Origin of the sequence: Micromonospora sp. NPDC006431 (genome assembly GCF_042870725.1) — a bacterium.
In the GTDB taxonomy this organism is placed as follows: Bacteria; Actinomycetota; Actinomycetes; order Mycobacteriales; family Micromonosporaceae; genus Micromonospora.
The window spans coordinates 186,170-298,540 of the sequence record NZ_JBIAHQ010000004.1; the positions used below are offsets into that span (position 1 = coordinate 186,170).

105 protein-coding genes, 3 tRNA genes and 1 pseudogene (1 of these 109 running past the window's edge) are annotated in these 112,371 nt (G+C 73.1%); 68 read left to right on the forward strand and 41 right to left on the reverse strand.

Features of this window, described 5'->3' with window-relative positions:
- Positions 1–123 precede the first annotated feature (123 nt).
- The 4 genes and pseudogenes from tnpA to ctaD all read left to right on the forward strand — a co-directional run.
- Positions 124–438, forward strand: a pseudogene (gene tnpA, locus ACFYM6_RS09960) (IS200/IS605 family transposase); the annotation flags it as partial.
- Positions 439–1,656, forward strand: coding sequence for an RNA-guided endonuclease InsQ/TnpB family protein (locus ACFYM6_RS09965; RefSeq protein WP_387274055.1), 1,218 nt, complete (start codon positions 439–441; stop codon positions 1,654–1,656).
- 371 nt (positions 1,657–2,027) lie between these two features.
- Positions 2,028–3,134, forward strand: coding sequence for an FAD-dependent monooxygenase (locus ACFYM6_RS09970; RefSeq protein WP_387274057.1), 1,107 nt, complete (start codon positions 2,028–2,030; stop codon positions 3,132–3,134).
- A 142-nt stretch (positions 3,135–3,276) separates the two neighbouring features.
- Positions 3,277–5,037 carry a cytochrome c oxidase subunit I gene (ctaD, locus tag ACFYM6_RS09975; protein WP_387274059.1) on the forward strand — a complete coding sequence of 587 codons (1,761 nt, stop codon included), beginning with the start codon at positions 3,277–3,279 and terminating at the stop codon, positions 5,035–5,037.
- Positions 5,038–5,687: 650 nt separating this feature from the next.
- Here ctaD and ACFYM6_RS09980 read toward each other — a convergent pair.
- The 4 genes from ACFYM6_RS09980 to ACFYM6_RS09995 all read right to left on the reverse strand — a co-directional run bounded on the left by ACFYM6_RS09980 (position 5,688) and on the right by ACFYM6_RS09995 (position 11,546).
- Positions 5,688–6,902: an MFS transporter gene (locus tag ACFYM6_RS09980; protein ID WP_387274061.1), complete on the reverse strand. Its 1,215-nt coding sequence runs from the start codon at positions 6,900–6,902 to the stop codon at positions 5,688–5,690.
- A gap of 65 nt (positions 6,903–6,967) precedes the next feature.
- Entirely contained in the window at positions 6,968–7,549 is a 582-nt protein-coding gene (locus tag ACFYM6_RS09985) for an isochorismatase family protein (protein WP_387274063.1), read from the reverse strand.
- A gap of 14 nt (positions 7,550–7,563) precedes the next feature.
- Positions 7,564–8,850 carry a nicotinate phosphoribosyltransferase gene (locus ACFYM6_RS09990; RefSeq protein ID WP_073832351.1) on the reverse strand — a complete coding sequence of 429 codons (1,287 nt, stop codon included), beginning with the start codon at positions 8,848–8,850 and terminating at the stop codon, positions 7,564–7,566.
- 17 nt (positions 8,851–8,867) lie between these two features.
- Positions 8,868–11,546: a LuxR C-terminal-related transcriptional regulator gene (locus ACFYM6_RS09995; RefSeq protein ID WP_387274066.1), complete on the reverse strand. Its 2,679-nt coding sequence runs from the start codon at positions 11,544–11,546 to the stop codon at positions 8,868–8,870.
- 201 nt (positions 11,547–11,747) lie between these two features.
- Here ACFYM6_RS09995 and ACFYM6_RS10000 point away from each other — a divergent pair, with 201 nt between their 5' ends.
- The 11 genes from ACFYM6_RS10000 (at position 11,748) to rdgB (ending at position 21,110) form a co-directional block, all read left to right on the forward strand.
- Positions 11,748–13,313: a hypothetical protein gene (locus ACFYM6_RS10000; RefSeq protein ID WP_387274068.1), complete on the forward strand. Its 1,566-nt coding sequence runs from the start codon at positions 11,748–11,750 to the stop codon at positions 13,311–13,313.
- 115 nt (positions 13,314–13,428) lie between these two features.
- Positions 13,429–13,719 (forward strand): ATP-dependent Clp protease adapter ClpS, encoded by a 291-nt coding sequence (gene clpS / locus ACFYM6_RS10005; RefSeq protein WP_357434056.1) that lies wholly within the window; start codon positions 13,429–13,431, stop codon positions 13,717–13,719.
- Between the two features lie 2 nt (positions 13,720–13,721).
- Complete coding sequence (locus ACFYM6_RS10010) at positions 13,722–14,219, forward strand: DUF2017 domain-containing protein (RefSeq protein WP_387274550.1); 498 nt, start codon at positions 13,722–13,724, stop codon at positions 14,217–14,219.
- Between the two features lie 55 nt (positions 14,220–14,274).
- The gene (locus ACFYM6_RS10015) at positions 14,275–14,763 is read left to right on the forward strand and encodes a Mov34/MPN/PAD-1 family protein (RefSeq protein ID WP_073832356.1); all 489 of its coding nucleotides are present in this window, start codon (positions 14,275–14,277) and stop codon (positions 14,761–14,763) included.
- 70 nt (positions 14,764–14,833) lie between these two features.
- Entirely contained in the window at positions 14,834–15,217 is a 384-nt protein-coding gene (locus ACFYM6_RS10020; protein ID WP_387274071.1) for a MoaD/ThiS family protein, read from the forward strand.
- A gap of 11 nt (positions 15,218–15,228) precedes the next feature.
- On the forward strand, positions 15,229–16,194 hold the full coding sequence (locus ACFYM6_RS10025; RefSeq protein WP_357434050.1) for a pyridoxal-phosphate dependent enzyme: 966 nt from the start codon (positions 15,229–15,231) through the stop codon (positions 16,192–16,194).
- Between the two features lie 225 nt (positions 16,195–16,419).
- Positions 16,420–17,166 carry an MBL fold metallo-hydrolase gene (locus ACFYM6_RS10030; protein WP_387274073.1) on the forward strand — a complete coding sequence of 249 codons (747 nt, stop codon included), beginning with the start codon at positions 16,420–16,422 and terminating at the stop codon, positions 17,164–17,166.
- A gap of 92 nt (positions 17,167–17,258) precedes the next feature.
- Entirely contained in the window at positions 17,259–18,401 is a 1,143-nt protein-coding gene (locus ACFYM6_RS10035; protein WP_387274075.1) for a glycosyltransferase family 4 protein, read from the forward strand.
- Positions 18,398–19,555 (forward strand): glycosyltransferase, encoded by a 1,158-nt coding sequence (locus ACFYM6_RS10040; protein ID WP_387274077.1) that lies wholly within the window; start codon positions 18,398–18,400, stop codon positions 19,553–19,555. The genes ACFYM6_RS10035 and ACFYM6_RS10040 overlap by 4 nt, the downstream gene beginning before the upstream one ends.
- 159 nt (positions 19,556–19,714) lie before the next feature.
- Positions 19,715–20,440 (forward strand): ribonuclease PH, encoded by a 726-nt coding sequence (rph, locus tag ACFYM6_RS10045; RefSeq protein WP_387274079.1) that lies wholly within the window; start codon positions 19,715–19,717, stop codon positions 20,438–20,440.
- A 52-nt stretch (positions 20,441–20,492) separates the two neighbouring features.
- Positions 20,493–21,110, forward strand: a complete 618-nt coding sequence (rdgB, locus tag ACFYM6_RS10050) for an RdgB/HAM1 family non-canonical purine NTP pyrophosphatase (RefSeq protein WP_073832363.1) — start codon at positions 20,493–20,495, stop codon at positions 21,108–21,110.
- A 24-nt stretch (positions 21,111–21,134) separates the two neighbouring features.
- On the opposite strand, the gene ACFYM6_RS10055 is transcribed toward rdgB, so the two are convergent.
- Positions 21,135–22,016 carry a LysR family transcriptional regulator gene (locus ACFYM6_RS10055; RefSeq protein ID WP_357434038.1) on the reverse strand — a complete coding sequence of 294 codons (882 nt, stop codon included), beginning with the start codon at positions 22,014–22,016 and terminating at the stop codon, positions 21,135–21,137.
- Positions 22,017–22,087: 71 nt separating this feature from the next.
- Here ACFYM6_RS10055 and kdgD point away from each other — a divergent pair, with 71 nt between their 5' ends.
- The 8 genes from kdgD to ACFYM6_RS10095 are packed head-to-tail and all read left to right on the forward strand — an operon-like array spanning position 22,088 to position 31,358.
- Positions 22,088–23,047 (forward strand): 5-dehydro-4-deoxyglucarate dehydratase, encoded by a 960-nt coding sequence (kdgD, locus tag ACFYM6_RS10060; protein ID WP_387274082.1) that lies wholly within the window; start codon positions 22,088–22,090, stop codon positions 23,045–23,047.
- Between the two features lie 5 nt (positions 23,048–23,052).
- A complete protein-coding gene (locus ACFYM6_RS10065) occupies positions 23,053–24,654 on the forward strand; it encodes an aldehyde dehydrogenase (NADP(+)) (protein ID WP_387274084.1) in 1,602 nt (533 codons plus the stop codon).
- Between the two features lie 3 nt (positions 24,655–24,657).
- Positions 24,658–26,025, forward strand: coding sequence for a glucarate dehydratase (gudD, locus tag ACFYM6_RS10070; RefSeq protein WP_387274086.1), 1,368 nt, complete (start codon positions 24,658–24,660; stop codon positions 26,023–26,025).
- A gap of 35 nt (positions 26,026–26,060) precedes the next feature.
- Entirely contained in the window at positions 26,061–27,071 is a 1,011-nt protein-coding gene (locus tag ACFYM6_RS10075) for a tripartite tricarboxylate transporter substrate binding protein (RefSeq protein WP_387274088.1), read from the forward strand.
- Positions 27,072–27,073: 2 nt separating this feature from the next.
- Entirely contained in the window at positions 27,074–27,640 is a 567-nt protein-coding gene (locus tag ACFYM6_RS10080; protein ID WP_387274089.1) for a tripartite tricarboxylate transporter TctB family protein, read from the forward strand.
- Between the two features lie 25 nt (positions 27,641–27,665).
- Positions 27,666–29,225, forward strand: a complete 1,560-nt coding sequence (locus ACFYM6_RS10085) for a tripartite tricarboxylate transporter permease (protein ID WP_387274091.1) — start codon at positions 27,666–27,668, stop codon at positions 29,223–29,225.
- A 2-nt stretch (positions 29,226–29,227) separates the two neighbouring features.
- Entirely contained in the window at positions 29,228–30,406 is a 1,179-nt protein-coding gene (locus ACFYM6_RS10090; protein WP_387274093.1) for a mandelate racemase/muconate lactonizing enzyme family protein, read from the forward strand.
- 28 nt (positions 30,407–30,434) lie between these two features.
- Positions 30,435–31,358 carry an AEC family transporter gene (locus tag ACFYM6_RS10095; protein ID WP_387274095.1) on the forward strand — a complete coding sequence of 308 codons (924 nt, stop codon included), beginning with the start codon at positions 30,435–30,437 and terminating at the stop codon, positions 31,356–31,358.
- Between the two features lie 19 nt (positions 31,359–31,377).
- Here the strand turns inward: ACFYM6_RS10095 and ACFYM6_RS10100 are convergent, their stop codons facing one another.
- From ACFYM6_RS10100 to ACFYM6_RS10130, 7 genes are all read right to left on the reverse strand, one after another.
- The gene (locus ACFYM6_RS10100) at positions 31,378–31,455 is read right to left on the reverse strand and encodes a DUF6186 family protein (RefSeq protein WP_387274552.1); all 78 of its coding nucleotides are present in this window, start codon (positions 31,453–31,455) and stop codon (positions 31,378–31,380) included.
- A 35-nt stretch (positions 31,456–31,490) separates the two neighbouring features.
- Positions 31,491–33,029 carry a histidine ammonia-lyase gene (gene hutH / locus ACFYM6_RS10105; RefSeq protein ID WP_387274097.1) on the reverse strand — a complete coding sequence of 513 codons (1,539 nt, stop codon included), beginning with the start codon at positions 33,027–33,029 and terminating at the stop codon, positions 31,491–31,493.
- Positions 33,030–33,105: 76 nt separating this feature from the next.
- Positions 33,106–34,374: an imidazolonepropionase gene (gene hutI, locus ACFYM6_RS10110; protein ID WP_387274099.1), complete on the reverse strand. Its 1,269-nt coding sequence runs from the start codon at positions 34,372–34,374 to the stop codon at positions 33,106–33,108.
- Entirely contained in the window at positions 34,371–35,723 is a 1,353-nt protein-coding gene (locus ACFYM6_RS10115; protein WP_387274554.1) for a formimidoylglutamate deiminase, read from the reverse strand. Before ACFYM6_RS10115 ends, hutI begins: the two co-directional genes overlap by 4 nt.
- Positions 35,720–36,919 (reverse strand): allantoate amidohydrolase, encoded by a 1,200-nt coding sequence (locus tag ACFYM6_RS10120; protein WP_387274101.1) that lies wholly within the window; start codon positions 36,917–36,919, stop codon positions 35,720–35,722. Before ACFYM6_RS10120 ends, ACFYM6_RS10115 begins: the two co-directional genes overlap by 4 nt.
- Before the next feature lie 115 nt (positions 36,920–37,034).
- A complete protein-coding gene (gene hutU, locus ACFYM6_RS10125; RefSeq protein ID WP_387274103.1) occupies positions 37,035–38,690 on the reverse strand; it encodes a urocanate hydratase in 1,656 nt (551 codons plus the stop codon).
- 12 nt (positions 38,691–38,702) lie between these two features.
- On the reverse strand, positions 38,703–39,548 hold the full coding sequence (locus ACFYM6_RS10130) for a MurR/RpiR family transcriptional regulator (protein WP_387274105.1): 846 nt from the start codon (positions 39,546–39,548) through the stop codon (positions 38,703–38,705).
- A 128-nt stretch (positions 39,549–39,676) separates the two neighbouring features.
- On the opposite strand from ACFYM6_RS10130, the gene ACFYM6_RS10135 reads away from it, so the two are divergent.
- From ACFYM6_RS10135 to ACFYM6_RS10165, 7 genes are all read left to right on the forward strand, one after another.
- Entirely contained in the window at positions 39,677–40,915 is a 1,239-nt protein-coding gene (locus tag ACFYM6_RS10135) for a hypothetical protein (protein WP_387274106.1), read from the forward strand.
- A gap of 38 nt (positions 40,916–40,953) precedes the next feature.
- On the forward strand, positions 40,954–42,483 hold the full coding sequence (locus tag ACFYM6_RS10140; protein WP_387274107.1) for a serine protease: 1,530 nt from the start codon (positions 40,954–40,956) through the stop codon (positions 42,481–42,483).
- Positions 42,484–42,583: 100 nt separating this feature from the next.
- The gene (locus ACFYM6_RS10145; protein ID WP_387274109.1) at positions 42,584–43,732 is read left to right on the forward strand and encodes a glycosyltransferase; all 1,149 of its coding nucleotides are present in this window, start codon (positions 42,584–42,586) and stop codon (positions 43,730–43,732) included.
- 7 nt (positions 43,733–43,739) lie between these two features.
- Positions 43,740–46,418 (forward strand): glycosyltransferase, encoded by a 2,679-nt coding sequence (locus tag ACFYM6_RS10150; RefSeq protein ID WP_387274111.1) that lies wholly within the window; start codon positions 43,740–43,742, stop codon positions 46,416–46,418.
- Between the two features lie 77 nt (positions 46,419–46,495).
- A complete protein-coding gene (locus ACFYM6_RS10155; RefSeq protein ID WP_387274113.1) occupies positions 46,496–47,671 on the forward strand; it encodes a hypothetical protein in 1,176 nt (391 codons plus the stop codon).
- A gap of 27 nt (positions 47,672–47,698) precedes the next feature.
- Positions 47,699–48,967, forward strand: a complete 1,269-nt coding sequence (locus ACFYM6_RS10160; protein WP_387274115.1) for a DUF1800 family protein — start codon at positions 47,699–47,701, stop codon at positions 48,965–48,967.
- Positions 48,964–50,223, forward strand: coding sequence for a DUF1501 domain-containing protein (locus ACFYM6_RS10165; RefSeq protein ID WP_387274117.1), 1,260 nt, complete (start codon positions 48,964–48,966; stop codon positions 50,221–50,223). Before ACFYM6_RS10160 ends, ACFYM6_RS10165 begins: the two co-directional genes overlap by 4 nt.
- A gap of 19 nt (positions 50,224–50,242) precedes the next feature.
- On the opposite strand, the gene ACFYM6_RS10170 is transcribed toward ACFYM6_RS10165, so the two are convergent.
- Both ACFYM6_RS10170 and ACFYM6_RS10175 read right to left on the reverse strand, forming a co-directional pair.
- The gene (locus tag ACFYM6_RS10170) at positions 50,243–51,757 is read right to left on the reverse strand and encodes a sugar transferase (protein WP_387274119.1); all 1,515 of its coding nucleotides are present in this window, start codon (positions 51,755–51,757) and stop codon (positions 50,243–50,245) included.
- 150 nt (positions 51,758–51,907) lie between these two features.
- On the reverse strand, positions 51,908–52,984 hold the full coding sequence (locus ACFYM6_RS10175; protein ID WP_387274121.1) for an LCP family protein: 1,077 nt from the start codon (positions 52,982–52,984) through the stop codon (positions 51,908–51,910).
- 128 nt (positions 52,985–53,112) lie between these two features.
- On the opposite strand from ACFYM6_RS10175, the gene ACFYM6_RS10180 reads away from it, so the two are divergent.
- Complete coding sequence (locus tag ACFYM6_RS10180) at positions 53,113–53,946, forward strand: class I SAM-dependent methyltransferase (protein ID WP_387274123.1); 834 nt, start codon at positions 53,113–53,115, stop codon at positions 53,944–53,946.
- 97 nt (positions 53,947–54,043) lie between these two features.
- On the opposite strand, the gene ACFYM6_RS10185 is transcribed toward ACFYM6_RS10180, so the two are convergent.
- The 3 genes from ACFYM6_RS10185 to bcp form a co-directional block, all read right to left on the reverse strand.
- Positions 54,044–54,574 carry a GNAT family N-acetyltransferase gene (locus ACFYM6_RS10185; protein WP_387274556.1) on the reverse strand — a complete coding sequence of 177 codons (531 nt, stop codon included), beginning with the start codon at positions 54,572–54,574 and terminating at the stop codon, positions 54,044–54,046.
- A 126-nt stretch (positions 54,575–54,700) separates the two neighbouring features.
- Positions 54,701–54,788, reverse strand: a tRNA-Leu gene (locus ACFYM6_RS10190).
- A gap of 97 nt (positions 54,789–54,885) precedes the next feature.
- Positions 54,886–55,356, reverse strand: coding sequence for a thioredoxin-dependent thiol peroxidase (bcp, locus tag ACFYM6_RS10195; RefSeq protein ID WP_387274125.1), 471 nt, complete (start codon positions 55,354–55,356; stop codon positions 54,886–54,888).
- A 159-nt stretch (positions 55,357–55,515) separates the two neighbouring features.
- Between bcp and ACFYM6_RS10200 the strand changes: the two genes are divergently transcribed.
- The 4 genes from ACFYM6_RS10200 to ACFYM6_RS10215 are packed head-to-tail and all read left to right on the forward strand — an operon-like array spanning position 55,516 to position 58,259.
- Positions 55,516–56,235: an energy-coupling factor ABC transporter permease gene (locus ACFYM6_RS10200; RefSeq protein WP_387274126.1), complete on the forward strand. Its 720-nt coding sequence runs from the start codon at positions 55,516–55,518 to the stop codon at positions 56,233–56,235.
- A complete protein-coding gene (locus ACFYM6_RS10205; RefSeq protein WP_387274128.1) occupies positions 56,232–56,705 on the forward strand; it encodes a PDGLE domain-containing protein in 474 nt (157 codons plus the stop codon). The genes ACFYM6_RS10200 and ACFYM6_RS10205 overlap by 4 nt, the downstream gene beginning before the upstream one ends.
- A 13-nt stretch (positions 56,706–56,718) precedes the next feature.
- Positions 56,719–57,489, forward strand: a complete 771-nt coding sequence (gene cbiQ, locus ACFYM6_RS10210; protein WP_357433977.1) for a cobalt ECF transporter T component CbiQ — start codon at positions 56,719–56,721, stop codon at positions 57,487–57,489.
- Complete coding sequence (locus ACFYM6_RS10215) at positions 57,486–58,259, forward strand: energy-coupling factor ABC transporter ATP-binding protein (RefSeq protein ID WP_387274130.1); 774 nt, start codon at positions 57,486–57,488, stop codon at positions 58,257–58,259. Before cbiQ ends, ACFYM6_RS10215 begins: the two co-directional genes overlap by 4 nt.
- On the opposite strand, the gene ACFYM6_RS10220 is transcribed toward ACFYM6_RS10215, so the two are convergent.
- From ACFYM6_RS10220 to ACFYM6_RS10235, 4 genes are read right to left on the reverse strand one after another with little or no spacing between them, the layout of a single operon-like run.
- A complete protein-coding gene (locus ACFYM6_RS10220; protein WP_387274132.1) occupies positions 58,220–59,383 on the reverse strand; it encodes a hypothetical protein in 1,164 nt (387 codons plus the stop codon). The two genes, ACFYM6_RS10215 and ACFYM6_RS10220, sit on opposite strands and share 40 nt — an antisense overlap.
- Positions 59,380–60,096, reverse strand: a complete 717-nt coding sequence (locus tag ACFYM6_RS10225; RefSeq protein WP_073832395.1) for a thioredoxin domain-containing protein — start codon at positions 60,094–60,096, stop codon at positions 59,380–59,382. The genes ACFYM6_RS10220 and ACFYM6_RS10225 overlap by 4 nt, the downstream gene beginning before the upstream one ends.
- Positions 60,089–60,613, reverse strand: coding sequence for a MauE/DoxX family redox-associated membrane protein (locus tag ACFYM6_RS10230; protein WP_387274134.1), 525 nt, complete (start codon positions 60,611–60,613; stop codon positions 60,089–60,091). Before ACFYM6_RS10230 ends, ACFYM6_RS10225 begins: the two co-directional genes overlap by 8 nt.
- Positions 60,614–60,645: 32 nt before the next feature.
- A complete protein-coding gene (locus tag ACFYM6_RS10235) occupies positions 60,646–61,233 on the reverse strand; it encodes a sigma-70 family RNA polymerase sigma factor (RefSeq protein WP_387274136.1) in 588 nt (195 codons plus the stop codon).
- A gap of 108 nt (positions 61,234–61,341) precedes the next feature.
- Between ACFYM6_RS10235 and ACFYM6_RS10240 the strand changes: the two genes are divergently transcribed.
- The 4 genes from ACFYM6_RS10240 to ACFYM6_RS10255 all read left to right on the forward strand — a co-directional run bounded on the left by ACFYM6_RS10240 (position 61,342) and on the right by ACFYM6_RS10255 (position 65,684).
- Positions 61,342–61,986 carry a zf-HC2 domain-containing protein gene (locus ACFYM6_RS10240; RefSeq protein WP_387274138.1) on the forward strand — a complete coding sequence of 215 codons (645 nt, stop codon included), beginning with the start codon at positions 61,342–61,344 and terminating at the stop codon, positions 61,984–61,986.
- Positions 61,987–62,030: 44 nt separating this feature from the next.
- Positions 62,031–63,779 (forward strand): copper resistance CopC/CopD family protein, encoded by a 1,749-nt coding sequence (locus tag ACFYM6_RS10245; RefSeq protein WP_387274140.1) that lies wholly within the window; start codon positions 62,031–62,033, stop codon positions 63,777–63,779.
- A 15-nt stretch (positions 63,780–63,794) separates the two neighbouring features.
- A complete protein-coding gene (locus ACFYM6_RS10250) occupies positions 63,795–64,532 on the forward strand; it encodes a YcnI family protein (protein WP_387274142.1) in 738 nt (245 codons plus the stop codon).
- Positions 64,533–64,682: 150 nt separating this feature from the next.
- Complete coding sequence (locus ACFYM6_RS10255; RefSeq protein ID WP_387274143.1) at positions 64,683–65,684, forward strand: hypothetical protein; 1,002 nt, start codon at positions 64,683–64,685, stop codon at positions 65,682–65,684.
- Positions 65,685–65,917: 233 nt separating this feature from the next.
- On the opposite strand, the gene ACFYM6_RS10260 is transcribed toward ACFYM6_RS10255, so the two are convergent.
- Entirely contained in the window at positions 65,918–67,174 is a 1,257-nt protein-coding gene (locus tag ACFYM6_RS10260; RefSeq protein WP_387274145.1) for a glycosyltransferase 87 family protein, read from the reverse strand.
- A 74-nt stretch (positions 67,175–67,248) separates the two neighbouring features.
- Here ACFYM6_RS10260 and orn point away from each other — a divergent pair, with 74 nt between their 5' ends.
- Positions 67,249–67,839 (forward strand): oligoribonuclease, encoded by a 591-nt coding sequence (gene orn, locus ACFYM6_RS10265; protein ID WP_357433958.1) that lies wholly within the window; start codon positions 67,249–67,251, stop codon positions 67,837–67,839.
- Between the two features lie 102 nt (positions 67,840–67,941).
- Positions 67,942–68,017: transfer RNA gene (locus tag ACFYM6_RS10270), tRNA-His, on the forward strand.
- 100 nt (positions 68,018–68,117) lie between these two features.
- Here the strand turns inward: ACFYM6_RS10270 and ACFYM6_RS10275 are convergent.
- A complete protein-coding gene (locus tag ACFYM6_RS10275; RefSeq protein ID WP_387274148.1) occupies positions 68,118–69,422 on the reverse strand; it encodes an Ig-like domain-containing protein in 1,305 nt (434 codons plus the stop codon).
- A 220-nt stretch (positions 69,423–69,642) separates the two neighbouring features.
- The gene (locus ACFYM6_RS10280; protein WP_387274150.1) at positions 69,643–70,908 is read right to left on the reverse strand and encodes an Ig-like domain-containing protein; all 1,266 of its coding nucleotides are present in this window, start codon (positions 70,906–70,908) and stop codon (positions 69,643–69,645) included.
- A gap of 188 nt (positions 70,909–71,096) precedes the next feature.
- Between ACFYM6_RS10280 and ACFYM6_RS10285 the strand changes: the two genes are divergently transcribed.
- From ACFYM6_RS10285 to ACFYM6_RS10295, 3 genes are all read left to right on the forward strand, one after another.
- Positions 71,097–71,172, forward strand: a tRNA-Lys gene (locus tag ACFYM6_RS10285).
- 210 nt (positions 71,173–71,382) lie between these two features.
- Complete coding sequence (locus ACFYM6_RS10290; protein WP_387274152.1) at positions 71,383–71,994, forward strand: discoidin domain-containing protein; 612 nt, start codon at positions 71,383–71,385, stop codon at positions 71,992–71,994.
- A 99-nt stretch (positions 71,995–72,093) separates the two neighbouring features.
- The gene (locus ACFYM6_RS10295) at positions 72,094–72,822 is read left to right on the forward strand and encodes a Clp protease N-terminal domain-containing protein (RefSeq protein ID WP_387274154.1); all 729 of its coding nucleotides are present in this window, start codon (positions 72,094–72,096) and stop codon (positions 72,820–72,822) included.
- 161 nt (positions 72,823–72,983) lie between these two features.
- On the opposite strand, the gene ACFYM6_RS10300 is transcribed toward ACFYM6_RS10295, so the two are convergent.
- From ACFYM6_RS10300 to ACFYM6_RS10315, 4 genes are all read right to left on the reverse strand, one after another.
- Positions 72,984–73,502, reverse strand: a complete 519-nt coding sequence (locus ACFYM6_RS10300) for a hypothetical protein (protein WP_387274156.1) — start codon at positions 73,500–73,502, stop codon at positions 72,984–72,986.
- 124 nt (positions 73,503–73,626) lie between these two features.
- On the reverse strand, positions 73,627–73,815 hold the full coding sequence (locus ACFYM6_RS10305) for a DNA repair protein (protein WP_387274158.1): 189 nt from the start codon (positions 73,813–73,815) through the stop codon (positions 73,627–73,629).
- Between the two features lie 64 nt (positions 73,816–73,879).
- Positions 73,880–74,908: a sensor histidine kinase gene (locus tag ACFYM6_RS10310; protein WP_387274160.1), complete on the reverse strand. Its 1,029-nt coding sequence runs from the start codon at positions 74,906–74,908 to the stop codon at positions 73,880–73,882.
- Positions 74,901–75,596: a response regulator transcription factor gene (locus ACFYM6_RS10315; RefSeq protein WP_387274162.1), complete on the reverse strand. Its 696-nt coding sequence runs from the start codon at positions 75,594–75,596 to the stop codon at positions 74,901–74,903. Before ACFYM6_RS10315 ends, ACFYM6_RS10310 begins: the two co-directional genes overlap by 8 nt.
- Positions 75,597–75,726: 130 nt before the next feature.
- Between ACFYM6_RS10315 and ACFYM6_RS10320 the strand changes: the two genes are divergently transcribed.
- Entirely contained in the window at positions 75,727–76,392 is a 666-nt protein-coding gene (locus tag ACFYM6_RS10320) for a GNAT family N-acetyltransferase (RefSeq protein WP_387274164.1), read from the forward strand.
- Positions 76,393–76,593: 201 nt separating this feature from the next.
- Here ACFYM6_RS10320 and ACFYM6_RS10325 read toward each other — a convergent pair whose 3' ends face one another.
- The 4 genes from ACFYM6_RS10325 to ACFYM6_RS10340 all read right to left on the reverse strand — a co-directional run bounded on the left by ACFYM6_RS10325 (position 76,594) and on the right by ACFYM6_RS10340 (position 80,256).
- Positions 76,594–77,301: a TetR family transcriptional regulator gene (locus ACFYM6_RS10325; protein ID WP_387274165.1), complete on the reverse strand. Its 708-nt coding sequence runs from the start codon at positions 77,299–77,301 to the stop codon at positions 76,594–76,596.
- On the reverse strand, positions 77,234–77,731 hold the full coding sequence (locus tag ACFYM6_RS10330) for a thiol-disulfide oxidoreductase DCC family protein (protein WP_387274167.1): 498 nt from the start codon (positions 77,729–77,731) through the stop codon (positions 77,234–77,236). Before ACFYM6_RS10330 ends, ACFYM6_RS10325 begins: the two co-directional genes overlap by 68 nt.
- Positions 77,728–78,246 carry a hypothetical protein gene (locus ACFYM6_RS10335; protein WP_387274169.1) on the reverse strand — a complete coding sequence of 173 codons (519 nt, stop codon included), beginning with the start codon at positions 78,244–78,246 and terminating at the stop codon, positions 77,728–77,730. The genes ACFYM6_RS10330 and ACFYM6_RS10335 overlap by 4 nt, the downstream gene beginning before the upstream one ends.
- Before the next feature lie 558 nt (positions 78,247–78,804).
- Positions 78,805–80,256: a glycoside hydrolase family 3 N-terminal domain-containing protein gene (locus tag ACFYM6_RS10340; protein ID WP_387274171.1), complete on the reverse strand. Its 1,452-nt coding sequence runs from the start codon at positions 80,254–80,256 to the stop codon at positions 78,805–78,807.
- A 124-nt stretch (positions 80,257–80,380) separates the two neighbouring features.
- Here ACFYM6_RS10340 and ACFYM6_RS10345 point away from each other — a divergent pair, with 124 nt between their 5' ends.
- Complete coding sequence (locus tag ACFYM6_RS10345; RefSeq protein ID WP_387274173.1) at positions 80,381–81,556, forward strand: ROK family protein; 1,176 nt, start codon at positions 80,381–80,383, stop codon at positions 81,554–81,556.
- Between the two features lie 114 nt (positions 81,557–81,670).
- On the opposite strand, the gene ACFYM6_RS10350 is transcribed toward ACFYM6_RS10345, so the two are convergent.
- Positions 81,671–82,681 (reverse strand): ABC transporter permease subunit, encoded by a 1,011-nt coding sequence (locus tag ACFYM6_RS10350; protein ID WP_387274175.1) that lies wholly within the window; start codon positions 82,679–82,681, stop codon positions 81,671–81,673.
- A complete protein-coding gene (locus tag ACFYM6_RS10355) occupies positions 82,678–83,697 on the reverse strand; it encodes an ABC transporter ATP-binding protein (RefSeq protein WP_387274177.1) in 1,020 nt (339 codons plus the stop codon). The genes ACFYM6_RS10350 and ACFYM6_RS10355 overlap by 4 nt, the downstream gene beginning before the upstream one ends.
- 27 nt (positions 83,698–83,724) lie before the next feature.
- Between ACFYM6_RS10355 and ACFYM6_RS10360 the strand changes: the two genes are divergently transcribed.
- Both ACFYM6_RS10360 and ACFYM6_RS10365 read left to right on the forward strand, forming a co-directional pair.
- Entirely contained in the window at positions 83,725–84,624 is a 900-nt protein-coding gene (locus ACFYM6_RS10360) for an ABC transporter ATP-binding protein (RefSeq protein ID WP_387274179.1), read from the forward strand.
- 17 nt (positions 84,625–84,641) lie between these two features.
- Positions 84,642–85,541 (forward strand): ribokinase, encoded by a 900-nt coding sequence (locus ACFYM6_RS10365; RefSeq protein ID WP_387274180.1) that lies wholly within the window; start codon positions 84,642–84,644, stop codon positions 85,539–85,541.
- Positions 85,542–85,545: 4 nt separating this feature from the next.
- Here the strand turns inward: ACFYM6_RS10365 and ACFYM6_RS10370 are convergent, their stop codons facing one another.
- On the reverse strand, positions 85,546–86,514 hold the full coding sequence (locus ACFYM6_RS10370) for a helix-turn-helix domain-containing protein (protein ID WP_387274182.1): 969 nt from the start codon (positions 86,512–86,514) through the stop codon (positions 85,546–85,548).
- Positions 86,515–86,585: 71 nt separating this feature from the next.
- Between ACFYM6_RS10370 and ACFYM6_RS10375 the strand changes: the two genes are divergently transcribed.
- Positions 86,586–87,038 carry a rhodanese-like domain-containing protein gene (locus ACFYM6_RS10375; RefSeq protein WP_387274184.1) on the forward strand — a complete coding sequence of 151 codons (453 nt, stop codon included), beginning with the start codon at positions 86,586–86,588 and terminating at the stop codon, positions 87,036–87,038.
- Between the two features lie 36 nt (positions 87,039–87,074).
- Here the strand turns inward: ACFYM6_RS10375 and ACFYM6_RS10380 are convergent, their stop codons facing one another.
- Positions 87,075–87,821 (reverse strand): hypothetical protein, encoded by a 747-nt coding sequence (locus ACFYM6_RS10380; protein ID WP_387274185.1) that lies wholly within the window; start codon positions 87,819–87,821, stop codon positions 87,075–87,077.
- Positions 87,822–88,124: 303 nt separating this feature from the next.
- Between ACFYM6_RS10380 and ACFYM6_RS10385 the strand changes: the two genes are divergently transcribed.
- A complete protein-coding gene (locus ACFYM6_RS10385) occupies positions 88,125–88,562 on the forward strand; it encodes a nuclear transport factor 2 family protein (protein ID WP_387274187.1) in 438 nt (145 codons plus the stop codon).
- On the opposite strand, the gene ACFYM6_RS10390 is transcribed toward ACFYM6_RS10385, so the two are convergent.
- Positions 88,508–89,026: a DUF6232 family protein gene (locus ACFYM6_RS10390; protein ID WP_387274189.1), complete on the reverse strand. Its 519-nt coding sequence runs from the start codon at positions 89,024–89,026 to the stop codon at positions 88,508–88,510. The genes ACFYM6_RS10385 and ACFYM6_RS10390 overlap by 55 nt on opposite strands.
- A 98-nt stretch (positions 89,027–89,124) precedes the next feature.
- On the opposite strand from ACFYM6_RS10390, the gene ACFYM6_RS10395 reads away from it, so the two are divergent.
- Positions 89,125–89,898 carry an enoyl-CoA hydratase-related protein gene (locus tag ACFYM6_RS10395; RefSeq protein WP_387274191.1) on the forward strand — a complete coding sequence of 258 codons (774 nt, stop codon included), beginning with the start codon at positions 89,125–89,127 and terminating at the stop codon, positions 89,896–89,898.
- 113 nt (positions 89,899–90,011) lie between these two features.
- Positions 90,012–91,634 carry an acetolactate synthase gene (locus ACFYM6_RS10400; RefSeq protein WP_387274193.1) on the forward strand — a complete coding sequence of 541 codons (1,623 nt, stop codon included), beginning with the start codon at positions 90,012–90,014 and terminating at the stop codon, positions 91,632–91,634.
- 80 nt (positions 91,635–91,714) lie between these two features.
- Here the strand turns inward: ACFYM6_RS10400 and ACFYM6_RS10405 are convergent, their stop codons facing one another.
- From ACFYM6_RS10405 to ACFYM6_RS10415, 3 genes are read right to left on the reverse strand one after another with little or no spacing between them, the layout of a single operon-like run.
- Complete coding sequence (locus ACFYM6_RS10405; protein ID WP_387274195.1) at positions 91,715–92,122, reverse strand: PLD nuclease N-terminal domain-containing protein; 408 nt, start codon at positions 92,120–92,122, stop codon at positions 91,715–91,717.
- A 28-nt stretch (positions 92,123–92,150) separates the two neighbouring features.
- Complete coding sequence (locus ACFYM6_RS10410; protein WP_357433903.1) at positions 92,151–92,450, reverse strand: DUF202 domain-containing protein; 300 nt, start codon at positions 92,448–92,450, stop codon at positions 92,151–92,153.
- On the reverse strand, positions 92,447–92,833 hold the full coding sequence (locus ACFYM6_RS10415; RefSeq protein WP_387274197.1) for a YidH family protein: 387 nt from the start codon (positions 92,831–92,833) through the stop codon (positions 92,447–92,449). Before ACFYM6_RS10415 ends, ACFYM6_RS10410 begins: the two co-directional genes overlap by 4 nt.
- A gap of 41 nt (positions 92,834–92,874) precedes the next feature.
- Here ACFYM6_RS10415 and ACFYM6_RS10420 point away from each other — a divergent pair, with 41 nt between their 5' ends.
- The 14 genes from ACFYM6_RS10420 to ACFYM6_RS10485 all read left to right on the forward strand — a co-directional run bounded on the left by ACFYM6_RS10420 (position 92,875) and on the right by ACFYM6_RS10485 (position 109,739).
- Positions 92,875–93,672: a GNAT family N-acetyltransferase gene (locus ACFYM6_RS10420; RefSeq protein WP_387274199.1), complete on the forward strand. Its 798-nt coding sequence runs from the start codon at positions 92,875–92,877 to the stop codon at positions 93,670–93,672.
- 2 nt (positions 93,673–93,674) lie between these two features.
- Positions 93,675–94,079, forward strand: a complete 405-nt coding sequence (locus ACFYM6_RS10425) for a hypothetical protein (RefSeq protein WP_387274201.1) — start codon at positions 93,675–93,677, stop codon at positions 94,077–94,079.
- Positions 94,080–94,468: 389 nt separating this feature from the next.
- Entirely contained in the window at positions 94,469–95,248 is a 780-nt protein-coding gene (locus ACFYM6_RS10430) for an electron transfer flavoprotein subunit beta/FixA family protein (RefSeq protein ID WP_387274203.1), read from the forward strand.
- An 11-nt stretch (positions 95,249–95,259) separates the two neighbouring features.
- Positions 95,260–96,219, forward strand: a complete 960-nt coding sequence (locus ACFYM6_RS10435; protein WP_387274205.1) for an electron transfer flavoprotein subunit alpha/FixB family protein — start codon at positions 95,260–95,262, stop codon at positions 96,217–96,219.
- A 189-nt stretch (positions 96,220–96,408) separates the two neighbouring features.
- Complete coding sequence (locus ACFYM6_RS10440; RefSeq protein WP_387274207.1) at positions 96,409–97,584, forward strand: cysteine desulfurase family protein; 1,176 nt, start codon at positions 96,409–96,411, stop codon at positions 97,582–97,584.
- A gap of 37 nt (positions 97,585–97,621) precedes the next feature.
- A complete protein-coding gene (gene mnmA / locus ACFYM6_RS10445) occupies positions 97,622–98,695 on the forward strand; it encodes a tRNA 2-thiouridine(34) synthase MnmA (RefSeq protein ID WP_357433889.1) in 1,074 nt (357 codons plus the stop codon).
- Between the two features lie 125 nt (positions 98,696–98,820).
- Complete coding sequence (locus ACFYM6_RS10450; RefSeq protein ID WP_387274209.1) at positions 98,821–99,825, forward strand: methionine synthase; 1,005 nt, start codon at positions 98,821–98,823, stop codon at positions 99,823–99,825.
- A gap of 36 nt (positions 99,826–99,861) precedes the next feature.
- Positions 99,862–100,230 (forward strand): VOC family protein, encoded by a 369-nt coding sequence (locus tag ACFYM6_RS10455; RefSeq protein WP_387274211.1) that lies wholly within the window; start codon positions 99,862–99,864, stop codon positions 100,228–100,230.
- A gap of 31 nt (positions 100,231–100,261) precedes the next feature.
- Positions 100,262–101,275 (forward strand): ADP-ribosylglycohydrolase family protein, encoded by a 1,014-nt coding sequence (locus ACFYM6_RS10460; RefSeq protein ID WP_387274213.1) that lies wholly within the window; start codon positions 100,262–100,264, stop codon positions 101,273–101,275.
- Between the two features lie 172 nt (positions 101,276–101,447).
- Positions 101,448–103,583, forward strand: coding sequence for an NAD-dependent DNA ligase LigA (ligA, locus tag ACFYM6_RS10465; RefSeq protein WP_387274558.1), 2,136 nt, complete (start codon positions 101,448–101,450; stop codon positions 103,581–103,583).
- A 164-nt stretch (positions 103,584–103,747) separates the two neighbouring features.
- The gene (locus ACFYM6_RS10470) at positions 103,748–106,204 is read left to right on the forward strand and encodes a putative bifunctional diguanylate cyclase/phosphodiesterase (RefSeq protein WP_387274215.1); all 2,457 of its coding nucleotides are present in this window, start codon (positions 103,748–103,750) and stop codon (positions 106,202–106,204) included.
- Between the two features lie 141 nt (positions 106,205–106,345).
- On the forward strand, positions 106,346–106,651 hold the full coding sequence (gene gatC / locus ACFYM6_RS10475; RefSeq protein WP_148797891.1) for an Asp-tRNA(Asn)/Glu-tRNA(Gln) amidotransferase subunit GatC: 306 nt from the start codon (positions 106,346–106,348) through the stop codon (positions 106,649–106,651).
- A gap of 76 nt (positions 106,652–106,727) precedes the next feature.
- Entirely contained in the window at positions 106,728–108,203 is a 1,476-nt protein-coding gene (gene gatA / locus ACFYM6_RS10480) for an Asp-tRNA(Asn)/Glu-tRNA(Gln) amidotransferase subunit GatA (RefSeq protein WP_387274218.1), read from the forward strand.
- A 225-nt stretch (positions 108,204–108,428) separates the two neighbouring features.
- The gene (locus ACFYM6_RS10485; RefSeq protein WP_387274220.1) at positions 108,429–109,739 is read left to right on the forward strand and encodes a putative Ig domain-containing protein; all 1,311 of its coding nucleotides are present in this window, start codon (positions 108,429–108,431) and stop codon (positions 109,737–109,739) included.
- Positions 109,740–109,889: 150 nt separating this feature from the next.
- Here ACFYM6_RS10485 and ACFYM6_RS10490 read toward each other — a convergent pair whose 3' ends face one another.
- Positions 109,890–110,849 (reverse strand): helix-turn-helix domain-containing protein, encoded by a 960-nt coding sequence (locus tag ACFYM6_RS10490; protein ID WP_387274221.1) that lies wholly within the window; start codon positions 110,847–110,849, stop codon positions 109,890–109,892.
- Positions 110,850–110,951: 102 nt separating this feature from the next.
- On the opposite strand from ACFYM6_RS10490, the gene ACFYM6_RS10495 reads away from it, so the two are divergent.
- Both ACFYM6_RS10495 and gatB read left to right on the forward strand, forming a co-directional pair.
- The gene (locus ACFYM6_RS10495) at positions 110,952–112,055 is read left to right on the forward strand and encodes a WD40/YVTN/BNR-like repeat-containing protein (protein WP_387274223.1); all 1,104 of its coding nucleotides are present in this window, start codon (positions 110,952–110,954) and stop codon (positions 112,053–112,055) included.
- A 147-nt stretch (positions 112,056–112,202) separates the two neighbouring features.
- A protein-coding gene (gatB, locus tag ACFYM6_RS10500) for an Asp-tRNA(Asn)/Glu-tRNA(Gln) amidotransferase subunit GatB (protein ID WP_387274225.1) crosses the window boundary here: on the forward strand, positions 112,203–112,371 show its beginning. 1,331 nt of this gene lie beyond the right edge of the window; the window shows 169 of its 1,500 coding nt (coding positions 1–169); its start codon is at positions 112,203–112,205; its stop codon lies beyond the right edge, outside the window.

A 112,371-nucleotide genomic window follows, 5' to 3' on the forward strand; every position in this document is an offset into this window, starting at 1 on the left:
CCGCCCGCTCCCCCGCGGCGGGGCGGGGGGGGGGGGGGGGGGGGGCGCGGGGGGGGGGGGGGGGGGGGGGGGGGGGGGGGGGGGGCCCGCCGGGGCGGGCCCCCCCCCCCCGGGTCTTCTCCGGTGCTTGGCGGGCTGGTCGAGGAGCGGTTGAAGCAGTTGATCGGTGAGGTGGTGGACGAGAAGGAAGCGTGGCTGGTGGCGTTGGAGGTCATGCCCGACCAGGTGCACCTGCTGGTGGAGGTCGACCCGCAGTACAGCGTGCATAGGCTGGTCAAGGCAATCAAGGGGCGCACGTCTCGGGTGTTGCGGGAGGAGTTTCCGTCGCTGCGCTCGCGGCTGCCCACCCTGTGGACGAACTCATACTTTGTGGCGACCACCGGTGGGACCCCGCGTGCTGCGGTGGAGGAGTATGTCGCGCAGCAGAAGGGCCGCTGAGTGCTGACCGGTCGCCGCTACCTCCTCGCTTTCACACCGGAGCAGGCTGCCTACGCCGAGACGGTGGGCGCGATCTGCCGGACGGTGTGGAACACCGGGTTGGAGCAGCGCCGTGAGTACCGCCGCCGTGGCGCGTTCATCTCCTACGTGGAGCAGGCCCGACAGGTGGCCGAAGCGAAGAGGGACCCGGACTGCGGGTGGCTGGCCGACGCCCCGTCGCACACGTTGCAGCAGACCCTGCGGGACCTGGAACAGGCGTGTAAGACGCACGGGACGTGGAAGGTGCGTTGGCGGTCCAAGGCGCGCACCGCCCCGTCGTTCCGCTTTCCCGACCCCGACCAGATTGCGGTGCGGCGGGTCAGCCGGCGGTGGGGTGAGGTGCGGCTGCCGAAGTTCGGGCCGGTCAGGTTCCGGTGGACCAGGCCGCTCGGCGGCGCCATCCGCAACGCCACGGTCTCCCGCGACGGGGGACGTTGGTACATCTCGTTCTGTGTCGAGGACGGCCTTGCCGAGGCGGCTCCGAACGGTAAGCCGCCGATCGGCGTGGATCGGGGCGTGGCCGTGGCGATTGCCAGGTCCGATGGCGGTTTGGATGACCGCGCTTTCGTCACCCCGGGCGAGGCCGCAAGGCTCAGGCGATTGCAGCAGCGCCTGTCCCGGTCGCTACGGGTTCATGGCCGTAACCGCGGGTCGAACCGCCGCGACGAGGTACGCGCCGAGATCGGCCGGCTCAACGCCCGCATCCGGCACCGGCGGGCCGACTTCGTCACGCAGGAAGCCGTGAGGCTCGTGCGTGACCACGGGCTGGTCATCGTCGAGCGGCTGCGGATCAAGGACATGACCGCCAGCGCCAAGGGCACTGTCGAGCAGCCGGGTCGCAACGTGCGTCAGAAGGCTGGTCTGAATCGGGCCATCCTGTCCAAGGGGTGGGGCGGGTTCCTGCTCAAGCTGGAACACGCCGCCCGCTACCACGGCGCGAAGGTCGAGAAGGTCAACCCCGCGTACACGTCGCAAACCTGCCACGCCTGCAAGCATGTCGCCCCGGAGTCCCGCGAGAGCCAAGCGGTCTTCCGGTGCGTCGCCTGCGGGCATCAGGACCACGCCGACGTGAACGCGGCCAAGAACATACTCGCCGCCGGGCTGGCGGTAACAGGGCGTGGAGACCTCGCCGTTGGGCGGTCTGCGAAGCGCCAACCACCCGAAAGGCACGCGGCGTGAACACGCCTTAGCCACGGGAATCCCCCCGCCTTCAGGCATAGGGAGGAAGTCAAGCACTGCTGCGCGCTGGTGCCCCACGGGTTGTTCTGCACGACGTACCGGCTGCCGATGACGGTCGAGCCGTACTGCTCGCAGCAACCACCCGGTCGGGCCCGTCCCGGATGCCGACGCCGGGTGACCGCCCACTCGCTCCCGCGCCGGGTGGCGTGGCGCGACCTCCCCCGGTCGACGTGGGACTCCTGCCGGTGGGATCGCCGAGCCGCGCCGACGGGCGGTGCCGCCAGGGCCGATGGGCCCTTCCGCCCTTCGATTGCGGGGAGTAGTGTCGTGCCTCCAACGCGTGCCGAACCCCTCCGGAGGCGTACCCCACCATGGGTGGTTCCCCCCTGCGCATCCTCGTCGTCGGCGCAGGCATCGCCGGTCTCGCCGTGGCCCGAGCGCTGCGGCTGGCGGGGTTCCGGCCCGACGTCACGGAGAGGCTGCCCCCCATCGAGCGGGCCGACACCGGTCTCTACCTCCCCGGAAACGCGGCCCGGGCGCTGCGCCGGCTCGACCTGGACGGCCCGCTCCGCCCGCTCGGCCAGGTCATCCACCGCCAGCGGTTCCTCGACGCGTCCGGCGCGCCGCTGTGCGAGGTGGACCTCGACGGCCTGTGGGCCGGGGTGGGAGAGTGCCGGGCGCTGCCCCGCGCCGAGCTGCATCGGGTGCTGCTCACCGGCGCCGGCGGGGCAGTCCGGCACGGTGCCGAGGTCAGCGCCGTCGAGCCGCGCCCCGGTGGCGTCACCGTCGGCTTCACCGACGGGACCTCCGAGGAATACGACCTGGTCATCGGCGCCGACGGACCGCACTCCGCGGTGCGTACCCTGGGCGCGCTCGGCGGCCCGCCCCGCCCCGCCGGCCAGGTGGTCTACCGGGGTATCGTCCGCGGCGGCCCGCAGGTTGCCGACTGGACCGCCCTGCTCGGCCAGCGCGCCGGCTTCCTGGTGGTGCCCATCGGCGCCGGGCGGTTGCACTGCTACGCCGACGAGGCGGGCACCACCATCCCGGCCGACCCCCTCGCCCGCCTGCACGAGCTGTTCGGCTCCTACGGCGGCCCGGTCCCCGAGATACTCGCCGCGCTCGACGACGTGCACGTCGAGATCACCGAGGAGGTCGAGCTGGGGCGCTGGTACCAGGGCCGGGTGCTGCTCGTCGGTGACGCGGCCCACGCCACCGCGCCGACCCTGTCCCAGGGTGCCGCTATGGCACTCGAGGACGCCGTGGTGCTCGCCGAGTCGCTGCAGGCCGCCGGCAGCGTGGACGCCGCCCTAGTCGCGTACGAGAGCCGCCGCCGGCCGCGTACCCGCTGGGTGCGGGACCGCACCCGGGACCGCAACCGGACCCGCGACGTGCCGCCGGCGCTGCGCGACCCGTTGCTGCGCGGCCGCGGCGGGCGCATCTTCCAGGAGCACTACCGGCTTCTCGTGGACCCGCTCTGAGGCGCTGCGCCGGGCGGCGGTGATCGTAGCGGCCCACCCCCGGAGGCGGTGCCACCTGCCGGGGACTATCCTCCTTGCGGATGACGGCTGCGCAGATGATCAGCGTTTGCCGAGCGGGACAACCCAGAACCGGAGGCCACTCGTGACCACCGTCGCACCCAAGCCGGTCGTGACCCGGCCCTGGCCGGTCCGCGAGCCGGTCAAGGGGTCGGCCATCGCGCGGCTGCTGCGCACCACGGACGCGAAGCAGATCGGGATCATGTACATGGTCACCGCGTTCGCGTTCTTCATGATCGGCGGCCTGATGGCCCTGATCATGCGCGCCGAGCTGGCGCGGCCGGGCCTGCAGTTCCTGTCGCCCGAGCAGTACAACCAGCTCTTCACCATGCACGGCACGATCATGCTGCTGTTCTTCGCGACGCCGATCGTGTTCGCCTTCGCGAACTACGTGGTGCCGCTGCAGATCGGCGCGCCCGACGTGTCGTTCCCGCGGCTGAACTCTTTCGCCTACTGGCTGTACCTGTTCGGCGGCACCATCGCGACCGCGGGCTTCATCGCTCCGGGTGGCGCGGCCGACTTCGGCTGGACGGCGTACACGCCGCTGAGCAACGGTGAGCACTCGCCGGGTGTCGGCGGGAACATGTGGGTGGTCGGCCTGGCGATCTCCGGTCTGGGCACCATCCTCGGCGCGGTCAACCTGATCACCACGATCCTGACCCTGCGCGCCCCTGGCATGACCATGTTCCGGATGCCGATCTTCACCTGGAACATGCTGGTCACGAGCCTGCTGGTGATCCTGGTCTTCCCGCTGCTGGCCGCCGCGCTCTTCGCGCTCGCCGCAGACCGGCTGATCGGCGCGCACGTGTACGACCCGGCCACCGGCGGCCCGATGCTGTGGCAGCACCTGTTCTGGTTCTTCGGTCACCCCGAGGTCTACATCATCGCGCTGCCGTTCTTCGGCATCATCTCCGAGATCATCCCGGTCTTCTCCCGGAAGCCGATCTTCGGTTACAAGGGCCTGGTCGCCGCGACCATCGCCATCGCCGCTCTGTCGATGAGCGTCTGGGCGCACCACATGTTCGCCACCGGCCAGGTGCTGCTGCCGTTCTTCAGCTTCCTCAGCTACCTGATCGCCGTGCCGACCGGTATGAAGTTCTTCAACTGGATCGGCACCATGTGGCGGGGCCAGATCACCTTCGAGACGCCGATGCTGTTCTCCGTCGGCTTCCTGGTGACCTTCCTCTTCGGTGGCCTGACCGGTGTGCTGCTGGCCAGCCCGCCGCTGGACTTCCACCTCCAGGACTCGTACTTCGTGGTGGCGCACTTCCACTACGTGCTCTTCGGCACCATCGTGTTCGCCGTGTTCGCCGGCATCTACTTCTGGTTCCCGAAGATGTTCGGCCGGATGCTCGACGAGCGCCTGGGCAAGATCCACTTCTGGCTGACCATGATCGGCTTCCACACCACCTTCCTGGTGCAGCACTGGCTGGGCAACGAGGGCATGCCCCGGCGGTATGCCGACTACCTGCCCAGCGACGGCTTCACCTTCCTGAACACGTTCTCCACGATCGGCGCCTTCATCACCGGTATCTCGACCCTGCCGTTCATCTACAACTGCTGGAAGTCGTACAAGGCCGGCCCGGTGGTCGAGGTCGACGACCCGTGGGGCTACGGCAACTCGCTCGAGTGGGCCACCACCTCCCCGCCGCCGCTGCGGAACTTCGACCGGATGCCGCGGATCCGCTCCGAGCGCCCGGCGTTCGACCTCAAGTTCCCGGAGCTGGCCGCCGGGCAGCAGAGCCTGGCCGGCCCGCCGGAGGGTGGCGCCAAGCCGCTGACGAGCGAATCCAACGGTGGCGCCAGCTACCAGGAGGACGTCGCCAGCAACCACGACCGGCGCTGACCCGCTGCCGACACCGCGCCGATGGGCGCCGCACCCCAAGGGGTGCGGCGCCCATCGCCGTTCCGGCCGACCCGGCCGTCCGGTGCCGCTTGGGTGCTGGCCGCGCGTGGGCGTTGGCCGCGCGGGCGCCGGCCGCGGGCGGGCGCTGGCCGCGGGCGGGCGCTGGCCGCAACTTCGGCGATGTTGCTGTCTCCGCGGCTGCGGAGGGGCCAACTTCCGCGATGTTGTGCGGATCTTGCCGCTCCGCACGGCCGGCGTCGCTGGCCCCGCGTGCCGAGAGGTGACTCCTCAGCCGCTACGAACTTGATGACGTTGTCATCAGGTTCGTAGGCGCACGAGAGCTAGTCGGGCCGGGGGAGTTCGGGCACGTGGTGGACCGGGCGCTGGCCGACGGGGACCGGCAGCAGGGCCAGTCGGCCCGGTACCCGGGCCACCCGGGCCAGTCGGCCTGGCACCTGGGCGCGCTGGTGTGACGACGCCTTTGGGAGCCGATGTCGCCAAGTGATCCAGCGCCCCGCCACCCGACGGCGGCCGCCCTCTTCAGGCAACGTCCGCCCGGTGCCCGGTGCCCGGTGCCCGGTGCCCGGGTGCCCGGGTGCCGGGAGTCGGGAGTCGGGAGTCGGGAGTCGGGGTGGGGAGGTGCCGGGGAATCAGACGGTGGCGGGGGCCAGTTCCGGGGTGGCTGGCTCGGCGGCGGCCTGGCGGCGGTGGCGCAGCTCGATCGGGAGCACCGCCAGGGCGACCAGCACGCCGATCGCGCCGGTGACCGCGAAGCCCCACGGCGGGGACGAGGCGTCGATCACCGCGCCGGCGAGCGGCGCCCCGAGCGCGATGCCGACGGTGACGGCGGAGCCGTGCAGGCCCATCGCCTCACCGCGTACGCCGGCCGGGGTGAGCCGGCTGACCGCGTCGGCGGTCGAGGCGATGGTGGGCGCGCAGAGCGCCCCGGTCGGGATGAGCGCCAGGCAGAGCAGCCACCAGTGCGCCCCGCCCAACCCGACCGGGATCGTGGTGAGGCTGAGCACCGCCATCAGGACAAGCGGGGAGAACGAGCGGGTGACCGCCCCGTACGCGAAGCCGCCCACCAGCGACGCCACCGCCCACATGGTCAGCACGGCCCCGGTCCACCCGACCTCGCCGCCGGCGCGCAGCACGGCGACCACGGCGACGTCGGTGCCGCCGAGCACCAGGGTGGCGGCCAGGCTCACCGCCAGCACGGCGAGCAGCCGGGGCGTCAGCCACTCGCGGCGGGGCACCTTCCGGCGTGGGCCGGCCGGCTCGTCGGCGCTGCGGGTCGGCGGGTCGAGCAGCCAGAACCCGATCCCGGAGGCGACGATGCCGACGCCGACCGCCCACATGGTGAGCCGCGGGGAGACGGCGGTCGCCACGGCCACGGCCAGCGCCGGGCCGACCATGAACGACAGCTCTACCGACATCGAGTCCAGCGCGTACGCCGGGCGGCGCCGCTCGGCCGGCACCAGCGCGGCGACCGACTGGCGGACCACCGAGAAGACCGGCAGGGCGAGCAGCCCGGCCAGGAACGCGGCCGGCAGCAGCACCGGGTACGACAGCGCCGGGGCACTGGCCCAGAAGATCCCCTCGGCGATCGTGGTCAGCAGGAGCACCGGGCGCAGCCCGCGCCGGTCGACCAGCCGCCCGAGCAGCGGAGAGCCGAGCGCGGCGCCGACGGTCGACGCGGCGCCGACCAGGCCCGCGGCGCCGTATCCCCGGCCGAGGTCGAGCACGACGTGAAAGGTGAGCGTCACGCCGGTCGCGGTGAGCGGGATGCGGGCCAGCACCGACACCAGCAGCAGCGACCGGAGACCGGGCAGGGCGAGCGCCTCCCGGTAAGGCTTCAAGTTCACGACGGTCCGTACCTCCGGCGCACATCCTCGACCGGGGGTACGACAATCAGCAACCGATTACCTGGTCAAGCGGCCCTGATCACAGGCGCGCCGACCATGGTGACCCCGGCGCCGTCCATGGCCCGCAGCGCCACGTCCAGCGTCTCGGGCGCCACGGCGGCGGTGAGGTCCAGCAGCACGGTGGTGCCGAACCCCTCCCGGGCGGCGTCCAGGGCGGTCGCCCGGACGCAGTGGTCGGTCGCGATGCCCACCATGTCGACCCGGTCGACGCCGTGCCGGCGCAGCCAGTCGGCCAGGCACTCGCCGTCGTCGGCGTGCCCCTCGAACCCGGAGTACGCGGCCGCGTACTCGCCCTTGTGGAAGATCGCCTCCACCCGGCCGGTCTCCAGGTCGGGGTGGAACTCCGACCCGGGGGTGCCGACCACGCAGTGCCGCGGCCAGGATTCGACGTAGTTCGGCGGCTCGCCGAAGTGGGCGCCCGGGTCGATGTGGTAGTCCTTCGTCGCCACCACGTGGTCCCACCGGTCCGGCTCGGCGGCGAGCAGCCGGGAGATGCCGGCCGCCACGCCCGCCCCGCCGGCCACGGCCAGCGAGCCGCCCTCGCAGAAGTCGTTCTGCACGTCCACGATGATCAACGCGTTGCTCACGCTGGCGGTCCTCCTCAGGTCGCGGGTACGACGGTGACCGGAACGGCCGGGTCGCCGCCGGAGAGCTTCAGGCCCTCCCACGGAATGGAGATCAGGCACTGCCGCAGGTGCTCCCGCGACTCGTCGAGGGTGGGCAGCGCCACGGGCTCGCCGTGCACGATGAAGGAGTGCTGGAGCAGCCGGTCGTTCGGCTGCCGGTCCGGCACACCCTGCGGCACGATGATCTCCTCGGTCGCGGTGCCGGTCGGCTTGTGCCGGCGTACCGCCACCTTCCGGCCGCCGATGGTGGCCTTGCGTTCGGAGCGCTTGACCACCGGGCGGCCGTCGACCTCGACCAGCTTGTAGACCAGGCCGGCGGTGGGCGCGCCCGAGCCGGTCACCACCGCGGTGCCGGCGCCGTACATGTCGACCGGCTCGGCCGCGAGCGCGGCGATGGCGTACTCGTCCAGGTCGCCGCTGACGATGATCTTCGTCTCGGTGGCACCGAGCGAGTCGAGCAGCTCCCGGGACTGCTGGGCGATCACCGCGAGGTCACCCGAGTCGATCCGGATCGCCCGCAGCTCCGGCCCGGCCACCGCGATGGCGTTGCGGATGCCCTCGCTGATGTCGTACGTGTCGACCAGCAGCGTGGTGTCCTTGCCCAGCGTGGCGACCTGCGAGGCGAACGCCGCCCGCTCGTCGTCGTGCAGCAGGGTGAAGGCGTGCGCGGCGGTGCCGGCCGTGGGGATGCCGTATTTGTGGCCCGCGGCGAGGTTGGAGGTGAACCGGAACCCGGCCAGGTACGCGGCCCGCGCGGCGGCCACCGCCGCCCCCTCGTGCGCCCGGCGGGAGCCCATCTCGATCAGCGTCCGGCCGCGGGCGGCGGTGACCATCCGGGCGGCCGCAGCGGCGACCGCGCAGTCGTGGTTGAGCACCGACAGCACCAGCGTCTCCAGCACCACGCACTCGGCGAACCCGCCGGAGACGGTGAGGATCGGCGAGCTGGGGAAGAAGAGGTCACCCTCGGCGTACCCGTCGATGTCACCGGTGAAGCGGTAGTTGGTCAGCCACTCGGCGGCCCGGTCGTCCACCACCCGGCTGCGGCGGAGGAACTCGACCTCCTCGGCGTCGAACCGGAAATCCCGGATCAGCTCGATCAACCGCCCGGTCCCGGCGACCACCCCGTAGCGGCGGCCCGCCGGCAGCCGCCGGGTGAACACCTCGAAGACGCAGCGGCGATCGGCCGTGCCGTCGCGGAGCGCGGCGCTGACCATGGTCAGCTCGTAGTGGTCGGTCAGCAGCGCGGGGCGAAGGGTGCTCACGGCTCCAGCCTATGAGTTCAGGCCGGATCCCCGCCGTCGTGCCCCGGCATCGACCACAGTGCGGCCCGCAGCTCGGCCCGGCCGGTCACCCCGAGCTTGCTGTAGACCCGCTGGAGATGGTTCTCCACGGTGCGGGTGGAGAGGTAGAGCCGCTCCGCGATGGCCCGGCTGGTGGCTCCCTCGGCCGCGAGCCTCGCGACCTCCCACTCGCGGTCGCTGAGTGCGGGCCGGAGCCGCCGCAGGGCCGGGGTGGAGAGCTGGTCGCCGCGGCTGAGCAGTCCGGCGAGCCGTTCCCGGACCGGCGCGGTCGCCGCGGCCCGGCTCCGGCCGAGCCGGTGCAGGGCCATCGCGGTCGCCTCGGCGGCGTACACGGTCAGGTCCCGGGCGGCGAAGTCGTCGGCGACGGCCAGCAGTTCGGGGACGGAGTCCTCGACCGCGGCGCGGGCGTACCGGGCGACCAGCGGCGGCAGCGCCCCGTCGACTCGCTCGGAGAGCTCGGTCAGCCGCTGCGCCACGGTACGGCGGCCGCCGTCGGTGCACATCGGCCCGACCGGGGCGGCGGCCTGGTCCAGCCGGACCAGGTCGAGCAGGACGAGCAGCTCGTGGCCGGCGAGGGTGTCCTCGCGGAGCCGGTCGGCCAGCGTGCACAGGTGCTTGGCGGCGGTCGGCAGGTCACCGGTGGCCGCGTGCACGGCGGCTCGGGCCTGCTCCAGCCACGGATACAGCACCGCCATGCCCGGGGCGTGGGTCCGGTCCGCCTCGGCCATCGCCTCGGCCGCGTGGGTGGCGTCGCCGCGCAGGGCCGCCGCCTGGGCGCGTTCGGCGTGCGCCAGCCCGGCGTACACCCGGCTGGTGGCGAGCACCGCGCAGGCGCCGAGGCTGGTCTTGAGCGCCTCGTCGCTGCGCCCGCGCAGCCGCGCCGCGTACGCCTGGAGGATGGCCAGGTAGCCGGTGCCGAGCCGGAAGTCACCCGCGCCGGCCAGGTCGGCGAACTCGTCGGCGACGATCGCGTCGATGCCGGCCAGGTCGCCGGAGAGCGCCAGCCGGGTGCCCCGGGCCAGCTCCATGGCGAGCTGGAGGTATGGCATGTCGCCCCGCCAGCGGGCCGCCTCCGCCTGCACCAGGGCGATGGCGGTGGCGCTGCGCTGGTATTGCCCCTGCGCGGCCTGGAGGTGGGCGATGGTGCAGCGGACCAGCTCCCGGGCCGCCATGGGGGAGGCCGGGCGGTCCAGCACGGCCTGGGCGAGTCGCAGCGCGGCGTCGGTGTCCAGCCGGTGCAGTCGCATGATCGCCTCGAAGGCGCGGACCCGGGCCCGGTCGGCCGAGTCGGTCATCTCGTCGCCGCGGGCCGCGATCTCCTCCACCGTGGACTCGCGGCTGAGCCCCCAGTAGCTGACCATGCCGCGGACCGTCAGCCAGCGGCTGCGCCGCCGGTCGCAGCCGATTTCCCCGGCGACCGAGTCGAGCACCTGGATGGCCTCGTCCGGCCGGTCGCCGAACATGAGGATGGTGGCGAGCAGTTCCGCGGCGTCGAAGCCGCCGTCGGCGTCCAGCGCGGCCCGGGCCAGCCGGGTCGCCAGCGGCACGTCGTACCGGCCGAAGGCCTGGGCGGCCGCGTCGAGCAGCAGGGCCGAGTCCTGCGCCGTACCCGAGTCGAGCCGCCACACCGCGACCCGGAGCAGGTCGTCCCGGCGGCGCTTGCCGACCTGCTCCAGCAGCTCGGCCAGGGTGGCCTGGAGCCGGCGGGTCCGGCTGACCGGGCACTGCCGCCGCATCACCTCGCCGTAGAGGGGGTGGGCGAGCCGGACGTCCAACCGCCGGTCGTCGTGGACCATGGTGATCAGGCCGCGCTCCTCGGCGGCCTCGACGTCGGCCGGGTCGACCGCCTTCTGCAGCAGTTGCAGGCCGAGCGGCTCGCCGAACGCGACCAGCTCGACCACCGACCGCACGCCGGGGGTGAGCTGGCCGATCCGGATGCCGATCAGGTCGGTGAGGCTGGGGGCCAGCTCCAGCCGGCCGGTCCACTTCCACATCCCGTACGTCCGGCTCAGCTCGCCGCCGCCGGAGGCGGCCAGCACCAGCTCGCGCAGCAGCAGCGGGTTGCCCGCGGAGAGCTGGAACAGCCGCTCGGACGACTTGTCGTCGACCGGGCCGCCCAGGATCGCGGCGAGCAGGCCGCCGGTCTCGGCCGGGCCGAGCGGGGCCAGCTCGACCAGGTCGACCAGGTCGTCGGTCCAGAGGGCGCGGATCGGCAGCGGGATCTGCTCGCCGTTGCGCAGGGTGCCGATCACGGTCGCGTTCTCCGCGCGGGCGAGCAGGTGGACCAGCGCGGCCGAGGGCGGGTCGAGCAGGTGCGCGTCGTCGATCGCGAGCACGATCGGTCGGCCGGCGGCCTGTTGCTGGAGCATGTCCACGGCCCAGCGGAGGACGCCGGCGGGGGAGAGCCCCTGCGGCTGTTCGGCCGGGAGCACCTGCACCAGGCCGCCGAAGGGCAGCGCGGTGGTGGTGGCGCTGGCCGCGATGGACCAGATCGCGTACCGGTCGGTGGGGAGGGTGGCCACCCCTTCGCGCAGCAGTCGGCTCTTGCCGATCCCGGCGCTGCCGCTGAAGAACAACCCGCGCCCCTCGGGGCCGCCGACCGTTGACAACAGACGGTTGAGCTCTTCCGTCCGGCCGACGAACTCCCACCGACTCATCCCAGCAGCATATCGACGGTAATCCGTCCGCGCGCAGAGCGTCACGCACCGAAGTTGAGTAACTGGCCGATCAGCCCTGAGTATCGGGAGTGTTCGCTGTCGGACTTGCGACAGAAGTACTCTTCCGGCAGCCCAGACTAACCGCAGGATTTCCCAAGCGACGCGGTCCGCAACCCGGTCGCCTGGTTGGGAGGCCATCTCATGAAGCAGCGTCCGCTGCCCTCGGTCGACGTGTCCGAACTGGGCGCGCCGGCCGAGCGAACCCGCTGCGCCCCGCTGCCCACCCGGCTCGGGGTGACCGAGCCCCGCCCCGAGGAGCCGCTGGCCGTCGTCGTCGCGGGTCCGGCCGGCGCCGGTCGGCGTGAGCTGCTCGCCGGCCTGCTCGAGGTGGCGCCCGGCATGCTGGACGTGCCCGCCGGCAGTTGCCTGCTCGTCAACCACGCCAAGGTGCCGACCCGCGCCGCGTACGTGCCGGGCTACCGCCAGCCGCACTCGTACGGCGCGGATCCGCTCGCGGCCGGCCCGGCACTGGCCCGTCCGCCGCGCCGGGTGGAGCTGAGCCTGCCCGACCCGCTGCTGCGCCACTTTTCGGTGCTCGACACGCCGGACACCGGCTCCCTCGGCGTCGCCGGTGACCAGGTGCTGCTCGACGCGGTCGGCCGGGCCGGCGCCCTGCTCTTCGTGATCTCCGCCGACCAGGCGTTCACCGCTGCCGAGCTGCACCTGCTGGCGGAGGTGGCCCGGGCCCGGGTCGAGGTGTTCTTCGCGGTCACCCCCGGGGCGGCCGGCTGGGCGGCCCCGGCGGCCGGCCCGACGGCGACGGAGGACCCGGGGGCGTCCGTCGCGTCGGCCGGTCGTGCCGGGCCGCGTGCGGCGGACCGCCGGGTCGACCCGGCGGAGGTCTCCCTGGCGGCGCACCGGGCGGCCCTGCTGTCCGCGGTGCCCGGCCTCGCCTCGGCCCGCTGGTACCCGGTGCGGCAGGCGGACCACTCGGCCCTGCGTCGCGCCCTGGTGGGCTGGGCGGCGGACGAGGGACTGCGGCGGGCCAGCGCCCACCCGCCGGAGCCGCCCGGCGTGCACCACCGGGTGGCCGTCCTGCCCGGGCTCGACCCGGGCGACCTCACCGACCGCCTCGACCATCAGGCCCGCTCCTGCGCCCAGCGGATCCGCCAGCACCTCGCCCTGGAGCTGGCCAACATCCACCTCCGGGTGGTGCAGGAGATCGTCTTCGGGGTCGGCTGCGCGGGCCTGCCGCAGCTGCTCGACCGGGAGATGGAGGCGTTGTCGCTGCTCGCCACGGCCCAGTGCGACGAGGCGGTCCGGAGCATCGTCGACGACCTGGCGGCCCGGGTCTTCGGCGCGCCGCTGGCGGAGGGAGTGCGGCGCCGGATCACCCACGCCGTCCGGTGGGGCCTCGCCGACCAGCCGGCCGGCCGGGAGCTGGACCGGGTGCTCCTGGTCACCAGCACGGCCGGGGTGGCCGGGCTGAGCGGCACCGGGGCGACGGACGCCCTGGCCGGTTTCCCCGGCGCGGCGCGCGACGAGGCGCTGCCGCCCATCGGGGTGGCGCTCTCCGGCGGCTGTTGGCAGCACTGGCGCGTCCCCGGCAACGACGACCCGAACAGTGCCCGCTCCTGGTCGCAGCGGGCACTGCGGGAGGTCGAGCTGGAACTGTCCCGCGAGGTGTCCCGTCGCTTCGAGGTGATCCGGCTCTCGCTGGGGGCGGTGCTCACCGATGCTGTCGACCACGGCATCCTGCTCGCCTGAGGTCGGGGTCGCCGGCCGGCCGGCCGGGTCGCCGTGGGCGGCCCGGGCGGGTGATCCGGGCCGGGGTGACCTTCCGGTTCATCGGTTCCCCGGATCCGGTGGCACGATGGGGGGCATGGCGGCTCCACAGGTTGCGCCGGTCGAGACGCCGGACACTGAAGAGGTGCCGGCTTCCGACCGGCCCTGGGTGACCATCGTCTGGGACGATCCGGTCAACCTCATGACGTACGTGACCTGGGTGTTCCAGAAGCTCTTCGGGTACAGCCGGGAGAAGGCCGAGCAGCTCATGCTGGATGTGCACCACAAGGGCAAGGCGGTCGTCTCCAGTGGCGCCCGGGAGCGGATGGAGCACGACGCGTCGCAGCTGCACGCGTACGGCCTCTGGGCGACGGTGGACAGGTCGTGAGCATGTTCCGTCGCCAGGGCGACCGCTACGTGGCCATCTTCGCCGTGGACGAGGTCCGAGTGCTGCGCAAGGTCGCCTCCGAGGTGGTCGGCCTGCTCACCGACGGCTTCGACCACGGCGACCCGGTGGTCGGCCGGCTGTTCCCCGCGGTCTACCCGGAGGACGCGGCGAGCGCCGCGGAGTTCCGCCGCTACACCGAGGGTGACCTCAAGACTGCCAAGATCGACCAGGCCGGCGCCATCCTCGCCGCGCTGCCCGACGGTGAGGCCGGCGGCGAGGTGCGCCTCGACGCGGAGGCGGCCGAGGCGTGGCTGCGGGCGCTCAACGACGCCCGGCTGGCCATGGGGGTCCGGCTGGAGATCAAGGACGGCATGGACCTGGGGGAGGAGCTCGACGACGCGGTCGCCGAGGACCCGACCTCCTCCCGGGTGTTCCAACTGTCGGTCTACGCGTACCTCGGGTATCTGCAGGAATCCCTGCTCAACGCCCTGATCGACTGATTCGTGACGGTCACCACCTCGCCGCCCGTGACGCCCAGGCGCTAGGCTGGTCGGCGTGCTGAGCATCGACCGGTCGATCATCGACGCGATCGTGGCCCACGCGCGTCGGGACCACCCGGACGAGGCGTGCGGCGTGGTCGCCGGTCCCGCCGGCAGCGACACCCCGACCCGGCACATCCCGATGGAGAACGCCGCCCGCTCCATGACCTTCTACGAGTTCGACTCGATGGAGCAGCTGCGGTTGTGGCGGGAGATGGACGACCGCGACGAGGAGCCGGTCGTCATCTACCACTCGCACACCGCGACGGAGGCGTACCCGTCCCGGACGGACATCTCCTTCGCCGGTGAGCCGGGAGCGCACTACCTGCTCGTCTCGACCCGCGAACCCGACACGGAGGAGATCCGCTCCTTCCGCATCGTTGACGGCGTGGTGACCGAGGAGCCGGTCCGGATCGTGGATGCCGCCGTGGACCCGCACGCCGTCCAGTCCTACATGTTCGGGCAGAGCCCGGCGACGGTCGACTACGAGTGTTCCGGCCGCTGACCTTCCAGCGCCGGCACCTCCTTCTTCCCCCCGTCACCTGGCACTACCCGTTCAAGGAGCACGAGACATCATGGCCATCGAGGTTCGCATCCCCACCATCCTGCGCAGCTACACCGGCGGCGCGAAGGTCGTCGAGGGCACCGGCGACACGCTCGCCGACCTGCTCACCGATCTGGACGCCCGGCACGCCGGCCTGAAGGCCCGGCTGGTCACCGACGCCGGCGCGCTGCACCGGTTCGTCAACGTCTACGTCAACGACGAGGACGTCCGTTTCCTCGGCGCGCTCGACGCCAAGCTCAACGACGGTGACAGCGTCACCATCCTGCCGGCCGTGGCGGGCGGCGCGTTCGGCTTCGCCGCCGCCGCGGCGATCGCGCAGCACAGTGCGGCGGCAGCCGCGATCGCGCAGCACAGTGCCGCCGCGGCGGCTGGCGTGCGCGCAGCGCGCCGCTGACGGCGGTCGTCATGGCGCGGTACGACAGCCTGCTCGATGCCTGCGGCGGTACGCCCCTGATCGGGTTGCCCCGGCTCTCGCCGACGGTGCCCGACGGGGCGCCGCCGGTGCGGCTCTGGGCCAAGTTGGAGGACCGGAACCCGACCGGCAGCATCAAGGACCGGGCCGCCCTGTTCATGGTCCGCGCGGCCGAGGCGGCGGGGCAGCTCCGGCCGGGTGACACCATCCTGGAACCGACCAGCGGCAACACCGGGATCTCCCTGGCCATGGTGGCCAAGCTGCGCGGATACCGGCTGGTCTGCGTGATGCCGGAGAACGTCTCCACCGAGCGGGTCCAGCTGCTCCGGATGTACGGCGCGGAGATCATCTTCTCGCCGGCCGCCGGCGGCTCGAACCAGGCCGTCGCCACCGCGAAGCAGATCGCCGCCGAGCACCCCGACTGGGTGATGCTCTATCAGTACGGCAACGAGGCGAACGCCCGGGCGCACTACGAGACGACCGGGCCGGAGCTGCTGCACGACCTGCCCACGATCACCCACTTCGTGGCCGGTCTGGGCACCACCGGCACCCTGATGGGCACCGGACGCTTCCTGCGGGAGAAGGTCGACGGCATCCAGATCGTCGCCGCCGAGCCCCGTTACGGCGAGCTGGTCTACGGCCTGCGCAACATCGACGAGGGTTACGTCCCCGAGCTCTACGACGCGGGGGTGCTCTCCCGGCGGTTCTCGGTGGGCACCCGGGACGCGGTGCTGCGTACCCGGCAGCTCGTCGAGGTGGAGGGGATCTTCGCCGGCTTCTCCACCGGCGCGATCCTGCACGCCGCCCTGGCGGTGGCGCACGAGGCGGTCCGGGCGGGCCGCCCGGCCGACGTCGCGTTCGTGGTCGCCGACGGCGGCTGGAAGTACCTGTCGACCGGGGCGTACGGGGGCACCCTGGCGGACGCCGAGGACGCCCTCGAGGGGCAGCTCTGGGCCTGACGGTTGGCGGTTCGGGCCGGTCGGCGTCATCCGCCGGCCGGCCCGCCTCCGCCGTGTCGGCACCGGACGTGTACGGGTGTCACGTTGATGACAACTTCCGTTGGATCATTCTTGCCCGCCCGGACCGGCGCGTAGGCTGCGCAGCGTGGCGTACGCGTCGGTTGTGATCATCGGCGGAGCGACTGCCGGCGTTTCGACTACGAAGCGTGACAACGGGGCGACCGGATGCGACTGACCGTCCTCGGCTGCGCGGGCAGCTTCCCCGGCCCCGAGTCCCCCTGCTCCGCCTACCTCGTGGAGGCGGAGGGCTTCCGCCTCCTGATCGATTTCGGCCCGGGGGCGCTCTCCACCCTCCAGCGCTACGTCGGGCTGCACGCCCCCGACGCCATCCTCCTCACCCACCTGCACTGCGACCACATGCTCGACGCGGCGTCCTACGTGGTGGTGCGCCGCTACGCCCCGGACGGCCCATACCCGCCCCTGCCGGTCTACGCCCCCTCCGGCGCGCCGGGCCGGATCGCCAGCGCGTACGGGCAGGAGGACAGCACGGTCGAGGACGTCTACCAGTTCTACGGGCTCGAGCCCGGCACCTTCCCGATCGGCCCGTTCACCGTCACCGTCGACCGGATGAACCACCCGATCGAGACGTACGGCGTGCGGCTGGAACACAACGGCCGGGTGTTCTGCTACTCGGCGGACACCGCGCCCTGCGACGCGCTGCTGCGCCTCGCCCAGGGCGCCGACCTCTTCCTCTGCGAGGCCAGCTACCTCGACGGCGTGGAGAATCCGCCGGACCTGCACCTGACCGGCCGGGAGGCCGGCGAGGCGGCCACCAAGGCGGGGGTGGGTCGGCTGCTGCTCACCCATCTGGTGGCGGCCTGGGGCAGCGAGGCGCACACCGTCGAGTCGGCGGCCGGGGCGTACGTCGGGCCGCTGGACGTGGTCCGCCCCGGCGCCTGCTACGACGTCTGACCACGGCGGCGGCGCGCCGCGTTGCCGTAGTGTTCGCCGATCCGTCAGCGGCTGGTCGCCTGACGCACCCGTCGGGCCCGCACCCTCGGGCCATGCGGATCGCCATCGTGACCGAGTCGTTCCCGCCGGACGTGAACGGCGTGGCGAACTCCGTCGTCCGGACCGCCGAACACCTCGTGGCGCGGGGACACGAGCCGCTCGTCATCGCGCCCGCGCCGGCCCGGGGCCGGCACCGACCCACCGAACCGCGCCCCTACCCCGTGGTGCGGATCCCCAGCCTGCCGCTGCCGCGCTACCAGGGCTTCCGGCTCGGCCTACCGGCCGCCGGGCTGGCCGCCGCCCTGCTCGGCCACCGGCCGGACGTCGTCCACCTCGCCAGCCCGTTCGTCCTCGGCGCGGCGGGGGCGACCCTGGCCGTCCGGCACGACCTGCCGGTCGTCGCCGTCTACCAGACCGACGTGGCCTCCTACGCCCGCGCGTACCGGGTCGGCTGGGGTGAGGCGGCGGCCTGGCGCCGGCTCCGCGAGATCCACAACTGCGCGCAGCGCAACCTCGCGCCCTCGACCCGCGCCGCCGCCGACCTGATCGCCAACGGAATCCAGCGGATCTGGCTCTGGCGGCGGGGCGTGGACGCCGACCTGTTCCACCCGACCCGGCGCAGCGACCCGCTGCGCCGGACCCTGGCGCCCGGCGGCGAACTCCTCGTCGGCTACGTGGGCCGCCTCGCCCCCGAGAAGCGGGTGGAACTGCTTGCGGCGACGGCCCGGCTGCCCGGCGTACGGGTCGTGGTGGCCGGCGACGGCCCGGCCCGCCGGCAGCTCGAACGCGCCCTGCCCGGGGTGCGGTTCCTCGGCGTGCAGCACGGGGAGGCGCTGGCCCGCCTCTACGCCAGCCTCGACGTGTTCGTCCACACCGGCCCGCACGAGACGTTCGGGCAGACGCTGCAGGAGGCCGCCGCCAGCGGGGTGCCGGTGGTGGCGCCGGCCAGCGGTGGCCCGGTCGACCTGGTCGAGTCCGGTGTGACCGGGCTGCTGGTCCCGCCCGACGACGGGGACGCGCTCGCCGCCGCCGTGGCCGAGCTGGTCGCCGACCCCGGCCGCCGGACCCGGTACGGCACCGCCGCCCGGGCGGCGGTCAGCCGCCGCAGCTGGAGCGCCGTCGGGGACGAACTGGTCGGGCACTACCAGGCCGCCGTCGCCGGCACGCCGCTCGCCGGCCTCCGGGCCCCCGGGTGAGCGGGGTACGCATCGTCCGGGTGGCCAACTTCGTGACCGGCCGCTCCGGCGGGCTGCGTACCGCCCTGCGGCACCTCGGCGAGGGCTACCTGGCCGCCGGCCACGATCCGGTGCTGGTGATCCCCGGCGAGCGGTACGGCGACACCCGGCAGCCGTGGGGCCGCGTGGTCACCCTGCCGGGACCGGTGCTGCCGGGCAGCGGCGGGTACCGGCTGCTGACCGACCGGCGCCGGCTGGCCGGGGTGCTCGCTGACCTGGCGCCCGACCGGCTGGAGGTCTCCGACCGGAGCACCCTGCGCTGGACCGGCCGGTGGGCCCGGGCGCACGGCGTGCCGTCGGTGATGGTCTCCCACGAGAGCCTGACCGGGCTGCTCGGGCAGTGGCGGCTGCCGGGCGCCGCGGCCCGGCGGGTCGCCGACCGGCTCAACCGGGAGACCCTGCACCACTACGACCGGGTGGTCTGCACCACCCGTTGGGCGGCGGAGGAGTTCGACCGGCTCGCCGGCCCGCCCGTCGACCTGGTGCCGCTCGGGGTCGACCTGACCACGTTCCACCCCGACCGCGCCGACCCGGTGCTGCGCGAGCGGTACGCCGACCACACCGAGGTGCTGCTGGTGCACTGCGCCCGGCTGTCGGTGGAGAAACGCCCCGAGCTGGCGGTGGCCGCCCTCGCCCGGCTGCGCCGCGCCGGCGTACCCGCGGTGCTGGTGATGGTCGGCGACGGGCCGCTGCGGGCGACGCTGGCCCGGCGCGCGGCCGGCCTGCCGGTGCACTTGGCCGGCTTCCTGCCCGACCGGGCCGCCATCGCCGCGCTGCTGGCCAGCGCGGACGTGGTGCTCGCACCCGGTCCGGTGGAGACCTTCGGCCTGGCCGGGCTGGAGGCGCTGGCCAGCGGCACCCCGGTGGTGGCCAACGCGGCCAGTGCGCTGCCGGAGGTGATCGGGCCGGGCGGGCTGGCCGCCTACGGCACCCCGTCGGCGATCGCCGCCGCGGTCGTCCGGCTGCTTCAGCGCCCGGAGGCGGCGCGGCGGTCGGCCGCCCGGCGCCGGGCCGAGGAGTTCGGCTGGCCCGCCGCGGTCGCTGGTTTCCTCCGCGCGCACGGCGTTGCACCGGTCCCCGCCGACGCCGCGACGGAGGCACCCGGCCCGCCCTGACCCGTGCCGCTCCGCTCGTTCCGGCGGCGAGCTGGGCCCCCGCCACTGCCGGGTCGGACGGAACCGACCGGCCCGCGCTTCGGGCGCGGGCCACCGACCCGCCCGGGCAGAGGGCACACCGCGGCGCGCTTCGATCACGGCACCGCATAAGGTGCAGGCATGGCGCGACCTGACGGGCGGCGGCCCGACCAACTCCGACCGGTGACCCTGACCCGGGGCTGGAGCACCCACCCGGAGGGCTCGGTCCTCGTCGAGTTCGGCGCGACCCGGGTGCTCTGCACGGCGAGCGTGACCGAGGGGGTGCCCCGCTGGCGCAAGGGCTCCGGGCTCGGCTGGGTCACCGCCGAGTACGCGATGCTGCCCCGGGCCACCAACACCCGCTCCGACCGGGAGAGCGTGCGCGGGAAGATCGGCGGGCGTACCCACGAGATCTCCCGGCTGATCGGCCGCAGCCTGCGGGCCTGCATCGACCTGAAGGCGCTCGGCGAGAACTCGATCGTGCTCGACTGCGACGTGCTCCAGGCCGACGGCGGCACCCGGACCGCGGCGATCACCGGCGCGTACGTGGCGCTGCACGACGCGGTGACCTGGCTGGCCGAGCGCAAGGCCCTGGCCGGCAAGGTGGAGAAGGTGATGCACCGCTCGGTGGCCGCGGTCAGCGTTGGCATCATCGCCGGCGAGCCGCGCCTGGACCTCTGCTACGAGGAGGACGTGGCCGCCGAGGTCGACATGAACGTGGTCTGCACCGGGACCGGCGACTTCGTCGAGGTGCAGGGGACGGGCGAGGCCGGTGTCTTCGCCCGGGAGCAGCTCGACGCCCTGCTGGACCTGGGCGTGGTGGGCTGCCTGGAACTGGCCGACGCGCAGCGGAAGGCGCTCCAGTGAGCGCGAGGAGCGAGCTTGCGAGCCCCGCAGTCGCGAACGAAGGTGATCTCTCATGAACACGGTCCTGCTCGCCACCCGGAACCGGAAGAAGCTCGTCGAGCTCCAGCGGATCCTCGACGGCGCGCTCGGCGCGCACCGGATCGCCCTGCTCGGGCTGGACGACGTCGAGGAGTATCCGGAGCTGCCGGAGACCGGCCTGACCTTCGGCGAGAACGCGCTGATCAAGGCGCGGGAGGGCTGCCGGCGTACCGGCCTGCCGACCATCGCCGACGACTCCGGGCTTGCCGTGGACGCGCTCAACGGCATGCCGGGCGTGTTCAGCGCCCGCTGGGCCGGCCGGCACGGCGACGACCGGGCCAACTTCCAGCTGGTGCTGGACCAGATCGCCGACCTGGCGGACGAGCACCGGGGCGCCGCCTTCGTCTGCACGGTGGCGCTGGTGCTGCCGAGCGGCAAGGAGCACCTGGTCGACGGCCGGCAGTCGGGCCGGCTGCTGCGGGCCCCGCGCGGCGACGGCGGCTTCGGGTACGACCCGATCTTCCTCGGCGACGGTCAGGAGCGGACCAACGCGGAGCTGACCCCGGAGGAGAAGGACGCGGTCAGCCACCGTGGCAAGGCGCTGCGCGAGCTGGCCAAGCTGGCCGCCAAGGTGCTCCTGCCGGCGGCCTGACCGAGCGTCGGCGCGGGTGCCTGGTCAGCCGGTCACCCGCGCCAGCAGCGCCGCCAGGGCCGGGTTCTGGTGGCCGGTGCGCCACACGCAGTGCAGCTTCACCGTGCCCTCCTCGATGTCGGTCACGTCGAGGAAGGCCAGGTTCTCCAGTCGCAGCGCGGACGCCGAGCGCGGCACCAGGGCCACCCCCAGGCCGGCGTTGACCACCGACAGCAGGGTGTGCACCTGGCTGATGTGCTGGACGTACCGGGGGGCGACGCCGGCCTGGTGGAACGCGGCGACCACCAGCTCGTAGAAGTACCACGCCTCCGAGGGCGAGTAGGTGACCACGTCGTGTTCGGCGACGTCGGCGAGCCGGGGCGGGCGGCCGAGCCGGGTCAGCGGGTGGTCGCGGGGCGCCGCCAGCACCAGCGACTCGGTGTGCACCAGCCGGGAGGCGAGCAGCTCGCTGCGCGGCACCTCGCGGACCAGCCCCACCTCCAGCTCGCCGGCGAGGATCGCGTCGAGCTGAACCCGGGTGACCATCTCGGAGAGCACCAGGTCCACGCCGGGCAGGTGTTCGGCCGCGGTGGCGATCCAGCGCCCGAGCACGGTCAGCGCCGACACGGCGGTGAAGCCGATCCGGATCGACCCGGCGGTGCCGTCGGCGACCCGGCGCGCGGTCAGCGGCGCGGTGGCGGCCAGGGTGAGCAGCCGCCGCGCCTCGTCGAGGAAGACCCGGCCAGCGGGGGTGAGGGTGACGCCGGTGGACGTCCGCTCGAACAGCAGCAGCCCGGTGGCGCGCTCCAGCCGCTGGATCTGGCGGCTCAGCGGCGGCTGGGTCATCCGCAGGCGGGCGGCCGCCCGCCCGACGTGGCCTTCCTCGGCGACCGCCACGAAGCCCCGGAGCTGATCGAGGGTGAACATGGCACCTCCAGCGATGATGCCCGGAAGGTATCAGCCAATGCCCAACTCGTGTTGGACCGGTATCACCCGAGGTGCTTAACCTCCTGGTCACCTACCCGAAACAGGAGTCCAGCGAGATGACGCGACACACCCCGGAAGAGCTTCAGCGCGTGCTGGGGAGCGGATTGCTGTCCTTCCCCGTCACCCACTTCACCCCCGAGCTGGAGTTCGACGAGGCCGCGTACCGGGAGAACCTGAGCTGGCTCGCCTCGTACCCGGCGGCGGGGCTGTTCGCCGCGGGCGGCACCGGGGAGTTCTTCTCCCTGACCCCGGACGAGATCGCCCGGGTGGTGCGGGCGGCGGTGGCGGGCAGCGGCGGCACGACGCCGATCATCGCGCCGGCCGGCTTCGGCACCGCTCAGGCGGTCGACCTGGCCCGCGACGCCGAGCGGGCCGGCGCCGACGGCATCCTGCTCTTCCCGCCGTACCTGACCGAGTCGAGCCAGGACGGCCTCGCCGCCCACGTCCGGGCGGTCTGTGCGGCCACCTCGCTGGGCGTGGTCGTCTACCACCGGGCCAACGGCCGGTTCACCGTGCCGACCATGGAGCAGCTGGTGGCGACCTGTCCCAACCTGATCGGCTTCAAGGACGGCGTCGGCGACATCGAGCTGATGACCCGGCTGTACGCCACGATCGGCGACCGGCTGCTCTACATCGGCGGCCTGCCCACCGCGGAGACGTTCGCCCTGCCCTACCTCGAGCTGGGCGTCACCACCTACTCGTCCGCGATCTTCAACTTCGCCCCCACCTTCGCGCTGGAGTTCTACGCCGCCGTGCGGGCCCAGGACCGGGCCGGCGTCTACACCCGGCTCAACGAGTTCGTGCTGCCGTACCTGGAGATCAGGAACCGCAAGGCCGGCTACGCGGTCTCGATCATCAAGGCCGGGATGCGGGTCGTCGGCCGCTCCGCCGGCCCGGTCCGGCCGCCGCTGACCGACCTCACCGCCGACGAGCAGGGCGCGCTGGCCACCCTCATCGAGAAGCTGGGCTGACCGCCATGACCACCACCGAGACCACGCCGCTCACCGGCGCCATGCTGATCGGTTCCGCCGAGGTCCACGGCAACGAGGGCGAGGTCCGGGCCGTCGACCCGCGCAGCGGGCGGACGCTGGAACCGGCGTACGGCCTGGGCGGCGCCGCCGAGGTCGACCGCGCCGCCGAACTCGCCTGGACCGCGTTCGACGGCTACCGGCACGCCGACCTGGCGACCCGGGCCGCGTTCCTGGAGAGCATCGCCGCCAACCTCGAGGCGCTCGGCGACACCCTGGTCGAGCGGGTGGTGGCCGAGACCGGCATCCCGGCGGCCCGGGTGCTCGCCGAACGGGCCCGTACCTGCAACCAGCTCCGGCTCTTCGCCTCGGTCGTCCGCGACGGTGACTGGCTCAACGTCCGGATCGATCCCGCCCAGCCCGACCGGGTCCCGCTGCCCCGACCGGACCTGCGGCAGCGTCGCGTCCCGCTCGGCCCGGTCGCGGTCTTCGGCGCGAGCAACTTCCCGCTGGCCTTCTCCGTCGCCGGCGGCGACACCGCCTCGGCGCTGGCCGCCGGCGCCCCCGTGGTGGTGAAGGCGCACGAGGCCCACCCCGGCACGTCCGAGCTGGTCGGCCGGGCCGTCCAGGCCGCGGTACGCGAGCACAACCTGCCCGAGGGCACCTTCTCCCTGCTGTACGGCGACGGCCCGGGGCTGGGCGCCGCCCTGGTCCGCCACCCCCGGATCCGCGCGGTCGGGTTCACCGGCTCCCGCGCCGCCGGGCTGGCCCTGGTCGCCGCGGCCGCCGCCCGCCCGGAACCCATCCCGGTGTACGCCGAGATGTCCAGCGTCAACCCGGTGTTCGTGCTGCCTGGCGCGTTGGCCGAGCGGGCCGCCGAGCTGGGTGCCGCCCTGATCGGCTCGGTGACCGTCGGCGTCGGCCAGCTCTGCACCAGCCCCGGCCTGGTCTTCCTGCCCGACGGCGACGGGTTCGACGAGTTCGTGGCGGCCGCCGCCGAGGCGGTCCGGGGCGTCCTGGCGGCGCCGATGCTGACCGGCGGCATCCACGCCGCGTACGACCGGGGCGTCGACCGGCTGGCCGCGCTCGACGGGGTACGCGCCGTGGCCCGGGGCGCCGCGGACGCGGGCATCGCCTGCGCCGGCCGGACCGGACTGCTGGTCACCGACGGCGCGACGTTCCTGGCCGAGCCGGCGCTGCGCGAGGAGGTCTTCGGCGCGGTGACCGTGGTGGTCCGGGTGACCGGCGACGACCAGCTGCGGGAGATCGTCGACCGGCTCGACGGGCAGCTCACCGCCACCGTGCACGCGGCCTCCGCCGACCACCCGCAGGCCCGCCGGCTGCTCGCCGAGCTGGAGCTCAAAGCCGGCCGGGTGCTCGTCAACGGCTGGCCCACCGGGGTCGAGGTGGGGCACGCCGTGGTCCACGGCGGCCCCTTCCCGGCCACCTCCGACCCGCGGAGCACCTCGGTCGGCACCCTGGCGATCGACCGTTTCCTGCGTCCGGTGAGCTACCAGAACGTGCCGGCCGACCTGCTGCCCGCCGAACTCGCCGACGACAATCCGCTGGGGCTGTGGCGGCGCGTCGACGGCCATCCGGGACGGGACTGAGCCATGACCAGCGAACTTGCCGAGGTGCCGACCGTGACCCCGCCGCGCACCCCCGTGGTGACCGGGATGCGGGTCGTGCCGGTCGCCGGGCACGACTCCATGCTGCTGAACCTCAGCGGCGCGCACGCCCCCTTCTTCACCCGCAACCTGGTGCTCCTCACCGACAGCGAGGGACGGCTCGGCGTCGGCGAGGTACCCGGCGGCCCGGCCATCACGCAGACCCTCCAGGACGCCCGGGACCTGGTGCTCGGCCGGCCCGTCGGGCAGCACCACGGCGTGCTGGCCGCCGTCCGGGCACGCTTCGCCGACCGCGACGCCGGCGGCCGGGGCGCGCAGACGTACGACCTGCGGACCACCGTGCACGTGGTGACCGCGCTGGAGGCGGCGCTGCTGGACCTGCTCGGCCAGCACCTGGAGGTGCCGGTGGCCGCCCTGCTCGGCGACGGCCAGCAGCGCAGCAGCGTGCCCACCCTCGGGTACCTGTTCTTCGTCGGCGACCGCAACCGGACCGACCTGCCGTACCGGAGCGAGCCGGACGCGGCCGACGACTGGCTGCGGCTGCGGCACGAGGAGGCGCTGACCCCGGAGGCCGTCGTCGCCCTGGCCGAGGCGGCCCGGGCCCGCTACGGCTTCCGCGACTTCAAACTCAAGGGCGGGGTGCTGCCCGGCCCCGTCGAGGCCGAGGCGGTACGGGCGCTGGCCGGCCGGTTCCCGGACGCCCGGATCACGCTCGACCCCAACGGCGGCTGGCTGCTCCGGGACGCCGTCGCGCTCTGCCGCGAGCTGCGCGACGTGCTCGCGTACGCCGAGGACCCGTGCGGCGCCGAGGGGGTCTTCTCGGCCCGCGAGGTGCTGGCCGAGTTCCGCCGGGCCACCGGCCTGCGCACGGCCACCAACATGGTCGCCACCGACTGGCGGGAGCTGGGCCACGCGATCCGCGCCGACGCGGTCGACATCCCGCTGGCCGACCCGCACTTCTGGACCATGGCCGGCTCGGTGCGCGTCGCCCAGCTGTGCGACGCCTGGGGGCTGACCTGGGGCTCGCACTCCAACAACCACTTCGACGTGTCGCTGGCGATGTTCACCCACGTCGCGGCCGCCGCGCCCGGCGAGATCACCGCCATCGACACCCACTGGATCTGGCAGGACGGCCAGCGGCTCACGAAGAACCCGCTGACCATCGCCGACGGCGCCATCGCGGTCCCCACCGCGCCGGGCCTCGGCGTCGAGCTCGACCTGGACCGGGTCGAGGCGGCCCACCAGCTCTACCTGGAACACGGCCTCGGCGCCCGCGACGACGCCGAGGCGATGCGCTACCTCATCCCCGACTGGACGTTCCACCCCAAACGTCCCTGCCTGGTCCGGGGCTGACCCCCACCACCCCCACACACGCACGAGGAGTCGTCATGAGATCCCCCCTCCCGTCCCCGTCCCGCCGCCGGCTGCTGGCCGGCCTCGCCGCGCTCGCCGTGCTGCCGGTCGCTGCCTGCTCCGGCGTGCAGGGCGGCAAGGACGCCGCAGGCAGCAACTACCCGACCCGCGCGGTCCAGTTCACCGTGCCGTTCGCCCCGGGCGGCAGCGGCGACCTGATCAGCCGGGCCATCAGTAAGGCCGCCGAGAAGCCGCTCGGACAGTCGGTGGTCGTCACCAACAAGCCCGGCGCCAACGGCGCCGTCGGCGGCAAGGAGGTGCTGGCATCGGCGCCGGACGGCTACAACATTGCCCTGCTGGTGAAGTCGCTCTTCGCGATCACCCCGCTGGCCGTGCGGGACCCCACCGCCATCCAGCCGGACAAGATGACCATCCTCACCACGCTCACCCAGGAGGACTACGTCCTCGTGGTCAACGCGGCCTCGCCCCACCAGACGCTGGAGGACCTGCTCAAGGCCCCGTCCCTCCGGTACGCCACCACCGGCGTGGGCACCGGCGCCCAGCTCTCCCAGGCCCTGCTGTTCAAGGCGGCCAACGTCAAGGCCACCGACGTGCCGTTCGACGGGGGCGCGCCGGCCGCGACCGCCCTGCTCGGCAAGCAGGTGGACGTTCTCTCCGGCTCCCTCGCCGAGACCATGCCGCAGATCAAGGCCGGCAAGTTCCGCCCGCTGGCGATCTTCTCCGAGAAGCGCAGCAGCTACCTGCCCGACGTGCCGACCGCCCCCGAGAAGGGCTTCGACGTGGTGGTCGACCAGCGCCGCTTCATCGTCGCGCCCACCGGCCTGCCGGACGCGGTCGCCAAGAAGCTGACCGACTCGTTCGCCGAGGCACGCAAGGACGCCGCGTACGACAAGTTCCTCAAGGACAACTACATGGAGCGCTGGGAGGTTTCCGACCAGGAGGCGCGCCAGCACCTGACCGACGCCGCCAAGGAGTACGCCGACCTGAGCAAGAAGTTCGGCCTCACCTTCGGATCCGGGAAATGACGGTGAGCGACACCCGACCGGCCTCCCGGGCTGACGCCGTACCGCCCGAGTCGCCGGGCGGGTCGGCCGGCGTACCGCAGGAGGCCGCGGAGCCCGCGACCGCGCCGCCCGGGGAGGAGATCTCCCCGGGCGGCCCGGTCCTCGCCACCGTGGCGGGCGCGGTGCCGGTGCTGCTCGGGCTGGTCACCCTCTGGCTGGCCCACGGGCTGGGGCTCGGCACGCTGACCGAGCCCGGCCCGGGCCTGTGGCCGGCGATCGTCGCGCTGCTGCTGCTGGTCAGCGGGGTGGCCCTGGTGCTGCGCACCCGCGGGACGACGGACACCGAGGCGTTCACCCGGGGCACCGGCGTGGTGCTCGTCGGCGCCGCCAGTCTCGCCCTCTACGCGTTCCTGTTCGAGCTCGTCGGCTTCGAGATCCCCACCGTGCTGGTGCTGGTGCTCTGGCTGCGGTTCTTCGGGCGCGAGGGGTGGCGCACCACCGCGCTGGTCTCGGTGCTCACGACGGCCGCCCTGTACGGGCTCTTCATCACCGCGCTCGGGGTGCCGCTGCCCCACCTGATCGTCATCTGACCCTCCGCCAGAGAGGAGATCCACCATGGACCTGACCCCCGTGCTGTCCGGGTTCGCGGTGGTGTTCGAACCGCAGAACCTGCTCTACTGCCTGCTCGGCGTGACGCTGGGCATGCTGGTGGGGGTGCTGCCCGGGCTGGGACCCGCGGCCACCATCGCCATCCTGCTACCGGTCACGTACGGCATCGAGCCCGCCGCGGCGGTCATCCTCCTGGCCGGCATCTTCTACGGCGCCCAGTACGGCGGCACCATCACCTCGGTGCTGCTCCGGCTGCCCGGCGAGGCGTCGACCGTGGTCTCCGCGCTCGACGGCTACCAGATGGCCCGCAAGGGCCGGGCCGGTTCGGCGCTGGGCATCGCCGCGATCGGCTCGTTCATCGGCGGCACCGCCTCGATCATCCTGCTCACCCTCATCGCGCCGCTGGTCGCCGACTTCGCCCTGCAGTTCGGACCGGCCGAGTACACCCTGCTGGCGCTGATCGGCATCTTCATGGTCGCCACCCTCGGCAGCGGCTCCCTGATCAAGAGCGTGGCCGCCGCCGGCGTCGGCCTGCTGCTGGCCACCGTGGGCCTGGACCCGATGGTGGGCACCCCCCGTTTCACCTTCGGCAGCGACCAACTCGCCGACGGCATCGACTTCGTCATCGTCGCCATGGGGCTGTTCGGGGTGGGGGAGATCCTCTACAACCTGGAACACCGGCTGCGACCCCAACCGGCCGTGCTGACCTTCGGGCGGGCGATCCCGACCCGACCTGAGTGGCTGCGGTCCCGGCTGGCCGTGCTGCGCGGCTCCGTGGTCGGCTTCGTCCTCGGGGTGCTCCCCGGCGGCGGCGCCACCATGTCCTCGCTGGTCGCGTACGCCGTGGAGAAGCGTGCGGCGAAGGACCCGTCCCGGTTCGGCAAGGGCGCCATCGAGGGCGTCGCCGGCCCGGAGAGCGCCAACAACGCCGCCGCGACCTCGTCCTTCATCCCGCTGCTGACCCTCGGCGTACCGGCGAACGCGACCATGGCGGTGCTCTTCGGCGCGCTGCTGCTGCAGGGCATCCCGCCCGGGCCGCAGCTCATCACCGAGCACCCGGACGTGTTCTGGGGCGTGGTCAACTCCATGTACGTGGGGAACATCTTCCTGCTGCTGCTGAGCATCCCGCTGATCGGTGTCTTCGTCCGCCTGCTGCGGGTACGGGCCGGTATCCTGGCCCCGCTCACCGTGCTGATCACCATGGTCGGCGTCTACAGCATCCGGAACAACGTCTTCGACATGTTCCTCGTGGTCGCGCTCGGCCTGGTCGGCTACGGGATGAAGAAGCTCGGTTTCGAGCCCGGCCCGTTCGTGCTGGCGTTCGTCCTCGGCGAGCTGCTCGAGTCGTCGTTCCGCCGGTCGATGCGCCTCTTCGAGGGCGACTTCACCGGCTTCGTCCAGCGTCCCGTCTCGGCGGCGCTGGTGGCCCTGCTGGTGCTGACCGTGGTCGTCGTACCGGCGCTGCGGGCCGTCCGCGGCCGGCAGGCCGCCCAGGTCGAGCACCAGGTGACCACCCCGACCCCCGACGGCGGCCTCGCCGTCGCCGCCACCCGAACCGAGGAGTGATGGTGACCTCTTCCGCCCCGGCGCACCCGGCCGCCGCTTCGTCCTCGGCCGTCTCCGGCGACCGCATCGCCTGGGTCGGCCTGCGCCTGGTGTACCTGCCGCTGCGCACCCCGATCAGCGACGCCAAGGTGCTCACCGGCCGGCAGAAGCCGCTGACCGAGGTGGCGTTCCTCTTCGCCGACGTGGTCACCACCGACGGCCACCACGGCCTGGGCTTCAGCTACTCGAAGCGGGCCGGCGGCCGGGGCCTGTTCGCCCACGCCGCCGAGGTGGCACCGGAGCTTGTCGGCGAGGACCCCAACGACATCGCCCGGCTGTGGCAGAAGCTGGTCTGGGCCGGCGCCTCGGTCGGCCGCAGCGGCCTGGCCACCCAGGCGATCGCCGCGCTCGACATCGCCCTGTGGGACCTCAAGGCGAAGCGGGCCGGCCTGCCGCTGGCCAAGCTGCTCGGCGCCCACCGCGACTCGGTGCCCTGCTACAACACCTCCGGCGGCTTCCTGTCCAGCCCGCTGGAGGAGGTGCTGGACAACGCCCGGGCGCTGGTCGCCGGCGGCATCGGCGGCATCAAGATCAAGGTGGGGCAGCCGGACACCGCGGCCGACCTCAAGCGGGTGACCGCGGTCCGGGAGACGCTCGGCGACCGGTTCCCCCTCATGATCGACGCCAACCAGCAGTGGGACCGGCGCACCGCCCAGCGGTTCGGCCGGGCCATGGAACCGCTGAACCTGGTCTGGATCGAGGAGCCGCTGGACGCGTACGACGTCGAGGGGCACGCCCGGCTGGCCGCCGCCCTGGACACCCCCATCGCCACCGGGGAGATGCTGACCAGCCCGGCCGAGCACTGGCGGCTGATCGAGGCCGACGCGGTGGACTTCATCCAGCCGGACGCGCCCCGGGTCGGCGGCATCACCCAGTTCCTGCGGATCACCACTCTCGCCGACCACAGGGGACTGTCGATGGCCCCGCACTTCGCCATGGAGATCCACCTGCACCTGTCCGCCGCGTACCCCGGGGAGACCTGGGTGGAACACTTCGACTGGCTGGAGCCGCTGTTCAACGAGCGGCTGGAGCTGCGGGACGGCCGGATGGTCGTCCCGGACCGGCCCGGTCTCGGCGTCACGCTCAGCGAGCAGGCCGAGGCCTGGACGGTGGCCCGGACGGAGACCGGCGCGCGGCCCTGACCGGCCCGGCAGGCGGAGGAAGGCCCACGTGCAGGGTGTGCTGAACGGCTTCGCCGTCATCGTGGCCGTGATCGCCGTCGGCTACCTGCTCGGGCGCGGCGGGGTGCTCGGCCCGGAGGCGGGCGGCGTGCTGTCCCGGGTGGCGTTCCTCGTCGCCACCCCGGCGCTGCTCTTCACCACGGTGGCCCGGGCCGACATCCACGCGGTCATCTCGTCCGTCCTGGTCGTCACGGTGGTCAGCGCGACCGCCGTGGCGACCCTGTTCGTGCTGATCGCGAAGCTGTGGTGGCGCCGGCCGGTGGCCGAGACGACGATCGGTGCGCTCGCCTCGTCGTACGTCAACGCGGCCAACATCGGCATCCCGATCGCCGTGTACGTGCTGGGTGACGCCTCCTACGTGGCACCGGTGCTGATGTTCCAGCTCGTGGTGATGGCGCCGCTGGCGTTCGTGGTCCTGGAGAACGCGACCGGGCCACGGCGGCGCTCGCTGCTCGCGACAGTCACCCAACCGCTCACCAACCCGGTCACCGTCGCCTGCATGCTCGGCCTCACCGTCGGGCTCACCGGCTGGACCCCGCCGGAGCCGCTCATGCGGCCCGTCGAACTGGTCGCCGCGATGGCGGTGCCGGCCACCCTGCTCGCGTACGGCCTGTCGCTGCACGGTGCCCCGGTGCCCGGCTCCGGCGACACCGGGCCGGAGGTACGGCTCGCGGTGGCGCTCAAGGCGGTGGCCCAGCCCGTGGTGGCCTACCTGGTCGCCCGGTTCGCGCTGGGCCTGCCGCACGTGCTCGTGCTGGCCTGCACGATCACCGCCGCGCTGCCCACCGCGCAGAACGTCTTCGTCTACGCGGCCCACTACGGGCGCGGCACGGTCCTGGCCCGGGACTCGGTCCTGCTGTCGACCGTGGCGGCGCTGCCCGTGCTGATCGGCGTGGCGGTGCTGGCCACCTGAGCCGACGCCCGGCCGCACCTCACCCGGCCAGGAAATGCCAGCCCAGCCGGAGCCAGACCCCGAGCATCATCGCCCGGCCGGAGCTGGTCCGGTCCACCCTTCCAGGGTGGACCGGACCGGCCGGGAATCCGGTCAGCCGAGCGGGCCGACCTCCCGCTCGATCGCCGCGCGCAGCTCGGGACCGCGCACCACCTCGCGGGCGGCCTCCATGAGCGGGGCCAGGAACACGTCCGGCCCCGGCTCGCCCACCACCTCGCGCAGCGCGGCCAGCGCCGCGCGGCCCGCCGGCGACGGGGTCAGCGGCGCCCGGAGCTGGAGCCCGCGCACGGCGGCCAGCAGCTCCACGGCGAGCAGGCTGGTCAGGTTGTCCAGCACGGTCCGCAGCTTCTTGGCCGCCGCCCAGCCCATCGAGACGTGGTCCTCCTGCATGCCGCTGGTGGGCAGCGAGTCCACCGACGCGGGCGCGGCCAGCCGCCGGTTCTCGGCGACGATCCCGGCCGCCGTGTACTGGGCGATCATCAGCCCGGAATTGACCCCGGCGTCGGGGGAGAGGAACGCGGGCAACTCCCGGGAGCGGGTGACGTCGAGCAGCCGGTCCACCCGCCGTTCGGCGATCGCGCCCACCTCAGCCGCGGCGATGGCCAGGTAGTCGGCGGCGAAGCCGAGCGGCGCGCCGTGGAAGTTGCCGGTCGACTCGACCCGCCCGTCCGGCAGCACCACCGGGTTGTCCACCACGGACAGCAGCTCCCGCCCGGCGACGGTCGCGACGAAGTCCAGGGTGTCCCGGGCCGCCCCGGCCACCTGCGGAGCGCACCGCATCGAGTACGCGTCCTGCACGGCGTGCGCCAGGTCGTCCCGGTGCGAGTCCATCACCGCCGACTGCTGCAGCAGCCGGTGGATGTTCGCCGCCGACTCCGCCTGGCCCGGATGCGGCCGGATGGCGTGCAGCTCGGGCAGGAACGGCCGCTCCGAGCCGAGCATCGCCTCGATCGCCAGCGCGGCGGTGACGTCGGCCATGGTGAACAGGTGCCGGGCGTCGTGGATGGCCAGCAGCAGCATGCCGAGCATGCCGTCGGTGCCGTTGATCAGCGCCAGCCCCTCCTTGGCGGCCAGCTCGATCGGGGCGAGGCCGACCCGGCGCAGCGCCTCACCGCCGGTGATCCGCTCCCCGGCCGGGCCGAGCACCCAGCCCTCGCCGAGCAGCACCAGCGCGCAGTGCGCCAGCGGGGCCAGGTCACCGGAGGCGCCAAGCGAGCCGTGCTCGGGCACCCACGGGGTGACCTCGTGGTTGAGCAGGTCCACCAGGGCCTCGGCGACCAGCGGCCGGACCCCGGAGCGGCCGAGGGCGAGCGAGCGTACCCGCAGCAGCATCATCGCCCGGACCACCTCGCGGGGCATCGGCGCGCCCACCCCGGCGGCGTGCGAGCGGATCAGCGCGTGCTGCAGCTCGGCCCGCCGCTCGGGCGCCACGAAGGTGTTGGCGAGCGCCCCGAAGCCGGTGGAGACGCCGTAGACGGGCCGGCCGGCCGCCTCGATGCCATCCACGATGGACCGGCTGGCCACCATCGCGTCCACGGCGGCCGGGTCGAGCAGGACCTTGGCGGTGCCGCGGGCCACGGCGAGCACGTCGGCGGGCGAAACTCCGGTGGGCTGAATATTCAGGGTGCTCATGCCGTCGCCTCGCTTCGCTCACCGGCGGCACGAGCCTCGTGACGGCTGAGCTTGATGATTCGTTCGCTTCGCTCACTCATTGCGGAACTCCGTTGTGCAGAACCTGGCGGATCAAGGGCACACCAGGCCGGTAGGCCAGGTGCAGGTGGGAGGGGGCGTCGAGGATCATCAGGTCGGCCCGCGCGCCCCGGGTCAGCCGCCCGACGTCGGTGCGGCGCAGCGCCACCGCCCCGCCGGCGGTCGCGGCCCAGACCGCCTCCCCCGGGGTCATCCGCATCTCGCGTACGGCGAGGGCGATGCAGAACGGCATCGACGACGTGTACGACGACCCGGGGTTGCAGTCCGTGGCCAATGCCACGGTCACCCCCGCGTCGAGCAGCCGCCGGGCCTCCGGATACGGCGACCGGGTGGAGAACTCCGCGCCGGGCAGCAGGGTGGCGACGGTGGCGGTGTGCCCGCCCTCGGCGCACATGCAGTCGACCCGCTGCGCGGCGAGCGCCTCGACGTCGGCGTCGGACAGGTGGGTGCAGTGGTCCACGCTGGCCGCGCCGAGTTCCACCCCGAGCTGCACGCCCGGCCCGGGGCCGAGCTGGTTGGCGTGCACCCGCACCCCCAGCCCCACCGCCTGCCCGCAGGCGAGGATCGCCCGGGCGTGGTGCACGTCGAAGGCGCCCCGCTCGCAGAACACGTCGATCCAACGGGCGTACGGGGCGGCGGCGGCCAGCATCGGCCCGCACACCATGCCCACGTAGTCGTCGGGGCGGTCGGCGTACTCCGCGGGGACCACGTGCGCGCCGAGGAACGTGGTGTCCTCGCTGAACTCGGCGGCGATCCGCAGCGAGCGGGCCTCGTCGGCAACCGTGAGCCCGTACCCGCTCTTGATCTCGATGGTGGTGGTGCCCTGCCGCATCGCCTCGGTGCGCAGCCGCTGCACGGTGGCCCGCAGCTCGTCGTCGGCGGCGGCGCGGGTGGCGCCGACGGTGGTGCGGATGCCACCCCCGGTGTACGGCTCGCCGGCCATCCGGGCGGCGAACTCGGCGGCCCGGTCCCCGGCGAAGACCAGGTGGGCGTGGCTGTCCACGAAGCCCGGCAGCACCGCCGCCCCCCCGGCGTCGATCCGCCGGTCGGCGGCCGGGGTGTCGCGGGCCGACCCGACCCAGGCCACCACGCCGTCCTCGACCAGCAGGGCGGCGTTGCGCCGGATGCCCAGCGGGCCGCCCTCGCCCGCCCCGAAGGAGTTGGTGACCAACTCCCCGATGTTGTCCACCAGCAGGCTGCCCGAGTTCCGCACCGCCGGCCGCAGCCGGTCGCCCGGCCGCACCGGCCGCTCCGGGAAGCCGGTCATGAGGTCACCTCCTCGATGGCGGCGCGCAGCTCGGTGGGCACGTCGACGGTGAGGTGCCGGCCGTCGGCGACCACCGTCCGCCCGTCGACCACCACGTGCGTGACGTCCGCCGCGGTGGCCGCGAAGAACGCCCCGACCGGCGGCACCCCGGCGGTCCGGGCGCTGTCCAGCCGTACGGTGACCAGGTCGGCCCGGTCGCCGACCGACAGCCGGCCGGCGTCACCCCAGCCCAGCGCGGCGTGCCCGCCGACGGTGGCGGCGGCGAGCAGCTCGGCGGCGGTGAAATGCCCTCGTCTGCGGGTCCGCAACCGCTCGTCCAGCTCCACGGCGCGGGCCTCCTCGAACAGGTCGACCACCGCGTGGCTGTCGCTGCCGAGGCTGAGCGGGCTGCCCGCCTCGGCCATCCGCCGAGCCGGCCCGATCCCGTCGGCGAGGTCCCGCTCCGTGGTGGGGCAGAGGCAGATCCCGGTCCCGCTCTCCCCGAGCAACGTGATGTCGGCGCTGGTCGGGTGGGTGGCGTGCACGGCAGTGGTGTGCCGGCCAAGCACCCCGTGGTCGGCCAGCAGCCGAGTCGGCGTGCAGCCGTGCACGGCCCGGCAGGCGTCGTTCTCGGCCGGCTGTTCGGACAGGTGCACGTGCAGCGGCAGGCCCTGGCGGTCCGCCCAGCCGGCCACCGTGGCGAGCTGCTCCGCCGGCACCGCCCGCACCGAGTGGATCGCCGCACCGACCCGGGCGTGGTCGTTGCCCGGGGTGAACCCGCTGACCCGCTCCGCCCAGCGCAGCGCGTCCCCGTCGCCGAACCGCCGCTGCGGCCCGGCCAACGGCGCGCCGTCCACCCCCGCGGTCAGGTACGCGGTGTCCAGCAGGGTGATCCGGATGCCCGCGTGCGCGGCCGCCTCGACCAGCGCCGCAGACATCGCGTTCGGGTCGTCGTACGCCGTCCCGTCCGGCGCGTGGTGCAGGTAGTGGAACTCGCCGACGCAGGTGATCCCGGCGAGCGCCATCTCCGCGTACGCGGCCCGGGCCAGGGCCAGGTAGGACTCCGGGTCGAGCCGGGCGGCCACGTCGTACATGACGTCCCGCCAGCTCCAGAAGTCACCCCGCCCGCCGTGGGTGCGCCCGCGCAGTGCCCGGTGGAACGCGTGCGAGTGGGCGTTGGCCAGGCCGGGCAGGGTGAGCCCGGGCAGCCGTACCGCGTCGTGCAGCACCTCGACCCCGGCGGTCGGCGTGCCGCCGCGGACCAGCGGGGTGACCGCGGTGATCCGGCCGCCCTCGGCCTCGATCAGCACGTCGGGCGTGGGTTCGGCGTGGTCGGGCAGCCAGGCGTACTCGGCCAGCCAGCGGGTCAGCGGCATGCCAGCTCCTCCAGCACCCGGGCCAGGGCGGTAACCCCGGCGGCGCAGTCGGTGTCGGTGGCGGACTCGGCGGGGGAGTGTGACACCCCGGTCGGGTTGCGGACGAAGAGCATCGCGGTGGGCAGGTGCGCGGCGAGCACGCCCGCGTCGTGCCCCGCCCCGGTGGGCAGCACCGGCGCGTCGAGCAGCCGGGCCAGCCGGTCGGCCAACCCGCCGTCGAACGCCACCAGCGGGGTCGCCGACTCCTCGGTGCAGGTCAGCTCGGTGCCGTCCCGCCGCGCCCGATCGGCGGCCTTGTCCCGCACCGCCGCGACGAGGCCGTGCAGCGTCTCCGGCTCGGCCGCCCGGGCGTCCAGCCAACCGGTCACCCGGGACGGGATCGCGTTGGTGGCGTTCGGCTCGACGGCCACCCGGCCGACCGTGGCGTGCGCGTCGCGCAGCCGGGCCTCCTTGTTCGCCGCCAGCACGGTGAACGCGTAGGTGAGCATGGGGTCGCGGCGGTCGGCCATCCGGGTCGTACCCGCGTGGTTGCCCTCGCCGTGGAAGTCGAAGCGCCAGCGGCCGTGCGGCCAGATGGCGCTGGCCACGGCGACCGGCGCGGCCTGGTCGACCAGCGCGCGGCCCTGCTCGACGTGCAGCTCCACGAAGGCCGCGAAGCGGCCGAGCAGCGCCGGGTCGGCGCCCGCCGGCCGGTCGCCCAGCGCCTCGGCGAAGCTCACCCCGTCGGTGTCGCGCAGCTCGGCCGCGCGGTCCACCGCGATCTCGCCGGTGAGCAGCCGCGACCCCAGGCAGGGTACGCCGAACCGGCCCCCCTCCTCCTCCACGAACGCGGCCACCGCCACCGGTCGGACCGGGGCGACGCCGGCCGCCCGCAGCTCGTCCACGGCGAGGAACGCGCTGACGATGCCGAGCGGCCCGTCGTACGCGCCGCCGTGCGGCACCGAGTCGAAGTGGCTGCCGGTGAGCACCGCCCCGCCCGCCACCGGGTCACCCCACCAGGCGAAGAGGTTGCCGTTGCCGTCCTCCTGCACCGGCATGCCCCGCTGCTCGGCCTGCTCGCGGAACCACGTCCGCAGCCGCAGTTCCGGCTCGGTCAGCGCGTACCGCAGGTAGCCGCCGCTGCCCGCGTCCCGCCCGACCGGGGCCAGCTCGTCCCACAGCTTCCGGAACCGGGCGGCCAGGTCCGTCATGCCGCACCCCGGTTGTTCGCGACTGCGGGGCTCCGCTGCGCTGCACTCCTCGCGCTCACGCCGTACCCCCGGTTGTTCGCGGCTGCGGGGCTCCGCTGCGCTGCACTCCTCGCGCTCACGCCGTACCCTCCGCCATCGGCACCCGGACGCCGGTGCGCGCGGCGACCTCGCGGGCGTCGTCGTAGCCGGCGTCGACGTGCCGGATGACGCCCATGGCCGGGTCGTTGGTGAGCACCCGTTCGATCTTCTGCCCGGCCAGCGCGCTGCCGTCGGCGACGCAGACCTGGCCGGCGTGGATGGACCGGCCGATGCCCACCCCGCCACCGTGGTGGATCGACACCCAGGACGCCCCGCTGGCCGTGTTGACCAGCGCGTTGAGCAGCGGCCAGTCGGCGATCGCGTCGGACCCGTCGGCCATCGCCTCGGTCTCCCGGTAGGGACTCGCCACGCTGCCGCAGTCCAGGTGGTCCCGGCCGATCACCACCGGCGCGCTCAGCTCGCCTGCGGCGACCATCTCGTTGAACCGCACCCCGGCCTTGTCCCGCTCGCCGTAGCCGAGCCAGCAGATCCGTGCCGGCAGGCCCTGGAAGGCGATCCGCTCGCCGGCCATCCGGATCCACCGGGCGAGGGACTCGTTCTCCGGGAACAGGTCGAGGATGGCCCGGTCGGTGGCCGCGATGTCGGCCGGGTCGCCGGAGAGCGCCGCCCAGCGGAACGGGCCCTTGCCCTCGCAGAACAGCGGCCGGATGTACGCCGGCACGAAGCCGGGGAAGTCGAACGCCCGCTCGTAGCCGCCGAGCTTCGCCTCGCCGCGGATCGAGTTGCCGTAGTCGAAGACCTCCGCACCCGCGTCGAGGAACCCCACCATCGCCTCGACGTGCTTCGCCATCGACGCCCGGGCCCGGTCGGTGAACTCGGCCGGCTTCGCCGCCGCGTAGTCGCGGGCGTCGGCCAGCTCCACCCCCTCCGGCAGGTACGACAGCGGGTCGTGCGCGCTGGTCTGGTCGGTGACGATGTCGATGGCGACGCCCCGGCGCAGCAGCTCCGGGAAGACGGTGGCCGCGTTGCCCACCACACCGACGCTGAGCGCCCGGCCGTCCCGCTTCGCGGCGAGCACCCGCTCGACCGCGTCGTCCAGCGAGTCGGCGATCTCGTCCAGGTAGCGGTCGTGCGCCCGGCGCTGCAGCCGGCTGCGGTCCACGTCCACGATCAGGCAGGCGCCACCGTTCATGGTCACCGCGAGGGGCTGCGCGCCGCCCATCCCGCCGCAGCCGGCGGTCAGCGTCAGCGTGCCGGCGAGGCTTCCGTTGAAGCGCTTGGCGGCGACGGCGGCGAACGTCTCGTAGGTGCCCTGGAGGATGCCCTGGGTGCCGATGTAGATCCAGGAGCCGGCCGTCATCTGCCCGTACATGGTCAGGCCGAGCTGCTCCAGCCGGCGGAACTCCGGCCAGGTGGCCCAGTCGCCGACCAGGTTCGAGTTGGCCAGCAGCACCCGGGGCGCCCACTCGTGGGTGCGCATGACGCCGACCGGACGGCCGGACTGCACCAGCATCGTCTCGTCGTCGCGCAGTTCGGTGAGCGTCCGGACCAGCGCGTGGTACGACGGCCAGTCCCGCGCGGCCTTGCCGGTGCCGCCGTAGACCACCAGGTCCTCGGGGCGCTCGGCCACGTCCGGGTCGAGGTTGTTCATCAGCATCCGCAGCGCGGCCTCCTGCGGCCACCCCTTCGCGGTGCGTGCGGTGCCGCGGGCGGCGCGGACCTGCTGGTGCATTTCCTACTCCTCTCAGCCGAGGAACAACTGACGGCGGGCGGCGGACGACTCGAACGCCTCGAGTCGGGCCTGGGTCTCGGCCGGGGTGGCGTCGCAGATCGCCTGGAGCACCACCATGGCCAGGGTCATCGGCGCGGTGTGCAGGTCGAAGACCAGGTCGGTGCCGACGGCGGCGGGGAGCACCACCTCGGCGTGGTCGATGGCCGGGCTCACCGGGGAGTCGGTGATCGCCACGACGGTCAGCCCGGCGTCCCGGGCCTCGCGCAGCGCGTCCAGGGTCTCCCGGGGGTAGCGGGGCAGCACGAACGCGAGCAGCGCGGTCGCCCCGGCGGCGGCGGCCTGTTCGAGCCGGTCGGCGAGGAGGCTGCCACCGTCGTCGAGGACCCGCACGTCCGGGTGCACCTTCGCGGCGAAGTACGCGAAGTACGCGGCCAGCGGCGCGGCGGCACGCAGCCCGAGCACCGGCAGCGGGCGGCTGGCCGCGAGCAGCTTCCCCACCTCGGCGATCCGGCCGGCGTCGGCGAGCTGGGTGGCGAGCCGGTCGAGGTTGCCCAACTCGGCGCGGACCGCCCGCTGGAGGGCGTTGCCGGCGTCGGCCGGGTCGGCGGCGCCGGTGGTCAGCTCCCGCAGCCGGCGGCGCAGCGCGGGGTAGCCGTCGTGCCCGAGCGCCATGGCGAACCGGGTCACCGACGGCTGGCTGACCCCGGCCAGCTCGGCGACCTCCGCCGCGGACAGGTACGCCGCCGCGCCCGCGTGCTGCACCAGGCAGTGCGCGATCCGGCGCTGGGTGGGGGTGAGCCGTACGCCGTGGAAGAGGTCCAGCAGGCGGTCGGTGGGTGCCGCACCGCTTTCATTCATAACGAGACTCTATGCATAAAAACTTTCAGTACGCAACCTCCGGCAACCTTCGCGTAGGCGACCGAGGGCAGTGGCGTGGGCGTCGCCTCTGTACTATCCGCACGGCGGATGAGCAGAGGAGTTGTGGCATGCAGCCGGTCGGTCCGTACAGGTTCACCGAAGCGCTCGGCGTCTGCCAGGTCGGCACGGCGTGGTGGGCCGTCGATGGACAGGATCGCCTGGTGACGGTGGCGATCCTCGACGGCGCTGCGGCGGCGGACCAGCCGTGGCGGGACGCCTTCGCCGCCGCCGCTAACGCCATGGCGCTCGCTCAGGGAGGCCAGCGCTACGTCAGCGCCGATTTCACCGCCGCGAAGCCGTGGGTGGCGTACCCGTCGGAGGAAGGGATGGGGGTGCAGCGCCTGTTTCAGGACCTTGGCATGGACCTGCATCCGATGGAGTCCGCGGCGGAGATCCTGATCCCCGAGACCGGCACCATCGCCGAACCGCCAGAGTCCGTCTCTGGCGTGCCGGCCTCTGGCGCGTCGAGCCCCACCTCCGGAGTCCCCCTGCCGTGGGCGATGCACGCCGCGGTGTCTCAGCCGGTGTCGTCCCCGCCGGAGTCGGGGGATCCACAGTCCGTCGCTGTTCCGCCGCCCGACCCGGTCGCCTCGCCGGGCCGCCGGATCACGCCCTCCGCGCCGCCGCGCCGCCGCGCCAGGGTCCTGGTCCTGGTCCTGGCGCTGGTCCTGGTGATGGCGGTCACCGGCGCCGGCACGTTCTTGTGGGCGCGGTCGGGTGCACCTGGAGCGCCGGAGGCCGGGCCCTCCGCCGGCTCTTCTCTTGCGCCAGAGCCGGCCGTGTCGCCCCAGTCGCCCGGCATCGAGCCGCCGCGCGCGGGCGAATGGCCTGATGACTGGCCCAGCTTCGGCCCGGGGGATACGGTACGGACCTACGCCGACCTCGAGGGCCTGGGGTTCACGCTCAAGGTGCCAACGGGATGGGACTGCGCGCCGGCCGGTAGGGCGCAAGGGTTCGCCAAGTATCACTGTGGTGTGTCAGACGGGAAGCAGCAGATCGGCGGCGAGCTGATCGTGCGGGACTGCCCTGCGCCGTGCGATCCGCAGCGACGGACCAGCATGCGCCAGAACGAGGATGCCTGGGGCCTGCAGTGGATGCGGGGCGGGGTGTTCGTCTCCTACGCCAACTCCAGCGACCTGCAGATCGACGGTGAACGCCGGTATGGCCTCGTGTTCGTCGCGTACTGGCGTGGTGGAAGCAGCGGGCATGTCGACCGTCAGCTCGTCTTCCGGATGACCTCCACGGTCGACGGGATAGGCCAGCTGCGCAGGGTCGCAAACTATCTCCGCGGCACCTTGATCTTCTAACCGACTCCTCCACCCCTCATTGCTGCGCGGAGCTCCACATGCCCTCTGGTACGGCCCTGGCGCGTCGGTCAAGCGTCCTGCTCACCACCATCGTGGTCGGATGCGCTGCCGCCGTCCCCGCTGCGGCCGTGCCAAAGTACGCGCGGAACGAACCGGCAGTCGCGGTCGCGGCTCCGGCGACCGTCTTCCTCGAGCTGACATATACCGGCTACCTCCGGAACACCGCGACCGGTGCCCTGGTACGCCCCGAGCCGGTGGTCGTGACGCGCCGGTGCAGCGGAGTGGCGGTGAACCCCGACGGCTACGTGGTGAGCACCACCGTCTGCGTGCAGCCGAGTCAGGAGGTACTGCTCGTCAGCGCGCTGTATCGGCTCGGCCGCACCGAGGTGGAGCAGAACGAGTTGCCAGCAAACCAGCTGGACACCTTCGTCGCCGGCCTCAAGGACTCGTCCACCTTCACCGGGCCGAGACGCCGAGCGGCACCGGCGCTGCGCCTGATGGGCCAGTCGAGCCCTGCGAAATCTGGGGCCACCTCGGCCCCGGCCGTTACCGGCGTCGTCGTGAAGGCGTTGTCGCCGGTCGCCGGCAACGTGGCGTTGGTGAAGCTGCGCACCAGGCTACCGGCCATCGAGCTGGCACCCGCTCCCGACCTGCACACCGGGTCGTCACTGGACATCCTGGGCTACGCGCTCGACACGAAGGCCGACGACCCGGCCACCTACGTCCTCCGGAGCAGGACGGTGGAGGTCACCGGGCGCACCGGGACGAACCGTATCGGCGTGGACAGCCAGATCGGCCCCGACTCTCGTGGCGGCCCGGTCGTAGACGCGCAGGGCCGCCTCGTCGGGCTCCTGGACACCGACAGTTCCGCTGACGACGAACCGATCCGCGACTTGATCAAGACTGACTACATCAGCCGGCTCCTCGACCAGAGCGGTGTCGACGCTCGGCTCAGCGAGGTCGACCACGCCTTCCGGTCGGCGCTGAACGGCTACTTCGCTGGGCAGTACTCCCAGGCGATCGACCGGTTCGACGTCGTACTGAGGCTGGACCCCATGCACGCCGCGGCCCAGGCATACCGGGAGCGGGCACAGGAGCGGCTGAAGCTCGACGGGAACGTCGCGGAGAATGCGGCGAACTGGTGGCTGTACCTGCTGTCCGCCGTCGGTGGGGCACTGATCATCGGCACGACAGCTCTCGTGCAGCGGCGACTCGGCGGTGCGGTGCCAACGGCAGCGGCGGGCACCGTGTGCCCGGGCGACGACGCGGAGCAGCGAGCACAGCCGGCCCTCATCCCAGCGGAGCGGAGCGGCCTGCCGGCCTCGTCGGCCCCACCGGCACCGTCGTCGCTGGAGGACACGGTGGTGCTGTCCCTGCCGCAGGCGGGCGGGGCGGATGCGCGGGCTTCGTCGTCGCTGGAGGACACGGTGGTGCTGTCCCTGCCGCAGGCGGGCGGGGCGGATCCGCGGGCATCGTCGTCGCTGGAGGACACGGTGGTGCTGTCCCTGCCGCAGGCGGGCGAGGCGGATGCGCGGGCCGCATCGTCGCTGGAGGACCGGTGCTGCTGATCACGCAGCAGCGACCAAGACGAAACACTCCTTGGGCGCCATCCGCGCGGAGACTGACTGCGCGGCTCGACAACCAGTTGCAAATGATGGGATAGGCGACATGATCAGCAGTGAATTCGGCGTCGCTGCAGGTGATCCTGCCAGCGGGAGTGCGGGCGGACCGTTGCTGGCCGGCCGGTCGGTCGCCCTGGTGCACGAGTGGTTCGGCGCCACGGGCGGCTCGGAGAACGTCTTCCTGGCCATCCGTGAGGTGCTGCCGGACGCGAAGGGGTTCGTGTTGTGGCGCGATCGCGACGCACGACGCGGCCTCGACTTCGAGGAGTCGTGGCTCGCCCGGACGCCGCTGCGGCGGTCGAAGGCGCTGGCGCTGCCGGTCATGCCGTTGACCTGGCGGACCCTGACCCGCGAGCGGTTCGACGTGGTCATCTCGTCGAGCCACGCCTTCGCACACACCGTCAAGTTTCGGTCCTCCCCGGACGCGCGCTACCTGAGCTACATCCACTCGCCGGCTCGTTACCTGTGGAGTCCCGACTTTGACGGCCGGGGCTCGAACGGAATGCTGACCGTGCCACGGCGCGTGCTGCAAGGCGCCGACGTCCGCCTGAGCCGGCACGTGAACAGCTACGCGGCCAACTCCCGTGAGGTGCAGGCACGGATCCAGCGGTTCTGGAAGCGTGATGCCCGCATCATCCACCCACCGGTCGACGTGGACTACTTCACCGATGCCCCGGCCGAGCAGCGCCGGCAGGACCGTGGCTACCTGCTCGGAGTCGGGCGCTGGATCCCGTACAAGAAGTTCGACTTGATGATCGAGATCGCCGATGCCGCCCGGCTGCCGCTGGTGATCGCGGGGTCAGGGCCGGAGGAGGAGGCCCTGCGCCGACAGGCGGCACGGGTCGGCGTCCCGGTCACTTTCGAGCGGCAGCCGTCCCGGGACCGGCTCCGCGAGCTGTATTGGGGGGCGAGGTGCCTGCTCTTCCCCACGCACGAGGACTTCGGCATCATCCCTGTGGAAGCGATGGCCTGCGGCACCCCGGTGCTGGGGCTGCGCCGCGGCGGAGTGCTGGAGACCGTCGTCGACGGGGAGACCGGATTCCTGGTCGACTCCGACGACCCGGGGGATTACGCCGCCATGCTGCGCCAGCTCGACGGCCTGGACCGCGACCGGGTCAGCGCGCAGGCCGCCCGGTTCTCCGCCGACGTGTTCCGCGCGAACGTGGCCGCGTGGGTCGCCGATGAGACCTACTGAGCCCGCTGTGCCCACACCCACCACACGCCTGCGGCGGCCGTCCGTCCGTACGGTGCTCGCGGCGGTCGGGTTGCTGGTCATCGCACTACTCGCGGTCAGCACGGTGCTTCCCCGGCCAACCGTCGCCGGTGTGCTCGGCCTCGTCGTGGTGGCGGTGAGCCTGGCGGCGCTTTACCAGACCACGCGGTCGGGGGCCTTCACCCCGGTCGCCGTGACGTTCTGGGCGTTCGTCACGGTGTGGGTCGGCTTCGCGCCCCTGCTGCAGATCCGCGATCGGCGCCTGCCCTGGCCCGACCTGCCGCTCGACCAGTACTACGTCAGCGCGCAGGTCATCCTCCTGTTCGCGGTCGTGGCCTACTGGGTGGGCAACACCCGCCGCCTGCCGGCACCCCGGCCGCGCACCTCGCCGCGTACCCGGATCACTATCGAGAAGGCGCTGGCTGTCACCGGGACCGCCGCCGTCCTGGCGGTCGTCTGCCTGCCGATGACCGGCGGGCTGGCCGTCCGGTTCACCAGCCGCGACGACCTTCAGCGCGCCATCGCCGAGGCGGGCCTGAAGAGCCGGCAGGACCTGGCGCTGCTCGGACTGCTCAGCACCTTCCCGGCCGCGGTCGCCGCGGTCGCCCTCGTGCTGTGCCTGGTCTGCTGGCGGACCCGGAACTTCGCCGGCCCACGAGCGGGGTGGATCCTGCTGGGCGCCACCGCCGTGGCGGTGCTCCTCAATGTGATCTATAACAACCCCCTGTCTGCCAACCGGTTCACCGCCTTCGGGGTGATGCTCGCAGCTGGCCTGGCGATCGTTCGGTTCGAGCGGCAGCGCTGGCGGAATCTGTTTTCGCTCGGCATGCTCACCGGCCTCGCCGTGCTCTATCCGCTGGCGAACATGTTCCGCAACGAGCGGTCGCGCGGCAACCTCCGGTTGGGCTTGGATGCGTACTACACCTGGGACTTCGACGGCTTCCAGCAGACGGTCAACGCGGTCTATTACGCCCGGGTACACGGCCACACCTGGGGCCACCACCTCATTTCGGCGCTGTTGTTCTGGGTGCCCCGATCCTGGTGGGAGGGGAAGGCGATCCCGGCGGGCAACGCGGTGGCGGCCAGCAGGGGCTACGAGTTCCAGAACCTGGCCCTGCCGTTCTGGGCCGAGGTGTATCTGGAGTTCGCCTTCGTCGGCGTCGTGGTGCTGTTCTTCTTCTACGGCCGGCTCGCCCGGCGACTCGACCACGCCTTGACAGCCAGGCCGGACGGACTCGGGGCCGCCCTCACGATCACCTTCGCCGCCTTCCAGATCGGCCTGCTGCGCGGCCCGCTCGGCGCGCAGATTCCGTTCGTCGGTGCCGCGTTCGCGGTGCTCGTCGTGGGCGTGCTGGCCCTGCCTGACCCGGGCTGGCGGCTCACCCGACCGCCTCTATCGGTGGACAACGACTCGCCGGCCGGCGCAGCCGCCAGGCCAGAGGAGATGGCGCAAATGACTGAACCACGCCCCAGGGTCGCCATCCTGGCGGACTGGTGGTGGCCGGACGAGGTCGGCGGCGCGGAGCGGTCCGCTCGGGCCGCGACGCGGGAGTTGGCCGACTTCGCCGAGGTGGCGGTCTTCGTGCCGGCCACCGTCGACAACACGTACGCCGACGGTCCGCTCACCGTGCATGCCGTCCGGCGACCCTTCGCCCGGCGGCAGCACGCGGACACCCGGATCCGGCGCGGGCTGGAGCTCCTGACCGCCTGGCTGCTGCCCCTCGTCGCGTCGCGCCTGACCCGCCGGATCGGGGCGTTCCGGCCCGACGTCGTCGTCGCCACCAACATCTCCCGTACCGGTCCCTGGCTGCCCCGCTGGGTGAAGGCGCACAGGCTGCGGTACGTCCGGGTATTCCACGACCTCAGCGATACCTGCTGGCGCCGGTCCCGGCTCAAGGATTCACGTATCTGCGCGACAGTGTGCGGCGAGTGCCAGGTCAAGGCGCGGATCATGCGCAGTGCCACCCCGTCCGACGCGGTGAGCGTCTGCGTCTCCGGCTTCGTCCGCGAGGAGCTCATCGCCTCGGGCCTGACCACTCAGGAGTCGAGCCTGGTCGGCTACCCGCTGATCGGTCCGACGGAACCGGTACGGCCGGCGCGGCGCATCGACGAGACTCAGCTCGTCGTCGGATACCTCGGCCGGATCGACCCGGTGAAGGGCATCGAGGCCGCCATCCGCACCGCCAGCGCTCATCAGCGGAACACGAGGCTGGCGGTGCGGGTGCTGGTCGCCGGTGAGGGGCAGCCCGACTACACACGGACGCTGGCCGAGCTGGCCCGGTCGGAGGGGGTCGAGCTGCAGCTGCCCGGCCGGATGGGAGTCGACGAGTTCTGCAACTCGGTGGACGTCGTCCTGATCCCGTCCCGCTGGATGGAGCCGTTCGGCCGGGTCGCGGTCGAGATCGGGCGGACCGGGAAACCGATGCTGGTCTCGCCGCTCGGCGGCCTGCCCGAGGCGGCCGCCGTCTCCGGCGGTGCCTACGCGTTCGCGGACTTCCAGGACCCGGAGGCAGCCGCAGTCGCACTGAATAACCTGCTGAACGGCCCGTCGCGTGCCGTCGCACCGGCGGTCGGCGCCACCGCGATGCCGTTGACACAGGCCGTCGTCGCCGCGACCCAACGGGTAGGGCCCGCTCCGTATCAGGCGACCGCCGGGGGTCGGCCGTGACGGCAACGAGTACTCTGCCGCGTACCAGCGGGCGGAACTGGGCCAGGCCAGCCCTGACCCTCGGGCAACTGGCCCTCATGGGTACCAGCCTGATCTTCAGCCTGGCCCTGGGCTACGCCGGTGACCTGTCCGCGGTCGGCGCCACTGCGCCCGCGATGCTCGTCTTCCAACTGACCTGCGGCGTACTGCAGCGAACCCTCGCCGAGGCGACGTTGCTCAGCGAGTCGCACGCCGAGCGGATGGCCGCGCGGACGGACTGTCAGCGCTCCGTGGCCGCCGCTTTCACCGGCGGGCTTGCCGGCGCCGTACTGGCGGTGGCCTCGGCGCTCGCCGTGTCCGGCGGGTCGATTGAGCTGGCCGTCGCCTACGCGGCCGGCATCCCATTCGCGCTGGCGCTCGACATCGGTCGGGCCGCCGGCGTAGCGGCCGGTGCCGCCCGAGCGGTCTTCCTGGAGACGGCCGCGTGGCTGGCTGCGCAACTGGTCCTGATGGGCGTCTTCGCCGCGATCCGCGCACCGCTGGCCATCTGCCTGTCCTGGGCCGTCGTGAATGCCGTGTTCTTCCTGGTCGCCGCCGGTCGACCCGAGCGCCGGGCGCTCTTCACCGGATTGCCCAGCTGGGTGCGGTCGCGGCGGGGCGTGATGGGCGCCGCCTCCCTGGACGCCCTGCTCGTCGGTCTCACCCCGGTGCTCGCCATCCAGGTCACCGCTTTCGTCGTCGACGCTGCCACGCTCGGGGTGATCCGTATCACTCAGCAGCTGTTCGCGCCGTTGGCGTTCGTGTCGATCACGTTCCGCCGGATGCTCGTTTACCAGCGCAAGGCAGACGTCAGTACGACCCGACGGCAGGACCTGCGCGATGGACTGCTGGCGCTGGCGCTCATGGCCGCCGGTTCGGCCGTTCTCGGGGTGGCGGTGCTCGCCGGGCACGGATTCGTCCCCGCGCTGTCCTTCATCCCTGTGGGGTCGGTCCTGCTTGCGGCCGGGCTGGAGAAGACGGCGCTCGGATTCTCCTACGGTTGCTCGCTGAGCCGGTTCATCCGGGGCGAGTTCGACCTGCTCCTGCGTGCCCGCTATGTCATGCTCGGCCTGACGATGCTCGCCGCGCCGCTCCTGGCAGTCGAGTTCGGGGCACCCGGCTATCTGGTCGCCTCATCCATCGGCATGGTCGTCTACTCGCTCGTCCTCGTCGCGTTGCCGGCCCGCCGCCGTCCACAACCGACACCCGTCCCGTCCGGCACCGGCCTGTCCTGACCGGACGCTGTCGTCTAGGTTGTTGTCATGAGCGAGAGCGTCGGCCTGCTGCTGCGGCGTGCCGGATTCGGCCCGACCGCAGCCGAGCTCGCCGCCGCCCGCCGGGCCGGCTATGTCGCGGCGCTCGCCGGGCTGACCGCGCCGCCCGGGCCGGACATCGGCGCGGCGGACGCGCCTATCCCGGACATCGGTCCCGACGTGTACGCGGGCAAGCGCGACCTGACCTACGAGGAGAAGGTCCGGCTGGAGGACCTGCGAGTGGTGCAGACCGCGGAGATCACCCAATGGTGGTTGCACCGGATGACGGTGGCCAGCCACGTGGCCGTCGAGAAGCTGGTCTTCTTCTGGCATGGGCACTGGGCCACGTCGGTCAAGAAGGTACGCAGCCCCCAGCTCATGCTCAACCAGCACCGGGCCCTCCGTGACGCCCCCGATTTCACGGTGATGGCCCGGCAGATGGTCATCGACGCCGCGTTGAACCTCTACCTGGACGGCCACCTCAACACGCGACAGGCGCCCAACGAGAATCTGGCCCGCGAGCTGTGCGAGCTGTTCGTCCTCGGGCTCGGCCACTACACGGAGAAGGACGTCAAGGAGGCAGGGCGAGCGCTCACCGGCTGGCGCTTCAGCCTCACCCTCGGCCGGTCGGTCTTCAACCCGCAGGACCACGACTCGGGTGCCAAGACCATCCTGGGCCGGACAGGGAACTTCACCGCAGCGAGTCTGACTGACCTCCTGCTGAGCCAGGGCGCTTGTCCGCGATTCATCGCCTCCCGCCTCTGGTTCCGGTACGGCTCGTCCGTGGAGCCGATTCCGAAGGCGCTGCAGGAGAAAATGGTCCGGGAATTCCCCGCGCCGATGGCCATGCTGCGGGTGCTCTTTGCGGACGAGGCGTTTCAGGCGACGGCCGGCACCGTGGTGAAGCAGCCGGTCGAGTGGCTCGTGGGTGCCCTGCGGCAACTGGGGCTGCGGCTGTCCCAGCTTTCCGCGAAGACCCGCGCCGCCATCCTGCAAGACCTGGAGAGCCTGGGGCAACTGCCATTCGCTCCGCCCAACGTGGGCGGCTGGCCCTCTGGTGGTGCCTGGCTGACGTCCGCCTCGGCCCAGGTTCGGATGCGCCTCGCCGGCCGGATCGCCGAACATGCGCCGGTCGAGCAGTTGACCCCGGAGAGCCTGGCATACCTGTTCGGCGTCGACCAGTGGACGAATCGGACGTACGCCGTGCTGCGGGGTGTGAAGGACCGGCGGCAGTTGTTGACCCTGGGATTGGTGAGCCCGGAGTACCTGGTGACATGACGATGGATGCGCTGACTCGACGTCGGTTCCTGCTCGCCTCGGGAGTCGCTGCGGGCGCCGCGCTCGCGGCGGGTGCCGGTGGGCTGGGACTTGCCGAGCTACTACGGAGCGCCGGGCCGGACACCTCCGCGGCCCCGGAAAAGAAGCTCGTCCTGGTGACGCTCTACGGTGGCAACGACGGGCTGAACACCGTCATCCCCTACACGGACCCCGCTTACCACAAGGCACGGCCCACCCTGGCGTACGACGCCGAGAAGGTGCTGCACCTGGACGACACGCTGGGGCTGAACCCGGTCATGCGGGGCATGAAGCAGTTGTGGGACGAGAAGCGGCTGGCGATCGTCCGGGGCGTCGGCTACCCGAGGCCGGACCGCAGCCATTTCCGGTCCATGGACATCTGGCAGACTGCCTCCCCGGCTGAGCCCGTGACGACCGGCTGGGTGGGCCGGTGGCTCGACGGCACGAAGGCCGCGCCGGAGGCCGCGGTCAGCTTCGAGCCGGTGCTACCCCCGGTGCTCGCCGGGGAGACCAGGGCGGGATCCTGCGTGAGCGTCAGCGGGCTCGAGCTACCTCCGGGCATCACCGTCGACGCGGTCGCGGCCCTGGGCCGCGTTGAGCCCGGAGAACCGGAGCTGCAGGCCCGCGCGGCCCGCGCATTCGCCGACCTACTCAAGGTGGAGCGTCTGGTACACGGAGCCGACGAACGGCAGAGCCACACGTCGAGCCCGGAGGAGGAAGAGCTGCTGACGACTGCCCCCGGTGGTCGTCGCGTTCTCGAAACCCAATTGGCGCTTGTGACTCACTGTATCGAGGCCGGTGTGCCCACCCGGGTCTACTCGGTGAGCCTTGACGGCTTCGACACGCACGCGATGGAACGGGCCGGGCACGAGAGCCTGCTCACCCGACTCGACCGCGCGTTGTCGGCGTTCGTGGCCCGCATGGCACGGACCGAGGCGGGACGCCAGGTGACCGTGGTGGTCTACAGCGAGTTCGGCAGGCGGGTGCGCGGCAACGCCTCGCAGGGCACCGACCACGGCACGGCGGGACCCGTGTTCGTCCTAGGGCCGGCTGTGGCCGGCGGGTTCTACGGCGAGCAGCCGAGCCTCACCGACCTCGACGATGGCGACCTGAAGGCCACGATGGACTTCCGGGACGTCTTCGGCACGGTCATGGCGTCAGTGCTCGGCGCCGATCCCGATCGTTATGTGGGCGGTGGTTACCGGACGAGGCATCTGCCGCTGCTCCCCGCCTACTGAGGGGTCGGCGGGCGACGAGTCACCGGCCGCCCGCCCGGAACACCTCCGCGAGGGTACGCAGCACGATCTTGATGTCGAGCCAGAGCGACCAGTTCTCGATGTAGTAGTTGTCGAACCTCGCCCGGTCGGAGATCGGCGTGTCGCCCCGGAGGCCACTGACCTGTGCGAGCCCGGTGAGCCCGACGGGGACCCGGTGGCGCATCGCGTAGTGGGGGTACTCGGCCGAGAACTTCTCGACGAAGTACGGCCGTTCCGGCCGCGGCCCGACCACGCTCATCTCCCCACGCAGGATGTTCCAGAGCTGGGGCAGTTCGTCCAGCGACGTACGGCGCATGATCCGCCCGATGGGCCCGACCCGCCGGTCGTGCGCGATGGACCAGTTCGTCTGCGACTCGTGCTCGTCCACCGGGCGCATCGACCGGAACTTGATCACCTTGAACGGCTTGCCGTACCGGCCGATCCGTTCCTGGTAAAAGAAGATGCCGCGACCCCCGTCGACGAAGGTGGCAGTGGCACAGAGCAGGAGCACCGGGCTCAGCAGGATCAACGCCACCGCGGCGAAGAGCATGTCTGAGGCGCGCTTGACGGCCCACCGCGGGCCGGAGAGCGTAGTGTCACCGATCTTGACGATCGGGATCGCCCCGATGTGGTCGGGGTAGCCACCCTGGGAGCGGGAACCCCAGAGGCGCGGCACCGCCCAGAGATCGCAGCGTGAGCTGCGGGGTCGGAGCAGGGTCTCCATGAGGGTGGACTCGAGGCAGTCAGGGTCGGCGATGACGAGTACGTCGCATTCGAGCAGCCTCGTGAGGTGTTCGAGGTCGTCGAGGGTGCCGAGCAGCGGGACCGCCCCGGTGCCCTGCCGCGACGGAGCGTCGACACAGCCGACGAACCGCAGGCCGTACTGGGGATAGCGGCGGAGCAGCCGGGCGATTTCCACGCCGATCGGACCGCTACCGATGATGATGGCGTTGTGCTCCACCCACCGGCGCTTGCGGGCGAGGAGGATGAAACTCCGGTTGAACGCCCGGCCGACGATCACCAGCCCGGCGGAGAGGGCGACGTCCTGCATGAATCCGCTCACGTACGGCACCGAATCGTGGCGCTCGGCCGCGATGATGCCCACCACCGCAGCGGAGGCCAGCAGCCGCCCGCAGAGGCTCGGCAGTTCGTCCAGGATGCTGATGTGCCGACGGGCCCGGTAGAGCCCGCCAGCCGTGAAGAGGGCAATCGTGAGGCCGGCATTGACCAGGGTCCCGCGCCAGTAGTTCTGGGTCACGAGCAGCGGGGCGAGTAGCGCGACCACGTCGAACGGAGCCGCCATCATCCAGGCCCGGAGCGAGCGCGTGCGCTTCGAGGCCCGGGAACTGGCGTATGGCAGCACTGCGGTCGTGTCCAGACCGACGCGCGCCGCATCGGTGACCGCGGGCTCCTCGGGCCGCTGCACGACAGGAAGTGCCGCGAGTGTCTCCGCGTCGACCGCCACGTCGGGCGGCGACGCCACGCTCTGCCGCGATGCTTCCTCGAGCGGCGTCATGCCCGCAGCTGGATCCCTCGTCGCCGAGTACCCTGACATGGTCGTTCCTCCCCGTGAAACGCCCGGAGCCTGCATGATGCAGGTCCCGGGCGATCGCAGCATATGAGGAGGTCAGTCCCACCACCAGAGCCGGCAGGACAGATCGAGATCCTACTTTCCGGCGGAGAGAATCTCCGGGACCGAGTCGCGCCGGACCGCGTCGAAGAGTGTCTTGGCCCTCGCCGTGTCCGCGAACACCACGCTCTCGCTGCCGACCCGGCCGGTCCCCTTGGTGGGGCAGGTGTAGAACCCGAGGTTGCCGCTCCGCAGGCCGCGCAGCTCCATCGCCAGGTCCACGAGGGACAGTGACTTGTCCACCGCCACCGAGCTGGCCGTGGCCTTCACAAACGAGTTCAGCTTGGTGGGGCTGCTCAGCGTGCCGCCGGAGGCCGCCTTGTCGAGGATCGCCTTGATGACCTGCTGCTGGTGCTTGATTCGGGTGAAGTCACCGTTGGCGAAGGCGTACCGCTCCCGCGCGTAGTCCAGCGCGGTGGCGCCGTCCATGGTCTGCCGGCCCTTGACGAACTCGCGGCGGCCGTCGGGATTGAGCGAGTGTTTCGAGGTGAAGTTCTGATCGACGTCGATCTCGATGCCGCCCAGGGCGTCGACGATCTCCTTGAAGCCGGAGAAGTCGACCATCGTCACATGGTCGATGCGGACGCCCGTGAACTGCTCGACCGTCTGCACCATGAGCGGCACACCGCCCCAGGCGTACGCCGCGTTGATCTTGGCCTCCCGGCCGCCCCGGCCCTCCTTCGACCGCGGCACCGGCACCCAGGTGTCGCGCGGGATCGAGATGAGTTGGGCGCTCGACCGGTCCGCTGGCAGGTGGGCCAGGATGATCGTGTCGCTCCGGGAGCCCCCGGAGTTCTCCGGGTCGCGGGAGTCGCTGCCCAGCATCATGATGTTCATCGCGCCCTTCGCCACGACCTGCGGGCGGGACTCTTCGGGCACATCGTCGAAGGCGTCGACCCGCTCGATGGAGGAGTCGATGGAGCGGTAGTACAGGCCGCCTGCGATCATGCCACCGCCGGCGAGCACGACCAGCACGAGCAGCACGGTCAGGACGATCCGCCGCCCACGGCGCCGACGCGGGGCCGGGGCGGGCGGCTGCTCCACGCCGTCATGTTCCACCGGGGAACCGAAGAATTGGGTGTCGGCGTCGACGATCTGCTGGCGATGTGACATGTGCGCGATGCTACTGAGTCACCGTTCGGCGCGGGGACCCTCGTCCGGTCGGTCCGGTCCGGACACCCAGTCATGCACGTGGAAACTTTCCTCGCCAGCCACTGCCCCGACCTGATACAACCGCACAGGTGGACGCAACGAAGCTCCGTCGGGCCATCGCCCGCACCCGGCTGGCCCCGGTCGCCGCCTTCCCGACCCGCCTGGCCAAGGTCGCCCGGCACGACGGCAAGGTGCTGCGCGCCTCCGCCCGCTGGCTGCTCACCTCCCGCGAGCATCACAACTACACGTACGACCTGACCACCCTGAGCCAGCACCACCTCGCCTGGTTTGTCAGCGTCGTGTGCGACGTCCCGGTCGGGCAGGTGCGCGGCTGGTTCGCCGAACTCGAAGGCGACGACAAGCTGCGCGGGCACATCGAGACGGCCACCGCCACCGCGTCCCGCCGCGGCCTGGCCGACCGGCAGGTCCGCTACGCCCGCCGGATCGGCTGGTACGCCATTGTCCGCGCCCGCAAACCCGCCCACGTCGTCGAGACCGGCGTGGACAAGGGCCTCGGCAGCTGCGTCCTGGCCGCCGCCCTGCTGCGCAACACCGCCGAAGGGCACCCCGGCCGGCTCACCTCGCTCGACATCAACCCCGAGGCCGGCTACCTCGCCAAAGCCACCCCGTGGGCCGACGTGGTCGACCTCGTCATCGGCGACTCCATCGCCTCCATCAGCGCACTGGACCGGCCGGTCGACCTCTTCCTGCACGACAGCGACCACAGCCGGGGGCACGAGCAGCGCGAGTTCGACGCGATCGAGCCGCAACTCGCCCCCGCGGCGATGCTGCTCACCGACAACGCCACGATCACCAACGTCCTCGCCCAGCACGCCGAACGCACCGGTCGCCGGTTCCTCGCATACCGGGAGACCCCGGCCCGGCACTGGTACCCCGGCGACGGGATCGGCGTCGCCTGGTGATGGTCGCGTCTTGGCTCTCGCCTGGCCCGTTTGTCCGGGCCGCCAGAGCTCCGGCAGCATCGACCGCCCGCTGCGGCTGCCGGCACTGCCGGAACGGTCAACCCGCTGCGGTGCCCAGGTCGAGCCACATCAAGACCTCGTCCCGGTCGTCGCCGGGGACGAGGCGCAGCGCGGCGGGGAGCCGCCCCACCTCCCGGTAGCCGAGCCGGCCGTAGAACGCGCCCAGACCCAGGCCGTCCCGCACCGTCACGTGCAGCGCCGCCAGGCCCAGCTCCCGGCCGATCCGCTCGGCCTCGCGCATCAGCGCCGCGCCGTACCCCTGGCCCTGGGTGTCGGGATGCACCATCACCCGCTTGAGCACCCGCCAGTGCGTCTTCAGGTGGAACCGGTTGTCGGAGATGATCAGGATGCCGACGAGACGGTCCGCCGCGTAGCCCACCAGCAGCCGGTCCGGCCCGTCGGCCAGACCCGCGAAGGTCTCCTCGGCGAGGGGCCGGACCTCGGCCGCCGTCACCGGGGCGACGAAGCCGACCGCGCCGCCGGCGTTGGTGACGTCCACCCAGAGCGCGACAATCTGCTCGCGCAGCTCGGGGGTGAGTTCGGGGTCGAGGACGAAGCGCAGGTTCACGCCCGCCATCGTGGCCCGGCAGCGCGCACGGTCGCCCGCCATCGTGATCCTCACGACAGCTGCCGCGCGATGGCGGAGCTGATGCCGCGCTCCCCGGGTCAGCCTCTGCCGGCCCGGGGAGCCGGGTGGTGCGGGAGAGGGGACTCGAACCCCCACGTCCTCACGGACACAGGAACCTAAATCCTGCGTGTCTGGCCAATTCCACCACTCCCGCCCGCATTCGAGAGTCTAACTGGAGCGTCGAGCAAGCCCGATGACGAGCCCGGCGCAACCTGGGAATGCCGTGGACGGTGCGGCCCGGGACGACAGGTTCAGTCCAGGCCGAGGTCCCGGCGGAGCTTGGCGACGTGCCCGGTGGCCTTGACGTTGTAGAGCGCCCGCTCGATCTTCCCGTCCTCGTCGATGACGAAGGTCGAGCGGATCACCCCGGTCACCGTCTTGCCGTACAGCTGCTTCTCGCCGTACGCGCCGTACGCGGTCAGCACGGCCTTGTCGGTGTCGGCGACCAGCGGGAAGGTGATGGCGTCCCGGTCGCGGAACTTCGCCAGCTTCTCGGGCTTGTCCGGGGAGATGCCCACCACCTCGAAGCCGGCGGCCTGGAGCGAGGCGAGCGAGTCGCGGAAGTCGCACGCCTGCTTGGTGCAGCCGGGCGTCATGGCGGCCGGGTACGCGTACAGGATGACCTTGCGGCCGCGCAGGTCGGCCAGGGCGAGGCTTCCGCCGCTGTCGGTGGGGAGGGTGAATTCGGGGGCGGGGTCGCCGGGGCTGAGGCGGTCGGTCATGGCGCAGACGATACCGCCGCATGGCCGGACCGGGACGGTGGCGACGCGCGGTGGCGTGATGATCACCATGGCTTGTTGCAAGGGATTGGCAACAACGGGCCGTCGCAAATAAGCTGCCCGTGTCGGCGTGGATCCTCCCGCCGCGTCCGGGGAGGTCGAGTGGACACACTGGCGATGCACATCTCGAACGGGATCATCGACGGTCCCGTCGCCGCGATCTTCGCCGCGTTCGCGCTCGCCGTGCTCGCCTTCTGCGTGCTGCGCGGGCGCCGCGACCTCGACGACCGGCTGGCCCCGATGGCGGGCCTGGTGGCCGCGTTCATCTTCGCCGTGCAGATGCTCAACTTCCCGATCTTTACCGCCGGCGTCAGTGGCCACCTGCTCGGTGGCGCCCTCGCCGCGCTGCTGGTCGGGCCGTGGGTCGGGGCGCTCTGCGTGGCCGTGGTCCTTGTCGTGCAGGCGCTGGTCTTCGGCGACGGCGGGGTGGCCATGCTCGGCCTCAACATCACCAACATGGCGATCCTCGGCACCGCCGCCGCGTACCTGCTGATCGCGCTGCTGCTGCGGGTGCTGCCGCGCACCACGGCCGGTCTCGGCGTCACCGCCTTCGTCGCCGCGCTGGTCAGCGTGGTGGTCGCCAGCCAGGGCTTCGTCCTGCAGTACTGGCTGGGCGGCACCGCCGACCTGGGCGGCAACCTCGCCGGCCTGGCCGGCACGATGGCCGGCGTCCACCTGCTGATCGGCATCGGCGAGGGCCTGATCACCGCGACCACGGTGGTCACCGTCGCGAAGGTCCGTCCCGATCTGGTGTACGCGCTGCGCGCCCGCAAGCCGGCTGTGCCGGCTCCCGCCGTCCCGGCCGCCGGAGGTGTCCGATGAGCAAGCGTCCCTGGCCCTTCATCCTCGGCGGCCTGCTGGTCGCCCTGCTGCTCGCCGGCGTGGTCAGCAACTACGCCTCGTCGCACCCGGACGGGCTCGACTCGTCGCTGCTGAAGGGCTGCACGGTGAACGCCGAGGACGAGATCACCGGCGGGAGCTGCCCGGCCCAGCAGGCCAAGGACCACGAGCTGGCCGACAGCCCGTTGGCCGACTACGGCGTCCGGGGCGTCGGCAACGGGTTCCTCTCGACCGGCATCTCCGGCGTGCTCGGCGTGCTGCTCACCTTCGCCCTGGGCGGCGGCCTGTTCTGGCTGGCCCGCCGCCGCGGCCCGGCCAACGGCGCCCCCACCGATCCGGCCAACGGCGCCCCGACCGGCCCGGCCAACGGCGTCCCGACCGATCCGGCCGGTGGCGCCCCGACCGGGTCGGCGGCACGGGACGCCGGCGCGCGACCCGCCGGCACCCGCTGAGGGACCCGCCGTCATGGGTGCCGGGCACGTGCACGTGCTCTACCGCGAGTCCGCCTCACCGGTGCACCGCCTCGCGCCGGAGGTGAAGATCGCCGCGATGGTGCTCTTCACCGTCGCGGTGGTCGCCACGCCCCGGGAGGCGTACTGGGCTTTCGGCGCCTACGCCCTGCTGGTCGCCGCCGTGGCGGCGTTGGCCCGGGTCGGGCCGCGCTGGCTGCTCAGCCGGGCGCTGATCGAGCTGCCGTTCGTGCTCTTCGCGTTCGCGCTGCCGTTCCTCGGCACCGGGGAGCGGGTCGAGGTGGCCGGGCTGAGCCTGTCCGTCGACGGGCTGCACGGCGCGTGGAACATCCTGGCCAAGGGCACGCTCGGCGTACTCGCGTCGCTGTTGCTGGCGGCGACCACGACGACGCGTGACCTGATCGTCGGCCTGGACCGGCTGCGCTGCCCGCAGATCCTCACCCAGATCGCCACGTTCATGCTGCGTTACCTGGACGTGCTGGTGGGCGAGGCCCGGCGGATGCGGGTGGCCCGGGTGTCCCGGGGCGACGATCCGCGGTTCCTCTGGCAGCTCCGGGGTTTCGCCGCCGGGGTGGGCGCGCTCTTCCTGCGCGCCTTCGAACGCGGCGAGCGGGTCTACCTGGCGATGGTCTCCCGTGGCTACACAGGGCGGATGCCGGCGGTGTGGCAGGGCGCCGGCGCGGCCACCGCCGGGCAGTGGGTGGCCGCCGCGACGGTGCCGTTGGCCGCGGCCACCATCGCCGCCGTCGCGGTCGTCCTGAGATGATCGGGCACGTGCAGACACCTCCCTCGCTGGACGTACGCGGCGTCCGGTACGCGTACCCGGACGGCCACGTCGCCCTGCACGGGGTGGATCTGACCGTGCCGCGCGGGGAGCGGGTGGCGCTGCTCGGGCCGAACGGCGCCGGCAAGACCACGCTGGTGCTGCACCTCAACGGCATCCTCACCGCGACGGAGGGGACGGTCGGCGTCGGCGGCCTGACGGTGGGCCGGGACCGGGACACCCTCGCCGAGATCCGCCGCCGGGTGGGCATCGTCTTCCAGGACCCGGACGATCAGCTGTTCCTGCCCACCGTCGCCGAGGACGTCGCGTTCGGGCCCGCCAACCTGGGGCTGCGCGGGGCGGAGCTGGCTGCCCGGGTCGACGAGGCCCTGGCCGCTGTGGGGATGAGCGAGCACCGGGACCGGGCGCCGCACCACCTCTCGTTCGGGCAGCGCCGCCGGGTGGCGGTGGCCACCGTGCTCGCCATGCACCCGGAGATCCTGGTCCTCGACGAGCCGTCGTCCAACCTCGACCCGGCCGCCCGGCGGGAGCTGGCGGAGATCCTGCGTGCGCTGCCGGTGACCCTGCTGATGGTCACCCACGACCTGCCGTACGCGGCGGAACTCTGCGACCGTGCGGTGATCCTGGACGCCGGCCGGATCGTCGCTGACGCCCCCACGCCCGAGATCCTCACCGACGACGCCCTGCTGGCGGCCCACCGCCTCGAGCTTCCCTACGGCTTCGACCCCCGCACCGCCGCCCGCCCCGCCTGACCCGTCCTCCCGCTCCCGCTCCGGGCAGCCCCATGAGGATCCGTGTCGGGGCGGGGCCGGGGGATGGCGGCGCGGGAGGCGGCGTGCAGGCGCAGAACGCCGGCGGCGACCGCACCCGCCCCGGTGGCCAGGATCAGCGTCACCAGCACCCGGGCCAGGCCCGCCGGCCACAGCACCGGCACCACCGAGCGGGACAGCACGGCCAGGTTCGCCACCCCGGCGAAGAGGGCCAGGCAGGCCCCGGCCAGGGCGAGCGCGAAGTCGGCGGCCTCCCGGCGAGCCAGCGCGTATCCGCCGGCGGCGAGCGCGCCGAGCCCGGTGAGCAGCGTCCACACCTGCCCGCTGACCAGCTCGAGCAGCACCCCGCCGACGCCGGCGGCCCCGGCGTCCAGCGCCCGGCCGACGGTGAGCGCGACCGTGGCCAGCCCGCCGGCGGCGAGCAGCGCGCCCGCCGCGCGCAACGCGCGCGTACCGGCCGTCGAGCCGGCGGGGATCAGCCCGGCCGCGCCGATCAGCAGGAAGCCGAGCGTGGCGGCCACCCACCACGGGTAGGCGTCCGGCGGCGGCACCCAGTCCAGCGTGCCGCGTACCTCAATGGGCTGGTCGCCGGTGCGCAGCGGCACCACCCAGGCGCGGACCTGCTGCTCCCGGGCCGGGTCGGCGGTGACCTGCGGCGGCGGCGCCGACTCCAGCCAGAGCGTGCGCTGGTCGTGCCAGCGGGCCGTCGGCCCGGCGGAGATCCGCTGCCAGGTCGGCGTCGCCGCCGGGTCGGCCTGCGGGGGGAGCTGGGTGTCGCCGGCGATGGTCCGGTTCAGGTAGGTGGCGGGGGAGCGGGTGTTCTCGTACACCCCGCCCGGCCCGATCCGCAGGTACGGCTCGCCGGAGTAGCCGATCACCTCGACGTCCCGCCCGGTGTGGTTGGTCAGCTCGAGCCGGGCGCTCGCCTCGACCATCCGGGCGGTGAGTCCGGGCGGGGCGGGGCTGAGCTCGATCACCGCGGCCCGGTAGTTGGTGCCGTCGGGGGCGTCCGCCCCGTGCGCGGCGGCCGGGGCGGCGAGGGCGAGGAGTGCGGCGAGGGCGGCGGTGAGCACCACCGCCGCCCGGCGCAGCGGTAGGAGGCTCACTTGCCGGCCGCCGCCACCGCTGCCTTGATCCCCTCGGGGCTCTTGTCCGTGAGCTCCTTGCCGTTGACCTTGATGGTCGGGGTGCCGGTGACGCCCGACTTGCTGGCGTCGTCCGTGACGTGTGCGGTCCACGCCTTGAACGTGCCGTTGTTGACGCACGCCCCGAAGTCGTCCCGGTCCAGCCCGACGCCCGCGCCGATGTCGATCAGCTCGGCGTCGCTCAGCCCGGCGCTGCCCTCCGGCGGCTGCTTGGCGAAGAGCTCGTTGGTGAACTCCTTGAACCTCGAGCCCTTGGCGGCGCAGCCGGCGGCGGCCGAGGCGCGGGTGGAGTACTGGGTGGTGGAGAAGCGGTTCAGGAAGGCCACCGGGTGGAAGATCACCCGCACCTTGTGGTCCCTGACCAACTCGTCGATGGTCGCCCCGTTGACCTGCTGGAACTGCTTGCAGACCGGGCAGAGGTAGTCCTCGTACAGGTCGATGGTGACGGGGCCGTTCCCGTCGAGGATGCCGGTGCCGCCGGCGTTGGCGCCGGGTGGGGCGGTGAAGGTCTTCGACTGCTGGCTGGAGTAGACGGCCCAGCCGATCAGCCCGGCGATCACCAGCACCACCACCGCGGCGATCGACGTGATGATCGTGCGGGTGCGCCGCTTCTCCCGGGCGATCTGCGCGCGGACCACCTGGGCCGCCTTCTTCTGGCCCTTCCGACTACTCATCCTCGCCCTCCTCGGGTGCCGCGCCCGCCAGCCAGCCGTCCACCGAGAACGGGGTGCGGGGCCAGATCAGCAGGAATCCGGCCATGACCAGGAATCCCAGGTCCCGGAGGATCTCCGGGAGGTAGCTCGGGGCCTGCCCGGCGGCGAGTTGGCCGCCGCTGCCGAAGCACCCGCAGTCGATGGCGAGGCCGCGCGCCCAGGCCGAGGCGATGCCGGTGATGAAGACCACCAGCAGCGCCGTGGAGACGCCGGCGACCAGGCGGCTGGCCAGCCCGACGAGCAGGAGTACGCCGAGCGCCAGCTCCACGAAGGGCAGCGCGGCGCCGATCACGGCGGCCACCTCGTACGGCATGACCTGGTAGGCGTTGACCGCGCGGCCGGAGGCGGCCAGGTCGCCGACCTTGGTGGCGCCGGCGAACAACCAGACGGCGGCCAGCCCGAGCCGGACGGCGGCGCCGAGCCAGGGCCGGACGGCGGGCCACTGGATGGCCCGGGTGCTCGGTGCAGTCACGGTCATTGGTCGCCCCGGATCCGAGAAAAGTTCCGCCATCATCCGGCCAGCGCGTCGCCGACGGCGGCGACCAGCTCGCTGCGGGCCCGGGCGACGCGGGACCGGATGGTGCCCACCGGCACCCCCTCCACGGCGGCGGCCTCGGCGTATGACAGGCCGAGCAGCTGGGTGAGCACGAACGCGCCGCGCCGTTCGGCGGGCAGCCGGCGGATCAGGTCGGCGGCGCCGAGCTGCCCGGCGGGGTCGGGGTACGGCCGCTCAGTGGCCGCGTGCGCGCCGAGCCGCTCGTCGAGCCGCCGCCGGCGGACCACCGTGCGCAGGTGGTCGGCGCAGGCCCGCCGGGCGATGCCGAGCAGCCAGGTACGCGCGGTGGACCGTCCCTCGAACCCGGGCAGCGCCCGGAACGCGCGCAGGTAGGTCTCCTGGGTCAGATCGTCGGCGCTGTCCACGTCGACCAGGGCGGCGGCGAAGCGCCACACCTCGGCCTGGGTGGCGCGGACGAAGGCGGCCTGGGCGGCCGGGTCCCCGTCGCGGGCGGCCAGCGCCCAGTGCGTGGCCGGGTCCGGCGCAGCGTCGGGCCCCGCCGCACGGTGGCTGGCGGAGCTGTCGCGCGGGGCGGGGATCACGACAGACGAGGTTACGCGGCGTACCGGGGTCGGGCAGGGTCCTTCGGCCCTTTCCGTGGTCCGGCCCACGTCGGGAACTTTTCCCGCCCGCCCGCCGACTACCCGCTCATGACGTGCGACGAGGTTCGCCTGGCGCTGTCGGCGCGGCTGGACGGGGAGGACCCGCAGGCCCCGGCGGCGGCCCTGGAGGCGCACACCGGGTCCTGCCCGGGCTGCCGCTCCTGGCTGACCCACGCCGAGCGGGTGACCCGGCTCACCCGGCTGCAGCCGGTGGACGTACCCGATTTGACCGCCCAGGTGCTGGCCGCCGTCGCCACGGACCGGGCGGCGGCGCGGGCCGGTGCCGCGGCCGCCGGGCGGGCCCGGCGCCAGGTGCTCCGGGTGGCCGTGGCGGTGGCCGCGGCGGCGCAGTTCGCCATCGCGCTGCCGATCCTGCTGGCCGGGCTGGGCGTCGACGCGGACCCGCACACCAGCCGGGAGATGGCCTCCTTCGACGCGGCCCTCGCGGTCGGCTTCGCGCTCGCCGCCTGGCGGCCGGAGCGGGCCCGGGCGTTCCTGCCGGTGGCCCTGGTGCTGGCGGTCTGCCTGGCCGGCACCAGCCTGGTGGACATCGCCGCCTCGACCACCGCCGCCGTGCACGAGTTGGGCCACCTGGCGGCCGTGGTGCAGGCCGGCCTGCTCTGGGCGCTCGGCCGGGTCAGCGATGAGCCGGAGGCGCCCCGACCCGCCGCGCTCGCCGTCGGACGCGGATGATCAGGGGTCGCCGATTCCGGGCCGCGTCGGGAAGCATGATGGTCATGACTGCTGCCGTACGCCGCCGGCGCCGCCCCGCCGCCGACCGCCGCGGGACCGACCGACCGGCCGCCGCCGACCGCCGCCGGGCCGACCGACAGGCCGGCGCCGACCGCCGCTGGGCTGCCCGGCTGGGGACCGCTGCCGGCCTGCTGGTCGTCCTGGTCGCCCTGCTCGTCGCCCCGGCCACCCCGGCCAGCGCCCACGCGGTGCTGGTGAGCACCAGCCCGACCGCCTCCGCCGTGGTGCCCGGCGCGCCGGCCGAGGTGGTGCTGACCTTCAGCGAGGGGGTCCGCAAGGTCCCGGGCAAGATCCGGGTGATCGCCCCCGACGGCTCCCGGGCCGACCGCGGCGAGCCGACGTTCAAGGACACGGTGGTGACCATCCCGGTCGACCCGTCCGGCGCGCGCGGCACCTACCTGGTCAGCTACCGGGTGATCTCCGCCGACAGCCACCCGGTCTCCGGCGCCTTCACCTACTCGGTGGGCGCCCCGTCGACGCCACCGACCGACACCGGTACGGACAGCCGCGCGAATCCGGTGGTGGAGAACGCGGTGAAGGTGGCGAAGTACCTCGGCTACCTGGGTCTGCTGCTGCTGGTCGGCCCGGCCCTGGTGCTGGCCCTGCTCTGGCCGCGCCGGCTGTCCCGGCGTGGGCCGGCCCGGCTGGCCTGGTCGGGCCTGGGCCTGCTGGCCGTCGCGACCGTGGCCGAGCTGTGGTTGCAGGTGCCCTACACGGCCGGTGGTGGCCTGTTCGCCGTCACCGGGTCCGGTTTCGGCGACGTGCTGGGCAGCGCGTACGGCACCGCGCATCTGGTCCGGCTCGGTCTGCTCGCCGCGGCGGCGTTCCTGCTGCGGCCGCTCTTTGCCGGGCCGGTCGGCCGGACCGACGGGATCATCCTGGCCATCCTCGGCGGGGCGGCGCTGTTCACCTGGCCGCTGGCCGGCCACCCGGCCGCCTCGCCGGTGCCGGCGGTCTCGGTGGTGGTGGACGCGGTGCACCTCGGCAGCATGGCCGTCTGGCTGGGCGGCCTGGTGATGCTCGCGGTCTTCCTGCTGCGCCGGGCCGACGAGCGGGAGCTGGACGCGATCCTGCCGATCTGGTCCCGCTGGGCGGCCCTGGCGGTCGCGGCGCTGCTGCTCGCCGGCACCGTGCAGGGGCTGATCGAGGTGGCCACCCCGCAGGCGCTGTTCGACACCACGTACGGGCAGTTGCTGCTCGCCAAGATCGCTCTGTTCGTGCTGGTGATCGGGGTGGCCGCGTACTCCCGCTCGCTGGTGCGGCGGCGCACCGCGGCGGGCCGGCCCGGTTCGATGCGCCGGGCGGTGGTGGCCGAACTGGCGATCACCGCGGTGGTGCTCGGCGTCACGGCCAACCTGGTGCAGACCACGCCGGCCCGCACCGAGGCCGCCAACGTGGCCGGTGCGCCCACCGGCTACTTCTCCACCACGCTGACCAGCCCGCTCTACTCGCTGCAGGTGGAGCTGGACCCGGCCCAGCGTGGCAACAACTCGATGCACCTGTACGCGTACACCAGCGACAACCGACCGCAGCCGGTGCAGGAGTGGAAGGCCACCGCCGCGCTGCCGTCGGCCGGGATCGAGCCGATCGAGATCCCGCTGCTGCCGCTGACCGACAACCACGCCACCGGTGAGATCAACCTGCCGGCGGCGGGGCAGTGGGTGTTCCGCTTCACCGTCCGCACGTCCGACATCGACCAGGCCACGGTGACCGCCACCGTGCCGATCAAGTAGGAGAGGCTTCCGCCCATGTTCCGTCTTCGGCGTCCCGCCACCACGGCCGCGCTCGCCCTCGCCGCCGTCGCCACCGCCGTGCTCGGCCTCGCCGGCCCGGCCTCGGCGCACGTCACGGTCAACCCGAAGGAGGCGACCCAGGGCGGCTACGGCCGCTTCGCCTTCCGGGTGCCGAACGAGAGCGACACGGCCTCGACCACCAAGGTGGAGGTCTTCCTGCCGGAGGACGCACCGGTCGGCTCGGTCTCCACCATGCCGGTGCCGGGGTGGACGGTGCAGGCGGAGAAGCGCAAGGTCGACCCGCCGATCGACGTGCACGGCAGCCAGCTCACCGAGGCGGTGGCCAAGCTGACCTTCACCGCGGCGTCGGGCGGCGGGGTCAAGCCGGGCGAGTTCCAGGAGTTCCCGGTGTCGATGGGGCCGCTGCCGCAGGTCGACCAGATGGTGTTCAAGGTGATCCAGACCTACTCGGACGGCAATGTGTCCCGCTGGATCGAGGTGCCGACGCCGGGCAAGGAGGAGCCGGAGAACCCGGCCCCGGTCCTCAAGCTGACCGCCGCGTCGCCGTCCGCCTCGCCGGCGGCGAACGTGGCCGCGAACGCCTCGCCGGCCGCGTCCGGCGGTGACGACGACTCCGACGGGAGCGCCGGCACGGCCCTCGGCGTGGCCGGTCTGGTCGCCGGCCTCGCCGGTCTGGTCCTCGGTGGGCTCGCCTTCCTGCGTACCCGTCGGGAGCCCACGCCGAAGTCCTGACCTGCGCAGGTGCCGCCGGCCCGTCGGATCTTCCGGCGGGCCGGCGTGCTTTCTGCGGTCCTTGGGGTGCTTGCCGTGGATATCCGGCGATTGCGCGGTTCACGTCGGTAAGGTCGGCCGGGTGGTTGGCTACCGAGGGAGAGGACCCGAATGCGGTTCGTGCGAACGATCGCCGGCATGCTGCTGTTGGCTGTGGGAATCCCGGCGCTCCTCGTGGGGGCCGGGCTCTGGACCGCGGCCCGGCACGCGAACCCGGACGGCGGCTTCGGCGCCCGCTTCGAGACGATCCGCACGCCCGGGCAGGCCGTCGTGGTCACCGACGTGGACGACCTGCTCCGCGCCGAGGCGCCCTTCGCCCGGACCGCACAGGCCCGCCTACGGCTGATCGCGCGGACCGCCGACGGGCCGGCCTTCCTCGGCCTGGCCCCGACCGACCAGGTGGCCCGCTGGCTGGCGGCCGCCCCGCACGCCACCGTCAGCCGGGTCGCGCTGGCCCGCGGCCCGCTGCCCGTCCGCCTCGAGCCCACCGGCCCGGCCACCGCCGGCACCACCGCCATGGTCCCCGCCGAGCAGGGCTTCTGGGTACGCGAGGGGATCGGCGCGCTGGAGTGGAGCCCCGCCGAGCTGGCCGACCGGTCGCTGAGCCTGGTGGTGATGCGGCCGGACGCACGGGCCGACCTCGCCCTGGACCTGCGTGCCGAGCTGCGCGCCGGCTGGTTCCCGGGGATGGCGTGGGCGCTGCTCGCCGGTGGGGTGCTGCTGGTGGTCCTCGCCGTGCTGCTCCTGCTGCGCCCGGTCCGCCCGCGCGAGGTGGTCTTCGTCGTCGAGCCTGACCAGGTCCCGGTGCTCGCCGGACGGCTCGGGGTCAGCTCGCTCAGCGGGCTGGGCACGCCCGACGGGGTGGGGGAGCGGCCGGCCTGGCCGGAGCGGCAGCTGGTCGCCGTCGGCTCGGCGCCTACCGCGCGGTCCCGGGCCGCGATCGGCCCGGTGCCGAGCGGGCGCCCGGAGACCCTGGCGGACCTGCCCGCCGATCCGGCGTGGTCCTGGCCCCCGGCCACCATGCCGGCGACCCCCCGACCGGTGGAGGTCCCGCCACGGGTGGCGTCGCCGCTGGATCCCGGGCCGGACGCGCCGGAGCCCGCCAACGGATAGCGCCGGCTCCTGCGGCCTGGTGTCGCCACCCCCCGTCGGGCCGGCGTCCTGGGGCGTGGTCTCGGGAAACCGGCCCTGTCAGGCCGACAACGGCGGGTGGCCCTCCGCGCTGCCGACGCGGAGGGCCACCGTCACCGGGGGAATCGGTGCTACCTGGGAGAAACTTGAGGTAGTTGTGACCAGATTAGCGCCGAACGGCGCTCGTCGCGATGTCTGTCCATTTGGTGCAAGTTTCAGCTTGCCCTGGTGCGGTCCCTAGCCGGCCGCCGGGTCGGCAGCGCCGCCAGCAGCACCAGGCTGAGCAGCACGTACGCGTTGCGCGCGACGAACTCGCCGAAGCTGTCGGTAGGTGCCGGCGCAACCCCCCAGTCCAGGAAGGTGACCACCCCGTAGATGATCACGAAGGCGCCGCCGATCGCGAGGCTGAGCTGCCAGCGGCGCCGCCGGGCACCCGCCACCGTGCCCCGGTCGGCGTCCAGCGCCGAGTCGACCAGCATCACCACCGCCGGGATGAACCAGTACAGGTGGTGCGTCCAGGTGATCGGGCTGACCAGGCCGCCGACCAGGCCGGTCAGGGTGACCCCGGCCAACGCGTCCCCGGCCCGGGCGGCGCGGGCGGCCCGCCACAGCCCGTACCCGGCGACCACGACGACCAGCAGCAGCCAGGGCAGCTGAGCCGGCTTCTCCGGGGCGGTGATCCGGCTGAGCAGGCCGAACAGCGACTGGTTCCCGGTGTAGTCGGTGCGACCCACCCGGTCGGTCGCCCACAGTTCGTGGGTCCAGAACCGCCACGAGTCGCTCGGCGCCACCGCCGCGGCCAGCAGGGTGGCCAGCGCCGCGGTCGCCGAGGCGACCACCGCCGCCCGCCAGCGCCGGGTGGCCAGCAGGTAGAGCACGAAGATGCCGGGGAAGAGCTTGAGCGCCGCCGCCAACCCCACGCCCACCCCGGCCCAGGACCGCCCCCCGGGTACCGCGAAGAGCAGGTCGGCCAGGATCAGCACCACCAGCAGCATGTTGATCTGCCCGAAGGTGAGCGTCTCCCGGGTGCTCTCCACCGCGAACACCAGCAGGACGGCCACCGTGAGGGTGAACAGCCGGGGCAGGTCGTGCCGCTTGATGACCGGGATCACCAGCCAGCGGGTCGTCACCACCACGCCCAGCACGGTCAGCACCGTGAAGATGGTCACGGTGGCGCCGAGCGGTAACAGCGCGAACGGCCGCAGCAGCAGCGCGGCGAACGGTGGGTAGGTGAAGTAGAGCGCCCCCTGCACCCGGTCCGGCTGGACGTAGTCGTAGAGCGGGTGGCCGGCCGCCCACCAGTCCATCGCCCGCATGTAGATCTTCAAGTCGAAGAAGTCGTGGACCGTGCCGGGCAGGTAGAGCGCCGGCAGCACCGCCGCGAGCGCCACCACCGTGACGAGCCGACGGGCCGCGCGGCCGCCCGGATCGTCCTCGGTGACGGCGGGTGGTGCGACAGGTTCGGCTGGCACGGGGCAAACCCTACTGGTCCACCTCGGCCATGGTGCCGAGGCGCGGGCGGATCGGCAGCGCGTAGTCTGATCCGGTGGCTGATCTTCTCGTCTGGATCGATTGTGAGATGACCGGGTTGGACCTCGGCCGGGACGCGCTGATCGAGGTCGCCGCGCTCGTCACCGACCCCGACCTGAACGTGCTGGGGGAGGGCGTGGACGTGGTCATCCACGCCGACGACGCGGCGCTGGACGGGATGCCGGAGATCGTGCAGACCATGCACGCCAAGTCCGGGCTCACCGAGGCCGCCCGCCGCTCCACGGTCACCCTCGCCGAGGCCGAGGACATGGTGCTCGACTACATCACCACGTACGTCAAGGACTCCGGCAGCGCGCCGCTGTGCGGCAACTCGATCGCCACCGACCGCGGGTTCATCGCCCGGGACATGCCCCGCCTCGACGCGCACCTGCACTACCGGATGATCGACGTCTCCTCGATCAAGGAGCTCTGCCGGCGCTGGTACCCACGGGTGTACTTCGGCCAGCCGCAGAAGGGGCTGGCCCACCGGGCCCTGGCGGACATCCGGGAGAGCATCCGGGAGCTGGAGTACTACCGGCGGACCATCTTCGTCCCGCTGCCCGGCCCGGACGTGGAGAGCGCCAAGGCGATCGCCGCCCAGCTCTGAGCCTCCGCCCGGCGGCCGGCCGGAACCCGGTGGACGGGGACGGCAGGGGTGTGGCTATTATTAGTCCGCGCCCCGCCCGGCTCGACCGGCGCGGAGAGCATGGTGGCTGTAGCTCAGTTGGCAGAGCACCGGGTTGTGGTCCCGGTTGTCGTGGGTTCAATTCCCATCAGTCACCCCAGCAACTGAGGCCCCCTCTTCCACGAGGGGGCCTCAGTCGTTTCCAGGGCCGGGATACGCCGGAGCCCTCTCCGTCGGGAGAGGGCTCCGGTACGCGTTGGTCAGGCGTTCGGCGTGGCGCTCGGGTCTGCGCTCGGGCTGGTGTCGTCACCCGGCTGCGCCGGCGGCTCGTACGGCAGGGCGCTGCCCTTGACGTACTCGTCCCAGCTCATGTTCCAGTCGGTCCAGCCGTTGCCGTTCTGGAGCTTGCGCTGGGTGCCCTTCACCGTGATCGGATCGCCGATCCGGGTGTTGGCGAAGAGCCAGGCGCCCTCCTTCATCGAGACGTTCACGCAGCCGTGCGAGACGTTGACCCGGCCCTGCACCCCCTCGGACCAGGGCGCGGCGTGGATGAACTCGCCGCCCCAGGTGAGCCGCTGGGCGAAGTCGATGTCGGTGCGGTAGCCCTCCTCCGGGCCCAGCTCCTCGCGGGTGTCGAAGACCGTCTTGCGGAGCTTCTCGATCACCACCATGGTGCCGCTGGACGACGGGGTGGTCTTCTTGCCGAGACTCACCGGGATCGTCCGGATCACCTTGCCGTCCTTGGTGACCGTCATCCGCTTGGTGCGGTTCTCGACGGTCATGACGAACGACGGGCCGATCTTGATGTCGACGGTCAGGTCGGCTCGGCCGTACCAGCCGTCGCCGAGCGGGAGCCCGCCCGCCTGCACCCGGTACGACACCGTGCTGTTGGCCTGCCAGAACGTCTTCGGCCGGTAGCGCACCTCGGTGGGGCTCGCCCAGTGCCAGATGCCCTCCTGGGCCGGCTTCGCGGTGACCGTCATCCGGCGTTGCACGTCGTCCCGGTAGTCCTGCGGGATGGCCCGGCTGAACTTGACGATCAGCGGCATGCCCACGCCGACCGTCTGGTTGTCGCCGAGGAAACTGCTGATCCGGATCTGCTTGCCCGGCTTGGCCATGGTGGTGAAGGAGTTGGTCGCCGTCGCCGGCTTGCCGTCGTCGCCGGTCGCGGTCACCGTCGCGGTGTACGTCTCGCCGTACTTCAGGGCACCGGCGGGGAGCCAGCTCTTCCCGTCCTCCGCGAGCGCGCCCTCGACGACCGTGCCGGCGGAGTCCTTGAGCTCGACGGCGGTCTCCTTCGCCTCCTTCGTGGTGAAGGTGATGGCGGTCGAGGCGGGCACGTCCTTGGCGTCGGCCGCGGGCTCGCTGATGGTGGCGGACGCCTTCGGGCCCTCCTCCCCGCCATGCCAGCTCGACGGCTTGTCGCCGCCGCCACCGCCGCCGCCGCCGGTGCAGGCGGAGGTCAGCGCCATCGCGGCGGCGAGCACCGCGGCCGCGAACATCCGGCGCCCCGTGCCGCGCCGGGCGGTGCCGCGCCGGATCAACTCGTCCTGGCTAGCTCGCATGGTTCCCCCACAGTCGTCATCCCCCGGTCCCATCGTCCTCTACAGACGCGCGGGTACCCATACCCGTTGCCGGAAGTGAACCGAAACACGCCGGGCGCGACGTAACGATTCTGGTATGTTACGGCGCTTCATGAGCAGGGCTCGTCTCTGCCTCGGTCCGGCGCCGCCTGACGGCCGCCGGCGGTGGCCCGGCGGGTGCCACCGGGCCGCCGTCGATCGCTCAGAAGGCCGGTCCCGCACCCCCGTCGGGCACCGGCAGCGCGCTGCCCGCGACGAACTGCGACCAGTTCATGCTCCACGCCGTCCAGCCGTTGCCCGGTGCCAGCTTCCGCTCGGTGCCCCGGACGGTGATCGGGTCGCCGACCAGGGTCTGGCCGAACAGCCACCGCCCGTTCGCCATCGAGACGTTCACGCAGCCGTGCGAGACGTTCTGCCGCCCCTGCACGCCCTCCGACCAGGGCGCGGCGTGGATGTACTCGCCACCCCAGGTGATCCGCTGAGCGAAGTCGATCTTCGTGACGTACCGGTTCTGCGGGTCCGGGTCGTCCCGGGTGTCGAAGACCGTCGACTCCTTCTTCTCCATCACCACCATGGTGCCGCTGGAGGAGGGGGTGCTCTTCTTGCCGAGGCTCACCGGCAGGGTGCGGACCAGCGCGCCGTTCTCGTACACGCTCATCTTCTTGGTCGCGTTGTCGACCTTCATCTCGAAGGCGCGCCCGATCTTCGCGGTCGCGCTCCGGTCGACGTTGCCGTAGCGGCCGTTGCTCAGCGGGATCCCGGCCAGCGCCAGCCGTACGGTGATCGTGGTGCCCGTCTTCCAGTACTCCGGCGCCCGGTAGTACGCCTGCGTGCCGTTGTCGACCCAGTGCCACGCGCCCGGCTGCGGCGGGTCGGTCTGCACGAACATCCGCTTCTGCACCGCGGCCCGGTCCTTCTTCGGGATGCCCGGCGAGAACTCGGCGACCACCGGCATCGCCACGCCGTACGTCTTGCCGCTGAACAGGTAGAGCCCGGAGCCGATCATCGACTTCGGCTTGGCCATCGTGGTGAAGGTGCTGGTGCCCTGGTGGGTCTGGCCGTCGGTGCCGGTGCCCGTGACCGTGGCGGTGTACCGGGTGGCGTACTTCAGCGGAGCGGAGGGCACCCAGGAAGAGCCGTCGCGCCGCAGCCGGCCCGCCACGGTGGTGCCGTTCGCCGCGGTGAGGACGACCTCCGACACCTTCCCGCCACCGGGAACGGTCGCGCTGATCTCGGTGCTGACCGGGCGCTTGTCCGACCCGTCGGTCGGGTTCACCTTCAACGGTGCCGCAGCTGTGCCCGCCGGTTCGCTGGTCGTGCCGCCCGCTACGGCGCCCGGTACGACCTGCTGCTGCCCGGCAGCCCCGGGTGCCGGCTTCTTGTCGTCGTCCCCGCAGCCGGTCAGTGCCAGCGACGCCGTGAGAACCAGAGCGCCCAGCATCGCCCCGGCCCGCCCGAACCTGCCCATCCCCACCTCTGTTCTCGCGTGCCTGGCGCACATCGTGCCGTATCGCTGCCATGGCGTTGGGCCCCTTGCGCCTGCGGGTGGGAGATTTTGTACGGTTTTGCCCGTTAAGCTTGGCCGAAGGGGGGAGCCGGGGATCGGATTGGAACCCGGGTCGGGGGCCGTGCTAATGTTCTCCCCGTTGCCAGCGAGCGCCGCTAGCTCAACTGGCAGAGCAGCGGACTCTTAATCCGCGGGTTCGGGGTTCGAGTCCCTGGCGGCGCACCAGCAGTAACACAATCAGGCCCGGTCCACGTGGACCGGGCCTGGCTGCTTTCCTCCCCCCACGGGTCCGACGACGGGCCAGGCGACGGTCGGGGTGGCGGAGACCCGCAGGACCGCGAGATCGTGAGGTGGTCCGGCCGTCCAGCCCTGACGGATCGAACATCCCCGCGGTATAAGGCCACCGCAATCGCCGACAACGAAGCCAACGATGTGGTGTGGGAGGCCGAGGACGTGCGGCCGGGCGAGGCGTTGGACGCGCGGGCCATCGGGGATCTGCGGGGCTACCTCTACCTCACTGCCACCGCCCAGGTCAGGGGCAACGGCACGACCTTCACCACGCTCCATGACAGTCAGCGCGTCGGGTTGGTCGGGGCTCTCGGGCCGCCCCGGTCACGTGACCAGGAGTGCGCGGTCGCCGACCAGCAGGGCCAGCCGAAACCCCTCGTACCGTGTTCCCTGACCGACGGCGCATACGGACCGTCCTATCGGCACCAGGGGTGCCAGCGAATGAACCCCTCCGGGACCCGGTCAACCCCTCAGCCGACCAGCTCGGCAAAACCCTGCCAAGCCAACACCTTCCTGCAGATCGACCTCGGCGCCCGCCGTCCGGTCGCGGCGGTTTTCGCGCATGGCCTGTCCACCTCCAGCCCGGTCGTGATCGAAACGAGCGACGACGGAACCGCCTGGTCGCAACGGGCCGAGGCCCGCTGGTCGCGTTTCCTCAAAGTCACCCTGCCGGCCGGAATCAACGCCAGACACGTCCGGCTGTCCCAGCAGCGCGGTTATGAGATAGCCGAGCTGAACGAACTTGCGGTATGGCCGTAACCGCCGTTGACCCGACCGGCTGAAGAGCCGGGGGCCGGCTGCGCTCCCGCCCGTCAACCAGTGGTTGACGCTGGGCGGGCGTCAACTTATGGTTGACGCATGACGGAGCCCTTGAAGATGACCCATCCCGTACGCCTCGACGACCTGATCGAAGGCATCAAGAAGGCGCACGCCGACGCGCTGGACCAACTCGCCGACGCCGTGCTGGTGGCCGACCACCTGGGCGACATCGCCGACCACCTGATCGGCCACTTCGTCGACCAGGCCCGGCGCTCGGGCGCCTCCTGGACGGAGATCGGCCGCAGCATGGGGGTCAGCAAGCAGGCCGCCCAGAAGCGGTCCGCCGCGAAGGCCGAGACGGCCGCCGCGCTCGACCCGAACGCCGGGTTCGGCCGCTTCACCACTCGGGCGCGCAACGTGGTGCTGGCCTCGCAGGAGGAGGCGCGCACCGCCGGCAACGCCGAGATCGGCCCGGAACACCTCGCCCTCGGCCTGCTCGCCGAGCCGGACGGGCTCGCCGCCCGGCTGATCGAGGCGCAGGGCGTACCCCAGGAGCGGCTGCGGGAGGTCCTCACCGCCGCCCTGCCGGCCAAGGCCGACCAGCTCCCGGAACTGATCCCCTACGACGCGCGCGGCAAGAAGGTCCTGGAGCTCACCTTCCGGGAGGCGCTGCGGCTCGGCCACAACTACATCGGTACCGAGCACATCCTGCTCGCCCTCATCGAGGAGGAGGGCGGCGACGGGGTGCTGACCGGCCTCGGGCTGGAGAAGGCCACCATGGAGGCCGCGGTCAGCGGTGCCCTCGCCGAGATCGCGCGGCGGCGCTGACCCGCCCGCGGGGGATCCGGATCCCCCGCTCGGGGGAGCCCCGGAGAGTTTCCGGCCGGCAGAGTCGGAGCTGGCACGACGGTGCCCATGGCGGGCACCGACGGCACGGTACCGCCGGCCGGGTACGCGGCTCGGGGCGCGTACCCGGCGTGGCGGGGACGTCAGTCGGCGGTGGGGAAGCCGTACCGCTCGGCGTGCTCCGGGTCGGCCGGGTCGATCTGGCGGATGCCGGCGTCGGCGAGTCGCTTGTTGACCTCGTCGAGGCGCTCGCGCACCAGCCGGGCCTCCTCCTCAGTGACCCGGCCGCGGTGCGGCTTCCCGGCGTGCTCGATGGTGCCGTAGTCGACCTTCTCCGCGCCCCGCCGTGCCTTCGGCGGCTTGACCCGCTCGGCGGTACGCAGGAGCTGCGCCATCGGCACGTCGGTCGCCATCGCGTCGAACTCGCTGGCGGTCAGCACCACTCGGCGCGGCTCGCCGCCGCCGTGCTTGTCGTGGATCTCCACCACCGCCACGTCCAGCGCCGCGTCGTCGATGCTCTCCACCTCGACGGGGGTGGCGTCCAGTTGCACGGGCCCGGCGATCAGGTCAGGGTGCTCCAGCACGACGACCTTGACCACCTCGTCGTCGGCGCGCAGTACCGTGCCACTGAAGTCGGAGACGTGGATCGTCTTCTTGCCCATGCGCGGAGCTTCTCCTGTCGTAGACCGGGATTCGGACCACAAGACGCTACCGCACACATGTGCGAAGACCCCGGGTGGAGCGCCCGGGTGTGTCGCCACCTTGACCCGTCCGTCGGGCCGGAGGTCAGCGGCTGTTGAGGCCGTGCCGGGTCGAGGTGTCGGCCGGCAGCGCGTTCAGCTCCGCCCAGGAGAGCTGGCCGGCACTCCGGGCCTCCCGGTGGGCCGGCTGCGCCGGAAACCCTTCGGCCGGCCCGGCAGCCGGCCAGCTGCGCTCAATTTCCTGCTGGTACCGGTCATTCGGCTGATTCGGCATGACCCTTACCGTCCCAAAGAAATTTGTCCATGTATGGAAATGGATATGACGCAGCGTCGATGCGTCAGGTTCCCATCGCCGGTAACCGGACGACAAATCGGCAGCCGCCAGCGACGTTCTGTACGTCTACCCGCCCGCCGTGCGCGTCAACCAGACCGTGGACGATGGCCAGCCCCAGCCCGCCCGATCCCTCGACGCCGCCGTTGCCGGGGCGCGGGGTGCGCGCCGGCTCACCCCGGAACGCCACGTCGAACAGGCGGGGTAGGTCCCCCTCGGGGATGCCACCGCAGGTGTCCGTCACGGCCAGCCACGCGATGTCGGAGTCGCGGCCGGCATCCACCCGTACGGTGCCGTCCTCCGGGGTGTAGCGGACCGCGTTGAGCAGCAGGTTGCCCACCACCCGAGCCAGCTCCGGCTCGCTCGCGGCCACTGTCGGCCAGCCCGACTCGGCAGCCACCAGCCGGATCCGCCGGGCGGCGGCCAGCGGCGCGGTGCTGGCCAGGGCGTCCGAGACCACGTCGCCGAGCGGCACCGCGGACAGCGACAGCCGCAGCGCGCCCGCGTTGATCCGGGAGAGCTCGAACAGGTCGTCCACCAGCCGGGTCATCCGGTCGGTCTCCAACCGGATCCGGCGGTGGTACTCGGCCACCGTCCCCGGGTCGTGGACCACCGCGTCCTCCAGCGCCTCGGCCATCGCCCGCAGGCCCGCGAGCGGGGTGCGCAGGTCGTGCGAGACCCAGGCGACCAGGTCCCGGCGGCCCTTCTCGATCCGCCGCTCCCGCTCCCGCGCCTGGTCCGCCCAGACCGCGGCGGCGGCCAGCCGGCGGCCGAAGAGCCAGCCGACCGCGAGGCTCACCACCGCGGCGGCCGAGACGGTGATCAGCACCACCTCCAGGTCGTGCGGGGAGAGGAACATCGCCTCGGCGACCACCGCCACCCCGGCCACCACTGCGCTCACCGTGACGGTCAGCAGCACGACGATGTGTCCGGTGATCGACCGCCCACGCAACAGCCGCAGGGCGATCGCGCCGACCAGCCCGACGCCGAGCGCCGCGACCAGCGCCACCCCGAAGATCAGCGCCAGGTCACGCATTGCCCGGCTCGTAGCGGTAGCCGACGCCCCAGACGGTGACGATCCGGCGCGGGTTCGCCGGGTCCGCCTCGATCTTCTCCCGCAGCCGTCGCACGTGGACCGTCACGGTGGACTGGTCGCCGAAGCTCCAGCCCCACACCCGCTCCAGCAGTTCGGCCCTTCGGAACGCCCGCGCCGGGTGCCGCATCAGGTGCGCCAGCAGGTCGAACTCGCGCAGCGTCAGGGTCAGCTCCCGGCCGTGCAGCCGGGCCACCCGGGGCCCGGTCTCCACCGCCAGGCCGTCGTCGGTCAGCACCTCGGCGGGTACGCCGGGCGGCTCGCCGCCGACCCGGCGCAGCACGGAGCGGACCCGCAGCACCAGTTCCCGGGGGGAGAACGGCTTGCTCAGGTAGTCGTCCGCGCCCAGTTGCAGGCCGAGGATCCGGTCGGCCTCGTCGCCGCGCGCGGTCAACATGACGATGGGTACGCCGTCCGGCCGCTCGCGCAACCGTCGGCACACCTCCAGCCCGTCCAGCACCGGCAGCATCAGGTCGAGCACCACCAGCTGGGGCGGGTGCCGGGCCACGGCGGCGAGCGCGGCGGCCCCGTCCCCGGCGTGGCTCACCTCGTAGCCCGCGTGCTCCAGGTAGCGGCAGACCACGTCGGCGACCGTCCGGTCGTCGTCGACCACCAGTACCCGCTGCGCCACCGCGTACCTCCCGTCGTGGGGGTCAGCGTATCGACGGACCGGGTAGTGGATCTATTGCGAGTTCCTTACGGGCGGGGCGGGCGTACCGTGATCACGACAAGCGTGGCTACCGGACGAGGAGGTGTGCCGCGTGCTGGACCGGCGGTTGTTCCTGCACCTGGCGACCTGGCTGGGGCAGTGGCCGGCCGGGCCCGGGCTGCACGTGGTCCGCTCGCACCGCCGGGCCCGGCCGGCGTGGGACGGCCGGCTGCGGCCCGCCCTCGCTGTCGCTTCGCCCGACTGCGCGATCCTCTCGGTGCCACCCGACCGGGTGCCCGCGGTCCGGGCCCTCGGGTCCGCGCGGCCGCTCGACGAGCTGCTGCCCGCCCTGCCGGCGGCGGTCGGGCTGCCGGAGTTCACCACCCACGCCGGCAGGTTCCGGTGGAGCACCGCCCCGGCACCGCTGCCCGACGCCGGCGAGTGGATCCCGCCGACCGCGCCCGGTCTGCCGCCCTGGCTGCGGCTGTTCGACGGGGAGGTGCTGGTGGTACGCGACGCCGACGGGCGGTACCTGGCCGGCGCGGGGATCAAGCGGCACGACGCGTACGGGCACGAGCTGGCTGTCGGCACGGTGCCGGGCGCCCAGGGACGGGGGCTGGCCCGGCGGCTGGTCGCGCAGGCGGCCCGGCGGGTGCTCGACGAGGGAGCGGTGCCCACCTATCTGCACAACTTCGACAACCACGCCTCAGCCCGGGTGGCCGAGGCGGCCGGCTTCCCGGACCGAGGCTGGACCTCGTACGGCGTCTTCCCCCGCTGACCGCGGGTGGGTGCGGATCGTGGGTGAGCGCGGACCGTGGATCCCGGGCCGGATCCACGGTCCGCAGCCTGTCCTCCCAGGTCCCGTCACGGGTAACGCTAAGTGTTGGCGTGCTGCTGGAGCAAGGGGTGATCGGCGGTTTGGTGCTGTCCGGTAGCGGACTTGACCTGCGGTTTAGTCGGGGCTGGCGGCCTTCGCTGGTCAGTGACGCAGCGTGTAGATGAGGGTGAGCACCTGGCGGGTCACGGGGCGCAGCACCCGCAGCCGGGACAGCCCCACCAGCCGGTCGACCAGCGGCACCGCACCGTCGATCAACTGCCGCGTCTTCACCTGCCCTGGCGAGCGGTCGTGCACCCAGTAGAGCACCACGCCCATGTACGCCAGCCAGAGCAGCTCCGGCAGCGCCGGCCGCAGTTCGGCGTCGACCCGGGCGGTGGAGCCCTCCAGCACCTCGCGGAAGAGCGCGATCGACGCCTCCCGTGGCTCGGACGACTCCGACGAGAACGGGCTGAGCGGCGAGGTCGGCTCCGCCGCCGTCTTGAAGAAGGTGGCCGCGAACGAGTGGTACGGCGTCAGCACGTCCACCCCGGCGTGCAGCACCCCGGCCAGCCGGGCGGCGAAGTCCCGCTCCCGGGCCAGCGTCGGCGCGGCCGCCGCCCGGTGCTCGTGCTGGGTGCCCGCGTAGAACTCCTGGATCAGGTGTTCCTTCGAGCCGAAGTAGTAGTAGGCGTTGCCCACCGCCACGCCGGCCTCCTGGGCGATCGCCCGCATGGTGGTGCGGGCGTAGCCCCGCTCGCGGAACAGCCGCATCGCGGTGTCCAGGATCAGCTGCCGGGTCTGCTCACCCCGGGCCGTCGCCCCGGTGGTCGGGCCATCCGCACCGGTCGTCGACGCAGTCTGCTCGCTCATCGTGGTCACCGTATCCCGGGTCCGGCCAGGGCTGGCGGACCAGTTCGCGTACCGAGGAGGCGGTCGCCACCACCCGCCGCGCCAGCGGCAGCAGGTCGCGGCGGGCCAGCCGGTCCGCGGTCCGGCGGTGGTCGGCCAGCGCCCAGAGGCAGGCGAACCAGGCGCCGTCGCCCGCGTACACCGCGCCGGTGTCGGCCACCACGGTCAGGTCCCGCAGGGTCGCGTCGTGGTCCAGCCCGGGGAAGCGCCGCCGGGCCTCTACCGAGCCGGCCGGCACGAACTCCAGGGGTACGAGTTGAGCGCGCGACGCGAGCCACTGCCGGGCGGCCCGGCACAGCGGGCAGTGCGCGTCGTAGAGGACGGTGAACCAACGGATCCCACCGGCCCCGTGCCCGGTGGGATCCGCCGGTCCGCCTGGTACGAGCGTCATCGCACCGGTGGCGTCGGGCCGGCCGGTGGCGTAGGCCCGGTGGGCGGTGTCGGGCCGGCCTGGGGTGTCGGGCCGGTCTGGGGCGTCGGGCCGGCGGGGTTGACCGGCCGGGCGCCGGGCTGCGCGGGCAGGTAGCCGACCGGGGCGAGCGGTGGGTGGGCGGCCGCCTGCTGGCGGAGCCGACCGCGCCGGTACCGGCCGAGCGCGAAGACGTTGAAGAAGTGCAGCGCGCCGAGGACCAGCAGCACCCACCCCACCTTCATGGACAGCTCCTCCAGCGCCTGGCTGGTGGTGCCCACCGCGTCGGCCTCCTTCATCGCCACCGTCACGTAGCCGAGGTTGAGCAGGTAGAAGCCGACGACCAGCAGGCTGTTGACCGCGTCCGCCAGCCGCTTGTCGGCGAAGACGTCCTCCAGGAAGACCAGCCCGTTGCGGGACAGCGCCCGGGCCACCCAGATGGTCAGACCAATGCTGATCGCGAGGTAGGCCAGGTACATCCAGACCTTAACGTCCATCTCGTCGCCCTTCTTGAACGCGTTCAAATTGAGGTCGCGCTCAGCGTACGACAGGATTTGAACGCGTTCAAGAGAGGGCGACGCCAGCACGCGACCGCGCGGCCGGCTCACCGGCCGCGCCGGGGAAGCGGCGGCCGGGGAGGCGCAGCCGATCCCGTCGGAGGGCCCCGCCGCGACGCTACGAAGGGGAGGAGGCGGCCGGCGAAGTCGGAAAGCATCCCGTCGGAGCTGCCTGCCGCGGCGCTACGAACTTGATGACGTGAACGGATCGGTCCGGCGGAGGTGGTCCTCGTCGGGCCCTTTCGAGCTGATGGCGTGAACGACTCGGCCACGGCGACCGGGCTGAATCGTTTGCGCCATCAGCTCTGTAGGGCCGCACAATCACCAGGCCGTCGCCCACGAACGCTCACCGGGCGGGCGCCCGCGTGGGCAGCTGCCGGCGGGGGCGTCCGACACAACGACGCCGAGCGGAGGGGCCCGGCCCGGGCCCGAAACACGACGACGCCGAGCGGAGGGGCCCGGCCTGCGCTCGGCGGGCGATCGCCGCGGTGGGGCGGCTCAGCCGGTCAGGCCGAGCACCTCCGCCGCGGCCCGGCCGTTGGCGTGGCTGGCGCCGTACGTGGTGACGAAGGCGCGGGCGCCGGCAGGCCGCCAGGCACCCGGCCAACCCATCTCCACCACGGTCACCGGGTGCTCCGCAGCCAGCGCCTCGACCAGTTCCCGCGCCCCGGGCAGCCGGTGCAGGTGGCGGCCGACCAGCACGATGGGCCGGTCCCCGGCCCGCCGGCGCAGCTCGTCCGGGTCGGTCTCGCCCGCGACTGCGCGGACCTCCTCGGCCCGGGCCAGGTGCGGCCCGAGCCCCCACGGCACCCGGCCCTCGGCGATGGTCGAGGTGGCGTGCACCTGCACCACCAGCGGCGCGGTCAGGCCGGTGACGTCGCCCTCGACGCGTACCGCGCGCAGGGCGGCGGCGTAGCCGAGGCCGTCCGGGCCGGTGGTCAGCGTGCCCGCCGTCCCGGTCCAGGCGGCCAGTTCGGCGGCACGACCGGCCGCCTCCTCGACCCGGGTCCGGTCCAGCCGGCCGTCGCCGAGCGCGCCGACGATCTCCTCGACCACCAGCTCCACCAGGTCGGCGTCCACCTTGGCGCCGATGCAGAGCAGGTCCGCGCCGGCGGCCAGCGCGCGTACGGCGGCGGGACCGACCCCGCCCGCGGCCAATGCGGCCCCCTTCATCTCCAGCGCGTCGGTGATCACGGCGCCGGTGAAGCCGTACTCGCCGCGCAGCAGGTCGACCAGGACCGCCCGGCTGAACGTGGCCGGACCGTCGCCGGTCAGCGCCGGCACCCGGATGTGCGCGGTCATGACGGCGCGTACCCCGGCGTCGACCACCGCGGCGAAGGGCGGCAGGTCCCGCGCGCGCAGCACCGCCGGGGGCACGTCGACGGTGGGCAGTTCGTAGTGCGAGTCGGCGACGGTCGCGCCGTGGCCGGGGAAGTGCTTGGCGCAGGCGGCGACGCCGGCGGACTGGAGGCCGGCCACCGCGGCGGCCGAGTGGGCGGCGACCCGGAGCGGGTCGGCCCCGAAGGAGCGGGTGCCGATCACCGGGTTCTCGTCGGCGGTGTTCACGTCGACCGTCGGCGCCAGGTCGAGGGTGATGCCGAGCGCGGCCAGTTCGGCGCCGATCGCCGCGTACACCTGGCGGGTCAGCGTCACGTCGTCGACCGCGCCGAGCGCCGCGTTGCCCGGGTATGGGCTGCCGGTGGCGTGGGCCAGCCGGGTGACGTCGCCGCCCTCCTCGTCGATCGCGATGATCGCGTCCGGGCGGCCGGCGCGCAGCTCGGCGGTGGTCGCCGCCACCTGGGCCGGGTCGTGGATGTTGGTGCCGAACAGGGTGTGCCCGGCGAGCCCTTCGGCGAGCAGGTCCACCGCCCAGTCGGGCGGGACCGGGCCGGGGTACGCGGCCAGCAACGTGCCCAGCGCCAGCCGACGGAGTCCTGGATCCAGGCCCACGAGTCTCCCCTTTCCCTGCCGGGTCGTCCGACGACTCCGGATCGGAGCGGCCGATACGCTAGCGGACACCCCTCGGCAGGACTTTTTGTGGTTAGCAAACTTTACTGAAAATAGAGGACCTGGCATGAGTGCGACCCGGCTGCCCGGCACCCCCCGCCTGTTGCGGGCGCTCAACGACCGCGCGGCGCTGGAACTGCTCCTCGAACGCGGGCCGCTCACCCGGGCCCGGCTCGGCGAGCTGACCGGGCTCTCCAAGGTGACCGCGTCCCAGCTCGTCGAGCGGCTGGAAGAGCGCGGGCTGGTCACCCGGGTCGGCGAGCAGGCCGGCGGGCGGGGCCCGAACGCCCAGCTCTACGCGGTCCGGCCCGGCAGCGCGTACGTGGTCGGCGTGGACGTCGACGCCGAGCGCGTGGTGGCGGCCTGCGCCGACATCACCGGGGCGGTGATCGGCCGGGTCGAGCAGTCGACGAAGGACACCGACGACCCGGTGGGCGTGGTGCACAACGCGGTGGTCGAGGCGGCGAGCAGCGCCGGCGCGGCGCTGTCGAGCGTACGGCGGATCGTGCTCGGCACCCCCGGCCTGGTGGACCCGGGCACCGGCGACATCACCTTCGCGTTCAACCTGCCGCGCTGGCACCGCGGCCTGCTCGCCGCGCTCCGCGAGGACCTGCACACCCCGGTGGTCTTCGAGAACGACGTCAACCTGGCCGCCGTCGCCGAGGCCCAGTCCGGCGCGGCACAGGGCGTCTCGGACTTCGTCCTGGTCTGGGTGGGCGCCGGCGTCGGCCTGGCGATCATGCTCGGTGGCCGGCTGCACCACGGCAGCAGCGGCGCGGCCGGCGAGATCGGCTACCTGCCGGTGCCCGGCGTACCCATCCCGCGGGACGTCTCGAAGCGGGCCAAGCCAGCGTTCCAGCAGCTCGCGGGCGCCGACGCGGTCCGTGCGGTGGCCGCCGAGCACGGCTTCGCCGCGGAGAGTGCGGCCGACGCGGTGCGTGCCGCCATCGCCGCCGGCACGGCCGGCGGACCGATGCTGGACGAGTTGGCCCGCCGGCTGGCCCTCGGGGTGGCCAGCACCTGCGTGGTGCTCGACCCGCCGCTGGTGGTGCTCGCCGGCGACGTGGGGCAGGCGGGCGGGGCGGCGCTGGCCGAACGGGTGCAGCACGAGGTAGCGGCGATCACCCTGGTGCGGCCGCGGGTGGTCACCACCGGGCTCACGGAGGAGCCGATCCTGCGCGGCGCGCTGCGCACCGCGCTCGACGCGGTGCGCGACGAGGTGTTCGGCTCGACGGTCGGTTGACCGTCCGCTCGTCGTCGCCCACGCCGCCATGTGAAGGAATTCTTCACGAGCTGGCGATCGTCTGCAAGGAGTTGCCGGTGCGGCCCCCGTCGCCGGGGGCCGCACCGGCCCGGCTCAGATCAGGTCGCGGCGGCGGAACGCGGCGAACGCGGCCCCGACCAGCACCACGGCCAACCCGAGCAGCACCGCCAGCCCGGGCCGCCAGGTCAGGGTGTACAGGCCCTCGCAGAAGCCGGAGATGTCGCCCTGGCAGGCGCTGCGGTCCCAGAACTCGACCTCACCGTTGAGCCAGGCGCCCAGGTAGCTGGAGAGCATCCACTGGTCCGGACGGGCCACGTCGAGGATCTGCAACACCAGCCGCGCCCCCAGCTCCCACACCACCAGGTACGCGGCCACTGTGCCGAGCGCCGCGGCGGTGTGCCGGCCCAGCGTCGCGATGGCGAAGCCGACCGCCGCGGCGATCAGCACCAGCGCCATCCCCCGCCCGTGCTGGACGCCCAGCGACGCCCAGAACGACCCGTCCATCGGGCCGGGGTATCCGACCGTCTGGCCGATCAGCCAGAACACCGTCAGATACGCCGCCGACGCCACCGCGGAGAACACCAGCAGCCCGGCGAGCAGCGTGCCGAGCTTGGCGCCGAGCACCGCCCACCGGCGGGGTCGCCACAGCAGCAGGTTGACCACGCCGCCCGAGTTCAGATCGGCGCCGATGTAGGAGGCCCCGACCAGGAAGCCGAACAGCACCAGGAACGCGATCAGGAAGTAGAGCAGCGGCTTGGCCTCGGTGGCGAAGACGAACACTCCGCTGAGGTAGTCCGAGGTGGTCGGCAACCGCTCCATCCGCCCCGGGTCCACCTCGGCGCAGTCCTTCGGCACGTAGTCGTGCTCCTGCGGCTCCACGGTCCCGGCCTTGATGGCCAGACAGCGATCGTGCGCCGCCTCCAGCTGCGCGATCTGCTCCGCGGCCTGCGCCCGGGCCCGGCTCAACTCCTCGGCCGAGGGCTGGTGTGAGCCGGCCAGCGTGGTCCCCGCGGTCACCGCGAAGGCGACCAGCAGCAGCACCACCATCAGCTGCACGAAGCGGCGGGCGGTCAGCCGCTCCAACTCGGCACGGACCAGGTTCACGCGTCCACCTCCTGGCTCTCGCGCGCGTCGAGGTCGATCACCACGTCGTCCGAACCGGCCGGTGGGCGTATCGACCCGTCCACCTGCCGGGGCACCGTGGGGTGCGGGGTGGTCCCGGTCAACTCCAGGAAGACGCTCTCCAGATCCGGTCGCAGTGGGACCAGCTCGCGCACCCAGAGACCCTGCTCGCCCAGCGTGCGGCTGATCAGCTCCGGGTCGTCGACCCCGGCGACCACCAGGTGCTCGGGATGGGCGGTGACCGACATGCCGGCCTGGGTCAGCAGCTCCACGGCCCGCTCCGGCTCGGCCACCCGGACCTGCCACTCGTGCTGGTCGAAGCCGTCCAGCACCTCATCCACCCGCCCGTACGCCACCCGCCGGCCCCGGCTGATGATCGTCACGTGGTCGCAGATCAGCTGGATCTCGGCCAGGATGTGGCTGGACAGCAGCACGGTCACCCCGGACGCCGCGAGGGAGCGCATCAGGTCCCGCATCTCCCGGATACCGGCCGGGTCCAGCCCGTTGGCCGGCTCGTCGAGGATCAGCAGCTCCGGGCTCTTGAGCAGCGCCGACGCGACGGCCAGCCGCTGTTTCATGCCCAGCGAGTAGCCCTTGACCCGCTCCTCGCTCCGATCCCGCAGGCCGACCTGCTCCAGCACCTCGTCCACCCGGCCGGTGGGCACGCCCCCGGCCACCGCGAGCAGCCGCAGCGTACGGCGGGCGGTGAAGTTGCCGAAGAACTGTGGACTCTCGACGATCGCGCCGACCCGCCCGGCCACCTCCGGCAGCCGCTCCGGGGAACTGGCCCCGAGCACGCTCATCCGGCCGGTGTCGGCCCGCACCAGCCCGAGCAGGGCGCGCAGCGTGGTGGTCTTGCCCGAACCGTTCGGCCCGAGGAAACCGTGGATCTGCCCCGACTCGACCAGCAGGTCGAAACCGTCGACGGCGACCCGGCGCCCCTGGCGCAGGGTGTGGAACGTCTTGCGGAGACCGGCGATCTCGATGACCGCGCTCATCCCCTCGGCTCCTGGCTGGTGTCGGGCATGAACCATCCTCCGGGTGTGGTGACCAAGGACACGGTGCCCCACCCTATGGCGGCGACCCCGCCCGTGGGGGGCAGCGCACGGGCTGCGTGGTTGGATGGACCGGTGACTCATGACCTGGATGTGGTGGTCAGCCTCGACGGGGTCGGCGTCAAACGCTCCGGCACCGCGCTGCTGCACGACCTCGACTGGCGGGTCGAGCTGGACGAACGCTGGGTGGTGCTCGGCGCGAACGGCGCCGGCAAGACCACCCTGCTCAACCTGGCCGCCGGCCGGCTGCACCCGACCACCGGCACCGCGCACGTCCTCGGCGAGCGGATCGGCCGCACCGACGTCAACGAGCTGCGGACCCGCATCGGGCTCTCCACCGCCACGCTGGCCGAGCGGATTCCCGGCGACGAGCGGGTCGCCGACGTCGTGGTCACCGCGGCCTGGTCGGTGGTGGGCCGCTGGCGGGAGAACTACGACCGCACCGACGAGCTGCGCGCCCAGTCGCTGCTGCGCCAGCTCGGCGTCGGCCACCTCGGCGAGCGGGCGTACGGCACGCTGTCGGAGGGGGAGCGCAAGCGGGTGCAGATTGCCCGCGCCCTGATGACCGACCCGGAGCTGCTGCTCCTCGACGAGCCGGCCGCCGGGCTCGACCTGGGTGGGCGCGAGGACCTGGTCGCCCGGCTCGCCGAGCTGGCGTACGACCCGGACGCACCGGCGCTGGTGCTGGTGACCCACCACGTCGAGGAGATCCCGCCCGGCTTCACCCACGCCCTGCTGCTGCGCGAGGGCGGCGTGGTGGCCCAGGGTCTGCTCGCCGACACGCTCACCGCTGACAACCTGTCGAAGACCTTCGGCCTGCCGCTGGTCGTGCAGCGCACCGGCGACCGGTGGACCGCCCGGGCCGCGTGACCGGAGGAGGGGCCACCGTGCCGCAGACCCGGGTCGCCGTGGTGGGCAGCGCCAATATGGATCTGGCCGGCACCGCCGCCGCGCTGCCTCGCCCCGGCGAGACCGTGCTCGGCAGCGACTTCGTGATGCTGCCCGGCGGCAAGGGCGCCAACCAGGCCATCGCCGCCGTGCGGGCCGGCGCCTCCTGCGTCTTTCTCGGCGCCATCGGCTCGGACGCCTTCGGGGTCACCCTCAAGGCCCGGATCACCGCGGCCGGCGTGGACACCAGCCAGCTCCGGGTGGTGTACGGGGCCTCGGGCGTCGCCCTGGTCATGGTGGGTGGTGCGGGGGAGAACGCCATCCTGGTCACGCCCGGCGCCAACGGCGCGTTCACCGGCCTCACCCAGGGCGAGCTGGACGCCGTACGCGCAGCGGACGTGCTGGTCGCGCAGCTGGAGGTGCCGGTCGAGACGGTGACCGAGGCGGCGGTCGCGGCCCGGGCGGCGGGCACCCGGGTGGTGCTCAACGCGGCGCCGGCCCGACCGGTGCCGGCGGAGCTGCTCGCCGCGGTGGACCTGCTGGTGGTCAACGAGACCGAAGCGCACGCCCTCACCGGGCGGCGCCGGGACGAGCCGGACGCACTGCTCGACCTGGTGCCCCGGGCGGTGCTGACCCTCGGCGCCGACGGCGCCTGGTACGGCGACCGGGACGGCACGTCCGTGCACGTCCCGGCCGTGAAGGTCGACGTGGTCGACGAGACCGCCGCCGGGGACGCCTTCACCGCCGCGCTCGCCGTGGGCTGGGGCGAGGGCCGGGACCTCGTCGACGCGGTGCACTGGGCGGCGGCGGCCGGGGCGGCCTGCGCACGCCGGCTCGGCGCGTCGGTGGCGATGCCCCACTGGGCGGAGATCGACGAGCTGTACACCCCGCCGGCCTGACCGGCTACGCCGCGCCGGCCCGGAACGCCCGCCGGTACGCCGACGGCGACGTGCGCATCGCCCGCCCGAAGTGATGCCGGTAGGTGACCGGACTGTCAAAGCCCACCGCCGCGGCGATCTCCGCCACCGGTGCACCGGTCGTCTCCAGCAGCGCGAGGCTGGCCCGCACCCGCTGGTCGATCAGCCAGCGGATCGGGCTGGCGCCGGCGGCCCGGGCGAAGTGCCGTAGGTAGCTGCGGGTCGACATGTGCGCCTGCCGGGCCAGCGCCGCCACGGTCAGCGGCTCGGCCAGGTGACGGACCGCCCAGGCCATGCTGGCGGCGATCCGGTCGTCGTCCGGGTCGACGCTCACCGGTGCCTCGATGAACTGGGCCTGCCCACCCTCCCGGTGCGGCGGGATCACCAGCCGACGGGCCACCGCGTTGGCGACCGCCGCACCGAAGTCGCGGCGGACCACGTGCACGCAGAGGTCCAGCCCGGCGGCGCTGCCCGCGCTGGTGAGGATGTCGTCATCGTCCAGGTAGAGCACGTCCGGGTCGACGGTGACCGCCGGGTGACGGCGGGCCAGCAGGTCCGCGTACCGCCAGTGGGTGGTGGCCCGCCGGCCGTCGAGCAGACCCGCCCCGGCGAGGGCGAACGCGCCGGAGCAGATCGACATCAGCCGGGCGCCTCGCCGGTGCGCCCGACGCAACGCGGCCACCAGCTCCGGCGAAGGGTCGGCGGTGACGTCCGGCACCCCGGGCAGGATCACCGTGCCGGCCTCGGCGAGGGCCGCCAGGCCGTGCGGCGTGTGCAGGGCGGCCCCGCCGACGACCGGCACCGGCCCGGGGCGTTCCGCGCAGACGGTGAGCCGGTACCAGTCGACCTCCAGCTCGGGGCGGGGCAGCCCGAACACCTCGGTCACGATGCCGGTCTCGAAGACCGACATCCCCGGGTACGCGAGCACCGCCACGCTACCGTCCACGGGAGCCATGGCGGGATCTTAGCGAAGGAGGACGATCACGCCACTCCCGCCGCTGCCGGCCGGAGCCGCAGGATCGGGGCATGACGTTTTCCGTACCGCCGGCCGCCCCGGCGACCGCTGCCGCCCACTTCCTCGCCCGACTCAGCTTCGAGACCGACGTCAGCGACGTGCACGCCGCCCTGACGGCAGGCACGCCCGGCCTGGTGGTGGTCGACTCGCGCGGAGCCGCGGCCTGGCGGCAGGGGCACCTGCCGGATGCGGTGCACCTGCCCACGGCCGAGATCGCCGCCCGCGCCGCCGAGGTGGTGCCGGCCGGGTCGACGGTGGTGACGTACTGCTGGGGGCCGGGCTGCAACGGGGCCACCCGGGCGGCGCTGGAGTTCGCCCGGCTCGGCTGGCGGGTGAAGGAGATGATCGGCGGCTTCGAGTACTGGGCACGGGAGGGGCTGCCGGTGGTAACCCCGGAGGGGACCGTCCGCCGCCGGGTGGACGAGCTGACCGCGCCCCGCACCGCCGTGACCTGCGACTGCTGAGCCCGGGCGACTTACCGCAGCCCCCGGTCGGCCCGGTCAGTTGGCTGCGGCGTCCCGGTCGGTCGGGTCGTCGACAAGGCGTTCGCCGCGGCGGCGGAGCATGCCGAGGCCCGGGATGCCGGCGACGGCGAGCTTGAGGTCGCGGGTGACGGCGAGCAGGTCGTGCAGGTCGGGGCCGACCCGGTCCAGGGTGGCCAGGATCGGCAGCACGTCCGAGGTCAGGTGCTCCTTCAGCTTCGGCAGCTCGTCGACCAGCCGGATCGCGGCGGTCACCTCCTCCGGGCTGAGTTGCTCAACGAACCGGGCCGCCATCGGCGCGGCCCGCCGCAGCGCCGGCTCGTACGCCGCCAGCAGCTCAGCGGCGGTGCCGGTCGCCGCCTCGGCCTCGGCCACCACCGCGCCCGCCGCCCGGGCCACCCGGTCGGCCTCGCCGACCAGCACGCCGGCGGCGGCGGAGACCCGCTCGGCCTCGCCGACCACGGCGGCGGCGGCCGTGGCGACCTCGGTGGCCGTCTCAATGGCCCCGGTGGCGGCGGCGCTGATCACGCCGACCTCCCGGACCGCGGCCTTCGCCTCGGTGAGCACCCGGTCGGTGCGGTCGAGCGTGTTCTCGATCCGGTCGACCACCCCGTTGATCCGGCGTAGCAGCACCTCCACGTCGTCGAGCACCGCGAAGGCACGGGCCGGCACGGCGGCGAACGCGGCGGCCGAGCCGAGCGCCTGGTCCAGGGCGGAACGGGTGAGCCCGACGACGGCGCCGGGGCGGGGGAGGGAAATCGCCATGCCCACCAGTGTGCGTTGCCCCGACCAGCATCGCCGGGTGGAGCGGTCAGCGGCGCTCGCCCTGCTGCTCGACGGCGCGCTGCACGGGGGGCGCCGGCGGCCCGATGGCTGCGCATCCCCTTTGGAGCTGAATCGCTTGCGATGTCACGTCCGAGCGCGGCTGCGGGCCCGAATCGTCTGCGACATCAGCTCCAAAAGGGGGCGAACAGGAGTGCCTGCGGTCCGGGCTCGGGTTTCCGGCTCCTAACCCCGACCGGCCGCGGGGACAACGGAGGCCCGATCGGCCGGGTAGCGTCCGGGCGCATGACGGACCGGAACGGCGCCGGTGCCCCGGCGGGCCTCAGCGAGCAGGAGCGCAACGTCGAGGTGGTCCGGCGCTACCTGCGGACGTTCGTCACCAAGGACCTGGCCGAGCTGGCCGAGGTGGTCGCCGAGGACGTGGAGATCTACGGCTCGGGCACGGCGGTGCGCGGCCGGCACTACCCCGAGGCCGCCGTCTCCTCGCCCGGGTTGACCGTCATCAGCCAGGAGATCCTGGAGCTCTTCGCGGCGGAGGACCGGGTCGTCGTCTCGATGGCGCAGACGTACCGGCGGGACGCCACGGGGGCGACGACCGTGCAGAGCGCCTGCAAGATGTACCGGCTGGCCGGCGGGCGGATCGTCCAGTTCTGGGGCGAGCAGGACACCTATGGCCTGCTGCGCGGCCTGGGGCTGCTGCCGGACGAGCCGATCGCCTTCTGACGGCGGGGCACCTGCCCGCTCTCCATGGCGCGCTGCACCGCACGGTAGATCTGGCCGAAGCGACGTGCGTCGCCGCTGCGCAGCAGCCGCACCGGCTGGCCCCGCCAGCGCGCCCACATCTCCAGCTCCCGGCTGCCTCGGTCGTAGGAGCGGTCGAGGTGTTCGAAGAGGACGTCGGCGAGCGGCCCGACCCCGAGGCCGACGAGCACGGAGGCGCCCACGATGGCGATCGTCACCACCGGCGCGGGCCGCAGCCAGATGGCCAGCGCGACCCCGAGCACGGCGGCCGCCACCGGCCCGGCGAGGGCCGCCCCGATGGCGCCCCGGCCGGCCAGCACCCGCCAGGAGCGGCTGCCTCGGCGGTGCCACACCACGCTGATCTCGGCGAGCGGGAACGTCCGGCCGTCGACGCGCACGGCGGTCGAGGTGACCTGCACGGACCTGTCGTCGTAATACGTGATCATGGCCTTACTCCCGGTGGCAGGGCAGCTACCAGACTACTTGGCCCAACGACCCGGGCCGTAAGGTTGGCACGCGACTTCGACGAGGAAGTGAGGGCAGCGTGGGCGAGTTCGTCAGGCTGGAAGTGAAGGACGGCATCGGCACCATCCGGCTGGAGCGGCCGCCGATGAACGCGCTCAACACCCAGGTGCAGGAGGAGTTGCGCGCCGCCGCGACCGAGGCCACCGCGGACGCCGAGGTCCGCGCCGTCATCGTGTACGGCGGGGAGAAGGTCTTCGCCGCCGGCGCGGACATCAAGGAGATGGCCGACATGTCCTACGTGGACATGGCTGTCCGCGCCACCGACCTCTCCAGTGCGCTGGGCGCCATCGCCCGGATCCCGAAGCCGGTGGTCGCCGCGATCACCGGGTACGCCCTCGGCGGCGGTTGCGAGCTGGCCCTGGCCTGTGACTGGCGGGTGGTGGCCGAGGACGCGAAGCTCGGCCAGCCGGAGATCAAGCTCGGCATCATCCCGGGCGCCGGCGGCACCCAGCGGCTGGCCCGGCTGGTCGGCCCGGCGCGGGCCAAGGACCTGATCATGACGGGCCGGATGGTCGACGCGCAGGAGGCGCTGCGGATCGGCCTGGCCGACCGGGTGGTCCCGGCCGCCGAGGTCTACGCCGCCGCCGTCGCCTACGTGAAGCCGTTCCTGACCGGCCCGGTGCAGGCCCTGCGGGCCGCCAAGCTGGCCGTCGACGGTGGCCTGGACATGGACCTCAACTCGGGCCTGGCCTGGGAGAGCCAGCTCTTCGCGGCGCTCTTCGCCACCGACGACCGGCGCGAGGGTATGGCCGCGTTCGTCGAGAAGCGCAAGCCGGGCTTCACCGGCCGCTGAGCCGTCTGCCCCCGGGTCGGCGGCGCACCTCCGTCGCCGGCCCGAGGACGGTTCACATTCTGCCTACCGGCCAGTAACGTGTGACTCCGGTCCTGGGACGAAGAGGAGTGGCGATGACGGAACGGGTCGAGGGGCACGGCGGCGAGCTGGCGCTGGCGGCGCTGCGCGCGCACGGCGTACGGGAGATGTTCACCCTCTCCGGCGGGCACGTCTTCCCGCTCTACGACGCCGCGCACCGGACCGGCTTCCCGATCTACGACGTCCGGCACGAGCAGTCCGCCGTCTTCGCCGCCGAGGCGGTGGCGAAGCTCCAGCGCCGCCCCGGCCTGGCCGTGCTCACCGCGGGCCCCGGCGTGACCAACGGTGTCTCCGGGCTGACCAGCGCCTTCTTCAACGCCTCCCCGGTGCTGGTGCTGGGCGGGCGGGCCCCGCAGTTCCGCTGGGGCTCCGGCAGCCTGCAGGAGATGGATCACCTGCCCCTGGTCGCCCCGGTGACCAAGCACGCCGAGACGGTGTTCAGCGCCGACGACATCCCGCGCGCGGTCACCGCCGCCCTCACCGCGGCGCTCACCCCGCACCGCGGTCCGGTGTTTCTCGACTTCCCCCTCGAAGCGGTCTTCTCGGTCGGCGACGCCGACCTGCCGGCCGTCACCCCGGTCGCTCCGCTGGAGGCGGACCCGGACGAGGTCGCCAGGGCCGCCGGCCTGATCGCCGGTGCCGCCCGCCCGGTGATCATCGCCGGTTCCGACGTGTACGCGGGCGACGCGACCGAAGCCCTGCGCGCCGCCGCCGAGTCCCTCCAGGCGCCGGTCTTCACCAACGGCATGGGCCGGGGCGCGCTGCCGCCGGAGCACCCGCTGGCCTTCGCCAAGGCCCGCCGGGTCGCCCTCAAGGGCGCCGACGTGGTCGTGGTCGTCGGCACCGCGCTGGACTTCCGGCTGAGCTTCGGCGACTTCGGCGACGCCCCGGTCGTCCACATCGTGGACGCGCCCAGCCAGCGCGCCGGGCACGTCCAGCCGGCCGTCAGCCCCGCCGGCGACCTGCGGCTCATCCTCACCGCGCTCGCCGAGCACTCCGGCGACCGGGCCGACCACGCCGACTGGATCGCCCTGCTGCGCACCGCGGAGGACGCCGCGAAGGCCCGCGACGCCGAGGAGATGGCCGCCGAGACGGACCCGATCCGCCCGGCCCGGGTCTACGGCGAGCTGCGCCGGGTGCTCGCCGCCGACGCGATCACCATCGGCGACGGCGGCGACTTCGTGTCGTACGCCGGGAAGTACCTGGAGCCCGCGCAGCCGGGCACCTGGCTCGACCCCGGCCCGTACGGCTGCCTCGGCACCGGCATGGGCTACGCCATGGGAGCCCGGGTCAGCCACCCCGACCGGCAGATCTGCGTGCTGATGGGCGACGGCGCCGCCGGCTTCTCGCTGATGGACGTGGAGTCCCTGGTCCGGCAGCAGCTCCCGGTGGTCATCGTGGTCGGCAACAACGGCATCTGGGGGCTGGAGAAGCACCCGATGCGGGCCATGTACGGCTACGACGTGGCCGCCGACCTTCAGCCCGGGCTGCGCTACGACAAGGTGGTCGAGGCGCTCGGTGGCGCGGGCGAGACGGTGGAGAAGGCCGCCGACCTCGGCCCGGCCCTGACCCGCGCCTTCGACGCCGGCGTGCCGTACCTGGTCAACGTGCTGACCGACCCGTCCGACGCGTACCCCCGCTCGTCCAACCTGGCCTGACCCACGCCCGGCGACCGCCGTCGCCGGAGTGACCGGCGACGACGGTCGGGTCGTCGGGGTGAGCGGACTACCAGCGGGGCTCAGACCTCCGGCCGGTCCCGGTCGCCCTCCCGGCGGCGCAGCTCATCCTCCCGCCGGCGCAGGTCGTCCTCCCAGCGCCGGAGGAGTTCCTGGTCGTCGCGGCGGGACCGCTCGGCCAGGGAGGACAGGAACGCCGGGTCGTCGTCCGGCGCCACCGGCCGGCGGCGGTCCTGTTCGGAGAAGCCGTTCCCTATCGGCCAGGGGGTGCGGGGCCGGCGACCGGTGGGCTCCCGCCCGGCGGCGAACCAGGCGACCGAACCGATCAGCGGGAAGAACAGGATGATGAGCACCCAGGCGATGCGGGGCAGCGCCCGGATCTCACCCTCCTCGGCGGAGAGACAGCTGATCAGTGCGCAGACGGCGAGCACGATCTGGGCCAGGAAGAGGAGCCCGTACAGGCGATACATGCCGGACATCATGGACCACTGACGCCGTTCAGCGCAGCCCGGCCACCACCAGCACGACGCCGAGCAGCGCGAGACCGGCGGCGGTCAGCGCGGTCAGCGGGAACGACCAGCGCGGCGGCCGCCATGCCCCGGTGCCGGTGGCCCGCCGCCAGCTCACCGCGAGCGCGCCCAGCCACGCCAGCACGGCGAGCCCGGCCAGCGCAGCGCCCGTGGCGCCGCCGGTGAGCGCCAGCCGGACCAGCAGCACGGTGACCCCGGTGAGGGTCAGCAGGGTACGCCGCCAGGCCAGCCGGGTCCGTTCCGGCTGGAGTCCGGGGTCGCCGGTCATCGGATCGCCCGGGCGAGGACCGCGACCACCAGCAGCAGCGCGCCGACGGCGACGGCGACGGCGAGGATCGCCGGGAAGCGGGACGCGGGCAGTTCCTCGCCCAGCCGGATCGCCCGCTCGGTACGCGCCCAGTGGTCGACCGCGCGGACCGCGACCGTGCCGCCGAGCAGCAGCAGTGCGATGGCGATCGCCTCGCGCAGGTGGGCCAGGGGGAGCGGGGGCAGGAACTGCGCGGCGGCCAGCCCGCCGGCGATCAGCGCCAAGCCGGTACGCAGCCAGGCCAGGAAGGTCCGCTCGTTGGCCAGCGAGAAACGGTAGTCCGGCGTGGTGCCGACCGATCGCAGCTCGCGCGGGTCGAACCAGCGCCTGATCGCCTCCCACATGTCGTCGATTATCCGCTTTACCCGGTGCCTAGCCTGGGGGGATGACTGATCTTGACGCGCGCAGCCTGCGCGATGCCTATGACGCACAGATCCGCCCGGAGATCCCGAACCCGCTGCCTTCCGGCGTGACCGTCGAGCGGGACGGCCCGCTGGTCCGCATCGTCGGCCTGGACCGTCGCGGGTTCATCACGTACCGGACCCTCGACGGGCTGGCCGGCGCGGAGCTGGACGCGCTGATCGCCCGGCAGGTCGAGTTCTTCCGCGGCCGGGGCGAGGCGGTCGAGTGGAAGCTGAACGGCCACGACGAGCCGGCCGACCTGGGCGACCGGCTGAGCGCTGCCGGCTTCGTGCCGGAGGATCTGGAGACCGTCGTGGTCGGTCCGGTCGCGGCCCTGGCCGCCGCCGTCCCGGTCCTGCCCGAGGGGGTACGCCTGCGTGAGGTGACCGCCCGGGAGGACCTGGAGCGGATCGCCGCGATGGAGGAGGCGGTCTGGAACGACGACCGGAGCCACCTGGTCACCGGGTTGGCGAAGGAGATCGAGGCCGACCCGCAGTCGATCACGGTGGTGGTGGCCGAGGCGGGCGGCCTGGTGGTCAGCGCCGGCTGGGTGCGCTATCTGCGCGACACCAGCTTCGCCACGCTCTGGGGCGGCTCGACCCTGGCCGAGTGGCGGGGCAAGGGCATCTACCGGGCGCTGGTGGCGTACCGGGCGCGGCTGGCCGAGCAGCGCGGCAAGACGCTGGTGCAGGTCGACTGCTCGCCGGACAGCCGCCCGATCCTGGAGCGGCTGGGGCTCGTAGCGGTCACCACGACCACTCCGTACGTCTACACTCCGTGATCATGGAACCGTTGACGGAGGACGAGCGGCTGACCCTCAGGACCGGAGCCTTCGGCGCGGTCTTCCTGGTCTCCAACGCCGAGCCGGGAATGCTGTCCCTGGTGCGGGAGAGCTTCGCGGCGTCCGGGGCGCTCGGCGGCGCCAGCGGGGTGGTGAAGGAGGCGCTCACCGCGGGCCGGCTGCCGCAACTGCCCCGGGACTCCGCGCTGGAGGTCGAGGCGACGGTGCTGCCCGCGTTGCGCCACGCGGTGGAGATCCTGCGGGCGAAGTCACCGGCGGACGTCGAGACGTACCGGTCGGTGGTGCTGGCCGCGGCGGAGCGGGTGGCGCAGGCCCACCGGGGGAAGTCGACCAGTGAGGCGGCGATGATCGACAAGATCAGGGATGCGCTGGCCGGGCCCGCCTGACCGGCTCGGCGGACCAGAGCGCGCGGACGCTGGCCCGGACACAGCGGTCGCGGACGCGGCCGCAGGCGCACCGGTAGGTCTCCGGGAGCATCCGGCGGCAGGGCCGGCGGGAGGTCCGCACGCCTCCCGCCGGGTCGCGCCGACCCGGTGAAACGCCATTTTCGGACATATGCCTCACCTCCCGGTTTGTGAGCCTACCCGGCACTCTGGCGCTCGGTGACCTGTGTCACTCTGAGTACCCGGAGGGGCGATGCTACTTGTGGGTAACATAGGGCCCGTGGGCAACCGCACAGCAGCCCGCAGTTGACCGATCGTTAAGTCACGCGGGAGGCTGCGCCCGTGACCGGGCGAGTGATCGCTACACCAAACAGGAGGGTCGTCGAAGCGCGATGAACATCGTCGTACTCGTCAAGCAGGTGCCCGATTCGGGCGCGGACCGCAACCTGCGTTCTGACGACAACACCGTCGACCGCGGTTCGGCGAACAACGTCATCAACGAGATGGACGAGTACGCCATCGAAGAGGCGTTGAAGATCAAGGAGGCGCACGGCGGCGAGGTCACCATCCTGACCATGGGTCCGGACCGGGCGACCGAGTCGATCCGCAAGGCGCTCTCCATGGGCCCGGACAAGGCCGTGCACGTGGTGGACGACGCCCTGCACGGATCCTGCGCCGTGGCCACCTCCAAGGTGCTCGCCGCCGCCCTCGGTCAGCTCGGCGCGGACCTGGTGATCTGCGGCGCCGAGTCGACCGACGGCCGGGTCCAGGTCCTCCCGCACATGATCGCCGAGCGGCTGGGGGTCGCCGCCCTGACCGGCGCGCGCAAGCTCACCGTCGACGGCTCCACCCTGACCGTCGAGCGGCAGACCGAGGAGGGCTACGAGGTGGTCACCGCCGCCACCCCGGCCGTCGTCTCCGTCTGGGACACCATCAACGAGCCGCGCTACCCCTCCTTCAAGGGCATCATGGCCGCCAAGAAGAAGCCGGTGCAGACGCTCTCCCTGGCTGACCTCGGCGTCGCCCCCGCCGAGGTGGGCTTCGACGGCGCGACCAGCGCCGTGCTCGAGCACACCAAGCGCCCGCCGCGCTCCGGCGGCGAGAAGATCACCGACGAGGGCGAGGGCGGCGTGAAGCTGGTCGAGTTCCTCGCCACCGAGAAGTTCGTGTGAGAGGTCTGGACATGTCTGAGGTTCTCGTCGTCGTCGACGCCACCCGGGAGTTCGGCGTCAAGAAGGTCACCCTGGAGATGCTCACCCTCGCCCGCGAGCTGGGCACCCCGAGCGCGGTCGTGCTCGGTGGCGCCGGTGCCGCCGAGGCGCTGAGCGCCAAGCTGGGCGAGTACGGCGCGGAGAAGATCTACGCCGCCGAGGGTGCGGAGATCGACGGCTACCTGGTGGCCCCGAAGGCCACCGTGGTGGCCGAGCTGGTCAAGCGGGTGCAGCCGGCCGCCGTGCTGCTCGCCTCGTCGCAGGAGGGCAAGGAGATCGCCGCCCGCCTGGCGGTCAAGCTGGACAACGGCATCCTGACCGACGTGGTCGCCCTCGCCGCCGACGGCACCGCGACCCAGGTCGCGTTCGCCGGCTCCACCATCGTCAAGTCCAAGGTCACCAAGGGGCTGCCGCTGGTCACCGTCCGGCCGAACTCGCTCACCCCGGCCCCGGCCCCGGCCAGCCCGGCGGTGGAGCAGCTCGCCGTGTCGGTCACCGAGGCCGACAAGCTCGCCAAGGTCGTGGAGCGGGTCGCCGAGCAGAAGGGCTCCCGCCCGGAGCTCACCGAGGCCTCGGTCGTCGTCTCCGGCGGTCGCGGTGTCGGCAACGCGGACAACTTCAAGCTGGTCGAGGAGCTGGCCGACCTGCTCGGCGGCGCCGTCGGCGCGTCCCGCGCGGCGGTCGACTCCGGCTTCTACCCGCACCAGTTCCAGGTGGGCCAGACCGGCAAGACCGTCTCCCCGCAGCTCTACATCGCGCTGGGCATCTCCGGCGCGATCCAGCACCGGGCCGGCATGCAGACCTCGAAGACCATCGTCGCGGTGAACAAGGACGCCGAGGCACCGATCTTCGAGCTGGCCGACTTCGGCGTGGTCGGCGACCTGTTCAAGGTCGTCCCGCAGGCCGCAGAGGAGATCCGCAAGCGGAAGTGACCGAAAGGAGCTGATCGGCGGGCCGGGGAGCTGAGCCGGCCCGCCGATCAGCCCGTCAGGGATGCCCTCGGCGAGTTGTCGGCGACGTGGGCCCGTTCAGCGTACCGACTGGGAACATCCGGCGTGGCCCGGGATCGACGGGCGATCCGGCATCCGGCGGCACGGCGCTGGGCCGTTAGGCTGAGCGGGATGGCATACCTGGATCACGCGGCGACGACCCCGATGCTCGACGAGGCACTCGAGGCGTACCTCGCCACGGCCCGCGAGGTGGGCAACGCGTCGTCGCTGCACGCGACGGGCCGGCGCGCCCGGCGGCGGGTGGAGGAGTCCCGCGAGCGGGTGGCCGCCGTCCTCGGTGCCCGCCCCTCCGAGGTGATCTTCACCGGGGGTGGCACCGAGAGCGACAACCTCGCGGTGAAGGGCATCTTCTGGGCCCGCCGCACCGCCCACGCCGAGCGGACCCGGGTGATCTCCAGCGCCGTCGAGCACCACGCCGTGCTGGACGCGGTGGACTGGCTCGCCGGGCACGAGGGCGCCGAGGTCAGCTGGCTGCCGGTCGACGCCGCCGGCCGGCTCGACCCGGAGCGGCTCCGCGCCGAGCTGGCCGCGCACGGCGAGCGGGTGGCCCTGGTCACCACCATGTGGGCCAACAACGAGGTGGGCACCGTGCAGCCGGTCGCCGAGCTGGCCGCGGTCGCCGCCGAGCACGGGGTGCCGTTCCACACCGACGCGATCCAGGCCGTCGGGCAGGTGCCGGTCGACTTCGCCGCGAGCGGAGTGTCCGCCCTCACCGTCACCGGGCACAAGCTCGGCGGTCCGACCGGGGTCGGCGCCCTGCTGCTGGCCCGGGACGTCGCCGCCACCCCGGTGCTGCACGGCGGCGGCCAGGAGCGCGACATCCGCTCCGGCACCCTCGACACCGCCGGCATCGTGGCCTTCGCCGTCGCCGTCGAGGCCGCCGTGAAGGGCCAGCAGGAGTACGCGGCCCGGGTCGCCGCCCTCCGCGACGAGCTGGTGGAACGGGTCCGGCAGGCGGTCCCCGAGGTGATCTTCAACGGCGACCCGGTCGAGCGGCTCCCCGGCAACGCGCACTTCTCCTTCCCCGGCTGCGAGGGGGACGCGCTGCTGCTCCTCCTCGACGCCCAGGGCATCGCCTGCTCGACCGGCTCGGCCTGCTCGGCCGGGGTAGCCCAGCCCTCGCACGTGCTGCTGGCCATGGGCGCCGACGACGACCGGGCCCGTTCGTCGCTGCGGTTCACCCTCGGCCACACCAGCACCCGCGCGGAGGTCGACGCGCTGATCGCCGCGCTGCCGGCCGCCGTGGAGCGGGCCCGCCGCGCGGCCGCTCTCCGCACCCCCCGCTGACCCGGATACCCTCGGTGAGGACGAGGGGAGTGAGCCGGTGAGGGTTCTGGCGGCGATGTCGGGCGGGGTGGACTCCGCCGTGGCGGCGGCGCGCGCGGTGGAGGCCGGGCACGACGTGACCGGGGTGCACCTGGCGCTGGCCCGCAACCCGCAGACCTACCGCACCGGCGCCCGGGGCTGCTGCACCCTCGAGGACTCCCGGGACGCCCGTCGCGCCGCCGACGTGCTCGGCATCCCGTTCTACGTCTGGGACCTGGCCGACCGCTTCCACGAGGACGTGGTGGACGACTTCGTCGCCGAGTACGCGGCCGGCCGTACCCCGAACCCGTGCCTGCGCTGCAACGAGAAGATCAAGTTCGCCGCGGTGCTGGACCGGGCGGTGGCGCTCGGCTTCGACGCGGTGGTGACCGGCCACCACGCCCGGCTCGGCCCGGACGGTCTACTGCGGCGCAGCGTCGACCTGGCCAAGGACCAGTCGTACGTCCTCGCGGTGCTGACCCGCGCGCAGCTCGACCGGTCGATCTTCCCGCTCGGCGACTCCACCAAGGCCGAGGTACGCGCGGAGGCCGCCCGGCGCGGCCTCGCGGTGGCCGACAAGCCGGACTCGCACGACATCTGCTTCATCGCCGACGGCGACACCCGGGGCTTCCTGGCCGAGCGGCTCGGCGAGGCCCCCGGCGAGGTGGTCGACGCGCTCACCGGCGCGGTGGTGGGCAGCCACACCGGCGCCTACCAGTACACCGTCGGGCAGCGGCGCGGCCTGCACCTGGACCGGCCCGCCCCGGACGGCCGCCCCCGCTACGTGCTCTCCATCACCCCGAAGACCAACACCGTGACGGTCGGCCCGGCCGAGGCGCTGGAGGTCTCCCAGGTGCGGGCCACCCGCCCGGTGTGGACCGGTGGCGAGCGGCCCGCCGGCCCGGTCGAGTGCGAGGTGCAGTTGCGGGCCCACGGCGACGTGGTGCCGGCGACCGTGTCGCTGGACGCCGACGGGCTGCACGCCGAGCTGCGGCGCCCGGTACGCGGGGTCGCCGCCGGGCAGGCCGTGGTGGCATACCGGCCGGACCCGGCCGGGGACGTGGTGCTCGGCTCCGCCACCATCACCGGCTGATCCTCCGCTGCTCCCGCTCAAGCTCTCGCGGTCGGTGCGCGTTTCGGCGTTCCGCGATGGGCATTGGGCGGCCGCAGCCCGGCGTCCCCGCCGGAAGCGGGCCGGGCAGCGGATAGTCTGCGGCGGTGAATGATCAGCCATGGCCCTGGCCCGCCGGGGCGGCGACCGGCATCGGTTCGCTGCCCGGCACCGACATCGCCGAGGCGCAACGCATCGTGCTCGGCGAGCTGCCCGCCCTGCCGCACCTGCCGGAGCTGCCCGCCCGGGGTCCCGGTGCCGACCTGATCGGCCGGACCGCCGGGCTGCTCGTCGAGCTGCCGGTCGAGCTGTTCGCGGCCCGCTGGCGGGTCGCGCCGCGCCCCGGCAAGGACCTGCGTCGCGCCCGCGACCTGATGGAGCGCGACCTCGACCAGCTCGCCGAGCAGGCCGAGGAGTACGCCGGCCCGGTCAAGCTCCAGGCGGCCGGCCCGTTCACCCTGGCCGCGTCGGTGGAACTGCCGATCGGCGGCCGGATGATCCGCGACCCGGGCGCGGTGCGGGACCTCGCCGGCTCGCTCGCCGAGGGGCTGCGCGGGCACGTCGAGGCGGTGGCCCGCCGGCTGCCCCGGGCGTCGGTGCTGCTCCAGCTCGACGAGCCGTCCCTGCCGGCGGTACTGGCCGGCCGGGTGCCCACCGAGAGCGGCTTCGGCACCTACCGTGCAGTGGAACCGGAGGTCGCCAGGGCGCTGCTGCGCGACCTGATCGAGGCGACCGGGGTGCCGACCCTGGTGCACTGCTGCGCGCCCGACGTGCCGCTGGAGCTGATCCGGACCGCCGGGGCCGCCGGCGTCGCCCTCGACCTCGGACTGGTCACCGACCTGGACCCGCTCGGCGAGGCGATCGACGCCGGGCTCGGGCTGCTGGCCGGCGCCGCGCCCGCGCTGCCGCCGCCCGGCGGTCGCGCCCCCACCTCGGCCCAGGTCGCCGACCGGGTACGCCGGGTCTGGGACCAACTCGGCTTCCCCCGCCGCCGGCTCGCCGAGCAGGTGGTGGTCACCCCCGCCTGCGGCCTGGCCGGGGCCACCCCGGCGTACGCCCGGGCGGTCCTCGCGGCGTGCCGGGACGCCGGCCGACGGCTGGCCGAGGACTGAGGTTTCCTGTCGCACCTACCGGGCAGGATGACCGGCATGATTGGACAGCTGCGTTCCGTGGTGATCGACTGCCCCGATCCGCGCGCGCTGGCCGGCTTCTACGCGGAGCTGCTCGGCCTCCTGCTGATCGAGGACAACTCCGACGGCGACGAATGGGTGGTGCTCGGCGGTCCGCCGGGGCACCAGCCGCGGATCGCCTTCCAGCAGGCGCCCGGCCTGCGCGCGCCGGACTGGCCCGACCCGGACCGGCCGCAGCAGTTCCACCTCGACGTGACGGTGGACGACATCGAGACCGCGGAGAAGGCGGCGCTGGCCCTGGGCGCGCGGCGGCTGCCCGGCGAGGGTGAGGGCTTCCGGGTCTACGCCGACCCGGCCGGGCATCCGTTCTGCCTCTGCTGGGACTGACCGCGCGCGGCGCGGCTTGCGGCGGCGGTGCATGATCGCCACCGTGATCGACTCTTCGCCGCGCCGCGCCTCCGGTTCGCTGTTCGGTCTCGCCTACGGCGACGCCCTGGGCCGGCCCACCGAGTTCCTGACCGTCGCCGAGATCGTCCGCCGCTACGGCCCGGCCGGCCCGCGGGAGCTGACCGGCGACCCGGCGCTGGTCACCGACGACACCCAGATGGCGCTCGCGGTGGCCTGGGCGCTGCACGACGCGCCCGCGTACACGCCGGAGGTGGTCGAGCCGCTGCTGCGGCAGCGGTTCCTCGCCTGGGCGGTCAGCCCGGACAACAACCGCGCGCCGGGGATGACCTGCCTGCGGGCCTGCGCCGAGCTGGACCGGGGCGTCCGCTGGCAGCAGGCGACGGTCGCCGGCTCGAAGGGCTGCGGGGCGAACATGCGGGTCACCCCGGTCGGGCTGCTCGACGTCGACCTCGACACGCTCGCCGGGCTGGCCCAGCTTCAAGCCGGCCTGACCCACGGGCACCCGACCGGCCTGGCGGCCAGCGAGCTGACCGCGTACGCGGTCCGGCTGCTGCGCGACGGCGCCGCGCTCGCCGACCTGCCCGACCTGCTCGCCGCCCGGGCCCGGGAGCAGCGGACGGTCTACCGCGCCGACTGGCTCGGCGACCTGTGGCAGCGCCCCGGCGAGGCGACGCCAGAGGAGTTCATCGCCCGGGGGTGGGACGAGTGCCTGCGGGTACTCGGCCGGCTCGACACGGCGCTGGCCCGCCCGGACGACGGCGGCGACCCGTGCCGGCTCACCGGGGAGGGTTGGATCGCCGAGGAGGCCCTGGCGACGGCGCTGCTCTGCGCGCTGCGGCACGCCGACGACCCGGTCGGCGCGCTGGCCCGGGCGGCCACCACCGCCGGCGACTCCGACTCCATCGCCGCGCTCGCCGGCGCCTTCCTCGGCGCCGCCCATGGCATGTCCGCGTGGCCCGCCGACTGGTCCACCCGCATCGAGTACGCCGACCAGCTCACCACCCTCGCCACCCCCCGCGACTGACCAAGCCGCCCCTGGCAGGTGCACCGGCGGGTGGTCGGGGCCGAGGGCTCGGCGCATGCTGGTGTCGCGTGCCTGGTCAGGGCGGGTGGGAGGACGGTTGTCAGCCCTGCCCGCTACGGTGCGGAGGTCACACGATCACGGGAGGTCGACGAGGGTGTCCGAGAGCGGCAGCGTGTCCGAGGACGCGGTTCCCCAGACGGTCAGCCCCGCCCAGGAGGCGGCGGCGGGCGCCGAGCCGACCCCGGGGGCCCGGGAGCGGCACGCCACGCTGAGCCAGGAGCTCACCGAGCACCAATACCGCTACTACGTGCTCGACGCGCCGACCATCCCGGACGCGGACTTCGACAAGCTGCTGCGCGAGCTTGAGGCGCTGGAGGAGGAGTACCCGGCGCTGCGCACCCCCGACTCGCCGACCCAGCGGGTCGGCGGGACCTTCTCCACCGACTTCACCCCGGTCACCCACGCCCAGCGGATGCTCTCGCTGGACAACGCCTTCGCCGACGAGGAGTTGGCCGCCTGGGCCGAGCGGGTCGAGCGGGACGCCGGCGGCCCGGCGCCCTACCTCTGTGAGCTCAAGGTCGACGGCCTGGCCATCAACCTGACCTACGAGAAGGGCCGACTGGTCCGGGCCGCCACCCGGGGCGACGGTCGCACCGGCGAGGACGTCACCGCCAACGTGCGCAGCATCCGGGACGTGCCGGCCCGGCTGACCCCGTCCGACGACTTCCCGGACGTGCCCGACCTCCTGGAGGTGCGCGGCGAGATCTACTTCCCGGTCGCCGCGTTCGCCGACCTCAACGCCGGCCTGGTCGAGCAGGGCAAGGCCCCGTTCGCCAACCCGCGCAACGCCGCCGCGGGCAGCCTGCGCCAGAAGGACCCCCGGATCACCGCCTCCCGCCCGCTGCGCCTGGTGGTGCACGGCATCGGCGCCCGGGACGGCTTCCAGCCGACGGCGCAGTCCGAGTCGTACGCGGCGCTCAAGGCATGGGGGCTGCCCACCAGCGACCGCTGGCGGGTGGTGCCCGACCTCGCCGGAGTGGCCGAGTACATCGCCTATTACGCCGAGCACCGGCACGACGTCGAGCACGAGATCGACGGCGTGGTGGTGAAGGTCGACCCGGTCTCCATCCAGGGGCGGCTCGGCTCGACCAGCCGCGCGCCACGCTGGGCGATCGCCTTCAAGTATCCGCCGGAGGAGGTCAACACCAAGCTGCTCGACATCGACGTCGAGGTCGGGCGGACCGGCCGGGTGACGCCCCGGGCCGTCCTCCAGCCGGTCAAGGTGGCCGGCTCCACCGTCGCGTACGCCACCCTGCACAACGCCCGCGAGGTCGAGCGCAAGGGCGTGCTGATCGGCGACACCGTGGTGCTGCGCAAGGCCGGCGACGTCATCCCCGAGGTGCTCGGCCCGGTGGTCGACCTGCGCCCCGCCGACGCCCGCCCGTTCGTCATGCCCACCACGTGCCCGGCCTGCGACACCCCGCTCGCGCCAGCCAAGGAGGGTGACGTCGACATCCGCTGCCCCAACGCGCGTACCTGCCCGGGCCAGATTCGCGGACGGGTCGTCTACCTGGCCGACCGCAAGGTGCTCGACATCGAGGTGCTCGGCGAGAAGAGCGCCGCCGCGCTGCTCGACGCGCAGATCATCACCAACGAGGGCGACCTGTTCCAGCTGGACGCCGAGCAGCTGGCCCGCTCTCCGTTCTTCGTCAACAAGGACGGCACCCTGGGCAGCAACGCCAGCAAGCTGCTGGAGAGCCTGGCCGTGACCAAGGAGCGGGACCTGTGGCGGGTGCTGGTCGCGCTCTCCATCCGGCACGTCGGCCCGACCGCGGCGCAGGCCCTCGCGCGGCACTTCCGGTCCGTCCCGGCGATCGAAGCGGCCAGCGAGGAGGAGCTGTCCTCGGTGGACGGGGTCGGCCCGACCATTGCCGCGAGCATCAAGGAGTGGTTCGCCGTCGACTGGCACCGCGAGGTGGTGCGCAAGTGGGCCGAGGCCGGCGTGCGGATGGCCGAGGAGGCCGGCGAGGAGGGGCCGCGCCCCCTCGAAGGGGTGACCGTGGTGGTGACCGGCACCCTGGCCGGGTTCAGCCGCGATCAGGCGTCCGAGGCGATCCAGAGCCGGGGCGGCAAGGTCACCGGCTCGGTCTCCAAGAAGACCGGCTTCGTCGTGGTGGGGGAGAACCCGGGGTCCAAGGCCGACAAGGCGGCCAGCCTCAAGCTGCCGATCCTCGACGAGGAGGGGTTCCGGGTGCTGCTGGAGTCCGGCCCGGACGCGGCCCGGGCGGTGGCCCGCGTCGAGGAGTGAGGGCGGACTCGAAATGGATCTCCCCGGGGCCGAGGCGCGGATACCAAGTTAATTACGACTACGACCGATTCGTGACTGTCGTGGCGGGAATCCGGGCCTGAGGGCGTTTCATTGGCGTACGGCGTGTGACGGCGCACGCCCGAGGGCCGTTCCCGGGAGGTGCGATGGAGACCGGCGACCCGCGTAACTCCGTGCCGCCCGGGCGGGGTACGCCGTTCTTCGGTTTCGTCGCCGTGGTCGGGGTGCTGGCCGTGCTCGTGTCGGCCGGACCGCTGGCCGGGCTGCCGGAGCGGCTGTCGGACATGCCGCCGGCCTTCTGGACCATGGCAGCGCTCGCCGTTGCCTGTGACGCCCGCCCGTTCGTCCCGCCCGGCCGGCGCCGGACCTCGGCGGTCTTCCCGTCGACCTGCTTCACCTTCGCGATCCTGCTCGGCTGGGGGCTCGGCCCGGCCGTCGCCGTGCAGGCCGTGGCGGTGGCCGTCTCCGGCTGGCGGCTCGGGTACGCCCTCTGGCGGACCGGCTTCAACGCCGCCCAGTACGCCTGCGCGCTCGGCGCCGCGTACCTGGTCACCCGGCTCGGTGCCGGCGACCTCTTTGACAGCGGGCGGCTGCACTGGGCGGACGTCGCGGCGGTGGGCGGTGCCGCCGCGGCCTGGTTCGCGGTCAACTACGGCCTGGTCACCTTCGCGATCCGGCTGCGTTTCGGCGCCCGCTGGTGGCCCCGGGTCCGCCTCGGCCTGGCCTACGAGCTGCTCTCCACCGGGTCGCTGCTGCTGCTCGCCCCGGTGCTGGTCGCCGCCGCCCGGGCCAGCGCCGCGTTGATCCCGCTGGTGCTGGTGCCGCTCTTCGCCGTCTACCGGATGGCCCGGCTCTCCGCCGAGCAGGAGCAACTGGCCGCCCTCGACCCGCTCACCGGGCTGCCCAACCGCAAGGCGCTGCTGGCCGAGGTGGCCGAGCAGGTGCACCTGCACGCCGAGCGGGCCGCCCGGAGCGAGCCGGACGCCCACCTCGCCCTGCTGCTGCTCGACCTGGACCGGTTCAAGCACGTCAACGACGCCCTCGGGCACGCGGTGGGGGACCGGCTGCTGGTCGAGGTGAGCGCCCGGCTGACCGACGTGGTGGACGAGGATCAGCTGGTGGCCCGCCTCGGCGGCGACGAGTTCGCCATCGTCGTACCCCGGCTCACCGGTGCCGACCAGGCCCGGGAACTGGCCGACCGGGTGGTCGCCGCGCTCGCCGAGCCGGTCCCGTTGGACGGGCTGCCGCTGGACGTGGGCGGCTCGATCGGCGTCGCGATGTTCCCGGAGCACGGCGAGGACTTCGCCACCCTGATGCGCCACGCCGACGTGGCCATGTACGACGCCAAGCACCGCAACGACACCGTCGCCGTCTACGCGGCCGAGTCCGACCACAACTCGGCGGAACGGCTCGGCCTCCTGGCCGACCTGCGCCGGGTGCTGGAGAGCACGCCGACCTCGCCCGTCGCGGCACCGCCCGGCGTACGCGGGGGCGACGGCGCCGCCCTCGCCACCGCGCCCGGCCTGCCCGCCCCGGCTCGGGCCGACGACGTAGCCCGCAACGGCGGCCGGCGCGGCGTCGCTGCCCGGCCGGGCCAGGGGTCGGGGCGGTGGCGGCTGCGCCGCCGACCGGCCCGGGTCGACCTGCGGCACGACGACGAGCTGATCAACCGGATCGTCACGAACGCCGATCCGATCCGCCGCCGGGCCGCCCGCACGGTCGGCACCAACGCGTCGGTGGGCGCCGCCGGTGACCGGTTCCCGGAGGCGCTCGGCGAGGGCCCGGTCAGGAAGGTCGGCGGCGGGGACGACCCGGCCGGGGATCCGGGCGAGATCACCATGTACTACCAGCCGCAGATCGCCATCGCGACCGGCGAGGTCGTCGGGGTCGAGGCGCTGCTGCGCTGGCGACACCCGCGCCGCGGCATGGTCGACCCGGGGGAGCTGATCCAGGTCGCCGAGCAGAGCGCGGTGATGCGGCTGCTCACCCGCCGGGTGGTGGACGACGTGACGGAGCAGCTGGCGAAGTGGTCGGCGGCCGGCCTCACGCTGCGCGCCGCGCTCAACGTCAGCGTCCGTGACCTGCACACCGGCGAGATCGCCGAGCAGATCGCCGACCGGCTGGCCCGGTACGGCGTGCCGCCGGACCGGCTCCAGGTGGAGATCACCGAGGGCGCCCTGATGGCCGACCCGCGGCGGGTGCTGGCCAGCATCTCCCAGCTGCACCGCATCGGCGTCGGCATCGCGCTGGACGACTTCGGCACCGGGTACTCGTCGTTGCAGCACCTGCGCCGGCTGCCGCTGTCCGAGGTGAAGGTGGACCGGTCGTTCGTCCTCGGGATGGCGGAGGACCCGGACGACGCGGCGATCGTCCGGTCGATGATCGAGCTGGCCGGGGCGCTCGGGCTGCGCGTGGTGGCCGAGGGCGTGGAGGACGAGCGCACCTGGCGGCTGCTGCACGCCGCCGGCTGCGACGTGGCCCAGGGCTGGTTCTACGCCCGGCCGATGCCGGCCGAGGAGCTGGTCACCTGGCTGTCCCGCTACCGCCCGGTCCACCCGGTGTCGGCCGCGGAAGCGGAGGGGCCGCGCCGACCGGCCCGGTGACGGGGCCGGGAGGGGGAGTCGGAGGCGCTGACGCGACCACAGGACAATAGACTCGCTCCGGTCACCGCGCGTCATCGCCACCGACGAACGCGCGGCCGGCACACCGAAGACGCAGCAGCACAGCCACGAAGGGGGCACCCGATGGCCGCCATCTCCCGCGAGGAGGTCGCGCACCTCGCGCGACTGTCGCGGCTCGCCGTCACCGAGGAGGAGCTGGACACCTTCGCCGGTCAGCTGGACGTGATCCTCCAGTCGGTCGCCCAGGTCGGCGAGGTCGCCGCGGCGGACATCCCGCCGACCTCCCACTCGGTGCCGCTGACCAACGTCCTCCGCGAGGACGTGGTGGCGCCGTGCCTGACCCCGCAGGAGGCGTTGTCGGGTGCGCCCGACGCCGAGGAGCAGCGGTTCCGCGTCCCGCGGATCCTGGATGAGGATGTGGCTTCATGAGCGAGCGCAGCGAGCGAATCATCAGGATCAGCATGGTGGTGCCTCATGGCGGCACGCAGCGAAGCGGAGTGGCGGCATGAGTGACCTGACCAGGCTGACCGCGACGGAGATCGCGGGGCTCGTGGCGAGCGGGAAGACCTCCGCCGTCGAGGTGACCCAGGCCCACCTGGACCGGATCGCCGCCGTGGAGGACCAGGTCCACGCCTTCCTGCATGTCGACACCGAGGGCGCGCTGGCGGCCGCCCGCACCGTCGACGAGCGCCGGGCCGCCGGCGCGGAGCTGGGCCCGCTGGCCGGCGTGCCGGTCGCCGTGAAGGACGTGCTCACCACCAAGGGTGTGCCGACCACGGTCGGGTCGAAGATCCTCGAGGGCTGGCGCCCGCCGTACGACTCGACGATCGTGCAGCGGCTGCGCGACGCGGGCACGGTGATGCTCGGCAAGACCAACATGGACGAGTTCGCCATGGGCTCCTCCACCGAATACTCGGCCTACGGTCCGACCCACAACCCCTGGGACCTGACCCGGATCCCGGGCGGCTCGGGTGGCGGCAGCGCCGCCGCGCTGGCCGCGTTCGAGGCGCCGCTGGCGATCGGCTCGGACACCGGCGGCTCGATCCGCCAGCCCGGTGCGGTCACCGGCACGGTCGGCGCCAAGCCCACCTACGGCGGCACCTCCCGGTACGGCCTGGTCGCGTTCTCCTCGTCGCTGGACACGCCCGGTCCGTGCGCCCGTACGGTGCTGGACGCCGCACTGCTGCACCAGGTGATCGGCGGGCACGACCCGCGCGACTCCACCTCCATCCCGGCCCCCGTGCCGGACGTGGTGGGTGCGGCGAAGCTCGGCGCGACCGGCGACCTGACCGGCGTGAAACTCGGTGTGGTCACCGAGTTCACCGGCGAGGGCGCCGAACCGGGCGTGATGGCCGCGTTCCGCGAGTCGGTGGAGGCGCTGGCGAAGCTGGGCGCCGAGATCGTCGAGGTCTCCTGCCCGCACTTCAAGTACGCCCTGCCGGCCTACTACCTGATCGCGCCGAGCGAGTGCTCCTCCAACCTGGCCCGGTTCGACGGCGTCCGGTTCGGCCTGCGGGTCGGCGACGACGGCAACCGGTCGCTGGAGGAGGTCATGTCGCTGACCCGCGAGACCGGCTTCGGCCCGGAGGTCAAGCGCCGCATCATGATCGGCACGTACGCGCTCTCCTCGGGCTACTACGACGCCTACTACGGGCAGGCGCAGAAGGTCCGCACCCTGATCACCCGGGACTTCACCGCGGCGTTCGAGCAGGTGGACGCGCTGATCTCGCCGACCACCCCGTTCGTGGCCTTCCCGATCGGGGCGCGTACCTCCGACCCGTACCAGATGTACCTGGCGGACCTGTTCACCATCCCGACCAACCTGTACGGCGGGCCGGCCATCTCGGTCCCGTGCGGCCTCTCCGAGGGGCTTCCGGTGGGTCTGCAGATCATGGCCCCGACGATGGCCGACGACCGGATGTACCGGGTGGCCGCCGCGCTGGAGTCCACGGTCGGCACGTTCGCCGCGCCGGCCCTGTGACCCGCTCGCGGGGCGGCCGACAGGCTGCCCCGCGAGGGGCGCGGTCACGTCCGGAAACGGGCGCGAAGGCAACACCGATCGGCAACACGCGGTCACCGTTCGGTCCATTACGCCTTCCTGCCTGTCCTGATTGGATAAGGTCGCTTCGCGCTGGTGAACGCGAATCCCGGCTTACCTTGATCGAATCCTGGACGGGCGATGAAGACGCTGCGACCGATAATGATCGTGTCGGCACTCCTGCTGGTGCTGCTCGGCACGGCACAACCGGCGGCTGCCGCGACAATCACCATCACCTCCGGTCCGCCGGCGTCCCCGGTCGCCGCGTACGAGTCGTATCCGCCGCACACGTTCACCGCGTCGGGCGGAACCGCGCCGTACACCCTTTCGCTGCGGTCGGGTTCGTTGCCGGCGGGGATGGCGTTGTCGTCGTCGGGGGTGTTTTCGGGTACGCCGACCACGCCGGGCAGTTACTCGTTCGGCGTCCGGATGACCGACACGGACGGCTTCTTCGCCGACCAGGACGTGACCGTCGTGGTGGTCGCACCGACCATCACCATCACCTCGGGCGCCCCCACCTCGCCGGTCACCGCCTATGAGCCGTATCCGGCGCACACGTTCACCGCCTCGGGTGGCGCTGGACCGTACACTCTGTCGCTGCGGTCGGGTTCGTTGCCGGCGGGGATGGCGTTGTCGTCGTCGGGGGTGTTCTCCGGTACGCCGACCACGCCGGGCAGTTACTCGTTCGGCGTCCGGATGACCGACACGCACGGCTTCTACGCCGACCAGGACGTGACCGTCGTGGTGGTCGCACCGACCATCACCATCACCTCGGGCACCCCCACCTCACCCTGGTACACCGGGCAGGCGTATCCGCCGCACACGTTCACCGCCTCGGGTGGCGCCGACCCGTACAGCCTTTCGCTGCGGTCGGGTTCGTTGCCGGCGGGGATGGCGTTGTCGTCGTCGGGGGTGTTCTCGGGTACGCCGACCACGCCGGGCAGTTACTCGTTCGGCGTCCGGATGACCGACACGCACGGCTTCTACGCCGACCAGGACATCACCGTCGTGATCGCCGATCCGGCCACCACCATCACCTCGGGCGAACCGCACCGAGGCACGGTGGGCGAGGGGTACTCGTTCCGGTTCACCGCCACCGGTGACTCCAACATCAAGTTCAGCGTGACCGCCGGCGACCTGCCCGACGGGCTGACCCTCGCTCCGGACGGCGGGCTCAGCGGCACCCCCGAGGCCGAGGGCAGCTTCACCTTCACGGTGAAGGCGACCGGCACCGCGTCGAGCGCCACCGACGAGGTCACCCTCGTCATCGACGCCGCGCCGTCCTCGCCGTCCCCGACGCCCACGTCATCGGCATCGCCGTCCTCGCCATCGCCGTCGGCCACGGCCGGGCCCGGGCTCCCGGTCACCGGATCCGACACGCGAACCATGTTGTTGCTGGGCGTCGCGGTGATCGCCGTCGGTGGGATGCTCCTCCTCCTCGCCTACGAGCGCCGCCGGCGATCCCTGACCCGCGGGTGACGCCCGACCGAGGCGGGACAGGCCGGACGGCCGTCGTTCCTTGATCGCGCCGGTCGGCGCATCCGCCGACCCGGCCCGGTCGTCCGACGGCGTCCGGCACCGCCCCACATCCGCGACCAGCAGGGGCCGTGGCGGTGGGCGGCGCCGGGGTCAGGCCAGGCCCTGCCGCCCGGCCTGCAGCCCGGCCTGAAAGCGGGTACGGGCGCCGAGCGCGGCCAGCAGGGCGGACGAGCGGCGTCCCAGGGTGCGTACGCTCACGCCGAGTTCGCGGGCGATGGCTTCGTCCTTGAGCCCGGTGGCGAGCAGGCCCAGCAGCCGCAGATCCGGCTCGTCGGCTCCCGTCGCGGGCTGCTCCGGGTCCCAGGCGGGCAGTGGCGTGGCCTGCACCCAGAGCAGTTCGAAGAGCTTCACCAGCGCCGACACGACCATGGGCGCGCGGATCACCAGCGCGGCGTCCATGGCCCGCTCGCTGGCCAGCGGCAGCAGCGCCACCGAGCGGTCGCCGATCGCCAGCTTCAGCGGCACGTCCGTGTGCACCCGCGCCTGTTCCCCGGCCGCCACGGCCGCCATCGCCTGCTCGTAGGCGCCGGGCAGCTCGAAGGCCTCGGGGGCGTAGATGCCCCGCACGCTGGCGTCCCGGCCGAGCAGCTCGTTCTCGGACACGTTCGCCGACGCCACCTCCTGGGCGTACGGCGGGCGATCCAGGACCAGCAGCTCCTTCGTCACGCCGTAGGTGAGCTGGACGAACTGGGCCTCGACGGCAGCCCGGCCGGTGACGATCTCCAGCAACTCGTCCGGCCTGGTCGGCAGCTCCTGCGGAAACTCCTCCGCCATCCGTTCGGCGGCTCGGCGTACCTGGGTGAACTCCTCGGTGCGCCGCACGACCAGGGCGTTCACCGCGACGTCCGGGCGGGTCGGCAGCAGCCGGGTGCCGGCACCGACCAGCCGGCTGACGAAGCCGAGTTCCTCCAGGCGTTCGGTGGCCGCGCGGACCACCCGGACGCTCTCCCCGACCTGCCGGGCCAGCTCCGGTACGCTCGACTGCCGTCGGTGCAGGAGGGCCAGGTAGACCGATTCCTCCACCGGGGTCAGACCCAACGACTCGAACATCCGAGCCCCTTCCCGCCTCGCAGGTGTCCGACACCGGCCATGACCGGGCTCGGACACCCGAAACTGTGGCGATCGGTGCATGTCCACGTCTAGACATGCTTCATGATCTTCTCCCGACTCAGCGGTGTACTCGCGCTGGCCGTCACGGCCGCCGGTGCCGTCAACCTCGCCACCGCGGCGCCCGCCGCCGCTGCCGACGGGTGGCACCGCCCGCAGTGCGGCGTGGTGCAGGGCGACGGCTCGGTCACCTTCACGCGTAACGACGGTGGCGTCCTGGCCCGCACCACGACCCCCCTCACCCCGGTCGCCTACCCGAGGCTCGTCGCCCTGAGCACGCCGAACACGCTGGTGGCCATCTCGAAGACGGCGATCCAGCGGTCCACCGACGCCGGCTGCACCTGGCAGCAGATCGCCGACACCGGGCTGAGCCTGGCGGCGTACTATCTCGCCGCCGGGCCGGACGGGAACGCCTACGCCTACGGCGTGAACGACCAGCCGATCTACCGGGTGCAGGGCGACCAGGTCGCCGAGGTAGCCGGACCGGTCCCGGGCGACGGCGTGGTCGGACTGGCGGTGGACCGGACCGACGCGCGGGACGTGCGGGCGGTCAGCAAGGCCGGGCAGGTCTTCGACTCCCAGGACGGCGGTGCCACCTGGGCCGCCGTCGGGGTGCCGGCCGGCCAGGACGAGTTCGTCTACCAGGCGGCCGTCGATCCCGCCGACCGCGATCATCTCATCGTGGGCACCATGGGCCACGGCAGCTACGTGACGTTCGACGGCGGCCGCACCTGGACCCGGTCGGCCGGGGTCGGCGCCACCCCGCAGGCGAACGGCTTCTCCGTCGCCTTCTCGCCGGTGGATCCGCGGACGGTGTGGCTGGAGGGCTACGACCTCAGCCAGAACGACAACTCCGCGCGGCACATCTGGCGCTCGACCGACGGGGGTCGCAGCTTCGTGTCGGTGCTCGACGGCGTCCAGGCGACCCTGGTCAACGGCACCCCGTTGTGGCCGAGCCCGGTGGACCCGGACGTGCTGTACTTCGAGTACGGCACGTGGTTCGGTGGCTACGGCACCGATCTCTACCGGTACGACGCGTCGACCGGCCGGTTGACCTCGCAGCACAACTCCCACGACGGCATCGCCGGCCTCGCCTTCAATCCGGTCGACCCGCAGGTGATGTACCTCGGGTTGGTCGAGGAGCGCTGACCTCGGGGCCCGCCCGGGGACCGCACCTCGGGCGGGCGCCCCGGCCGGACCGGACACGTACCGGCCTGGGTGGAAACCCGGACGAGGTGACCGCCGCCGGCCCGACTAGGCTGGACCGGTTCCGTCCGGATCGCGCCTGGAGCTCAGATGACGACGACACTGCCCGCGTTCGACGAGGTCGTCGCGCGCTACGAACCGGTGATCGGCCTGGAGACCCACGTCGAGCTGGGCACGAACACCAAGATGTTCTGCGGCTGCCCGACCGACTTCGGTGGCGAGCCGAACACCCGGGTCTGCCCGGTCTGCCTGGGCCTGC

Excerpts from the sequence above, each read along its gene's own strand:
- ACFYM6_RS10330 (WP_387274167.1), bottom strand. The coding sequence starts at position 77,731 with ATGACGCTCGTACCAGGCGGACCGGCGGATCCCACCGGGCACGGGGCC.
- hutU (WP_387274103.1), bottom strand. The coding sequence starts at position 38,690 with ATGCACCAGCAGGTCCGCGCCGCCCGCGGCACCGCACGCACCGCGAAG.
- ACFYM6_RS10010 (WP_387274550.1), top strand. The coding sequence starts at position 13,722 with ATGTTCCGTCGCCAGGGCGACCGCTACGTGGCCATCTTCGCCGTGGAC.
- ACFYM6_RS10275 (WP_387274148.1), bottom strand. The coding sequence starts at position 69,422 with ATGCGAGCTAGCCAGGACGAGTTGATCCGGCGCGGCACCGCCCGGCGC.
- ACFYM6_RS10065 (WP_387274084.1), top strand. The coding sequence starts at position 23,053 with ATGACCACCACCGAGACCACGCCGCTCACCGGCGCCATGCTGATCGGT.
- ACFYM6_RS10035 (WP_387274075.1), top strand. The coding sequence starts at position 17,259 with ATGCGGATCGCCATCGTGACCGAGTCGTTCCCGCCGGACGTGAACGGC.
- ACFYM6_RS10215 (WP_387274130.1), top strand. The coding sequence starts at position 57,486 with ATGATCGGGCACGTGCAGACACCTCCCTCGCTGGACGTACGCGGCGTC.
- ACFYM6_RS10375 (WP_387274184.1), top strand. The coding sequence starts at position 86,586 with ATGACGTTTTCCGTACCGCCGGCCGCCCCGGCGACCGCTGCCGCCCAC.
- ACFYM6_RS10175 (WP_387274121.1), bottom strand. The coding sequence starts at position 52,984 with ATGTCACATCGCCAGCAGATCGTCGACGCCGACACCCAATTCTTCGGT.
- ACFYM6_RS10000 (WP_387274068.1), top strand. The coding sequence starts at position 11,748 with ATGAAGCAGCGTCCGCTGCCCTCGGTCGACGTGTCCGAACTGGGCGCG.
- ACFYM6_RS10360 (WP_387274179.1), top strand. The coding sequence starts at position 83,725 with ATGAACCATCCTCCGGGTGTGGTGACCAAGGACACGGTGCCCCACCCT.
- ACFYM6_RS09970 (WP_387274057.1), top strand. The coding sequence starts at position 2,028 with ATGGGTGGTTCCCCCCTGCGCATCCTCGTCGTCGGCGCAGGCATCGCC.
- rdgB (WP_073832363.1), top strand. The coding sequence starts at position 20,493 with ATGAACACGGTCCTGCTCGCCACCCGGAACCGGAAGAAGCTCGTCGAG.
- ACFYM6_RS10155 (WP_387274113.1), top strand. The coding sequence starts at position 46,496 with ATGGGTACCAGCCTGATCTTCAGCCTGGCCCTGGGCTACGCCGGTGAC.
- ACFYM6_RS10140 (WP_387274107.1), top strand. The coding sequence starts at position 40,954 with ATGCCCTCTGGTACGGCCCTGGCGCGTCGGTCAAGCGTCCTGCTCACC.
- ACFYM6_RS10250 (WP_387274142.1), top strand. The coding sequence starts at position 63,795 with ATGTTCCGTCTTCGGCGTCCCGCCACCACGGCCGCGCTCGCCCTCGCC.
- ACFYM6_RS10420 (WP_387274199.1), top strand. The coding sequence starts at position 92,875 with ATGACTGATCTTGACGCGCGCAGCCTGCGCGATGCCTATGACGCACAG.
- ACFYM6_RS09995 (WP_387274066.1), bottom strand. The coding sequence starts at position 11,546 with ATGAGTCGGTGGGAGTTCGTCGGCCGGACGGAAGAGCTCAACCGTCTG.
- ACFYM6_RS10440 (WP_387274207.1), top strand. The coding sequence starts at position 96,409 with ATGGCATACCTGGATCACGCGGCGACGACCCCGATGCTCGACGAGGCA.
- ACFYM6_RS10385 (WP_387274187.1), top strand. The coding sequence starts at position 88,125 with ATGACGGACCGGAACGGCGCCGGTGCCCCGGCGGGCCTCAGCGAGCAG.
- ACFYM6_RS10425 (WP_387274201.1), top strand. The coding sequence starts at position 93,675 with ATGGAACCGTTGACGGAGGACGAGCGGCTGACCCTCAGGACCGGAGCC.
- ACFYM6_RS10490 (WP_387274221.1), bottom strand. The coding sequence starts at position 110,849 with ATGTTCGAGTCGTTGGGTCTGACCCCGGTGGAGGAATCGGTCTACCTG.
- ACFYM6_RS10170 (WP_387274119.1), bottom strand. The coding sequence starts at position 51,757 with ATGACGCCGCTCGAGGAAGCATCGCGGCAGAGCGTGGCGTCGCCGCCC.
- ACFYM6_RS10075 (WP_387274088.1), top strand. The coding sequence starts at position 26,061 with ATGAGATCCCCCCTCCCGTCCCCGTCCCGCCGCCGGCTGCTGGCCGGC.
- ACFYM6_RS10335 (WP_387274169.1), bottom strand. The coding sequence starts at position 78,246 with ATGGACGTTAAGGTCTGGATGTACCTGGCCTACCTCGCGATCAGCATT.
- gudD (WP_387274086.1), top strand. The coding sequence starts at position 24,658 with ATGACCAGCGAACTTGCCGAGGTGCCGACCGTGACCCCGCCGCGCACC.
- ACFYM6_RS10055 (WP_357434038.1), bottom strand. The coding sequence starts at position 22,016 with ATGTTCACCCTCGATCAGCTCCGGGGCTTCGTGGCGGTCGCCGAGGAA.
- ACFYM6_RS10400 (WP_387274193.1), top strand. The coding sequence starts at position 90,012 with ATGACGGAACGGGTCGAGGGGCACGGCGGCGAGCTGGCGCTGGCGGCG.
- gatA (WP_387274218.1), top strand. The coding sequence starts at position 106,728 with ATGAGTGACCTGACCAGGCTGACCGCGACGGAGATCGCGGGGCTCGTG.
- clpS (WP_357434056.1), top strand. The coding sequence starts at position 13,429 with ATGGCGGCTCCACAGGTTGCGCCGGTCGAGACGCCGGACACTGAAGAG.
- ACFYM6_RS10410 (WP_357433903.1), bottom strand. The coding sequence starts at position 92,450 with ATGACCGGCGACCCCGGACTCCAGCCGGAACGGACCCGGCTGGCCTGG.
- bcp (WP_387274125.1), bottom strand. The coding sequence starts at position 55,356 with ATGACCGACCGCCTCAGCCCCGGCGACCCCGCCCCCGAATTCACCCTC.
- ACFYM6_RS10255 (WP_387274143.1), top strand. The coding sequence starts at position 64,683 with ATGCGGTTCGTGCGAACGATCGCCGGCATGCTGCTGTTGGCTGTGGGA.
- ACFYM6_RS10145 (WP_387274109.1), top strand. The coding sequence starts at position 42,584 with ATGATCAGCAGTGAATTCGGCGTCGCTGCAGGTGATCCTGCCAGCGGG.
- ACFYM6_RS10345 (WP_387274173.1), top strand. The coding sequence starts at position 80,381 with ATGAGTGCGACCCGGCTGCCCGGCACCCCCCGCCTGTTGCGGGCGCTC.
- ACFYM6_RS10305 (WP_387274158.1), bottom strand. The coding sequence starts at position 73,815 with ATGCCGAATCAGCCGAATGACCGGTACCAGCAGGAAATTGAGCGCAGC.
- ACFYM6_RS10230 (WP_387274134.1), bottom strand. The coding sequence starts at position 60,613 with ATGACCGTGACTGCACCGAGCACCCGGGCCATCCAGTGGCCCGCCGTC.
- ACFYM6_RS10495 (WP_387274223.1), top strand. The coding sequence starts at position 110,952 with ATGATCTTCTCCCGACTCAGCGGTGTACTCGCGCTGGCCGTCACGGCC.
- ACFYM6_RS10460 (WP_387274213.1), top strand. The coding sequence starts at position 100,262 with ATGATCGCCACCGTGATCGACTCTTCGCCGCGCCGCGCCTCCGGTTCG.
- ACFYM6_RS10165 (WP_387274117.1), top strand. The coding sequence starts at position 48,964 with ATGACGATGGATGCGCTGACTCGACGTCGGTTCCTGCTCGCCTCGGGA.
- ACFYM6_RS10370 (WP_387274182.1), bottom strand. The coding sequence starts at position 86,514 with ATGGCTCCCGTGGACGGTAGCGTGGCGGTGCTCGCGTACCCGGGGATG.
- ACFYM6_RS10120 (WP_387274101.1), bottom strand. The coding sequence starts at position 36,919 with ATGACGGACCTGGCCGCCCGGTTCCGGAAGCTGTGGGACGAGCTGGCC.
- cbiQ (WP_357433977.1), top strand. The coding sequence starts at position 56,719 with ATGGGTGCCGGGCACGTGCACGTGCTCTACCGCGAGTCCGCCTCACCG.
- hutH (WP_387274097.1), bottom strand. The coding sequence starts at position 33,029 with ATGAGCACCCTGAATATTCAGCCCACCGGAGTTTCGCCCGCCGACGTG.
- ACFYM6_RS10085 (WP_387274091.1), top strand. The coding sequence starts at position 27,666 with ATGGACCTGACCCCCGTGCTGTCCGGGTTCGCGGTGGTGTTCGAACCG.
- hutI (WP_387274099.1), bottom strand. The coding sequence starts at position 34,374 with ATGACCGGCTTCCCGGAGCGGCCGGTGCGGCCGGGCGACCGGCTGCGG.
- ACFYM6_RS10455 (WP_387274211.1), top strand. The coding sequence starts at position 99,862 with ATGATTGGACAGCTGCGTTCCGTGGTGATCGACTGCCCCGATCCGCGC.
- ACFYM6_RS10020 (WP_387274071.1), top strand. The coding sequence starts at position 14,834 with ATGGCCATCGAGGTTCGCATCCCCACCATCCTGCGCAGCTACACCGGC.
- ACFYM6_RS10405 (WP_387274195.1), bottom strand. The coding sequence starts at position 92,122 with ATGTATCGCCTGTACGGGCTCCTCTTCCTGGCCCAGATCGTGCTCGCC.
- ACFYM6_RS10435 (WP_387274205.1), top strand. The coding sequence starts at position 95,260 with ATGTCTGAGGTTCTCGTCGTCGTCGACGCCACCCGGGAGTTCGGCGTC.
- ACFYM6_RS10160 (WP_387274115.1), top strand. The coding sequence starts at position 47,699 with ATGAGCGAGAGCGTCGGCCTGCTGCTGCGGCGTGCCGGATTCGGCCCG.
- ACFYM6_RS10280 (WP_387274150.1), bottom strand. The coding sequence starts at position 70,908 with ATGGGCAGGTTCGGGCGGGCCGGGGCGATGCTGGGCGCTCTGGTTCTC.
- ACFYM6_RS10300 (WP_387274156.1), bottom strand. The coding sequence starts at position 73,502 with ATGGGCAAGAAGACGATCCACGTCTCCGACTTCAGTGGCACGGTACTG.
- ACFYM6_RS10205 (WP_387274128.1), top strand. The coding sequence starts at position 56,232 with ATGAGCAAGCGTCCCTGGCCCTTCATCCTCGGCGGCCTGCTGGTCGCC.
- ACFYM6_RS10390 (WP_387274189.1), bottom strand. The coding sequence starts at position 89,026 with ATGATCACGTATTACGACGACAGGTCCGTGCAGGTCACCTCGACCGCC.
- ACFYM6_RS10240 (WP_387274138.1), top strand. The coding sequence starts at position 61,342 with ATGACGTGCGACGAGGTTCGCCTGGCGCTGTCGGCGCGGCTGGACGGG.
- ACFYM6_RS10135 (WP_387274106.1), top strand. The coding sequence starts at position 39,677 with ATGCAGCCGGTCGGTCCGTACAGGTTCACCGAAGCGCTCGGCGTCTGC.
- ACFYM6_RS10415 (WP_387274197.1), bottom strand. The coding sequence starts at position 92,833 with ATGTGGGAGGCGATCAGGCGCTGGTTCGACCCGCGCGAGCTGCGATCG.
- ACFYM6_RS10355 (WP_387274177.1), bottom strand. The coding sequence starts at position 83,697 with ATGAGCGCGGTCATCGAGATCGCCGGTCTCCGCAAGACGTTCCACACC.
- ACFYM6_RS10225 (WP_073832395.1), bottom strand. The coding sequence starts at position 60,096 with ATGAGTAGTCGGAAGGGCCAGAAGAAGGCGGCCCAGGTGGTCCGCGCG.
- ACFYM6_RS10030 (WP_387274073.1), top strand. The coding sequence starts at position 16,420 with ATGCGACTGACCGTCCTCGGCTGCGCGGGCAGCTTCCCCGGCCCCGAG.
- gatC (WP_148797891.1), top strand. The coding sequence starts at position 106,346 with ATGGCCGCCATCTCCCGCGAGGAGGTCGCGCACCTCGCGCGACTGTCG.
- ACFYM6_RS10430 (WP_387274203.1), top strand. The coding sequence starts at position 94,469 with ATGAACATCGTCGTACTCGTCAAGCAGGTGCCCGATTCGGGCGCGGAC.
- ACFYM6_RS10310 (WP_387274160.1), bottom strand. The coding sequence starts at position 74,908 with ATGCGTGACCTGGCGCTGATCTTCGGGGTGGCGCTGGTCGCGGCGCTC.
- ACFYM6_RS10245 (WP_387274140.1), top strand. The coding sequence starts at position 62,031 with ATGACTGCTGCCGTACGCCGCCGGCGCCGCCCCGCCGCCGACCGCCGC.
- ACFYM6_RS10470 (WP_387274215.1), top strand. The coding sequence starts at position 103,748 with ATGGAGACCGGCGACCCGCGTAACTCCGTGCCGCCCGGGCGGGGTACG.
- ACFYM6_RS10380 (WP_387274185.1), bottom strand. The coding sequence starts at position 87,821 with ATGGCGATTTCCCTCCCCCGCCCCGGCGCCGTCGTCGGGCTCACCCGT.
- ACFYM6_RS10295 (WP_387274154.1), top strand. The coding sequence starts at position 72,094 with ATGACGGAGCCCTTGAAGATGACCCATCCCGTACGCCTCGACGACCTG.
- ACFYM6_RS10025 (WP_357434050.1), top strand. The coding sequence starts at position 15,229 with ATGGCGCGGTACGACAGCCTGCTCGATGCCTGCGGCGGTACGCCCCTG.
- rph (WP_387274079.1), top strand. The coding sequence starts at position 19,715 with ATGGCGCGACCTGACGGGCGGCGGCCCGACCAACTCCGACCGGTGACC.
- ACFYM6_RS10130 (WP_387274105.1), bottom strand. The coding sequence starts at position 39,548 with ATGAATGAAAGCGGTGCGGCACCCACCGACCGCCTGCTGGACCTCTTC.
- ACFYM6_RS10325 (WP_387274165.1), bottom strand. The coding sequence starts at position 77,301 with ATGAGCGAGCAGACTGCGTCGACGACCGGTGCGGATGGCCCGACCACC.